General features: G+C 35.9%; 89 protein-coding genes and 8 pseudogenes. 60 read left to right on the top strand and 37 right to left on the bottom strand.

The features are described from left to right. Positions 1–234: 234 nt before the first annotated feature. The 3 genes from ACIQ7L_RS23100 (at position 235) to ACIQ7L_RS23090 (ending at position 3,515) form a co-directional block, all read left to right on the top strand. Positions 235–1,512 carry a helix-turn-helix domain-containing protein gene (locus tag ACIQ7L_RS23100; protein ID WP_400571968.1) on the top strand — a complete coding sequence of 426 codons (1,278 nt, stop codon included), beginning with the start codon at positions 235–237 and terminating at the stop codon, positions 1,510–1,512. After that, positions 1,509–1,637 (top strand): NprX family peptide pheromone, encoded by a 129-nt coding sequence (locus ACIQ7L_RS23095; RefSeq protein ID WP_400571966.1) that lies wholly within the window; start codon positions 1,509–1,511, stop codon positions 1,635–1,637. The genes ACIQ7L_RS23100 and ACIQ7L_RS23095 overlap by 4 nt, the downstream gene beginning before the upstream one ends. Before the next feature lie 177 nt (positions 1,638–1,814). Further along, positions 1,815–3,515 (top strand): M4 family metallopeptidase, encoded by a 1,701-nt coding sequence (locus ACIQ7L_RS23090; protein ID WP_400571964.1) that lies wholly within the window; start codon positions 1,815–1,817, stop codon positions 3,513–3,515. 28 nt (positions 3,516–3,543) lie between these two features. Here the strand turns inward: ACIQ7L_RS23090 and ACIQ7L_RS23085 are convergent, their stop codons facing one another. Then, positions 3,544–4,095, bottom strand: coding sequence for a TVP38/TMEM64 family protein (locus ACIQ7L_RS23085; protein ID WP_400571962.1), 552 nt, complete (start codon positions 4,093–4,095; stop codon positions 3,544–3,546). A gap of 144 nt (positions 4,096–4,239) precedes the next feature. Here ACIQ7L_RS23085 and ACIQ7L_RS23080 point away from each other — a divergent pair, with 144 nt between their 5' ends. The 5 genes from ACIQ7L_RS23080 to ACIQ7L_RS23060 all read left to right on the top strand — a co-directional run bounded on the left by ACIQ7L_RS23080 (position 4,240) and on the right by ACIQ7L_RS23060 (position 8,196). Then, a complete protein-coding gene (locus ACIQ7L_RS23080; RefSeq protein WP_400571960.1) occupies positions 4,240–4,542 on the top strand; it encodes a metal-sensing transcriptional repressor in 303 nt (100 codons plus the stop codon). Positions 4,543–4,558: 16 nt separating this feature from the next. Next, positions 4,559–6,949, top strand: coding sequence for a heavy metal translocating P-type ATPase (locus ACIQ7L_RS23075; RefSeq protein ID WP_400571958.1), 2,391 nt, complete (start codon positions 4,559–4,561; stop codon positions 6,947–6,949). Between the two features lie 89 nt (positions 6,950–7,038). Then, positions 7,039–7,242, top strand: a complete 204-nt coding sequence (gene copZ / locus ACIQ7L_RS23070) for a copper chaperone CopZ (protein WP_335359406.1) — start codon at positions 7,039–7,041, stop codon at positions 7,240–7,242. A 109-nt stretch (positions 7,243–7,351) separates the two neighbouring features. Continuing rightward, the gene (locus ACIQ7L_RS23065) at positions 7,352–7,870 is read left to right on the top strand and encodes an RNase A-like domain-containing lipoprotein (RefSeq protein ID WP_400571956.1); all 519 of its coding nucleotides are present in this window, start codon (positions 7,352–7,354) and stop codon (positions 7,868–7,870) included. Between the two features lie 53 nt (positions 7,871–7,923). Further along, the gene (locus ACIQ7L_RS23060; protein ID WP_400571954.1) at positions 7,924–8,196 is read left to right on the top strand and encodes a hypothetical protein; all 273 of its coding nucleotides are present in this window, start codon (positions 7,924–7,926) and stop codon (positions 8,194–8,196) included. Between the two features lies 1 nt (position 8,197). Here ACIQ7L_RS23060 and ACIQ7L_RS23055 read toward each other — a convergent pair whose 3' ends face one another. The 4 genes and pseudogenes from ACIQ7L_RS23055 to ACIQ7L_RS23040 all read right to left on the bottom strand — a co-directional run. Continuing rightward, entirely contained in the window at positions 8,198–9,454 is a 1,257-nt protein-coding gene (locus ACIQ7L_RS23055; RefSeq protein ID WP_400571952.1) for a VanW family protein, read from the bottom strand. A gap of 246 nt (positions 9,455–9,700) precedes the next feature. Next, on the bottom strand, positions 9,701–10,717 hold the full coding sequence (locus ACIQ7L_RS23050; protein WP_400571950.1) for an LCP family glycopolymer transferase: 1,017 nt from the start codon (positions 10,715–10,717) through the stop codon (positions 9,701–9,703). Positions 10,718–10,906: 189 nt separating this feature from the next. Then, a pseudogene (locus tag ACIQ7L_RS23045) lies at positions 10,907–11,147 on the bottom strand (nucleoside transporter C-terminal domain-containing protein); the annotation flags it as partial. Between the two features lie 54 nt (positions 11,148–11,201). After that, positions 11,202–11,306, bottom strand: a pseudogene (locus tag ACIQ7L_RS23040) (hypothetical protein); the annotation flags it as partial. 92 nt (positions 11,307–11,398) lie between these two features. On the opposite strand from ACIQ7L_RS23040, the gene gloA2 reads away from it, so the two are divergent. The 3 genes from gloA2 (at position 11,399) to aspA (ending at position 14,845) form a co-directional block, all read left to right on the top strand. Then, positions 11,399–11,785 carry an SMU1112c/YaeR family gloxylase I-like metalloprotein gene (gene gloA2 / locus ACIQ7L_RS23035; RefSeq protein ID WP_400571948.1) on the top strand — a complete coding sequence of 129 codons (387 nt, stop codon included), beginning with the start codon at positions 11,399–11,401 and terminating at the stop codon, positions 11,783–11,785. Positions 11,786–11,893: 108 nt separating this feature from the next. Beyond that, positions 11,894–13,204: a hemolysin family protein gene (locus tag ACIQ7L_RS23030; RefSeq protein WP_400571946.1), complete on the top strand. Its 1,311-nt coding sequence runs from the start codon at positions 11,894–11,896 to the stop codon at positions 13,202–13,204. 207 nt (positions 13,205–13,411) lie between these two features. Next, on the top strand, positions 13,412–14,845 hold the full coding sequence (gene aspA, locus ACIQ7L_RS23025) for an aspartate ammonia-lyase (protein ID WP_400571944.1): 1,434 nt from the start codon (positions 13,412–13,414) through the stop codon (positions 14,843–14,845). A gap of 125 nt (positions 14,846–14,970) precedes the next feature. Here the strand turns inward: aspA and ACIQ7L_RS23020 are convergent, their stop codons facing one another. Next, entirely contained in the window at positions 14,971–16,584 is a 1,614-nt protein-coding gene (locus ACIQ7L_RS23020) for an L-lactate permease (protein WP_400571942.1), read from the bottom strand. A gap of 560 nt (positions 16,585–17,144) precedes the next feature. Beyond that, positions 17,145–17,552, bottom strand: coding sequence for a TlpA disulfide reductase family protein (locus ACIQ7L_RS23015; RefSeq protein WP_400571976.1), 408 nt, complete (start codon positions 17,550–17,552; stop codon positions 17,145–17,147). A 526-nt stretch (positions 17,553–18,078) separates the two neighbouring features. On the opposite strand from ACIQ7L_RS23015, the gene ACIQ7L_RS23010 reads away from it, so the two are divergent. From ACIQ7L_RS23010 to ACIQ7L_RS22995, 4 genes are all read left to right on the top strand, one after another. Further along, complete coding sequence (locus ACIQ7L_RS23010; RefSeq protein ID WP_001075218.1) at positions 18,079–18,366, top strand: ArsR/SmtB family transcription factor; 288 nt, start codon at positions 18,079–18,081, stop codon at positions 18,364–18,366. Between the two features lie 114 nt (positions 18,367–18,480). Continuing rightward, positions 18,481–18,660, top strand: a complete 180-nt coding sequence (locus tag ACIQ7L_RS23005) for an acid-soluble spore protein H (protein WP_400571940.1) — start codon at positions 18,481–18,483, stop codon at positions 18,658–18,660. Between the two features lie 292 nt (positions 18,661–18,952). After that, entirely contained in the window at positions 18,953–20,320 is a 1,368-nt protein-coding gene (locus ACIQ7L_RS23000) for an APC family permease (protein WP_400571938.1), read from the top strand. Positions 20,321–20,330: 10 nt separating this feature from the next. Then, positions 20,331–21,947 (top strand): amidohydrolase, encoded by a 1,617-nt coding sequence (locus ACIQ7L_RS22995; protein ID WP_400571936.1) that lies wholly within the window; start codon positions 20,331–20,333, stop codon positions 21,945–21,947. A 230-nt stretch (positions 21,948–22,177) separates the two neighbouring features. On the opposite strand, the gene ACIQ7L_RS22990 is transcribed toward ACIQ7L_RS22995, so the two are convergent. Beyond that, the gene (locus ACIQ7L_RS22990) at positions 22,178–23,569 is read right to left on the bottom strand and encodes a peptide MFS transporter (protein WP_400571934.1); all 1,392 of its coding nucleotides are present in this window, start codon (positions 23,567–23,569) and stop codon (positions 22,178–22,180) included. A gap of 1,010 nt (positions 23,570–24,579) precedes the next feature. Here ACIQ7L_RS22990 and ACIQ7L_RS22985 point away from each other — a divergent pair. Genes ACIQ7L_RS22985 through ACIQ7L_RS22975 form a run of 3 tightly spaced genes read left to right on the top strand, consistent with a single transcriptional unit; the run spans position 24,580 to position 27,258 of the window. Beyond that, a complete protein-coding gene (locus ACIQ7L_RS22985) occupies positions 24,580–25,770 on the top strand; it encodes a glycine C-acetyltransferase (protein WP_097894818.1) in 1,191 nt (396 codons plus the stop codon). A gap of 45 nt (positions 25,771–25,815) precedes the next feature. Beyond that, positions 25,816–26,781: an L-threonine 3-dehydrogenase gene (locus tag ACIQ7L_RS22980; protein ID WP_400571932.1), complete on the top strand. Its 966-nt coding sequence runs from the start codon at positions 25,816–25,818 to the stop codon at positions 26,779–26,781. 54 nt (positions 26,782–26,835) lie between these two features. Beyond that, the gene (locus ACIQ7L_RS22975; RefSeq protein ID WP_400571930.1) at positions 26,836–27,258 is read left to right on the top strand and encodes an NUDIX hydrolase; all 423 of its coding nucleotides are present in this window, start codon (positions 26,836–26,838) and stop codon (positions 27,256–27,258) included. Positions 27,259–27,348: 90 nt separating this feature from the next. Here ACIQ7L_RS22975 and ACIQ7L_RS22970 read toward each other — a convergent pair whose 3' ends face one another. The 3 genes from ACIQ7L_RS22970 to ACIQ7L_RS22960 form a co-directional block, all read right to left on the bottom strand. Continuing rightward, positions 27,349–29,232 (bottom strand): vWA domain-containing protein, encoded by a 1,884-nt coding sequence (locus tag ACIQ7L_RS22970; RefSeq protein ID WP_400571928.1) that lies wholly within the window; start codon positions 29,230–29,232, stop codon positions 27,349–27,351. Between the two features lie 3 nt (positions 29,233–29,235). Next, entirely contained in the window at positions 29,236–30,129 is an 894-nt protein-coding gene (locus tag ACIQ7L_RS22965) for an ATP-binding protein (protein ID WP_400571926.1), read from the bottom strand. 152 nt (positions 30,130–30,281) lie between these two features. Then, a complete protein-coding gene (locus ACIQ7L_RS22960) occupies positions 30,282–31,811 on the bottom strand; it encodes a cardiolipin synthase (RefSeq protein ID WP_400571924.1) in 1,530 nt (509 codons plus the stop codon). A gap of 344 nt (positions 31,812–32,155) precedes the next feature. Here ACIQ7L_RS22960 and ACIQ7L_RS22955 point away from each other — a divergent pair, with 344 nt between their 5' ends. After that, positions 32,156–32,440 carry a hypothetical protein gene (locus ACIQ7L_RS22955; protein WP_400571922.1) on the top strand — a complete coding sequence of 95 codons (285 nt, stop codon included), beginning with the start codon at positions 32,156–32,158 and terminating at the stop codon, positions 32,438–32,440. A 158-nt stretch (positions 32,441–32,598) separates the two neighbouring features. Here the strand turns inward: ACIQ7L_RS22955 and ACIQ7L_RS22950 are convergent, their stop codons facing one another. After that, complete coding sequence (locus ACIQ7L_RS22950; RefSeq protein WP_400571921.1) at positions 32,599–33,486, bottom strand: LysR family transcriptional regulator; 888 nt, start codon at positions 33,484–33,486, stop codon at positions 32,599–32,601. 120 nt (positions 33,487–33,606) lie between these two features. Here ACIQ7L_RS22950 and ACIQ7L_RS22945 point away from each other — a divergent pair, with 120 nt between their 5' ends. Continuing rightward, positions 33,607–34,809, top strand: coding sequence for an MFS transporter (locus ACIQ7L_RS22945; protein ID WP_400571919.1), 1,203 nt, complete (start codon positions 33,607–33,609; stop codon positions 34,807–34,809). 71 nt (positions 34,810–34,880) lie between these two features. On the opposite strand, the gene ACIQ7L_RS22940 is transcribed toward ACIQ7L_RS22945, so the two are convergent. Beyond that, positions 34,881–36,305, bottom strand: a complete 1,425-nt coding sequence (locus tag ACIQ7L_RS22940) for an amino acid permease (RefSeq protein ID WP_400571917.1) — start codon at positions 36,303–36,305, stop codon at positions 34,881–34,883. A gap of 686 nt (positions 36,306–36,991) precedes the next feature. Between ACIQ7L_RS22940 and ACIQ7L_RS22935 the strand changes: the two genes are divergently transcribed. From ACIQ7L_RS22935 to ACIQ7L_RS22900, 8 genes and pseudogenes are all read left to right on the top strand, one after another. After that, entirely contained in the window at positions 36,992–37,963 is a 972-nt protein-coding gene (locus ACIQ7L_RS22935) for a phosphotransferase enzyme family protein (protein WP_400571915.1), read from the top strand. Between the two features lie 332 nt (positions 37,964–38,295). Then, entirely contained in the window at positions 38,296–39,756 is a 1,461-nt protein-coding gene (locus ACIQ7L_RS22930) for an alanine/glycine:cation symporter family protein (RefSeq protein ID WP_400571913.1), read from the top strand. 291 nt (positions 39,757–40,047) lie between these two features. After that, positions 40,048–40,799 (top strand): annotated as a pseudogene (locus ACIQ7L_RS22925) (amino acid ABC transporter ATP-binding protein). A 12-nt stretch (positions 40,800–40,811) separates the two neighbouring features. Beyond that, positions 40,812–41,642 (top strand): glutamate ABC transporter substrate-binding protein, encoded by an 831-nt coding sequence (locus ACIQ7L_RS22920; RefSeq protein ID WP_400571911.1) that lies wholly within the window; start codon positions 40,812–40,814, stop codon positions 41,640–41,642. 242 nt (positions 41,643–41,884) lie between these two features. Next, positions 41,885–42,541: an amino acid ABC transporter permease gene (locus ACIQ7L_RS22915; RefSeq protein WP_400571909.1), complete on the top strand. Its 657-nt coding sequence runs from the start codon at positions 41,885–41,887 to the stop codon at positions 42,539–42,541. Continuing rightward, entirely contained in the window at positions 42,542–43,186 is a 645-nt protein-coding gene (locus tag ACIQ7L_RS22910) for an amino acid ABC transporter permease (protein WP_400571907.1), read from the top strand. It abuts the gene before it with no gap. 209 nt (positions 43,187–43,395) lie between these two features. Beyond that, positions 43,396–44,820 (top strand): amino acid permease, encoded by a 1,425-nt coding sequence (locus ACIQ7L_RS22905; protein WP_400571905.1) that lies wholly within the window; start codon positions 43,396–43,398, stop codon positions 44,818–44,820. After that, positions 44,798–45,181, top strand: a complete 384-nt coding sequence (locus tag ACIQ7L_RS22900) for an OsmC family protein (RefSeq protein ID WP_400571903.1) — start codon at positions 44,798–44,800, stop codon at positions 45,179–45,181. The genes ACIQ7L_RS22905 and ACIQ7L_RS22900 overlap by 23 nt, the downstream gene beginning before the upstream one ends. Before the next feature lie 19 nt (positions 45,182–45,200). On the opposite strand, the gene ACIQ7L_RS22895 is transcribed toward ACIQ7L_RS22900, so the two are convergent. Together ACIQ7L_RS22895 and ACIQ7L_RS22890 are read right to left on the bottom strand one after the other, a co-directional pair. Then, positions 45,201–46,589, bottom strand: coding sequence for a sensor histidine kinase (locus ACIQ7L_RS22895; protein ID WP_400571901.1), 1,389 nt, complete (start codon positions 46,587–46,589; stop codon positions 45,201–45,203). Beyond that, positions 46,586–47,278, bottom strand: coding sequence for a response regulator transcription factor (locus tag ACIQ7L_RS22890; protein ID WP_400571899.1), 693 nt, complete (start codon positions 47,276–47,278; stop codon positions 46,586–46,588). The genes ACIQ7L_RS22895 and ACIQ7L_RS22890 overlap by 4 nt, the downstream gene beginning before the upstream one ends. 475 nt (positions 47,279–47,753) lie before the next feature. Here ACIQ7L_RS22890 and ACIQ7L_RS22885 point away from each other — a divergent pair, with 475 nt between their 5' ends. The 4 genes and pseudogenes from ACIQ7L_RS22885 to ACIQ7L_RS22870 all read left to right on the top strand — a co-directional run bounded on the left by ACIQ7L_RS22885 (position 47,754) and on the right by ACIQ7L_RS22870 (position 50,183). Further along, entirely contained in the window at positions 47,754–48,977 is a 1,224-nt protein-coding gene (locus tag ACIQ7L_RS22885; RefSeq protein ID WP_400571974.1) for a cell wall-binding repeat-containing protein, read from the top strand. Between the two features lie 61 nt (positions 48,978–49,038). Then, a pseudogene (locus tag ACIQ7L_RS22880) lies at positions 49,039–49,196 on the top strand (sodium-independent anion transporter); the annotation flags it as partial. A gap of 305 nt (positions 49,197–49,501) precedes the next feature. Continuing rightward, positions 49,502–49,924, top strand: a complete 423-nt coding sequence (locus tag ACIQ7L_RS22875) for a universal stress protein (protein WP_400571898.1) — start codon at positions 49,502–49,504, stop codon at positions 49,922–49,924. Positions 49,925–50,066: 142 nt separating this feature from the next. After that, positions 50,067–50,183 carry a DUF4027 family protein gene (locus ACIQ7L_RS22870; RefSeq protein ID WP_400571896.1) on the top strand — a complete coding sequence of 39 codons (117 nt, stop codon included), beginning with the start codon at positions 50,067–50,069 and terminating at the stop codon, positions 50,181–50,183. Between the two features lie 115 nt (positions 50,184–50,298). Here the strand turns inward: ACIQ7L_RS22870 and opp4A are convergent, their stop codons facing one another. Genes opp4A through ACIQ7L_RS22845 form a run of 5 tightly spaced genes read right to left on the bottom strand, consistent with a single transcriptional unit; the run spans position 50,299 to position 55,922 of the window. Beyond that, positions 50,299–52,071: an oligopeptide ABC transporter substrate-binding protein gene (gene opp4A / locus ACIQ7L_RS22865; RefSeq protein WP_400571894.1), complete on the bottom strand. Its 1,773-nt coding sequence runs from the start codon at positions 52,069–52,071 to the stop codon at positions 50,299–50,301. 14 nt (positions 52,072–52,085) lie between these two features. Continuing rightward, complete coding sequence (locus ACIQ7L_RS22860; RefSeq protein WP_400571892.1) at positions 52,086–52,988, bottom strand: ABC transporter permease; 903 nt, start codon at positions 52,986–52,988, stop codon at positions 52,086–52,088. Positions 52,989–53,006: 18 nt separating this feature from the next. After that, on the bottom strand, positions 53,007–53,975 hold the full coding sequence (opp4B, locus tag ACIQ7L_RS22855; protein WP_400571890.1) for an oligopeptide ABC transporter permease: 969 nt from the start codon (positions 53,973–53,975) through the stop codon (positions 53,007–53,009). Positions 53,976–53,989: 14 nt separating this feature from the next. After that, positions 53,990–54,916, bottom strand: coding sequence for an ABC transporter ATP-binding protein (locus ACIQ7L_RS22850; protein WP_400571888.1), 927 nt, complete (start codon positions 54,914–54,916; stop codon positions 53,990–53,992). Beyond that, positions 54,903–55,922: an ABC transporter ATP-binding protein gene (locus ACIQ7L_RS22845; RefSeq protein ID WP_400571886.1), complete on the bottom strand. Its 1,020-nt coding sequence runs from the start codon at positions 55,920–55,922 to the stop codon at positions 54,903–54,905. Before ACIQ7L_RS22845 ends, ACIQ7L_RS22850 begins: the two co-directional genes overlap by 14 nt. Before the next feature lie 884 nt (positions 55,923–56,806). Here ACIQ7L_RS22845 and ACIQ7L_RS22840 point away from each other — a divergent pair. The 10 genes and pseudogenes from ACIQ7L_RS22840 (at position 56,807) to inhA2 (ending at position 66,725) form a co-directional block, all read left to right on the top strand. Further along, on the top strand, positions 56,807–57,265 hold the full coding sequence (locus ACIQ7L_RS22840; protein WP_400571884.1) for a MarR family winged helix-turn-helix transcriptional regulator: 459 nt from the start codon (positions 56,807–56,809) through the stop codon (positions 57,263–57,265). A gap of 18 nt (positions 57,266–57,283) precedes the next feature. Further along, on the top strand, positions 57,284–58,891 hold the full coding sequence (locus ACIQ7L_RS22835) for an MDR family MFS transporter (RefSeq protein WP_400571882.1): 1,608 nt from the start codon (positions 57,284–57,286) through the stop codon (positions 58,889–58,891). 150 nt (positions 58,892–59,041) lie between these two features. Further along, positions 59,042–60,013 carry a LacI family DNA-binding transcriptional regulator gene (locus ACIQ7L_RS22830; RefSeq protein ID WP_400571880.1) on the top strand — a complete coding sequence of 324 codons (972 nt, stop codon included), beginning with the start codon at positions 59,042–59,044 and terminating at the stop codon, positions 60,011–60,013. Positions 60,014–60,026: 13 nt separating this feature from the next. Further along, positions 60,027–60,923 (top strand): ribokinase, encoded by an 897-nt coding sequence (gene rbsK, locus ACIQ7L_RS22825; protein WP_400571878.1) that lies wholly within the window; start codon positions 60,027–60,029, stop codon positions 60,921–60,923. Further along, a pseudogene (locus ACIQ7L_RS22820) lies at positions 60,920–61,098 on the top strand (RbsD/FucU domain-containing protein); the annotation flags it as partial. The gene rbsK and the pseudogene ACIQ7L_RS22820, both read left to right, overlap by 4 nt. 2 nt (positions 61,099–61,100) lie before the next feature. Beyond that, positions 61,101–61,454 (top strand): annotated as a pseudogene (locus tag ACIQ7L_RS22815) (sugar ABC transporter ATP-binding protein); the annotation flags it as partial. Between the two features lie 14 nt (positions 61,455–61,468). Next, positions 61,469–62,362, top strand: a complete 894-nt coding sequence (locus tag ACIQ7L_RS22810; protein ID WP_400571972.1) for an ABC transporter permease subunit — start codon at positions 61,469–61,471, stop codon at positions 62,360–62,362. Continuing rightward, positions 62,362–63,299, top strand: a pseudogene (gene rbsB / locus ACIQ7L_RS22805) (ribose ABC transporter substrate-binding protein RbsB). Before ACIQ7L_RS22810 ends, rbsB begins: the two are co-directional and overlap by 1 nt. 35 nt (positions 63,300–63,334) lie before the next feature. Beyond that, complete coding sequence (gene fsa, locus ACIQ7L_RS22800) at positions 63,335–63,982, top strand: fructose-6-phosphate aldolase (RefSeq protein ID WP_400571877.1); 648 nt, start codon at positions 63,335–63,337, stop codon at positions 63,980–63,982. A 343-nt stretch (positions 63,983–64,325) separates the two neighbouring features. Next, the gene (gene inhA2 / locus ACIQ7L_RS22795) at positions 64,326–66,725 is read left to right on the top strand and encodes a M6 family metalloprotease immune inhibitor InhA2 (RefSeq protein WP_400571875.1); all 2,400 of its coding nucleotides are present in this window, start codon (positions 64,326–64,328) and stop codon (positions 66,723–66,725) included. A gap of 149 nt (positions 66,726–66,874) precedes the next feature. On the opposite strand, the gene ACIQ7L_RS22790 is transcribed toward inhA2, so the two are convergent. Then, positions 66,875–68,029, bottom strand: a complete 1,155-nt coding sequence (locus ACIQ7L_RS22790; RefSeq protein WP_400571873.1) for an MFS transporter — start codon at positions 68,027–68,029, stop codon at positions 66,875–66,877. Positions 68,030–68,254: 225 nt separating this feature from the next. Here ACIQ7L_RS22790 and bdhA point away from each other — a divergent pair, with 225 nt between their 5' ends. The 3 genes from bdhA to ACIQ7L_RS22775 all read left to right on the top strand — a co-directional run bounded on the left by bdhA (position 68,255) and on the right by ACIQ7L_RS22775 (position 70,936). Next, positions 68,255–69,307, top strand: coding sequence for a (R,R)-butanediol dehydrogenase (gene bdhA / locus ACIQ7L_RS22785; protein ID WP_400571871.1), 1,053 nt, complete (start codon positions 68,255–68,257; stop codon positions 69,305–69,307). A 310-nt stretch (positions 69,308–69,617) separates the two neighbouring features. Beyond that, positions 69,618–70,469, top strand: a complete 852-nt coding sequence (cerA, locus tag ACIQ7L_RS22780) for a phospholipase CerA (protein WP_400571869.1) — start codon at positions 69,618–69,620, stop codon at positions 70,467–70,469. Positions 70,470–70,732: 263 nt separating this feature from the next. After that, positions 70,733–70,936 carry a hypothetical protein gene (locus ACIQ7L_RS22775; protein WP_400571867.1) on the top strand — a complete coding sequence of 68 codons (204 nt, stop codon included), beginning with the start codon at positions 70,733–70,735 and terminating at the stop codon, positions 70,934–70,936. 132 nt (positions 70,937–71,068) lie between these two features. Here the strand turns inward: ACIQ7L_RS22775 and ACIQ7L_RS22770 are convergent. Beyond that, positions 71,069–71,605 (bottom strand): annotated as a pseudogene (locus ACIQ7L_RS22770) (methyl-accepting chemotaxis protein); the annotation flags it as partial. 631 nt (positions 71,606–72,236) lie between these two features. Here ACIQ7L_RS22770 and ACIQ7L_RS22765 point away from each other — a divergent pair. The 5 genes from ACIQ7L_RS22765 (at position 72,237) to ACIQ7L_RS22745 (ending at position 76,948) form a co-directional block, all read left to right on the top strand. Then, the gene (locus ACIQ7L_RS22765; RefSeq protein WP_400571865.1) at positions 72,237–73,460 is read left to right on the top strand and encodes a 3D domain-containing protein; all 1,224 of its coding nucleotides are present in this window, start codon (positions 72,237–72,239) and stop codon (positions 73,458–73,460) included. A gap of 111 nt (positions 73,461–73,571) precedes the next feature. Continuing rightward, a complete protein-coding gene (locus ACIQ7L_RS22760; RefSeq protein ID WP_141523267.1) occupies positions 73,572–73,790 on the top strand; it encodes a helix-turn-helix transcriptional regulator in 219 nt (72 codons plus the stop codon). Further along, complete coding sequence (locus tag ACIQ7L_RS22755; RefSeq protein ID WP_400571863.1) at positions 73,783–74,256, top strand: DUF2178 domain-containing protein; 474 nt, start codon at positions 73,783–73,785, stop codon at positions 74,254–74,256. The genes ACIQ7L_RS22760 and ACIQ7L_RS22755 overlap by 8 nt, the downstream gene beginning before the upstream one ends. Positions 74,257–74,660: 404 nt before the next feature. After that, the gene (locus tag ACIQ7L_RS22750) at positions 74,661–75,776 is read left to right on the top strand and encodes an RNA-guided endonuclease InsQ/TnpB family protein (protein WP_400571861.1); all 1,116 of its coding nucleotides are present in this window, start codon (positions 74,661–74,663) and stop codon (positions 75,774–75,776) included. Positions 75,777–76,312: 536 nt separating this feature from the next. Beyond that, on the top strand, positions 76,313–76,948 hold the full coding sequence (locus tag ACIQ7L_RS22745; RefSeq protein ID WP_400571859.1) for a class A sortase: 636 nt from the start codon (positions 76,313–76,315) through the stop codon (positions 76,946–76,948). Between the two features lie 57 nt (positions 76,949–77,005). On the opposite strand, the gene ACIQ7L_RS22740 is transcribed toward ACIQ7L_RS22745, so the two are convergent. Further along, on the bottom strand, positions 77,006–78,391 hold the full coding sequence (locus tag ACIQ7L_RS22740; RefSeq protein WP_400571857.1) for a peptide MFS transporter: 1,386 nt from the start codon (positions 78,389–78,391) through the stop codon (positions 77,006–77,008). A gap of 442 nt (positions 78,392–78,833) precedes the next feature. Here ACIQ7L_RS22740 and brnQ1 point away from each other — a divergent pair, with 442 nt between their 5' ends. After that, on the top strand, positions 78,834–80,135 hold the full coding sequence (gene brnQ1 / locus ACIQ7L_RS22735; RefSeq protein ID WP_400571855.1) for a branched-chain amino acid transport system II carrier protein BrnQ1: 1,302 nt from the start codon (positions 78,834–78,836) through the stop codon (positions 80,133–80,135). A gap of 16 nt (positions 80,136–80,151) precedes the next feature. Here brnQ1 and ACIQ7L_RS22730 read toward each other — a convergent pair whose 3' ends face one another. Beyond that, on the bottom strand, positions 80,152–80,721 hold the full coding sequence (locus ACIQ7L_RS22730) for a DUF3916 domain-containing protein (RefSeq protein ID WP_400571853.1): 570 nt from the start codon (positions 80,719–80,721) through the stop codon (positions 80,152–80,154). A gap of 201 nt (positions 80,722–80,922) precedes the next feature. Between ACIQ7L_RS22730 and ACIQ7L_RS22725 the strand changes: the two genes are divergently transcribed. Beyond that, on the top strand, positions 80,923–82,665 hold the full coding sequence (locus ACIQ7L_RS22725) for a DUF2339 domain-containing protein (protein WP_400571851.1): 1,743 nt from the start codon (positions 80,923–80,925) through the stop codon (positions 82,663–82,665). 33 nt (positions 82,666–82,698) lie between these two features. Here ACIQ7L_RS22725 and ACIQ7L_RS22720 read toward each other — a convergent pair whose 3' ends face one another. Then, complete coding sequence (locus ACIQ7L_RS22720; protein ID WP_400571849.1) at positions 82,699–84,252, bottom strand: DNA-binding protein; 1,554 nt, start codon at positions 84,250–84,252, stop codon at positions 82,699–82,701. A 181-nt stretch (positions 84,253–84,433) separates the two neighbouring features. Next, positions 84,434–85,825: an amino acid permease gene (locus ACIQ7L_RS22715; protein WP_400571847.1), complete on the bottom strand. Its 1,392-nt coding sequence runs from the start codon at positions 85,823–85,825 to the stop codon at positions 84,434–84,436. Between the two features lie 277 nt (positions 85,826–86,102). Between ACIQ7L_RS22715 and ACIQ7L_RS22710 the strand changes: the two genes are divergently transcribed. Then, positions 86,103–87,395 carry an NCS2 family permease gene (locus ACIQ7L_RS22710; protein WP_400571845.1) on the top strand — a complete coding sequence of 431 codons (1,293 nt, stop codon included), beginning with the start codon at positions 86,103–86,105 and terminating at the stop codon, positions 87,393–87,395. Between the two features lie 327 nt (positions 87,396–87,722). Beyond that, positions 87,723–87,923, top strand: coding sequence for a helix-turn-helix transcriptional regulator (locus ACIQ7L_RS22705; protein ID WP_097896456.1), 201 nt, complete (start codon positions 87,723–87,725; stop codon positions 87,921–87,923). A 203-nt stretch (positions 87,924–88,126) separates the two neighbouring features. On the opposite strand, the gene ACIQ7L_RS22700 is transcribed toward ACIQ7L_RS22705, so the two are convergent. The 7 genes from ACIQ7L_RS22700 to ACIQ7L_RS22670 form a co-directional block, all read right to left on the bottom strand. After that, positions 88,127–88,564 (bottom strand): GNAT family N-acetyltransferase, encoded by a 438-nt coding sequence (locus ACIQ7L_RS22700; protein ID WP_400571843.1) that lies wholly within the window; start codon positions 88,562–88,564, stop codon positions 88,127–88,129. Between the two features lie 16 nt (positions 88,565–88,580). After that, complete coding sequence (locus tag ACIQ7L_RS22695) at positions 88,581–88,814, bottom strand: DUF4022 family protein (RefSeq protein WP_400571841.1); 234 nt, start codon at positions 88,812–88,814, stop codon at positions 88,581–88,583. A 495-nt stretch (positions 88,815–89,309) separates the two neighbouring features. Continuing rightward, positions 89,310–89,615 (bottom strand): cytochrome aa3 quinol oxidase subunit IV, encoded by a 306-nt coding sequence (qoxD, locus tag ACIQ7L_RS22690; RefSeq protein WP_097896451.1) that lies wholly within the window; start codon positions 89,613–89,615, stop codon positions 89,310–89,312. 2 nt (positions 89,616–89,617) lie between these two features. Beyond that, positions 89,618–90,220 carry a cytochrome aa3 quinol oxidase subunit III gene (gene qoxC, locus ACIQ7L_RS22685; protein ID WP_097896449.1) on the bottom strand — a complete coding sequence of 201 codons (603 nt, stop codon included), beginning with the start codon at positions 90,218–90,220 and terminating at the stop codon, positions 89,618–89,620. Positions 90,221–90,233: 13 nt separating this feature from the next. Further along, entirely contained in the window at positions 90,234–92,168 is a 1,935-nt protein-coding gene (gene qoxB, locus ACIQ7L_RS22680; protein ID WP_141523261.1) for a cytochrome aa3 quinol oxidase subunit I, read from the bottom strand. 33 nt (positions 92,169–92,201) lie between these two features. Beyond that, positions 92,202–93,077, bottom strand: a complete 876-nt coding sequence (qoxA, locus tag ACIQ7L_RS22675; RefSeq protein WP_400571838.1) for a cytochrome aa3 quinol oxidase subunit II — start codon at positions 93,075–93,077, stop codon at positions 92,202–92,204. Positions 93,078–93,360: 283 nt separating this feature from the next. Next, positions 93,361–94,779 carry an amino acid permease gene (locus ACIQ7L_RS22670; protein WP_400571836.1) on the bottom strand — a complete coding sequence of 473 codons (1,419 nt, stop codon included), beginning with the start codon at positions 94,777–94,779 and terminating at the stop codon, positions 93,361–93,363. A gap of 427 nt (positions 94,780–95,206) precedes the next feature. Here ACIQ7L_RS22670 and ACIQ7L_RS22665 point away from each other — a divergent pair, with 427 nt between their 5' ends. Both ACIQ7L_RS22665 and ACIQ7L_RS22660 read left to right on the top strand, forming a co-directional pair. Next, positions 95,207–95,920 carry a C39 family peptidase gene (locus ACIQ7L_RS22665; RefSeq protein ID WP_400571970.1) on the top strand — a complete coding sequence of 238 codons (714 nt, stop codon included), beginning with the start codon at positions 95,207–95,209 and terminating at the stop codon, positions 95,918–95,920. A gap of 338 nt (positions 95,921–96,258) precedes the next feature. After that, positions 96,259–97,434 carry a M20 family metallopeptidase gene (locus tag ACIQ7L_RS22660; RefSeq protein WP_400571834.1) on the top strand — a complete coding sequence of 392 codons (1,176 nt, stop codon included), beginning with the start codon at positions 96,259–96,261 and terminating at the stop codon, positions 97,432–97,434. 290 nt (positions 97,435–97,724) lie between these two features. On the opposite strand, the gene ACIQ7L_RS22655 is transcribed toward ACIQ7L_RS22660, so the two are convergent. From ACIQ7L_RS22655 to ACIQ7L_RS22645, 3 genes are read right to left on the bottom strand one after another with little or no spacing between them, the layout of a single operon-like run. Next, positions 97,725–99,125: a nucleoside recognition domain-containing protein gene (locus ACIQ7L_RS22655; RefSeq protein WP_400571832.1), complete on the bottom strand. Its 1,401-nt coding sequence runs from the start codon at positions 99,123–99,125 to the stop codon at positions 97,725–97,727. Further along, positions 99,103–99,825 (bottom strand): FeoB small GTPase domain-containing protein, encoded by a 723-nt coding sequence (locus ACIQ7L_RS22650; protein ID WP_335358608.1) that lies wholly within the window; start codon positions 99,823–99,825, stop codon positions 99,103–99,105. The genes ACIQ7L_RS22655 and ACIQ7L_RS22650 overlap by 23 nt, the downstream gene beginning before the upstream one ends. Next, positions 99,822–100,079, bottom strand: coding sequence for a FeoA family protein (locus ACIQ7L_RS22645; RefSeq protein WP_400571830.1), 258 nt, complete (start codon positions 100,077–100,079; stop codon positions 99,822–99,824). Before ACIQ7L_RS22645 ends, ACIQ7L_RS22650 begins: the two co-directional genes overlap by 4 nt. A 514-nt stretch (positions 100,080–100,593) precedes the next feature. Here ACIQ7L_RS22645 and ACIQ7L_RS22640 point away from each other — a divergent pair. The 4 genes from ACIQ7L_RS22640 to ACIQ7L_RS22625 all read left to right on the top strand — a co-directional run bounded on the left by ACIQ7L_RS22640 (position 100,594) and on the right by ACIQ7L_RS22625 (position 104,057). Next, positions 100,594–101,496: a phosphate ABC transporter substrate-binding protein PstS family protein gene (locus ACIQ7L_RS22640; RefSeq protein ID WP_400571828.1), complete on the top strand. Its 903-nt coding sequence runs from the start codon at positions 100,594–100,596 to the stop codon at positions 101,494–101,496. A gap of 71 nt (positions 101,497–101,567) precedes the next feature. Then, positions 101,568–102,458 (top strand): phosphate ABC transporter permease subunit PstC, encoded by an 891-nt coding sequence (pstC, locus tag ACIQ7L_RS22635; RefSeq protein WP_141523263.1) that lies wholly within the window; start codon positions 101,568–101,570, stop codon positions 102,456–102,458. 2 nt (positions 102,459–102,460) lie between these two features. Then, the gene (pstA, locus tag ACIQ7L_RS22630; RefSeq protein ID WP_097896427.1) at positions 102,461–103,378 is read left to right on the top strand and encodes a phosphate ABC transporter permease PstA; all 918 of its coding nucleotides are present in this window, start codon (positions 102,461–102,463) and stop codon (positions 103,376–103,378) included. 154 nt (positions 103,379–103,532) lie between these two features. Next, on the top strand, positions 103,533–104,057 hold the full coding sequence (locus ACIQ7L_RS22625; protein WP_400571825.1) for a P-loop nucleotide/nucleoside kinase family protein: 525 nt from the start codon (positions 103,533–103,535) through the stop codon (positions 104,055–104,057). Between the two features lie 79 nt (positions 104,058–104,136). Here ACIQ7L_RS22625 and ACIQ7L_RS22620 read toward each other — a convergent pair whose 3' ends face one another. Further along, entirely contained in the window at positions 104,137–107,181 is a 3,045-nt protein-coding gene (locus ACIQ7L_RS22620; RefSeq protein ID WP_400571823.1) for an efflux RND transporter permease subunit, read from the bottom strand. Positions 107,182–108,252: the final 1,071 nt, after the last annotated feature.

The raw sequence follows: 108,252 nt of genomic DNA, 5'->3' as shown, positions 1-108,252 counted from the left end.
ATGTCCTTTACAAAGGGTACAGATTAGAGTGTAGGTTACTTTTTATTCTGCATAGCAGGGATGTAGATGTCGAAAAATTAAAATGGATTTATATAGGTAAGAAATTTAGTAGTTTAGGGGAGAATGAAATGAATTACTGGATATTTTTTAGAAAATTTAAATTTATTAATTTATATTTTCTTTAGTTTTATGTATTATTAAAGTAGTGAGGGTAATTAAGAATGGAGGAGGACAATGCAACAATCGCTAGAGAAAATTGGAAAACAAGTTTTTTATAAACGGCTACAGCAAAAAATGACACAAGAAGAATTATGTCAGGGCATTTGTTCCGTCTCATATTTAAGTAAGATCGAAAATGGAAAGATAGAAGCATCGGAGGAAATTTTGCAGCTGCTCTGCGCGAGGTTAGAGATTGCTGTGTCGGATTTGAGAGATGTAGAAGAAGAAGTAAAAGAGAAGTTGGATGAGTGGTTAAATGCTTTAATTCATTTGGACAAGCAACAGGTTGAACGCATATATAATGATTTGCAAAATGAAATACAGCATGTTTTAGATTTTGAGATCATAAATTATTATAACTTACTGTATACGCGTTATTTAATTATGAAAAGGGATCTCCCGGCACTTGAAGAAGAACTAGAGAAGTTGAAGAAGATGTATAAGAAGTATTCGCCATTTCAGAAATTGTTGTACACGTATAGTAAGGCGTTATTTTATTGCATGCAGTATAAATATAAACAGGCGCTGGAGTACCTATTAGACACAGAATCTATGGCGAAAGAACAAGGGTACTATGAAACTGGAATTTATTATAATTTGGCGCTTACGTATAGTCAGATGGAAATTGATCATATGACACTGTATTTTGCTAATATTGCGTTAGAAGGGTTTCGAAATGAGTATAAGTTTAGGCATGTAATTAATTGTCAACTTTTAATTGCTTTTAGTTATATACGAAAAAAACAGTATAGTGAAGCTATGGGAATTTATAATCATATTTTAAGAGAGGCAAATTCTTTCGCGGATAAAGATAATATTATGTCAATTGCTTTAAATAATATTGGGTATTTATATTATCGTCAAAATAATTATGCGAAGGCGAAAGAATATTATTTAAAGTGCCTGCAGTATAAAAAGGAAGAAGATTTAAATTATATTGATGTTATGTATGAAATTTCTTTGCAATGTGTCCAGTTAAAAGAATTTGAGGAAGCGAGAGGATGGATTGAAAAGGGAATTTCCGCCGCCAGAAAAGATGATAGATATAAAAGTTTATTGTATTTATTATTAATTCTTCAGTATAAATATTTTGAGAAAAAAGAAGTTTATAAGAAGTTTTTAGAAACAGAAGCGTTACCTTTTTTTAAAGCTGAAAAGAATATTAAAGATTTAAAGAAGGTGTATTTAGAACTTGCTGAATACTTCGAAGAATTGTTGGAATTTCAAGAAAGTAATCGATATTATAAATTAGCAATTATTCTGTTAGAAGAAGAGGGAGGAGTTATAGTATGAAAAAGATGATCTTAGGAACATTTGTGATTATGACTGTGTTGGCGGTAGTATTCGACGTGCAGTATGCTTGGAAACCAGATAATTATGGTCAAGAAGTTAATTCGTCTCAATCAGTAAACTTATAATAACATTGAGAAAGGCCCTTTCCAAACGGAAAGGGCCTTTCTCAATAATTGTTCTCCAAAATTCTACAAAACTTGAGAAATAAATTATTTGAATTTTTAATATATTAATATTAGAAACTTAATGCTAATATAAAATTACTCTTTTTCAAAAAAAATTTTTATTAGGGGGAAGGTTATATGAAAAAGAAGAGTTTAGCATTGGTGTTAGCGGCAGGGATGGCAGTTACAACATTTGGAGGGACAAGCTCTGCATTCGCAGATTCAAAGAATGTGCTCTCTACAAAAAAGTACAATGAAGCAGTACAGTCACCTGAGTTTATTTCGGGTGATTTAACTGGGGCAACTGGAAAAAAAGCAGAATCGGTTGTGTTTGATTATTTAAATACGGCGAAGCAAGAGTATAAGTTAGGGGAAAAGAGTGCTGAGGATTCCTTTAAAGTGAAACAAGTGAAAAAGGATTCTGTAACTGATTCAACAGTGGTGCGTATGCAACAAGTATACGAGGGGACACCTGTATGGGCATCTACTCAACTAGCGCATGTGAGTAAAGATGGTTCATTAAAAGTATTATCTGGAACGGTTGTACCAGATTTAGACAAGAAAGAAAAACTAAAAAATAAGAATAAGATTGAAGGCAAAAAAGCGATTGAAATTGCACAACAAGATTTAGGATTAACACCGAAGTATGAGGTAGAGCCAACAGCAGACTTATATGTGTACCAAAATGGTGAGGATACAACATATGCATATGTTGTAAAATTGAATTTCTTAGATCCGAAACCAGGAAACTATTATTATTTCATTGAGGCAGATAGCGGTAAAGTATTAAATAAATACAATACAATTGATCATGTAACAGGTGAGGATAAATCACCAATTAAGCAAGATGCTGTAAAGCAAGATGCGAAGGCAGTTGTTAAAACTGTAACGGGAACAAATAAAGTTGGGACAGGTACAGGTGTATTAGGGGATACAAAATCCATCAATACTACATTATCTGGCTCCACTTATTACTTACAAGATAATACACGCGGAGCACAAATTTTCACATATGATGCGAAAAACAGATCTACACTACCTGGAACGCTGTGGGCAGATACAGATAATATTTTCAATGTAAAATATGATGCAGCTGCAGTAGATGCTCATTATTATGCAGGTGTAACATATGATTACTATAAAAATGCATTTAATCGAAATTCTCTTAATGATGCAGGGGCTCCGTTAAAATCAACGGTCCACTATGGAAGCAATTACAATAATGCCTTCTGGAACGGTTCACAAATGGTATATGGAGATGGTGATGGAGTTACATTTACTTCATTATCTGGCGGAATTGATGTAGTTGGACATGAATTAACGCATGCTGTTACAGAAAATAGTTCAAATTTAATTTATCAAAATGAGTCAGGTGCATTAAATGAAGCGGTTTCTGATATTTTTGGTACATTAGTAGAATACTATGATAATCGTAATCCAGATTGGGAAATTGGAGAAGACATTTATACGCCTGGTAAAGCAGGGGATGCACTTCGTTCCATGAGTGATCCAACAAAGTATGGTGATCCAGATCATTATTCTAAGCGTTACACTGGCTCTAGCGATAACGGTGGTGTTCATACGAACAGCGGAATTATTAATAAAGCGGCTTATTTACTAGCAAATGGTGGTACACATTATGGTGTAACTGTGAATGGTGTTGGTAACGATAAGTTAGGAGCAATCTATTATCGTGCAAATACACAATATTTCACTCAATCTACTACATTTAGTCAAGCTCGCGCTGGTTTAGTCCAAGCGGCAGCTGATTTATATGGCGCAACTTCTGCAGAAGTTACAGCGGTGAAGCAATCCTATGATGCAGTTGGTGTGAAATAAATAAAAAAGGAGCAAATTGCTCCTTTTTTTATTTATTTTTTTTTTGCTTTTTCCATATATACAATAATCCAATACAACCGGCAATTGCTATAATCCACTTTACTTCACTTGTTCCGTTCATGACATAGTATGCAGAATATACTTCGATGAGTAGTGCTGGTATTTTACCAATGGTACTTGCAATGCTGAAAGAGAATAATGACATTTTTCCTAAAGCTGCAAATAAGGTAACAATGCTTGATGGAATGAATGGAACAAGTCGAAATGATAGAACGAGCAAAAATGCTTCTTTGCCTTGTACATAAAGAAGACGCTCTGCTTTGGGATAATGGTTCATTTTGTTATGGGTAAATTTTTGAAGCCCTAGTCGATAGAAATAAAATGAAACAATTGCGCCTAATGCCTCACCTGTGATCGAGATAATTGTTCCGTCTGTTAATCCGAAAAGCTGTATGTTAATTGCAGTTAAAAATATGCTTGGGATAACCCCAAGTAAGCTAATAATGATATTGAATAGGATGCTGAGTGGAATTGCAATTGTGTAATGCTCTGTAAGTAAATCTCGAATTATTTCTTGCATGTAGTTTTTTATCCTTTATCTTTTTTAGCATTACACCACATTTAGAGAATATAGGCAAGTATGGATTTTTATAAAAATTCAATTAAAAACTTGCAATAAAATACCCCTTACGGGTATAATGTATGCATAGGAGGGGGTATATTGATGGAGCATTGTTCAAATCATGAAAAGATGGTTCCAAGAACGGATGAAGAAATTGAGAAAGTTGTAAAACGTTTAAGAAGAATTGAAGGTCAAGTTCGGGGTATTCAAAAGATGGTTGAAGACAATCGCTATTGTGTAGATGTACTTATTCAAGTTTCTGCGGTGCAAGCAGCGTTAAATAAAGTTGGTTTTTCATTGTTAGAGCGTCACACAAATCATTGTGTAGCTAAAGCGATTCAAGAAGGTAATGGAGATGCATCTATCCAAGAGTTAATGAAAGTCATCAAACAGTTCTCGAAATAGGGAGGAGATGGACTGTATGAGTAAAACAAAACAAATAACAGTTGGTATTGAAGGAATGACATGTTCCGCTTGTTCTGCGCGGATTGAGAAGGTGTTAAATAAACTAGATGGTGTAAAAGCAAATGTGAATTTAGCGATGGAACAAGCAACTGTTCAATACGATGAAGATGAGCAAACTGTAGAGGTGATTACAAGTCGTATTGAGAAATTAGGATATGAAGTTCGAACGAAAAAAATAAATTTAGATATTGAAGGAATGACATGTGCTGCGTGTTCAAATCGTATTGAAAAAGTAATTCGTAAAATGGAAGGGATCGAAAATATTACTGTTAATTTAGCGATGAACACTGCAACAATCGTATATAAAGATGGTCTTATTACAATAGAAACTATTTTGGAAAAAATAACGAAATTGGGGTATAAAGGTAAGCTTCAAGGGGAATCTGGGTCTAATAAAAAAGAAGAGCAATTAAAAGGGAAACGAAAGCAGCTGTTTCTTTCTATTCTGTTATCATTACCGCTTCTTTATACAATGATGTCACATATGCCCTTTGAAATTGGGCTACCGATGCCACACTTTTTAATGAACCCGTGGGTACAATTATTATTTGCAACACCAGTACAATTTTATATAGGTTCTCAATTTTATGTTGGGGCATATCGCTCGTTACGAAATAAGAGTGCGAATATGGATGTACTTGTTGTACTTGGGACATCAGCGGCATATTTTTATAGCCTATATGAAGGATTGAAAACATTACAGAATCCATCGTACTCACCGCAGCTTTATTTTGAAACAAGTGCAGTACTTATTACGCTAATTCTGGTCGGAAAATATTTTGAATCAGTTGCGAAAGGAAGAACAACAGAAGCAATTTCAAAATTATTAAATTTGCAAGCAAAGGAAGCATTGGTTATCCGTGATGGAAATGAAATGTTGATTCCAATTGAAAGTGTTGTCATTGGCGATACAATTGTTGTAAAACCGGGCGGGAAAATACCCGTAGATGGTATAGTGTTATCAGGTACATCCTCGGTTGATGAAGCAATGATTACAGGTGAATCTATTCCTGTGGAAAAGCAAGCTGGAGATGCCGTAATAGGCGCAACCATTAATAAGAACGGTACGTTAACAATGCGTGCTGAAAAAATTGGGAAAGATACAGCACTTGCAAATATTATTAAAATTGTCGAAGAAGCTCAAGGATCCAAAGCGCCAATTCAGCGTATGGCAGATACAATTTCTGGTATATTTGTTCCGATAGTGGTAGGTGTTGCGGCAATTGCTTTTTTCATTTGGTATTTCGCGATTACACAACAAAATTTACCGCAATCACTTGAAGTTGCGATAGCAGTATTAGTAATTGCTTGTCCTTGTGCACTTGGTTTAGCAACACCAACATCTATTATGGTTGGTACTGGAAAAGGAGCAGAAAAAGGTATTCTCTTTAAAGGTGGAGAGTATTTAGAAGCAACACATAAAGTTAATGCGGTTTTACTAGATAAAACAGGAACTGTTACAAAAGGAAAACCGGAAGTGACGAATGTTATGAGTTTGCAGGATGATATGTTAACATTTGTTACGTCAGCAGAAAATGTTTCAGAACATCCATTGGCATCTGCGATTGTAGAATATGGAAAGCAAAAAGAAATTACTTTATTATCTGTAGAAGATTTTCGGGCAGTACCTGGACATGGGATAGAAGCTCTTATAGAAGGTAAGTCAGTTATTATTGGAACACGAAAATTAATGAGCAAACACAGTATTCATATAGCGGAGTATGAAGAAGTGATGAGCAAGCAGGAAGCTGATGGAGAAACAGTTATGCTTGTAGCGATTGCAGATCAATTTGCAGGAATGATTTCTGTGGCGGATACGATAAAAGAAAGTTCAAAAGAAGCCATTCATGCGATGAAATCTGCTGGAATTGATGTCTATATGGTAACAGGTGATAATAACCGAACTGCGGAAGCAATTGCAAAGCAGGTGGGTATTGAGCATGTTTATGCAGAAGTATTACCGGAGCAAAAGGCGAATATTGTGGAACAATTACAGCAGCAAGGTAAGTGCGTAGCGATGGTTGGAGATGGAATCAATGATGCGCCAGCATTAGCAAAAGCAGATATTGGAATGGCAATTGGAACAGGAGCAGATGTAGCAATTGAAGCAGCTGATGTTACATTAGTTGGAGGCGACTTAGGACACATTCCACAAGCGATTGATTTAAGTGAAAAAACAATGAAAAATATTCGTCAAAATTTATTCTGGGCTTTATTCTATAACGCAATTGGTATACCGATTGCAGCAAGTGGCTTATTAGAGCCTTGGGTAGCCGGAGCAGCGATGGCATTTAGTTCTGTTTCCGTTGTAACAAATGCTCTTCGGCTGAAGCGTGTTAAAATATAAATTGAGGATAGGTTTTTAGGGTAATACAACCTATTATAGTTGTACTACTAATAATAAATAACGGCTTTATAATTGAGGAGGAATTCAAAATGACTGTAACATTAAATGTACAAGGTATGACATGTAATCACTGTAAAATGGCTGTGACAAATGCATTACAAGAACTAGCTGGTGTAAACAGCGTAGCAGTTGAATTACAGGCAGGTACAGTAGAAGTTGAATACGATGAAGCAAAAGTCAATGTAGAACAGTTAAAGGATGCAATTGAAGAGCAAGGGTATGATATTGTATAAGTGAAATTTTTATATAAAGAACGTGTGGGATTTTGGAATTCTACACGTTTTTTTATGGGAAATTGACTTTTGCTGAAGTTATGATAATAATCATGAAAGAGGTGATATGATGAAACGATTGGGTAGTATTTTCCTTAGTGCGTTACTTGCAATGATCCTTATTTTAAGTGGTTGTGCGGGAAAAGAACAGAAAAAAGCAGATTTAAAAGAAAGCAACTCAGCATCAGTAGAAAAAATTAGTGACAATATTTTAGATGAAATGGAAGGTCCACCGAAAAACGGTCATACGATAGAAAGACACGTTGGAAAGACAGAAGAACAGTTAAAGGAAAGATTACGTACAGATAACGTATCAGCTGCAAGTACATATTACGATAAAGAAACAGCAACAAAAGCTGTAAAAGATAGTTTAAAGCAACATGAGCAGGAAATTGAGAAGTGGTTAAAGAACTCCAAAGAAAATCGTCTTGTGTTAAACACAAAACACTCATTTCCTGTTGGGAAAGCAGTATTAAAGAAAAATATGAGTGTACAAGACAAGCTTGTGAATACAGTTACTGTTTTAGCAAGGGATAAATCAGGATTATTAGGATTTAAGATTATTACTTCCTATCCATCAGATAAGTAGAACTTTAATCAGTGGGCCGCAAATAGCGGGATAAATAAGAAAGGAGGAGTAGCATGTATCAAACACTACAATATTTTTTTAAAGCATATTGTACGTTAAGTGTGCATGAAGAAGAAATAGTAGATGTAATGACAGAGTTTTTAGAACAAGAGGAACGAGAAACCATTGAGAAGTTAGAGCGGGAATTATCACATATGCAGGAGAGGGAAGCATGGGAAAAAGGGTGTGTATTGGCTGCTAAGCATGGAAAACGCATATGGTCTTTAGAAGAAACAAAAGATCGTATGGAGACATTTATACAGTTATTACAAAACAAAAAGGCGTGAATCATCCCGCCTTTTTATATACACTTTTTGAAATTTGACCATTTGAAATGACTTCACCGTCTTTTGTTACTTTTTTATATGTGACAGCAGTGATGTTATTCCCAGTGTCACTAATTACCTTGGATGAAACTTCCACATCTTTTCCAGTTGGTGTGCCGAAAATACGGGTAGTGATGCTACTACCATTAGAAACTGCTTGAATGTAAATGTATTTGCCAGTATTATTTTTGAATTTTAAATCAGGCCCATAATCTGCTACAGCAGCATCTTGCCCAAGTGGTAAATAATGAACGGGCATAGAGTGATTACTCCGAGCGACAACTCCTAAATCAGCACGTAATGCAGCCCCATATAGCGTACTACTTACTTGACAAACACCGCCACCAGCGCTTTGTACAACTTTTCCCTGTAAGTATACAGCGGCGGATTTATAACCATGTGCTGCATCTGTAATACCAACTCGTTCGTTGAAACTAAATGTTTCATCAGGTGCTACAATTACTCCGCTTAAAGTATTAGCAGCTTTACTTACATTAAAGGATTGACTTCCGTTTCGCCCAGCCATAGGAGTGGAATACTCAGCAATAACTTGTGTAATACCCATATTTTGCACGTCTTCTGTAGAGCGTTCGGGTTTTATTGAGGCAATCGGAAGCGTAATATCTTGTGTACCAGCAGTAATTGCTTGCTTAGTTAAGTCCGTTAATTTTTCTTTATCAATTTTTTCACCATTTTGACTTTGACTAATGTTTACAGTTGTTCCTGAGACACTTAATTCAGCATTAACAGGTTTTTTTAAGGTTTCAGTATATTTGTCTTTTATAAAAGCTTCATAAGTAGCCGTATTTAACTGCGGTTTCAATTTGTAGTCGCGGTTTAGTTCGCCGCTTTCAGCTTGCTTTCGCATTTTATAGCGATCCATAATATTGCCTTTTTGTTCTTTGAAAATACTTTCAACAATATCTTTTTCTTTATATTCTACACCTAGGTCTTTCCATGTATAGGCTTGTGTATCGTCTTGGAATGTGTAGTTGAGAGATTTTTTGTTTAGCTCATCTACTTTTTGTTGGATAATTTCTTGAACTTCTTTTTTGCTCTTTCCATCAAGAGAAATACCTTCAAATGTAGTATGTGGTAGTACAGTCGCATCTAGTTGTGTATTTAATTTCGATACGTATTGATAACCACTAATTCCACCTGCACAAAGCAATAGGCCACCAGCAACGGCAGAACCGATAAGTAACTTGCGTAGTTTCATTTAATGCCCCCCAGAAATTAATGTATAAATTTATATGTATTCTGTTTTTCATATAATAATGATGCAAATAGTATTAGGTATGTACTAGTATACTATTATTTTCACTTAAAGTGTAATAAATATATAAAGATTGTTACATTTTTGTAACAATTGTCACTTTTTGTCGTTATTTGCGAAGGGAAATAAGGGGAGGGGGGATGAAAATCATAACAAAAAGGCTGCTAGAATTCTCCAGCAGCCTTTTTGTTATAATTTTTTATGCTCACTTTTATTCGTAACACCGAGATGTTGCTGTAATGTGGTGGATATATCGTGAACACTCTTTTCGTCAGGAATGTAGTAATAGATACCATCTATATATTTATCGGAACCTTTTACTTGAAGCTTGTCCAACTTTAAATTTGAGCCCATTAAATTTGTTGTAATAGTCATCATGTCATCAAAATCCAGGTTTGTTTTTAGATCATGATCAACAGCATCTAATAAGTCACCAATTTTATTAATGGAATTGATGGATAGCGCTTTTTGAGCAATAGCTTCTAAAACAAGCTCCTGGCGCTGACCACGCATATAGTCGCTATCAATGTGACGAGTTCTTGCTAAAGCAAGTGCTTCCTCACCATTTAAATGTTGGCGTCCTTTTTTTAGATGGATAGCATCTGGCTCGTCTTTACTGTTTTGTTCTGTAAATTCAACTGGAACGTCTACATCGATGCCACCAAGAGAATCGACAATTTTTATAAATGATTTAAAGTTAAATTTAACATAATAATCAACAGGAACATTTAAAAAGTTCTCCACTGTATCAATTGTACTATCAACACCGCCAAATACATGAGCGTGTGTAATTTTATCTTGTTTATTACGGGATTTAATATAGACACGAGAGTCGCGTGGAATACTAACAAGTTTTACCGATTTATCGTTTTTATTAATCGTGGCAAGTAATAGCGCATCTGTACGGGTTGCTTTGCCATAGTCTTTTTCACGAATATCACTCTCATCAACACCCATAATGAGAACAGAGACATTATCTGTCATAGGTTTCACAGCTTTTTCACGTTTACTGGATTTATCTCCTCGATCTAACTCAGAGTATGCATTGTTTACAACGGATTTTGCTTTGCTGTATATATGGAAGAAATAGCTCCCGCCCCCGATTGTTACGATAAGTAATGGAACGAGAATGAACCATAGCAGGCGTCTATTTTTAAATCGCCTCTTTGAGGTTCTGTTATTTTTTTCTACATCGGATTTTATCATATGTTCTCCTTTAAATCTTTCAGTTTGTATATTTTCTTATGATGTGTAGATGAGACACATAAAAGATATTGTACGCTAAATAAAAGGAATTGTACATGTATAAAAAATAGATGTCTCGATTATTTATGAGACATCTATTCGTTATTGTATACAAAAGGGATGAATAAAAAAGGATTAAAATTTTCCTATTTAGAGCATAACACTTACAATAATTGCGGATAAAATACTAACAAGTGTTGCACCATACAACAACTTCAAGCCGAAACGAGCAACGACGTTTCCTTGTTCTTCATTCACTCCTTTTACAGCGCCTGAAATAATACCGATAGAGGAGAAGTTTGCAAAGGATACAGATACCTACTGTACATGCAGATAAGCCGTTTGCAAGTTTACTAAGGCCCATCATCGCTACAAACTCATTTGTTACAAGCACAAGTCCAATTCTGGTATTTAATAATAAATAGGTCAAAATTAACTGTATAATAAGCATGATGAAAATGGGTCTGAATTTAATATGCTTTTTATTATTACTAGCAATGAAAGCAAGGAGGAAAACAACAAGACCAAGAAAGAAAGTAACAAATTTCATAATAGGCGTCCTAAAAGAGGGATTCTGTTACATAGGCTTTTCATTTCTAGAGAAAATATACCTGTTTAGTAAAGAGAGGAATGAGTGAAAGAATGAACATATCTAAAGTTCATCACATTGCAATTATTTGTTCTGACTATAAAACATCTAAAGAATTTTATACCAGGATTTTAGGATTTAAAGTAGTAAATGAAATATACAGACAAGAAAGGGATTCCTATAAATTAGATTTATGTGTAGGAGAACGATATCAGATTGAATTGTTTTCATTTCCAAACCCGCCAGAGCGTCCAAGTTTTCCAGAGGCAGCTGGTCTTAGGCACTTAGCATTTGCAGTGACAGATATAGACGAGGCAGTAAAACATCTAAATCGGTACGGAGTAGACACGGAACCAATACGTGTTGATGACATAACAGGAAGACGGTTTGTATTTTTCCAAGACCCTGATTGTTTACCATTAGAATTATATGAGGAGTAAAAATTGGGGAATTTTATATAGGTTTGCTTTTTTACAAATGAAGAAACTAAAGTAAAACTTCTTTTAAAAAGGAGGTGTAGCTTTAGCTAAGAAAAGCTAAAGTGTATTTTGGAGATTGTGAAATTAATGATGGTCGTTGTTCTGATTGCGTTAACTGGCTTTTTTGTAGCGATTGAATTTGCAATTATAAAGGTGCGTAGCAGTCGTATTAATCAGCTCGTAGATGAAAAAAAACGAGGGGCATTCGCAGCAAAGAAAGTCATTTCAAATTTAGATGAATATTTATCAGCCTGCCAACTTGGAATTACCATTACAGCTTTAGGATTAGGGTGGTTAGGTGAACCAACGATAAAACATGTACTGGAACCGTTATTTCTGAAAATAGAACTTTTACCAGTAGTTTCTAGTACTGTGTCATTTATTATTGCATTTGCTGTTATTACATTTTTGCATGTTGTAATTGGTGAACTTGCACCTAAAACATTGGCTATTCAAAAAGCAGAACAAGTTAGCTTGTTATTATCTCAGCCACTTATTTATTTTTATCGGATTATGTATCCGTTTATTTGGGTTTTAAACGGATCAGCACGCCTTGTGACGGGGATATTTGGATTGTCCCCCGCTTCTGAACATGAAGTTGCACATTCAGAAGAAGAGTTAAGACTTATTTTATCGGAGAGTTATGAGAGCGGAGAGATTAACCAGGCTGAGTTTAAATATGTAAATAATATTTTTGAATTTGATAATCGACTCGCGAAAGAGATTATGGTCCCGCGTACTGAAATTGTTGGTTTATATGAAGATGAACCATTTGAGACGCATATTAAAATTATTGGACAAGAAAAATATACGAGATATCCTGTATTTGGAGAGGATAAAGATGAGATTATTGGAATGGTTAATGTAAAAGATTTATTTATTCGCTATATGGATGGCGGTCGAAATGAAGAATGTTCTATTACACCGTATACAAGACCTGTTATTGAAGTGTTAGAAAATATTCCAATTCATGATTTATTATTACAAATGCAGAAAAGGCGCATTCCACTGGCAATTTTATATGATGAATACGGTGGTACTGCAGGAATCGTGACACTTGAAGATATTTTAGAGGAAATTGTCGGGGAAATTCGGGATGAATATGATGAGGATGAGTATCCACCGATAGAACATATAAGCGAAACATGTAAGATTGTAGAGGGAAAAGTACTGATTAGTGAAGTGAATGATTTATTTGGCTTACATTTAGTTGCTGATGATGTAGATACCATTGGTGGTTGGATTATGATGCAAAAACAAACAATTGTTGTGGGAGACATCATTGAGACGGATGGTTGGAGGTTCAAAATTATTGAAAAAGACACACATCAAATTAAAAGGGTGGAAATAACGAAAGCTGCAGAAGCGGTGGTTGTTTAACTATAAATGGATGGAAAGAACGTCAGCTAATGAAATGTTAAAGAAGAATAGATGAAAAATGCGCAGAGAAATTCAAATGTTTGCGCTTTCAGAAAGAGTGCTGTATAGTGAAGGAATATATGGAAATATTTCTCTTATTAAAATTATATTTTCATAGAGAAACCTTTGGCAATTATTGAGGTAGAATGAAAAGTATAGGTGATGAAAATGATAGCAACGAAAGACATACGGATCGAAAAAGATTTTTTAGGCGAGAAAGAAGTACCAAATGAAGCTTATTATGGTGTTCAAACATTGCGTGCGGTAGAAAACTTTCCTATTACGGGATATCGTATTCATAAATCACTCATTACTGCTATGGCGGTTGTGAAAAAAGCGGCAGCACTTGCAAATATGGAGACGGGCTATTTACCAGAAAATATTGGGAAAGAAATTGCAGAAGCTGCACAGGAAATTGTTGATGGGAAATTTCATGATCAGTTTATTGTAGATCCAATTCAGGGCGGGGCAGGAACTTCAATTAATATGAATACAAATGAAGTAATTGCAAACCGTGCATTAGAACGAATGAAGTGTGAAAAGGGAAACTATGCAACAATTAGTCCCAATACACATGTAAATATGGCGCAATCAACAAATGATGCATTTCCAACAGGAATCCATATTGCAACGTTAATGATGCTGGAAGAGCTACTTGCTACAATGGAGGAACTTCATCTTGCTTTTACTAATAAAGCAAAAGAATTTGACCATGTGATTAAAATGGGACGTACTCATTTGCAAGATGCAGTTCCAATTCGTCTTGGTCAAGAATTCGAAGCGTATGGTCGTGTACTTGAGCGTGATATAAAGCGAATTAAACAGTCTCGTCAACACTTATATGAAGTAAATATGGGGGCAACGGCTGTTGGAACAGGGTTAAATGCAAATCCTATTTATATTGAGCGAGTTATAAATTATTTACGAAATCTTAGTGGTTTTCCACTTGTAGGTGCAGAGCATTTAGTCGATGCAACGCAAAATACAGATGCGTATACAGAAGTATCAGCAGCACTGAAAGTGTGTATGATGAACATGTCTAAGATTGCAAATGACTTACGCATTATGGCATCTGGTCCAAGGGTTGGACTAGCTGAAATTCAATTGCCAGCTCGCCAACCAGGATCATCTATTATGCCAGGAAAAGTAAATCCAGTTATGGCAGAAGTTATTAACCAAGTGGCATTCCAAGTTATTGGGAATGACCATACAATTTGTTTAGCATCGGAAGCAGGGCAACTAGAATTAAATGTAATGGAACCAGTGTTAGTTTTTAATTTAATTCAATCCATTAGCATCATGAATAATGCATTCCGTGTATTCCGTGAATATTGTATTGAGGGAATTACTGCGAATGAAGCATTGCTGAAACAATATGTTGAAAAAAGTGTTGGGATTATTACAGCAGTGAACCCTCATATTGGATATGAAGCGGCTTCTCGTATTGCTCGTGAAGCTATTGCGACAGGAAAATCAGTTCGAGAGCTTTGTTTAGAACATGGTGTCTTAACGGAAGAAGAGCTCGATATTATTTTAGATCCACATGAAATGACGCATCCTGAAATAGCAGGAGCATCGTTATTAAAGAATAAAAAATCCTGATACATGTGTATCAGGATTTTTTTATACAAATGTATTGAATGTCCTCGTTATTGTGCATGATGTTTAGAAAAGAAAATGAAGAAACGATCCCTTTGTTAGGGATCGTTTTCAGATTTTAAAAAATATTAAAATATAGATTTCAGTTGCAGTAAGCTAATAATTACTAAGAAGATGAAGCTATATTTCATTGTTATTTTAAATAGCTCTGATTCTTTACCAACTATTCCAACTGCCGCGCAAGCTACAGCAACTGATTGTGGTGATACCATTTTTGCCATTGTACCACCGACTACGTTTAAGGCAACAAGAGTAGAAGGCTCGATATTTATTTGAGCGGCTGTAACAGCTTGAAGAGGTGCAAATAGAGAGCCGCTGGATACTACAGAACCAGTTATGAATACGCCAATCCAACCTAAGATCGGAGATAAGATTGGGAATATATTCCCAGTAGATGATAAGGCTAATCCAAGAGTTGAAGACATACCAGAATAGTTTGTTACATATGCTAATGCGATTACGCTACAAATTGTATAAATTGGTGCTTTTAACTCTTTTAATGTTTCAATAGCTAATTCTTTTACTAATTTACCGTTCACGCGGTATACAAGTAAAGATACAATAATTGCAAGAACAATAGCAGTAGTTGTTGATGAGAATACATCTAGCTTAAAGATTGCTGCAAATGGTGTATCTGCTTTAACAATTGGCGCTGTTTTAATCACGTGATTGTGCAGGCCAGGTACTTGAATATTCCATATTAAGTTACTTAATGCACCATTTGGAGCGAATAAAGCTTTTACTACTTTTAAGTTAAAAATTGTTACAAATGCAGTTAAGAATACAAATGGTGACCAAGCGTATAAAATTTGTTTCATTGTATAAGCGTGTTTTTCTGTCTGTTGTTCTTCAGTTTGAGCTGAAGATTTTGGTTTCCATACACGTAAGAATAGGGATAATGCAACCATGCTGACAACAGCTGCGAAAATATCAGTTAATTCAGCACCAAGGAAATATGTTACAACAAATTGTGTAATAGCAAATGAAGCACCACTTACAATGATACCTTGCCAAGTTTCTTTAATTCCTTTTACACCATCTACCATTGCAACAAGTAAGAATGGTAGTACAAAGCTAATGAAAGGTAATAATGTTACAGTTTGACGACCAACAATTAATGGATCTATTTGTGTTAATTGAGCAGGTACTGTAACTGGAATACCCATTGCTCCCATCGCACCACCGGCAATATTAGCAACTAAACAAATACCAGCTGCTTTTAATGGGTTAAAGCCCATACCTACAAGTAATGCTGCTGTAATTGCAACCGGTACACCAAAACCAGCTGCACCTTCTAAGAAAGCACCGAAAGAATAAGCGATTAACAAGACTTGAAGACGACGGTCGTTTGTAATGCTGGAAATGCTGTCACGAATAACATTAAATTGTCCAGTTTTTACTGTTAATTTGTAAAGAAAAATTGCTGCGATAACGATTGTACAAATTGGATAAAATCCAGCTACTACTCCAAATGCAGCTGATGATACCGCCATAGTTGCAGGCATTTTGTAAACAAATATGGAAAGAATGATTGCTAAAATTACGCTATAAAGTCCTGATAAGTATCCTTTGATCTTAAATACTGTTAAACAAAGAACAAAAAATAAGATTGGAAGAGCAGCGACAAGTGCTGATAGCCAAATATTGTTCAAAGGATCGTAAATCTGTGTCCAAGTACTCATAATGATGACAACTCCTATCTATTATATGTGAATGAATTCACATTATTTGTGAAACAATTCACAATCAACTTACATTGCTAAGTATATTCTCCTTCAACACTATTGTCAACGTAAAAAAGTATTATTATTCCATAATAGTGTTATCTGTAAAAAATCAGCTACATTTTGTTCATAAACTGGACAAAAAGAGTGCCCATCTGTTTTTGAGCACTCTTTTACTCTTCTATGTATAAGTAACTCCACCCTAAGATTTAAAAATGAGTAAGGAAGATTGATGTTTCATTTTATCCTGCATTAACGGGCAGTAATACTCCCACCTCAAAATTCGGTGAAGGCATTGTCCAGCTCTAGCGGCTAGAATCTCCGGTCGTTTCGCCCCCTCGGACGAGGCAAAAAGCGCCTTTCTGCCTTTGGTTCCAACGTCCTACGATTCTGAGCAAGCCGCTTTCGCTTTTCTAAAGAAGTAAGGTGGGGGAGATAAACTGCCCGTAAAAGCCCGATTGGTGAGGGCTAATAATCCGTGGGAGATGAAGAGAACCCCCACGGATTAAAGTTTCACTTTATAAATTCTTCGTGTATTCCTTCATATTTTCGTATGTCATCGGTCCTACATGTTTAAAACGAATAACTCCTTGTTTATCAAGAATAAAGGACGTTGGAATACTCATAATTTGATATGTTGCATTTGCTTGCCCTTTTGTGTCTAATAGAACAGGGAAAGTATATTTATTTTCTTGAAGGAATTGTTTCACATGAGCGGGATCTTGTTCACTAGCAGTTGCATTTACAGCAACAATTTCAATTCCGTCTTCTTTTGTATCATTATAGAACTTTTCAATATCGGGCATTTCTATCTTACATGGGCCACACCAACTTGCCCAAAAGTTCAATATTACCTTTTTTCCTTTATAATCGGAAAGATGAACTTCTTTCCCATCAATTGTTTGTAGAAGAAAATTAGGTGCAATGTTGCCGACTTCTGTTCCGATTCGAAGGTCGGATGCTGTAGTATGTTGTTCTTCTTTATCTTTAAGTACAAAGTTATGGATAATTGTCCAACCAAGTGCAATACTAATTAAGCCAATTATGAACCACTTTTTAATTGTGAATCAGCCTCCTTACCAAAATTTCACTCTTTTTATCGTAACAAAGCTATTGCTAAGGGTCAAATAATTTTACAATGATATATCATTTAAGAACAATATCTTACAATATCATTACAAGAAGTAGTATGAAAGAAAAAATATGACAAGAAGGTTGATAAATCAACGTTTTTGAAGCAAAGTACTCCTATCTGTATGTTTTGCTTTTCACTATATCGTATAGTATAATATTCAGAATCAGCATGGATTTTTTCTGAAGTGTATGTTGATAAAAGGAGGAAGATAATTTTATTGTTTGAAGTTGATAAAGTTGTGTCGTAACAGGAAATATAAAGACAAATATATAAATAAATAAAGAGAAATATAAAAATGAAAAAATGAGGGGAACTTTATGAATCAAAACCAATTTGATTGTCGTATTTCAGAAGAGGATGTACAAATGTTGAGAGCGCTAGCTCATCCACTACGTCTTCGTTTAGTAATGGAGCTTATGCAACGTGGAACATGCAATGTAACGCAATTACAGGAAGTGTTAGAAATTCCGCAATCGACCGTTTCACAGCATTTAACGAAATTAAAGCAGAATAAAGTTGTTCGTTTTGAGAGACGTGGCTTAGAAGTATATTATCAAGTGCATAATGACAAAGTAAGTGAAGTTGTAAAAACATTATTTTCATAAAATTTGAATATTTTGGAAAGAGGCGTATAGAAATATACGTCTTTTCTTATGGAATATATTTCAACGGGATATGACAAGCTAGAAAAGGGGGAATAAGTAAAAGGAGGAAAACTAATGGATATAAAACGCGTGAAACAAATTTTGTCGTCTTCAAGTCGAATCAATGTTACATATCAAGGTGTACCAGTTTGGATTGAAAGTTGTAATGAAGAGCGCGGAATTGCAGATGTACATGATGTGGATACTCCACATGAAACAGTACAAGTGGATATTACAGCGTTAGAGGAGCAATAAAAAACGGAAGTTAGCTGTAGGAAGCTAACTTCCGTTTTTTATTTATCCCGCTATTTGCAGGATAAACGGCCCGTAAAAGTCCGATGGGTGATGGAAGTTTCACTTTATCCCATAGTTGTAGACTAATAAAAGTATGCAGCAATTCATAGGTTATGCAAATTAGTATACTTTTTGTGAAATAAACCATTGTTTTTTTCAGTTTATAGTATGGGAAAGCAGTGTTCTTGCTATGTGGTGACAAATTGGAACATAATTTGCATAGACCAATTACAAAGAAGAAGGGGGTTGAAAAGTGAAGAATGATATTAAGTTAAAGCGTTCGTTGAATTTTTTTCAGCTTGTATTATTAGGTTTAGCTTATATGGCTCCATTAACAGTGTTTACTACATTTGGCGTTGTAGAATCTTTATCAAAAGGAGTAATCCCAACAGCTTATATACTTGCGCTATGTGCAATGTTATTTACAGCATATAGTTATGGACAAATGACAAAAGCTTATCCAGTTTCTGGATCTGCTTATACGTATACACAAAAATCATTGAGTCCAGGGCTAGGTTTCATGGTTGGTTGGGTGATTTTGATGGATTACTTGTTTATCCCAATGATCAACTTCCTCATCATTGCACTGTATCTCTCTGAATATCTTCCTTCTATTCCTTCTAGTATATGGATTATAACGATGATTGTAATTGTGACTGTAATCAATATTGTAGGAACAAAAGTAACGATTACAATGAATATGCTTTTTTTAGGTTTCCAATATATTGTATTAATTTCGTTTTGCGTTTTATGTGTTATATCTCTTCTCAAGGGGACTGGGGAGGGAACCGTATTTTCATTAAAACCGTTTGTAGATCCTGAATCTTCCATTTTCGCTGCGTTTTCAGGAGCTTCAGTTCTTTGTTTATCTTTTTTAGGATTTGATGCATTAACAACTTTTGCAGAAGAAACAGTTCAACCAACAAAAACGATTCCGAAAGCGATATTTTTTGTAATTGGTTGCTCAGGCATTTGCTATATTATTGTTTCTTATCTTGCACACTTAGTACACCCAGATTATGTATCTTTCAAAAGTTTAGATACAGCAGCTGCTGAAATCGCTAGAATGATAGGCGGGAATTTATTTAATGCTTTATTTCTTGCAGGAATGATTGTAACCGCATTCACTTCAGCTTTAGCCTCTCACGCCAGCGTTTCACGTATTTTATATGCAATGGGAAGGGATTCCGTACTGCCGAAAACATTCTTTTCCTACATACATCCACGTTTTCAAACACCTATCAAAAATATTGTTTTAGTAAGTATCTTTGCTTTGGCAGCGCTATTTACTGACCTTGTTACAATTACGTCTTTTATTAATTTTGGTGCACTGATCGCTTTTACATTTGTGAACATTTCCGTTATTGGACATTATTTTATCAAGGGACGTCAAAGGTCTTTAAAATGTACAATTTTATATTTTGTAATCCCGCTAATTGGTGCATGTATAACGATTAAATTATGGAGTGATTTAGATAAGATGTCTATGATGCTAGGAGGAATATGGGCACTTGTTGGAATTGTTTATCTACTATATGTAACAAAATTATTCCGTGTTCAACCACCACAAATGAATTTTGATGAAGTACAGAAAGAAGATGGACAAGAATTATCTGTTTAGGAGGAGAATGATGAAGAAAACAGCAGATGTTATTTTAAGTAGTAACGCAGTATTTACGGGAATAGAAGAAGCTCCTATCTCAGCTTCTATTATTATTAAGGATAATAAAATTATGGCTCTTGTTCCAAAAGGAAGCATTCAAGACTATGTAGATGCTGACACAATGATACATGATTTTGAAAATCAGCTTATTATACCTGGGTTTCATGATTTTCATATTCATTTGATGCTCGGAAGCTTAGTGAATGAAGGAGTACACTTGATCCATGCACGTTCAGCTAGAGATGTTGCAAAGCTTGTAAAGGAACATGCTGATAGAAATGAAAATGCACCTTGTGTGATTGGGAGCAGCTGGGAGCAAAATTTGTGGGAATGCCAAGAGGAACCGCATCGAAATATATTAGATGAATACATTGCAGATCGGCCGGTATTTTTATATCATGCTGAGTTCCATAGTGCTTGGTTAAACAGTAAAGCACTAGAAATGGCAGGGATTCATAGAGGAACAAAAAATCCACCGTATGGAGAAATTGTGAAAGATAAGAACGGTGAGCCAACAGGAATCTTAAAGGAGAATGCAGTAGGGTTAGCAACAAATGTATTACAGTTCAATCCTGAACGTAATAGAATACTGCTTCAGCGCTTTTTAAGAGAAGCTGCAAAATGTGGGGTAACCTCTGTGCATGATTTATTGAGAATACCTGAAATGAGTGTGGAAGAAGCTGAACTATATGATGAATTTGAAAAAGAAGGTAAGTTAACAACAAGGGTTCATTTTGTTGCTCCTCTGAATGGTGATGTAAACTTAGCGAAATGTTTAAATGAAACGTATCACTCTAATATGGTTCAATTTTGTGGATTTAAACAATTTATCGATGGTGTAACCACAAGCTATACTGCTTATTTGCTTGAACCGTATTGCGATGAGACGACAAAGGGACATACTACTTATCCTCCAGAAATAATAAAGAAATGGACAGTGGATGCTGATAAAGAAGGATTTCGTGTAAGGTTTCATGCAATTGGGGATGGGGCTGTACGTTTAGCGTTAGATGCTTTTGAAGAGGCTCAAAGGCAAAATGGTAAAAGAGATGCAAGACACGCAATTGAGCATGTTGAAATGATTCATCCAAGTGATATTGAGAGGTTTCATAAATTAGGTGTACTGGCATCTATTCAGCCGGAGCATATTAATCTGACAAGTAAAGAAGTATATACAAATTTAATTGGGCCAGAAAGAATGCAACATAACTATATGATGAAAACATTAATGGATTCAGGTGCCATGCTTGTATTTGGAAGTGATTATCCTGTTGTTACATTAAATCCACTACCAGAGATTTATCGAGCTGTAACAAGATTAGATGATCAAGATGTAGTGTGGAATTCACAGGAGAGGATTTCTTTGGCTGAGGCTTTACGAGCATACACATACGCTCCTGCATATGCTTCATTCCGTGAAGGTGAACTTGGAACGATAGAAGAGGGAAAGTTAGCTGACATAGTCGTATTGGATCGGAATTTATTTGCTGTACCTGTGACAGAAATTAAAGAGGCTACAGTTGTTTTCACAATGGTAGATGGGAATATTGTCTTCCAAGCTGAAAAACAAAGTGTCAAACACTAATAGCAAGAGGAAATAAAAGGATAGGACAGGACATTTTCTGGAGGAAGTTTCATCAGTAGTTCAATGGGAGAAATCATTTGTTCCTTAGAAGAAGAGAGGAGGGACTCATTCAAAAAATTGATACGAAGGAAATGAAAGAGGCACGTAATCTTTTGCAGTTGTTAAGAGATCGTCGCAAGGAAGATATAAAAAGGACCCTCGTATGTGAGGGTCCTTTCTTAATGGTATTGTTATTCCATCATATGTGCAATTTTTTTAGAGAACATAAGAAGTACCAATCCTAGTACGATTACGATAATACCAATACTTGAGAATACTTCTAAATAACCTAAAGATTGAGTGTAAGCAGCTAACATTCCTGATAGCTTATTAGCAAATCCACTACCAGCTAACCATACACCCATTAATAAAGAAGCTAATTTTATAGGTGCAATTTTACTTACCATTGATAGGCCGATAGGTGATAGGAACAATTCACCTATTGTATGGAACATATATGTGATAACAATAAACAGTAAGTTAGCCTTTGCTGTAATATGAGCTTCGTCACTTCCTGTTTTTAGAACTGCTAATGTTAATACAAGATAACCGACACCTAACAGAATCATACCAAGTGCCATTTTTGTTGGAACTTTTAAGTCACCATTTTTTGTTTTAGATAGTTTCGTCCATAACATAGATACAACTGGTGCTAATAAAACGATAAATCCTGGGTTAACAGATTGGAACCAAGATGTTGGAATTTCCCATCCGAAAATAGTGCGATCAACAAACTTATCTGTATAAAGAGTAAAAGAACTACCTGCTTGTTCAAAGCCTGCCCAGAAGAAGACAACGAAGCAAGTTAAAATGACGATTGCCCAAGTACGGTTCTTTTCTTGTTTTGTTAAAGGTTTTTTCTCAATTGCTTTTGCATTTTTGTCTTTTGATTTTTTACCTACAACTGTTGTTCCTGCTTTACCAAGGTAACGAGGAGCTAATAGGTTAAAGAAAATCTGACCGATAATCATACCGATACAAGCAGCTAAGAATCCATATTTATAACCCATAACCATAACGCCATCAACGCTTGTTTTAAAGAAATCTTCTGCTAGGAAACCACAAATAAGTGGTGCAAAGAATGCCCCTACGTTGATACCCATATAGAAAATTGTAAAAGCACTGTCACGACGTGAATCATTTTCACCGTATAATTCACCTAATAGAGTAGAGATATTTGGTTTGAAGAATCCATTACCAATAACTAATAGTCCTAATCCTAAAAAGAGTCCAGTTTTTGTATTCATTGAAAATAGAACAAAGTTACCAATTGCCATAATAATACCACCAAGAGTAATTGCAAAACGTCTTGGGATAAAGTGGTCAGTTAACCATCCACCAAAAACTGGTGTGAAATATACAAGCATTGTAAATGTACCATAAAGTTGTACAGCGTCTGCTTTATCAAATCCTAAACCACCACTAACAGCAGCAGTTGTTAAATAAAGAACTAAAAGACCACGCATTCCGTAGTAACTAAATCTTTCCCACATTTCTGTTAAGAACAACAAGTATAATCCAGGTGGATGTTTTTTTGGTGATTGTTGTTCTCCAGCTTTGTCTAATTTTAAAGCTGCATCCATTTTGCTTCCCCCTAATCCTGTATAACGGATATTTATGTAATCATTTTAATTTACAAAATATTTAGAAGTCAATAGTATTATATGGAAATAGAAAGAAAATTTCTTAAATAACCTATTAAGACTTCAGCCGTTACCCTATTTTTCCCTGAAAACGAGATAATAAGCGTTTTCAAGTGTAATATTTGAATTCCAAAAGAAAATAAAATAATGACAAATCAGAAAATTCTAATTAAAACAATTCTTCTGATATAGAGAAAATATATTTTATTTACTTTTACAATATAACATATTAAGAATAAAAATACAAAAAGAAATAATGTGAAACTTCCGTGAAAGAGTAAAAAATACAAATATATTCCTTTTTTAATATAATTTAGTAACCGTAACCGAAAATAAATTGAAGGAAAGGATTCTTTTTATGAGGTCTTTTCAAAAAGTAGATTAGAATGGGCCTTATTTGTGTTGCACATAATCTACGGAAATGGGCAACAAGCAGGTTTTTTACTTGTGTCATTTAGATTATCATTTCGATATCTCCGCTTCATATATTGCTAAAAAAAGAGTTGATGCTATATACTTCAGATTCTATAAATGTCATTTTCTCAGCTCCAAAAAACATTTTTCTCATTCTATATAAATCCATTTTGATTTTTCAACATCTAAATTCCTGCTATGCAGAATACAAAGTAACCTACACTCGTATGCTCTTTCTGTTTTTACTTCGCATGTGGCAGAAAAAGGCCCTGACCGCTTCTATGCATGGCTAGATGCTCTCTCCCACCTAAAAAGAAGGCTTTTATGTCGGTTTTTTAATTGATGTATATATACATCAAGCGTTTAAAGCAAATCATAGATTTCTTGTATTTAATCCTATATAATATGAAATATGTAAGCGTTTTCTTTAAACTATTTTTCTATAATAAATTTTGAAAACGTGTTAAGCTAGTAGAGGGATTATTGGCATTATTATGATAATAATCTGCTTACATGAACGATGGGGAGGCTTCACAATGTCTAGTAAAACACTCGAAAACTTTTTAGAAGAAAATTTAGAGGATTTAAAAGCAAAGGGTCTTTATAACGTAATTGATCCGCTAGAAAGTCCAAATGGACCGATCATTACAATTGGCGGGAAAGAATATATTAACTTATCTTCAAACAACTATCTTGGTTTAGCGACTGATAATCGCTTACAAGAAGCGGCAATCGGTGCAATTCATAAGTACGGTGTAGGGGCAGGGGCTGTTCGTACAATTAACGGTACTTTAGATTTGCATATTAAATTAGAAGAAACAATTGCAAAGTTTAAACATACAGAAGCAGCAATTGCATATCAATCAGGATTTAACTGTAATATGGCAGCAATTTCAGCTGTTATGGATAAAAATGATGCGATTCTTTCTGATGAACTGAATCATGCGTCTATCATTGATGGTAGCCGTTTATCAAGAGCAAAAATTATTGTTTATAAACATTCTGATATGGAAGATCTGCGTAAAAAAGCAATCGAAGCGAAAGAGTCAGGTCTTTACAATAAATTAATGGTTATTACAGATGGTGTTTTCTCAATGGATGGAGATGTTGCAAAACTGCCAGAAATTGTTGAGATTGCAGAAGAATTAGATTTAATGACATATGTAGATGATGCACACGGTTCAGGTGTACTTGGAAAAGGCGCGGGTACTGTAAAACATTTCGGACTTTCTGATAAAGTAGATTTCCAAATTGGTACATTATCAAAAGCGATTGGTGTAATTGGCGGATATGTAGCAGGGAAACAAAACTTAATTGATTGGCTAAAAGTACGTTCACGTCCATTCTTATTCTCAACAGCTTTAACACCAGCGGATGCGGCAGCTTGTATGAGATCCATTGAAATTTTAATGGAAAGCACGGAATTACATGACCGCTTATGGGAAAATGGCCGTTATTTAAAACAAGGCTTAAAAGAGCTTGGCTTTAACATTGGAGAAAGTGAAACGCCAATTACACCTTGTATTATTGGTGATGAAGTATTAACACAAGAATTCAGTAAACGTTTAAATGAAGAAGGCGTATACGCAAAATCAATTGTGTTCCCAACTGTAGCAAAAGGAACAGGTCGTGTTCGTAATATGCCGACAGCGGCACATACGAAGGAAATGCTTGATGAAGCAATTCGTACGTATGAAAAAGTGGGAAAAGAAATGGGAATCATCTAATACAATTACATCTTTTGAAAGCTTGCAAATGAGGAGTGGGGAAAAATGAAAAAAATTCTAGTAACCGGTTCTTTAGGGCAAATTGGTTCTGAACTTGTAATGAAACTTCGTGATGTATATGGTGCATCAAACGTTATTGCAACAGATATTCGCGAAACAGATAGCGATGTTGTAAAATCTGGTCCGTTTGAAACGTTAGATGTAACAGATGGTCAAAAACTGCATGATATTGCGAAACGTAATGAAGTAGATACAATTATTCATTTAGCAGCTTTACTTTCAGCGACTGCAGAAAAAAATCCGTTATTTGCTTGGAATTTAAATATGGGTGGACTTGTAAATGCATTAGAAGCAGCACGCGAACTTAACTGTAAATTTTTCACGCCAAGTTCTATAGGGGCATTCGGTCCAACAACGCCAAAAGATAATACACCACAAGATACGATTCAGCGTCCGACTACAATGTATGGAGTAAACAAAGTAGCAGGAGAATTGTTATGTGATTACTATTATCAAAAATTTGGTGTTGATACGCGCGGGGTACGTTTCCCAGGTTTGATTTCTTATGTAGCTCCTCCAGGAGGCGGTACAACTGATTATGCAGTTGAAATTTATTATGAGGCAATTAAAAAAGGTGCGTACACCTCTTACATTGCAGAAGGTACATACATGGATATGATGTATATGCCAGATGCATTGCAAGCAATTGTTTCTTTAATGGAAGCAGATCCAAGTAAATTAATACATCGCAACGCTTTTAATATTACCGCAATGAGCTTCGAGCCAGAACAAATTGCAGCATCTATTCGTAAGCATATTCCGACATTTACAATGGATTACGCTGTAGATCCAGCTCGTCAAACAATTGCTAATAGCTGGCCAAACTCAATTGATGCAACAGCAGCAAAAGAAGAGTGGGGCTTTAAAGCAGAGTATGATTTAGATAAAATGACAGCTGATATGCTGGCGAAGTTAAAAAAAAAATTAGCAGCTGAGTTAGTGTTGAATTAAAGAAAAGAGTCGATTCGAGTGAATCGGCTCTTTTTATTCTAAAGGAGGATGTACATGAAAAGGGTCGATGTTGTCTATACACTTATTTATAATGAGGAACAGGATCAAGTATTAATGGTACATAATGTAGAACAAGATGTTTGGTCATTACCAGGTGGTGCTGTGGAAAAAGGAGAAACATTAGAAGATGCGGCAATCAGAGAAGCAAAAGAAGAGACAGGATTAACTGTAGAGATACAAGGAATTACGGCAATAAATGAAAAGTTTTTTACTGAGATAGGGAATCATGCGTTATTGATTACGTTTCAAGCCAATGTGATAGACGGAGAAATTGGTGTGCAAGATGCGGATGAGATTTCAGTAGTGGAATGGACAGATATCAAAACGGCAAATGATCGATTCCCATACTATGATGGAGGAATTGAATCGTTATTAGAGGCATCCATTCCATACAAGTTTCAAAGGGAAACAAAATAGCAGCTGAGATTTTAACGGCGATTTTTAAAATATATCGATGATTCAACAAAGTACAAATAAAAACCCAAGAGCTAATTCAGCTCCTGGGTTCTATTCAATCGTCTTCAATAATAATCTCTTCAATAGTGGTTTAATTTTCAGTCGTAAATCCTCAGCATGATTCGCCACTAAGAAGTGGTGATTATAAATATTTTTCATCAATTGGTAAGTGGCTTCTTTTGCTTCACCTTCTTCGATGAAAATTCCGATTACTTCCATACCACTTTTACGAGCGAGTTTAACAGCTTCATGCGTATCTAAAATCCCGTCTTGCTGATAGTCTAAAGCGGATGGTTCACCATCTGTAAAGACAAGCAAGAATTTGTGCTTCTCTGGTCTTTTTGCAAGCTTTTCAGAAGCGATACGAATGATATAACCGTCACGATTATCTTCTTCTTCACGAAGTTGCATAATTTCTGGTCCAACGTTTGGAAGTGTTGAATTTTTATACGTTACAACTTCATGAATTACGTTTGGTTTATCTTCTGGTGTCGCACTAGAAGCATCTTCCCAAAAACCGCTAATCGCATGTGGGATTTTTAATGATTTTAATGCTTCGTGGAACAGAACAACACTCTTTTTTGTTTCTTCCATTTTGTTATACATGGAGCCAGAGCAGTCAACTAGTAACTGAAAGGCAACGTCAAGTTCTTGTGATTCCTGCCCTTTTTTGTAAAACATACGCGGTTGCTTTTCTGTATAAATACGCAGAAACTTTTTGCGGAGTCTGCCGTAATATTTATCACTATTTGCGTTTGTTTTGTTTTCAATCGTTTTTTCAATAATTTTTTTTAGTTCTTTTACGTCTTTATTAATGACTGACTTGATGGTTTGATAGTCTTTCTTATCGTCAGGGGTTGGCTTACGAGCTTCTTTAAATGTATGAGAGGCACCAACGTTATATTTACCGTATATACCCTCATTTTGACTAGAAGCATGGGAAGATCTCGCATCTTGCGCATCTGCCTGATCAAAGTTCGACTGTGTACTTTTTTGAGAAGTACCTTGTACCGATCCGAGTGCTTGATCGCCATCTTCAGACTCACGAGCTGTATCGCCCATCATATTTGTTTTTGTACCACTTTCTAATTCAAAGCGTAAGAAGTTTTCATTTTCGTTATTTTTATTTTCACGATGCCATGTAGAGAAGCTCTCATCCATTTTATTTTTATTATCATCGTCATCTACGATTTGGGTATCGTCATTTGCTAAATCCTCAGGACGCCCATTCTTTTCATCAGCAATAACAGATAAATAGAGTGGTGCATGTCCAAAGTAGTTGTTAATCATATCCGTTTCAAGAAATCCTTCTAAACGATAGCGAATTTTTTCAACAATATACATTGTATCTTCTGTATTACGTGCTTGGAATGCTTCGTGTAAAATGGCTTCAATCTGCTCAAAATATTCGTTATTAAACATTTCGTATTTATCACTTGTTAATGAAAGGTAGCATAGGCAAAATAGACGGTCACCATGATAGTTACGAACGCGGTTTATTTCATTTTGTGAGCCGAAATAATTTCGATACATTTCTTTACGTCTTCTAAAAATATGTTTTGTGCCAGGACGTAAGCCTTTCACAAGTTCCTCAACCCGTAAGTCCTCTAATAGAACAAATAATTGCGTTAAAAACTTTTTAAGAGGAGATTCTTGTAATTCGATTGCATAAGAACGAATTAAAGTCATGTCCGAGTAATGTTTGTTGCCAAGTGCTTTTAAAAACACTTCGCTTTTTAATCCAATTACTGTATCTTCTTCTTTTCGATCATCCCAAAAGTGACTGATGACAACCTTCTTCTCTATTTCGTCGTAATATGCTTTATAACCGTATTCCAAGTAAGCATCGTCTTCTTTTAGAAGAGCATACATTAAATTTTCCATTTGAAGAAACAGCGACGCATCAATTTTTTTGTCACTAAAAATTTGTCTCATGAGTTATCCCTCAAAGAAATAGCTTTCTGCTAATTCACGGACAGTCATTTGTTCTGTTTCATCATTTAATTTTGCGATAATGCTTCGCTCAATGGCACGCATAACAGGAATATATACACCTAAGTCACATGCGTCGATAATACCACGAATACTTGCTGCTTCTTCACTTACACGTCCATCACGAGCAAGAGGCATAAGATCACTTGCAAATGCCACAAACTTTTCAATTGTTGCAATGTCTTTTAATTTTGATTCGGATAATAATAGTTGTTTTAAAGTATCCCCTTGAATATAAGGAACTTCAATAATAACAAAACGGTTTTTTAATGCTTCATTTAGTTCACTTGTTCCAACATAACCTTCATTAATTGCGGCAATTACACGATATTCCTCATCACCGTATACGACTTGCTGTGTAAATGGGTTAGTAATCATTTTACGGTAATCTAATGCACCATGAAGAAGAGGAAGCGTCTCTGGTTTTGCCATGTTGATTTCATCGATATATAAGAAATGTCCATTTTGCATTGCTTTCATAAGAGGGCCGTCAACGAAGGAAACTTCAGATGCGCCATTGTTTGTTTTTAAAGTATTGTAGCCTAAAATACCTTCTACATCTAAATCAACAGAACAGTTAATGCTATGCATTGGTTTTTGGAATAAGGAAGAGAGCGTTTCTGCAAGGACTGTCTTACCGCTTCCAGTTGGCCCCTTTAGTAGAATGTTTTTACCAAGAAGAAGTGCTGTAATCGCATCTTCAATAATGCTGTTATCTGATGCTCTGTACATTTTTGTTCCAATTAAATGTGCATTTTCACCAGCTGCTTGCTTATTTTTTTCGTGAATTGTTGCTAATTGCTGCTTTAAATCAGCATGTATATGAAATTGTTCTAACATGTATTTCCCACCTAACATTATTTTCATAAAGTAAAACAAACACATCTTATGATAACTTGTTTTAATATGGTATGCAAAGGAAAGGGGTGGGAGGAATGCAGCATGATAAAAGAAAAAAGTAATCAAATTTGAATTGATTACTTTTTAGAAATTTACAGTAGAGGTGAAATGAGTCGCATAAAAGATTCGAGTACTCGTTTTTGAATACTTCGCTTTTGAAATGACTCCCATTTAATCTCTATTGAGTCTTTAAAATCTTGTTTGAAATCACTTTTTATATCTAAAACCGTTTTAGATTCATATAGGATTGCAATGAGCTCATAATTAAGCGCAAAGCTACGAATATCCATATTTGCTGTACCAATTGTTGCAACATCATCATCAACAAGTACAATCTTAGCATGCATAAAGCCATCTTTATAACGGTAAATAGATGCCCCTGCTTTTAGAAGTGGTGTAAAGTATGATTGAGATGCTTGATCGCTAATGACGCTGTCACTTTTTCCAGGGTATAAAATACGGACATCCACTCCAGAGAGTGCACTTAAACGTAGTAATGTTAATGTTTCTTGATCAGGAATGAAGTATGGAGTGGCGATCCAAATTGATTTTTTTGCAGATCCCATAACTTTCAATAAGGCATTACGAATACTTGTATCATCTGAGCTCGGTCCACTTGCGACGATTTGAACGGCACCTTCTGCTTGAAGAACTCCTTGATCTGGAAAGTATTCTTTATTTATAAATTGATCCCAAGAATAAGTATTTAAATCACTAGAAGCATAGAGCCAATCTTCTAGGAAGATGGCTTGTAGTTTATATAATGCTTTTCCCTCTATTTCTAAATGGCTATCGCGCCAAATAGGAAACTTCTTTGAACGACCAAGATATTCATCGCCAACGTTGAGTCCACCTGTAAAACCAATTGTTCCATCCACAATCACAATTTTACGGTGATTACGATAATTTACTGTTTCCAGTAGCCAAGGGGAAAGGATAGGATCAAATTCGATCACTTCAATTCCTGCTTCTTTCATAGGTTGTAAGAAGTGATTTCGTAACGTATTACTTCCAAGCCCATCATAAAGAAAGCGTACGATAACACCGGATTTTGCTTTCTTTATTAATGCATCTCGAATTTTTGTACCGATTTCATCTGATCGATAAATGTAGTATTGAATATGGATATGATGTGTAGCATTTTCAATAGCTTGTATAATCTCAGTAAATGTTTCCGCACCGTTTGTTAAGAGTTTTGTTGTCGTTTCATTGGCGACAGGGCCGCCACCAAACTTTTGTATAATTTTTGTTAAATGGGCAGATCGTTCACTTAGTGGGGAAGGGATTTCTAAATCAATACTCCTTCCATCTAAAATCTTCCGGAATAACTTCCTTTGTTCTTCTGCACGATGTAAATGCTTTGTTCTTCTCCAGCGGCTTCGCCCAAAAAGTAAGTATAATAGTACACCTATAGCTGGAAGGAGTGCTAATACTAAAAACCATGCTAATGTACTTTGTGGTGAACGATTTTCAATAAAAATAATGAAGGAAATCCCTATAACAGTGATGGGCCATAGTACACCAACAAAAGTATATAGCGAGATAACTGATTTATTTACCAAGATGAGGATAGTTACTACAATAGCTAATCCAAATAGTAATTGAACAACGCGATTTTTCATATGTATACATTTCACCTATTCTTTCTTAAATATAAGCCTCTTAAGAGGAAGTTGTACTTTATTAGTTTTATTATAAAACGTTTTATTTTTTTTACACAATATAGACATTTTGCCCATGCCTTCCGCATTTGTCCTACATAACGTATATTGTTACGTTTTTCTATGAAAAGGAGTGTGAATGAATTGTATAGAGGATATCGCCCAGTTGGAGGATTTGGGCATGGCTATCCATATTACTCAGAGTATCCTTATGATTCTATAAATTGATAAAAATGGAGAAATAAGGGATTGCGCTATCCTGTGTGTAATAGCAAATAATTAGTAAAAAGGGAGATGTGGATAAAATGAATTATATACGAAATCATGGCGGGCATCATGGGCACCATCATGGTGGACATCATCAAGGCGGACATCATCATGATCATCACCACCATCATGGAGGCGGATGGGGTGGTGCATGGGGAGGAAGTGCGTTTTTCCCGGGTAGCTTTGCAGGTGGCTTGCTAGGAGGTCTTACAGCTGGAGCGCTAACAAGTGGTGGCGGGTATTATCCAGCGCCATATCCGGTATCTTATCCTTCACCGTATCCAGCGCCAGCACCGTATCCAGCACCATATCCGTATTATTAGTATAAAATTTATAAAAAAGAGGGGTGCATCTTTTTTTATTTTGGAATATGGCAAAAGTATTACGTAATAAAAACTGCTCTTATAATCTAATACAGAGCAGTTTTTATTATGTTTATAGGAAACACGTCTTAAAAGGCACACTTTAAAAACATGAACCTTTAGGGAGTATATTCTTGGAAATGTCCTATAATAAATTCCTTAAACGCTTTTGCTGCAGGAGATAAATAATGATTACGCGCTGTAGCTAAGGCAATGGTTCGTTCACAAGGATAGTCAGTAATTTCTAGAAAATGTAGTTGAGATTGATGGAATTCTTTGACTTTCGGTAAGATGGCGATACCAAGTCCAGCGGATACTAATCCAAAGATTGTTGCAATTTCTTCACCCATAAACGTAATTTTAGGGTGAACTTGAAGAGATTCACACATTTGATCAAATACATAACGAAGTCCATAACCATCTTTAAAACAGATAAATTCTTCATTTCCTAGTTCTTGAAATGACACACTACTTTGTTTGGCAAGTGGATGTGCTTTTGAAACTGTCAAATATAAAGGTTCTATTCTTAATGTTTCCCATTCAATTTGTTCATGAGGGATTGGTGGAGAAGACAAGCATATATCTGCTACTCCATCTTTTACTTTTTGTAAAAGGTTACTATTAGCTCCCTGATACATTTGAAATGTCACTTTTGGATAAATCTTTTTGTAATCAGCAACAATCTTTGGAATCGGGCGGGTGCCTAAAGTGTGCAAAAACGCAATTGAAATTTCCCCTCGATCAGGAGAAACTTTTTCCTGTATTTCCGCAATACCAGTATGTAATGCACTTTGTGCTTGTTTCGCTCTTTTTAAAAACATTTCTCCGTATTTAGTTAAGGAGATTGTTTTTCCTTCTCGTATAAATAATGGCACACCAAGCTCTTCTTCTAATTTTAAGATTGAACGGCTAAGAGCAGGCTGAGACACTAATTGTTCTTTTGCTGCTTTTGTAAAGTGGTTATATTTCGCGACGGCAATAAAATTTTCAATTTGATGCCATTCCATATCGTCCTCTCCTTGTTATGCGTTTTTGTTATCGATATGATGCAAATTATAAATTAGACACATAGATAAAGGAAGCGTAGCATAAAGAAGGTAGTTTTGATAGGAAAAGAGGAGATTGCAATGACTTATATCCAAAAAGGAACAAAGACACATACAAATGCTAGCATAGCATTGTTTCTTGGCGGATTTGTTACATTTGCTACGCTGTATGCAACGCAGCCATTATTGCCTATATTAGCAAAAGAGTTTCATGTTTCCGCAGCAGCAGCAAGTATAACATTATCTATTACAACAGGTACAATGGCAATTATGATGCTGATTGCAGCATCAATTTCAGACGTAATTGGTCGAAAACGTATCATGATATTATCCATATTCTTGACCTCTATAATTGGGACACTGACAGCATTTAGTCCTAATTTTATCACGCTTGTTTTGTTAAGAGGATTACTTGGGATATGTATAGCAGGCTTGCCTTCTATTGCAATGACTTATATTGGAGAAGAATTTGAGCCAAGTGGATTAGGAAAAGTTATGGGGCTCTATATTTGTGGTAATGGGATAGGAGGAATGACTGGTCGTATTTTTATTGGCATTGCAACGGATCTTTCGTCATGGAGAGTTGCATTAGGGTTACTTGGGATTATTACGGTCATCTGTAGTATTCTATTTTGGCGTACATTACCTACTCCAATGAACTCTAAGAAAAAAGCAGTTCATGTTCGCTCTATGTGGAATGCGTATACTATACATTTTAAAAACAAACAATTAGTGGCAACCATCTTACTTGGATTTACACTTATGGGTAGCTTTGTCACACTGTACAATTATATTGGGTTTCTATTACAGGAGCCGCCATATTCATTAAGTCAAACGCTCATTGGATTTTTATTTATTGTATATGTGATAGGAACGTTTAGCTCTGTATTTATGGGGAAAAAGGCAGATCAATATGGTAGAACATTTACACTTATGGTTTCGATTACGATTATGATGATAGGAGCATTAGTGACACTCGTTCCAAGCCTTGTTATAAAAATTGTCGGTTTATCCATTTTTACATTTGGTTTCTTTGGAAGTCATTCCATTGCTAGTGCATCGATTGAAAAATATGCAGATGTAAATAAAGCACAGGCTGCTGCATTGTATTTGTTATTTTATTATCTAGGTTCAAGTTTTGTTGGTTCATTTAGTGGTTACTTTTGGGAGCATTTCCATTGGATTGGAGTCATTTCATTAATTGTGATGTTGTTAATGGGAGGACTTTCTCTCGTTTTATTGACTCGAAAAGAGTATCAGTTGGAACATCATAAAATTCATTAATTGAAAAAAGAAGCTGTGAGCGAACCATCTATTGTATTTGGATGGTGCTGACAGCTTCTTTTGTATTCGTATTAGCTTACTTTGTTATTCGGTTGTTCTGAAACGGGAGTAGAGGAATTTTTCATCAAAATCGGATAAAGAATAAGCCCTAGTACAAATAATCCAATTCCTAAGAAAAATGTTTTTAAATCAGCAGTTCCAGTTTTGATAACCCAAATAGAATATAGAAGTGCAAGTAAGGTAATGATTCCATCTTTTACTCGAGATCCTGGTGTTATATCGTATGTTTCCCCTGTAATAACTAGTTTTAATTGATATAAGGTAGAAACAAGGTATGGAATTAAATAAGCTAAAGTTGCAACAACAATGGCAAAACTATATGCTTCTGAAACAGTGCCGGAGATTGTTGAAAATAAGAAAATTTGCGTCATAATATTTGTAACTAGCAGTGATTTTGAAGGACTGCCTTTTTTATTTGTTTTTCCAAAAAATTTCGGGAAAAGTCCATTCTTTGCCGCTTGATAAGGTACTTCTGAACTAACAACGATCCAACCGACAGTAGATCCGAATAATGATACAAGTGCAAGGAATGCCATAATGTAAGCACCTTTATTACCAATTGCTAAGTTTAAAGCATCTACCAATGGTTTTTGAGACTCTTTTAAAGCATCTTGCGGAAGAGCACCCATTGTTAGTAATGTAATTGCCATGTAAATAAGAAGTGCAATAATTAATCCGAAAATCGTTGCTTTTTTTACATCACGCTGTGACTTTGCACGGTTAGACAACATAACAGCTGATTCGATTCCGATAAATGCCCAAAGTGTTGCAATAGCAGCAGAATTTATTTGTCCACTTAACGGGATTGATTTTCCAGCTTCATTCATAAAAGTTTGACCATCACCGAAATTAGAAGCGTTAAAAATAAATAATGTAATAACGATGAACATTGTAAATCCGATAATTTTTGCGATTGTTGCAAGGAGATTCATGTTTCCGGCTCTATCGATGTTTTGAGAAAGAATATATTGAATGCCCCATAATATAACACTACATACAGCAAAGGTTAATCCCTTTCCAAGCTCCAATGAAAACCCGCTTATTGAAAAAAGAACTTGCTTACTTTGTAAAACGGGGAAGAATGTAGATAAATATCCTGCAAAGGAAATGATAACAGAAGCAGTTGCAGCCCAGTTCGCAGCCCAGTATCCCCATGCCATGCTATATCCAGCAACTTTACCTGCTTTTTGAGAGGGAAACATTGCTTGTGCGTAACTTTGCGGTCCGGCCTTTAGCTCCGGCTTACGTACTGCAAGATTTCCGAATACAAGTGCAATCATAAATACACCAAGACCTGTAATACTCCAGGCAAGTGTAGATCCCATTGGGCCTGATACTTGTGCTAAATTTGCTGGAAGCATGAATACGCCGCCTCCAACCATATTACCAACAACGAATGCTGTTAAAATCCATAAACCCCATTTTTTTGTTTCCATGATTGTCTATCTCCTTTGTTGTAGTTTTGCTTATTCATCACTTTTTTACTAGCGCTTTAACAAATAAAAAAGAGCCATGTAGATAAAAAATACCTACATGGCTCTTTGCCTAACGTAGGTACAACGGGAATAACCCTTGTACCTACGCGTAATTTTTTCCGCTAGGTTTCAAGGGTTTACGTATGATGATGATGTTTTTGTGCAAATGTAACTATAGTTGTATAAGTAAGCATAGTTCTTTGCTCCCTTTCTCCTCTGATTTTGAAGTTAGTATACTACATGTTTTTTAGAATGAAAAGAAAAATATAAAATTTTTTATAAAAATGCGGATATTTGATTAAATATTTATACTTATTTTCCTTTTGTAGGAAAATAAGTGAGGAGTTGGCAGTTGAATGTAATACAAAGAGAATGAGAAGGTGACAAGGGGGATTTTATATAAATCCATTTTAATTTTTCGACATCTACATCCCTGCTATGTAGAACAAAAAGTAACCTACACTCGTTTGCTCGTTCTGTTTTTACTTCGCATGTGGCAGAAAAAGCATCTGACCGCTTCTATGCATGGTCAGATGCTCTCTCCCACCCAAAAAGAGGGGACTTATGTCGGTTTCTTAATTGATGAAGCAGTATTTTTCACATTCATGCCGAATTAAATAGAGGAATACATAAAGGAGGGACTACATATGGAAATAGCTGTAGAACGAGTTTTCACCAATGAAATTTTAGAAGAAGCAGCAAATGTATTTCATGTTAAGGTGGAAGAAACTCCGCTTGGAGATTTTGAAAACTATATTTTTCGTGCAGAGGATGAAAAGGGAGTATCTTATGTACTAAGATTGACGCACTCTTCTCATCGTTCTAACAAGCAAGTAGAAGCGGAACTACATTTTTTACGCTATCTTGGAGAGAACGGAGCTAAGGTTGCGGGACCACATTATTCAAAATCTAAAAAACTGGTAGAAGAGATACAAGCAGCAGACGGAACTTTCTTTTATGCTTCTCTTTTTTCATATGCAAAAGGAGAAAGCGTAAAAGACGCAACATCTATTTATTGGGGAGAGAATTTATTTGAAGCGTGGGGAAAAGCAATTGGTCAACTCCATCGTCTTACAATGAATTCTCCTAAAACAGAATACCGTGATACATGGGACATAGACGAAAAAGCAATTATTGGGGAATTAGAGGATAAACAAGTAAAAAAGATTGCATATGCATTAATTGATAAGATAAAGACACTTCCGATAGAAAAGGAAACTTTTGGACTTATGCATGGTGATATTCACCAAGGAAACTTCCATTATGATGGGAAAGAATTGACGATTTTTGATTTTGATGATGCAACTTATAATTATTTTATTCATGATCTGGCAATGGTTATTTATTATTCTGCTCTTACAACAAATGGGACAGAAGAAGAGAAAACATTGTTTGCTCGTAATCAATTAAAGATAGTAAGAAAAGGATATGAATCTGAACACCAATTAGCAGAAGTTTGGTATGATTCGTTACCTTTATTTTTTAGACTTCGTGATATCGGTTTGTATGGCACGATTCAAAAAAAATTTAAGGGGAAAGAAATGCCGAAGAATCTTCTTGAACTATCAGAAACGCTGTATGAACGAATTATAAATCAACAGCCGATTGTGAATATATAATACAGATATAAGAGGAAAAAGTATGTAGGATAACTAACGACATACTTTTTCCTCTTTTTAGGTGGGAGAGAGGATCCGACCATGCATAGAAGCGGTCAGATCCTTTTCCTGCCCCATGCCAAGTTAAAACAAAGAGAGAAAACGAGTACAGGTCACTTTTTGTTCTTCATAGCAGCGATTTATATGCTGGAAAATCAAACTGTATATATATTTTGTTTTTTTATGCAAAAATATGTTTGCTTTATTAAAATAATATTGTCATAGATTACATATACATTTATAATTTTATATATATTCTGAATATTCTTTATAAAATGGGGAGGGGGAATAATTTGGAGACTTTCGTAAATTGGTTAAATAATATTGTATGGAGTCCCGCACTTGTTTATTTATGTTTAGGCGTAGGTTTATATTTTTCAATTCGAACGAGATTTTTACAAGTTAGACATGTGGGCGAAATGGTGAGGCTTACATTTCAAGGGGAAAAATCAGAAGCGGGTGTTTCTTCATTCCAAGCGCTAGCACTCTCATTATCTGGGCGCGTAGGAACAGGAAATATTGCTGGTGTTGCAACAGCAATCGCATTTGGTGGCCCAGGGGCTGTATTTTGGATGTGGGCGGTAGCTTTTTTAGGTGCAGGGTCTGCTTATGTAGAATCGACGCTTGCACAAATATACAAGACGAAGCACCAAGGTCAATTCCGTGGTGGCCCAGCTTACTACATTGAAAAAGGACTAGGAATTAAATGGTACGCTCTCGTATTTGTTGCGGCGACAATTCTAGCAACTGGAACGTTACTACCAGGTGTTCAAGCAAATAGTATTGCTGTAAGTTTGGAAACAGCTTTTGGTATTAGTACATCTGTATCAGGAGCGGTATTAGTAGTTGTATTAGCGCTTATTATTTTTGGAGGAGTTAAGCGAATTGTTAACGTAGCGCAAGTTGTTGTGCCATTTATGGCAGTTGGATATATTCTTGTAGCTTGCGTAATTGTAGCTATGAATATTGAAAAATTACCAGAAGCGTTTATGTTGATTTTAAAAAGTGCATTTGCTTTAGAAGCTGCTTTTGGTGGGATTATTGGTTTAGCAATTTCTTGGGGCGTAAAACGTGGTATTTATTCAAATGAGGCAGGACAAGGGACTGGTCCACATGCTGCTGCAGCTGCTGAAGTATCGCATCCAGCTAAACAAGGTTTAGTGCAAGCATTTTCCGTTTACATTGATACATTATTTGTTTGTTCAGCAACAGCATTTATGATGATTATTACAGGCATGTATAACGTATTTGATGCAAGCGGAAAAAACTTCATCGTAAATAAGCTAAATGGTGCACAGCCAGGTCCTGGATATACACAGGCGGCAGTAGAATCTGTTTTTCCTGGGTTTGGAAGCGGTTTCGTAGCTATTTCTCTATTCTTCTTTGCTTTCACAACAATTATGGCGTATTACTACATCGCAGAGACAAATATTGCCTATTTAAATCGTGATAAAAATCGTCCGTGGATGTCGCTTATATTAAAATTCGTTTTTCTAGGAGTTGTATTCTATGGCTGCGTGAAAACAGCAGAAACAGCTTGGGCTCTTGGTGATATTGGTGTAGGGATTATGGCATGGATTAACATTATTGCGATTTTATTCTTACAGAAGCCAGCTCTCCTTGCATTAAAGGACTATGAAAAACAGAAAAAAGAAGGAAAAGATCCTGTGTTTGTCCCGCAAGAATTAGGAATCAAAAATGCTGATTTCTGGGAGCATGAATACAGAAAAGATAAAAAAGAAGACGTGTCATAAGAAGAGAGAAACAAAAAAGCAAAGGGAAGCTCCCTTTGCTTTTTTTTGTTTGCAAAACGGAGAATCTGCATATACATCAATTAAAAAACGACATAAAGCCTCTCTTTTTAGGTGGGAGAGAGTATCTGGTCAAGGCCTTTTTCTGCTACATGCGAAGTAAAAACAGAACGAGAAAATGAGTGTAGGTTACTTTTCATTCTGCATAGCAGGGATGTAGATGTCGAAAAATCAAAATGGATTTATATGGTTATTTTTTAGGGCGTTTTTGAATATAAAAAGAATGTACATGCTTTGTAGGGGAAGGGGGGAGTGTGTTGATTGCGTTTCGTGATGTAAATAAATATTATGGTAACTTCCAAGTTTTAAAAAGTATTAATCTCCAAGTCAAAAAGGGTGAGGTCGTTGTTATTGTAGGTCCTTCAGGATCAGGAAAGAGTACATTGCTGCGCTGTATAAATCAACTTGAAACAATTACAGATGGAGAATTAATCGTACAAGGTGTGGAAGTGCATCATACCAAAACGGATATGAATCAATTGCGGAGAAATATAGGGATGGTTTTTCAGCATTTTTATTTATATCCACATAAAACAGTACTTCAAAATATTACATTAGCACCGATTAAGGTGAATAAGATTTCAAAAGAAGAGGCTGAGAAAACGGCTATGTTTTATTTGGAAAAGGTAGGGATTCCAGAAAAAGCAGGTGTATATCCACATCAATTATCTGGTGGACAGCAACAAAGGGTAGCGATTGCTAGGGGGTTAGCGATGCAGCCAGAAATTATGCTGTTTGATGAGCCGACATCTGCGCTTGATCCCGAAATGATTGGTGAAGTACTTGATGTTATGAAAGCACTAGCTAAAGAAGGAATGACAATGGTTGTTGTAACGCATGAGATGGGATTTGCACGTGAAGTAGCAGATCGAATTTTATTTATGGATGAAGGACAGATTATCGAGGATACGACGCCAACAGCTTTTTTTGTTAACCCAGAACAGGAAAGGGCACGGTTATTTTTAAGACGAGTGCTAAATCATTAGAGGAGGAACACGATGATTAAAATGAAAAAAATGTTCACCCTTATTGTCTTTGCTTGTTTATTTACGCTGATTGTTGCAGGATGTGGAAATAAAAAAGAAGAGGAAAAAGAAACAAATACAAAACAAGGCGGAGTTGTGGAACAGATTAAGAAACGTGGAAAATTAGTAGTTGGTGTGAAAAATGATACGAATTTGTTTGGATTAAAAAATCCTTCAACCGGAAACGTAGAGGGATTTGATGTTGATATAGCAAAGGCGCTTGCAAAAAAAATTCTTGGAGATGAGAACAAATTAGAGTTAAAAGAAGTGACTTCTAAAACGCGTATTCCAATGTTGAAAAATGGGGATATTGATGCGATTATTGCCACGATGACAATTACGGAAGAACGTAAAAAAGAGGTTGATTTTTCAGATGTATATTTTAAAGCTGGTCAATCTTTACTTGTGAAAAAGGGAAGTAATATTAAAAGTGTTGATGATGTGAAAAAGGGTGTAAAAGTATTAGCGGTAAAAGGCTCTACATCTACAAATAATATTCGTCAAAAGTCACCGGAAGCAACGGTACTAGAATTTGAAAATTATAGTGAGGCATTTACAGCATTAAAAGCAGGTCAGGGAGATGTACTTACAACAGATAATGCGATTGTATATGGAATGGCAAAACAAGATGCAAATTACCAAGTCGTTGGAAAAATCTTTACGGATGAACCGTATGGAATTGCTGTTCAAAAAGGTGCAACAGATTTAACGAAAGAGATAAATGATGTATTAAAAGAAATGAAAGCGAATGGAGAGTATGACAAGTTATATGAGAAATGGATTGGTGAAAAGCCAGAGAAATAGATAAATACAAATTGAAAAAACGACATAAAACCTATCTTTTTAGGTGGGAGAGAGCATCCAATCCTGCATAGAAGCGGTCATATCCTCGCCCTGCCCCATGCCAAGTGAGTGCAGGTCACCTTTTGTTCTTCATAGCACTGACTTATATGTTGAAGAATTAAAGTGGATTGATATAGATGATAGGAAGAGTAAGAGGATGAGAGATACTCATCCTCTTCTTGTAAAGAAAGAGGGGGGAACGCTTGCCTGATTTTTCTATTTTGACAAATAATATGGATCTGTATTTAGAAGGATTTAAATATACAGTGATGTCTAGTGTTGTAGCACTAATTGGAAGTTTTATTCTTGGCGTTATGATGGCGGTGATGCGAATTGCGCCCATTCGAGTTCTGAATTGGATTGGTACAGCTTACGTAGAGTTTGTTCGAAATATCCCGATCGTTTTAATTGCGTTTGCGTTTTATTTTGCGTTTCCAGTAATAGGTGTCACATTAAATGGATTCGTTGCGGGAACGGCTGCACTGACGATATACACGGCTGCTTTTATTGCAGAAGCAATTCGGGCTGGAATTATGTCAGTTGCAAAAGGGCAGATGGAAGCGGCACGTTCTTCTGGTTTAACATACGTACAAGCAATGTATTATGTCGTGTTACCACAGGCTATTAAAATTGTAATCCCGCCGCTAGGAAATCAATTTCTTAATTTAGTGAAAAACTCCTCTATCCTTGGGATTATTGCCGGAGCGGATTTAATGTATCAAGGAGATTTAATTTCAACGAGAACATTCGTTACATTTGATGTATATATATTTGTCGGTATGTTTTATTTACTTTTAACTGTACCGCTTAGTATGCTTGTGCGTTATTTTGAGAAACGCTTGGCGAAGGGAGCGGTGTAGATGGATTTTCGAGGTGCTTATACAGGGGATCATTTTCTATTTTTATTAAAAGGGTTATTTGTGACGTTAGAAATAGCTGTTATAGCTATTTTACTTAGTTTTATTATTGGTAGTATAGTTGGAACCTTGCGTTATACAAAAATGCCTGTTGTATCGCAATTATTAGCTGTTATTGTTGAAATCATTCGTAACTTACCGCTGCTTTTAATTATTTTCTTTACGTATTTTGCACTCCCGGAAGCGGGGCTGAAACTAGAGATTAAAACGGCGGCTATCGTCGCTTTAACGATATTTGAAGCAGCGATGATTTCAGAAATTGTTCGCAGCGGTTTATTATCAATTGAAAAAGGACAAATTGAAGCAGGGCGTGCCTCAGGTTTATCATATGTGCAAACGCTTTGGCACATTATTTTGCCACAAGCATTAAGACGCATGGTACCACCGCTTGTTAGTCAATTTATTTCGTTATTGAAGGACACGTCACTAGCGGTTGTGATTTCATTGCCAGAGCTTATGCATAATGCCCAAATTATTAATGGCCAGAATGTGAATTATATGATTCCTACATTTATGTTGGCAGCTTGTATGTATTTCATTGTGAATTATGGATTATCACTTGTATCTAGAAGATTAGAAATTCGTTAATTCTTACATGCAATGATGGTGTGAGATTTTTTACCTAATAACCCCTTATTTACCTAAAACTAGGATAGTTATCTCTGGATAATGAAAAAATATATTGTTTTATCAGAAAAGTTTTAATTTTATATAGAAATTGTAACCGCTTTCGTGTATATTTTTGTTATCAGAAAATTTTAAAAAGAGATAGAGGGTATTTGTAGGGGAGGATTACGATGCAGCAAACAACGAACGAGAACTTACATCGAACGATGAAGAGTAGACATTTATTTATGATTGCACTTGGAGGTGTAATCGGAACAGGTTTTTTTCTTGGATCAGGCTATACCATTCACCAAGCAGGACCAGGGGGAGCGATTCTTTCTTATTTAGTTGGTGGATTTATTATGTATTTAACAATGCTTTGCCTTGGTGAGCTAACGGTAGCGATGCCGGTTTCTGGTTCTTTCCAAAAATACGCAACGAAATTTATCGGTCCAGGAACAGGATTTATGATTGGGTGGCTGTACTGGCTTGGATGGGCAGTTACAGTTGGTTTAGAGTTAACATCAATCGGTTTAATGATGAAAAGATGGTTTCCATCTGTAGATGTTTGGGTATGGTGCCTCGTATTTGGGGTTATTTTATATATGTCAAATGCTATCTCAGCAAAGAGTTATGCTGAATTAGAGTTTTGGTTCTCAAGTATTAAAGTTATTACAATTATTGCATTTGTTGTTCTTGGAGGTAGTGCGTTATTGGGATTTTTACCATATGACGGAAAAGAAGCAGCGCCTCTTTTTTCTAACTTTGTGAGCGATGGCGGATTGTTCCCGAATGGAGTGGGTGCTGTAATTCTTACAATGATTACAGTTAACTTTTCATTCCAAGGAACAGAGTTAATCGGGATTGCAGCAGGAGAGAGTCAAGAACCAGAAAAAACAATCCCGCGGGCAATTCGCAATACAGTATGGCGCATTATGTTATTCTTTATTTTAACAATGACGATTTTAGTAGGATTAATTTCATGGAAAGATGCGGGAATTATTGAAAGTCCATTCGTTGTTGTATTTGATAAAATCGGTATTCCATATGCAGCAGATATTATGAATTTTGTTATTATCACTGCTTTATTATCTGTAGCGAATTCAGGGTTATATGCAGCAACACGTATACTATGGTCACTTGCAAATGAAGGAATGGCACCAATTTCTTTCAAAAAGGTAAATAAGCGTGGTATTCCAATTACAGCGTTAGTGGTTACAATTGCGGTAGCAGCATTATCTCTATTAACAAGTATTTTTGCAGAAGATACGGTATATATGTATTTACTATCTGTTGCTGGATTATCAGCAGTTGCAAGTTGGATAATCATTGCATTGTCACAACTTCGCTTTAGAAGTCAGTACGTAAAGGGTGGCGGAAAGGTAGAGGACTTAAAATATAAAACACCATTATATCCGATTGTCCCTATTTTAGCGTTAATTACAAATAGCATTGTTGTCATTAGTTTAGCGTTTATCCCAGAACAGCGTATGGCACTGTATTGCGGGATTCCATTTATTATTTTCTGCTATGTGTATTATTATATGAATAAGAAACGGCAGAAAATTACGAAAGTGGAGATGGGAAAAACATATGAAACTAACAGTCAAGCATGATGATATAAGTACAGAACTTTCACATGGACAATTACAAATTGGCAAAGAAAGCGGATATACACCGTTAGAATTACTCGTTTCCTCTATTGCAGGATGTAGTGCAATCGTTTTTCGAACGATTTTAGAAAAAAAGCGTATTCCATATGATGTATTTACAATTGAAACTGAAATTGGAAGAAGTGAAGTTTTACCAAGACCGGTGGAAAGTATTCATTTGCACTATAAAATAAAAGCAACAGGAATGACACAAGTACAGTTAGAGAAGGCATTAGAACTTGCAGTGAAGAATTGTACGATTGCTCAATCCGTGAAAGAGAGTATAAAGATTACAGAAACAATTGAGCTAATTGAAAATGAGTAAGAGAAAAAAGAGAGTAGAATCATATAGATTCACTCTCTTTTTTGTGCGGTAAAGCAATAGTAAAACAAGTTCCTTCATCTATTTTACTTTCAACAGTAATATTTCCATCATGTAGTTCTACGATTTCTTTAACAATGGTAAGTCCTAATCCAGTTCCACCAGTAGCACGCGATCTTGCTTTATCAACGCGATAAAAGCGTTCAAAAATGTGAGGAATATCTTCTTCTGGAATGCCTTCACCTGTATCTTGAATGGAAATTTCAATATGTGTTTGATGGTTTGTAACAGAGATTGTAATCTCAGAATGTTCAGCTGAATATCTATACGCATTGGTTAAAATATTAACGATAACTTGTTCAAAGCGTTGCTCATCAAGAGGTATAGAGAGTGAAGAAGGGCATATTAAAGCAACGTCGATATGTTTTTCTTCAGACATAATATTTAATTTTGTAACAATGCGAGTAAGAAAGGTTTGTAAATGTACTTCCTTTACTTGAATCGAAAAATTGTGCTTTTCCAGTTGAGCAAGCAAGAATAAGTCTTGTACTAAATTGGTAATATAATCAGATTCGTCTTTGATAATTGTTAAATATCTTTGGCGCAGCCTAGGCGATGTCTCTTCTTTTAACACAATATCTGCATATCCTCTTACATAAGTTAAAGGTGTTCTTAATTCATGAGCGATGCTTGCTAAAAATTCACTTCGTTCTTTTTTCATATAATGTAGATCACTTGCAAGTGTTTGAATAGACGCTGCAAGTTCGCCAATTTCATCGTTTCGAGTAGTAGTTAAAGAGACAGATAAATCACCGCGACTCATTTTTTCAGTAGCATGCTTCATACGAAGGAGCGGTTTTGTTAATAAGCGTGATAGTAAGAAAATTGTAATAGCTGTTAATATAAAAGTAACGATACCGGCAATGATAAACTGCTTTGTTAGTCCATCAATCATATGTTTAATCGAACTTGTTCGATTGAACATATACACATAACCTTCTGTCTTGCCTTCAATTACAATAGGGCTAACTGTACATATATAATTAGCGGTTTTCCAATGATTTTCTATGATGGTTCCGTTATGATTCGTACTTGTTGTCATTTCTGTAATATGTTTCTTGATAGTGGAATCTATCTGATTCGACTTAGCCAATACCTTTTTATCAGCATTTGTAATGACAACCGTTGTTTCAGCTTCTGACTCCATTAATGCGACATGAGAGATTGTTTGCGAATCAAAATACTTCTCAAGTACATCTCGGTGGCTGTTTCCACGCTTTAATAATGCTGTCATCTCTTCATTTACTCTCGTATTGACAAGGCTGTAGTAAAGTGATAAGAATAGGACGCTTTCAATTAAAAGGGTAACAATCAAAAAATAAAATCCAAGTTGAACAGAAATTCGTTTCATTGCACTACTCCTTTGTTTTTAGTATCAATCCATCGATAGCCAACCCCATACACTGTTTTTAAATGTGCATCAATTGGAAAATCGGCCTTTCGTAATTTATCACGTAAATTACGAATATGAGAATCTATTGTACGATCTTCTGTATTTGTGTTTAATCCCCAAATTCGTTCAATGAGTTGATCACGGCTGAGTACATAATCCACATGGCGCAAAAATAATCCAAGTAAAGAAAATTCAATTGGTGTAAGCAAAATCTGTTGTTCATAAACAGAAATAAAGTGTTTTGCCTCATCCCATAAAATCCCTCTATATTGTATTTGCTCATGCTGATTCGTGCGGCGCAGGACAGCTTCAATTCGTGCGAATAGCTCATCTTCATGGAAAGGCTTCGTTATGTAATCATCAGCTCCGATTTTTAATCCTTGAACAACATCTATCGTTTGGTCTCGAGCGGTCACCATAATAATAGGGATATTGCTAAATGAACGGATTTTTTTGCAAGTTTCCCATCCATCCATTTTCGGCATCATAATATCGAGAAGAACGAACTTAAAACTTTGGTTTTCTATATAGGAAATCGCCTCTTGTCCTGAAGTTACAGAGAGGCAGTTATATCCTCTAGGAGTAAGATACAGGGTTAATAATTCTAGCATTCTTGGTTCATCATCTACGAGTAGTATATCAATCATAGAAATATCCTCCGTATTTGTATAAATCCATTTTAATTTTTCGACATCTACATCCCTGCTATGCAGAACAAGAAGTAACCTACACTCGTTGGCTCTTTCTGTTTTTACTTCGCATGTGACAGAAAAAAGCCCTGACTGCTTCTATGCATGGCCAGATGCTCTCTCACGCCTAAAAAGAGGATTGATGTATATATGTATTCGTTATCTCGCATGAACGGCCAGCAAAAGCCCGACTGGTGAGGGCCAATAATCAGTGTGGGATGAAGAACTCCCTACTGATTTTATATTCAACTTTATATATATAGTGTAACGCAAAATCGGGAAGAAATGGTGAGAATTATGATGCGTCTGCATAATTTCTTCAGAATTGCTTGTTATCGTATAGTTGAAATTTACATTTTAGGTAAAGGATATAGGATCAAAAAATGATAGATGTGGAGGGGATATAGTGCAAAAAACAGCTCGAGTTTTGAGTATGACAATAATTGCAACAATTGGACTTGCAGCGTGCGGGCAAACAAGTACGGAACAAAAGAAAACGGAAGGTGCAAAAGAGCAGAAGAATGAGCATCAGAAAGAAATGAAAATGAACCATGAAGCGATGGCACCAAAAGAAATGAATGCGAATGCATCGAGTAACTTGTTAACAACAAGTTTAAAAAATATAACAAGACTGAATACAAATGATCCTGTGCAAATGGCAGTATTAACATCACAGACAATTTGGTCAGCGACTCATAAAGAGAATCAACCGGGAGCAGTGATTTTAGTACCAGCTAACCAGTGGCAACTTGGGGTTGCTAGTGCGGATCTTATTCATCATCCAAACAATGGACCTATTTTATTTATAAATAAAGAAAGTATCCCAGAGGCTACGTTACAAGAAATCAAACGATTAAATCCGCTCGGAACAAAAGATGGAACACAAATTATGGTGATGGGGGATGTAGAATCTTCTGTATTAGACCAACTGAAAGAATATAAGGTAAAACAAATAAAAGAAACGGATCCAGCGACTTTTGCAAAAGATGTTGATAAAGAGTATGCCGATATAACAGGGAAGTACCCAGATAGCGTTATTATTGGTTCGTCTGAAGAAGAAGGTCGTTTATATACCACCCCAGCTGTGAGCTGGATTGCGCATATGCCGGAGCCTCTTTTATATGTAGGAAAAGATAAAGTGCCGGAAGCGACAATTGAGGCGTTAAAAGCAAGAAAAGGGAAGGCGAATATATATGTTTTAGGGCCAGAAAAAGTTATTTCAAAAGAGGTAGAGAAACAGTTAGAGAAGTATGGGAAAGTAATGCGTATTAGCGGAGAAACTCCAACAGAAAACGCTATCGCCTTTGCTAAGTTCAAAGATGAGAAAACGAAATTTGGCTGGGGATTCACAAAACCAGGGCATGGCGTTTCATTTGTTTCAACAGAAACACCGGATTTAGCAATTGCTGGCGCGCCGTTTTCACATATGGGGAAACATGCACCTGTTCTATTATTAGATAAAGGGAAGGTTTCGCAACCAGTGTATGATTTACTGGCAACAATCCAGCCGAAGTTTAAGGATGATCCAACGTTAGGACCATATAATCATGGTTTCGTATTGGGGAATACAGAAAATATTTCGTTTGAAACGCAAGGAATATTAGATGAGAGATTAGAGATTGTCCAGGAAAATGGTGAGGGACATAGTGGACATTAAATGAGAAAGGTGCTGCGATGGAGCAACACCTTTCTCATTTAGAAAACTTTTTTATAGTAAAATTAGTGCTGTCCTATGTGCAATAAACATGAAAAAGATTCACGTGAAACATTCACATGTATAGGATAATTCGGCTGTAGCAGCAATTGATAAAGTGGCTATGAAGTACGAGCAAAATGGTATGCGAGTAAATAAATAGGGTTAAATGAACGTATATAAATCCAAGTTGAAAAAACGACCTGAAAACGCCTTTCTTTTTAGATGGACGAGAGCATCTGGCCATGTATAGAAGCGATCAGGGCCTTTTCCTGCCACATGCTAGGGTGAAACCAAAGTACAGGTCATGTTTTATTCTGTATAGCAGCGATCTATATGTTGAAAAATGAAAATGAATGTATATAGTTCGTAGAATTAGCTACTTATAATAAGCAAACTGCGAGTGAACGATGAATCCCCTTTTGGAAGGCCAGAAAGGGGATTTTTGTATTATAATACGATTATGATACTGAAAGGGGATTCAGCATATGTACAAGCAGATTATACTAGCATGCGATGGTTCAGGAAATGCGTTTCGTGCAGCGAAACATGCGGCAAATATTGCAAAATATAATACAGAAGCAAACGTTGAAGTTGTCTATGTCGTAAATAACGGAACAGCAAAAACAGATATTATTCAAGGGGAAACAGATATAGAAACAATTGCAGCTAGTAGAAAAGATAGATTAAGAGAAATAGAGGCAGTATTACAGCAAGAAGAGGTGCCGTATAAAATTACTATTTTACATGGAGATCCAGGGGAGACACTTGTTCAATACGTAAATACAGGAGACATCGATCTTGTTATAGTAGGGAGTAGGGGATTAAATACATTGCAGGAAATGGTACTTGGTAGTGTCAGTCATAAAGTAGCCAAACGAGTGAAATGTCCGGTGATGATTGTAAAGTAGCAGGCAGCAATGATGCTGTCTGTTTTTTAGTAGGTAGAAATCTTACAATATTGTAAGACAGTTGTTAGCAAAATCGATGTTTTAAACTTTCTTCCATTGATAAAATAAAGATATCAAATGAACGAATGGGAGGACGAAAGAAATGAAAGAATTTCAAAATTTATCGTATAGCCAAGGAGTAAGTATTATCTGTTTAGGAGGTTTTGCTGGTTCTGTCATGCTGGCTATTGCTGTTAAGTTGGTTCAACACATGTTTTAAGAATATGGATTGTACGAATAGAAGGGAAATGATGATGATCAACTGCAAGAAAGTAATGCGTACAAATGAAAAATAGCTCCTAGCATATATCTCAGTGCCAGGAGCTATTTTTATTTTATTTCTCTACTTCAGGTTTTTCGCTTGTAACAGCAACATCTTTCCATGTTAATTTTGTACCTGGAGCAATGTCATAGTTTTTAACACGATTGTTTACGCCTGTTAATTCAAATTGATAATGAAGTGGGATCATCGGTACTTCATCATGCATTAATTTTTGCCATTTATCGTATACGTCTTTACGGTATTTATCATCAATAGCTTTTTCAGAAATACCATCTTTTAGTAATTCAGTATTTTTGTCATTTACCCAACGTGTATAGTTGAAGGAAGCATCTTTTGCCCAAAGGCCAGAAAGGTCAGGGTCAGAACCTGTACCAAAAGCACCGCCGAAGATATCAATCTTTGGATCATCTTTCTTAATCATATCGTAGAAGGAGTTAAATTCGTGTAAACGTCCATCAAGAAGTTCAACTTTTAAGCCGACATCTTTCCAAGATTGAATAAAGAATTTTGCAAGTGGTTCGCTTGTTTCACTACCACTCATAGCTAAGTAATTAATTTTAAATTCTTGTCCTTTTGGATCCTCACGAATTCCATCGCCATTTGTATCTTTATAGCCAGCTTCATCTAATAATTTTTTCGCTTTGTCTACATCTTTATCATATGAACCAACATTGTTGTTATGGAACTTTGGCATAGATGGTGGAATTGGTGAGTTAGCTGGGAAACGAAGTCCGTGATAGATTTTATCACCAAGTTCTTTACGATCAATTGCGTATGCCATTGCTTGACGTAAGCGAACATCTTTAAATTTATCATTATCCATTACAGCTTCTTTTTTCTCTTTGTCCATATGTCCCAATTTGAATCCGATATAGCTATAATACAAGTCTGTTCTACCAATTAATTGTGTGTTTTTCAATTTACTTACGTTTGGATATTGATCTGCATTTACTTTTGCAATGTCAATATCACCTTTTTTCAATGATGCATTTACGATAGATGGATTCACAACTTTTAGTGTTAAATTTTTAAGTTTCGGTTTTCCACCCCAGTAATCGTCAAAGCGTTCAAATTCAACAGATTCACCAGGAACAACTTTCTTCACTTTAAATGGACCGAAACCAATTGGATTTTTACGAACTTTATCGGACTCTGCTAATTTTTCAATTGGCACATCACCTAAATATTTTTTAGGAGTAGGAGCTGTCCAAATACCTGTTTTCAGAGAAGCGTTTACTTCTTTATACGTGATCGAAATTGTTTTTGGATCAATTACTTTAATACCAGAGATTTTTTCTGTTTTACCAGCATGGTAGTCTTCCATGCCTTCAATCATTTGCATTTGTGTATCGTAACGAACACCAGTATACTTACTATTACCCATAATGAGGTAAGAATATTCTAAATCTTCAGCGGTTACAGGGTTACCATCGTGCCATTTCACGTTATCTTTAATCTTAATTGTAATTGTTTTTTTATCATCTGAAATGGTATAAGTTGCAGGACCTTCGTTATTAATTTCCCAGTTTTTGTCTGTATATAATAATGATTCATCAAATAAATCAATAACTTCAGAATCTGGGTTCCCTGAATACATAACTCTGCTTAAAATACCTTCAAATGGTGTGTTTGAAACAAGAGCGTATGTGAGTGAGCCATCTTGAACTTCTTTTTTATCATTTTTAACAACAGTACTAAATTTATCTGTTTCTGCTTTTTGTGTACTGCTCGTTTTTTTACTACTATCTCCGCCCCCACACGCAGATAGTAATAACGTTGAAACTGCTAGTGTACTTAATACTTTGTAGAATTTTGGTTTACTCATAATCGTTCCTCCCCTTATCCTTTTCTTTGTCTTGCATCAGCCGAGCGTTTTAACGCTTGACCAATAAAATTTATACACAGCATCAATACTAAAATCATGATTGATGCAGGTAACCAAATCCACCATTTTTCTTGCAGAACATCAGGATTCGTTGCATAACTAACTAGTGTACCAAGGCTCGGTGTGCTTTCTGGTAGACCGAAGCCTAAGTAAGTTAAACTAGATTCAATACCGATGTTTCCTGCAAGATTTAATGTAATATTTACGATAATAATAGAACTTAAGTTAGGTAATATTTGTAATAGGATAATTTTCCAGTTGGGTGTTCCTAACGTTTTAGATGCTGATACATAATCGAGTTCTTTTTCAGTTAATACTTTTGAACGAATTAACCTTGCTTTTCCAACCCATAAGAAAGCGGTCATAATTAAAATAAATGCAGTGATGTTAAAAGTTGGAACAATTGTAATAAATACAATTACCAACATGAGAAATGGTAAAATCATCATGAAGTCAATAAAACGCATAATGATGTTATCAACAACTCCGCCGAAATAGCCGGCAATTAGCCCCATAGAAAGACCAATAATACTAGAGAGTATGGTAATGGTTAAACCAATTGTAAATGAGTTTCGTGTACCAATAATAAGTTGTCCAAAAATATCTCGTCCGCCATAATCCGTTCCTAGCCAATGCTCAGCAGAAGGAGGAGCGTAAATAGAAAGGAGATCAACTCGGACAATATCCTCTTGCTTCATAATAAAAGATGTTGCATAGACAGCTAGTAATATAATTGCTAAAAAGAATAGTGAAAACATTGCTAATTTATCTTTACGAAATTCGCGCCACATAATGGAAAAACCAGAGGGGCTTTTTTCGTAATGAATCGTTTCAGTTTGTTTTTCAGTTGCTAACATAATTTTTCCTCCCCTCTATTAATCAATACGAATACGTGGATCAACGATGCTTAGAATAATATCAGAAAGAAGTGTTCCAAGTAGCGTTGCAAATCCAGTAAGTAGAACCAGTGCGGTTACTACACTAAAATCACGTTGAGTGACGGATTGGAAAAATAATTGTCCAATACCTGGATAACCAAAGATATTTTCTAGAATAATAGACCCACCAATTAAACCTGTAATTTCATATCCTAAAAAGGCAGCAATCGGCAAAAATGAATTTCGTAAAATATGTCTTGAATAAACTTTTGATTCTGGAACACCCTTTGCTCGTACTGTACGTACAAAATCTTTATGTTTCGTATCAATAATTTCACTTCGTAAATATTGTACTGTACCAACTGTAGCAATTAATGCACCAGATAAAGCTGGTAATATCATGTGATTAAACTTACTGAGATAGTAAGCAAACGACCCTGTTGCAGCTTGCGGATCTACGCTACCGCTTGTTGGAAAAATTGGGAATAAAAATCCGAATAAGAAAAGCATAACTAACCCAAAAATAAAGAGTGGTGTACCGAATCCTAGAAAGTTATAGAATGTAATAAAGCGATCGGCCCAAGTATCATTCCAGCGTCCACTTATTATGCCAAGTGGAATTGCAATTAAGTAAGTAAGGATAAGAATAAGGAGAGCCAACAATACTGTATTTCCAAGACGTTCTCCGATTAAATCGGTTACCTTTAATTTATGGGCATAGGAAACGCCGAAGTCACCTTGTACCGCATGTGTAATCCAGCGGACATATTGCGTTGGAATAGGATCATTTAATCCTAATTTTTCACGTTGCTCTTCAAGTACTTTTGGATCAGCTTTTGGATTCGCAATTTCAGCGCCAGTTAGTGCATCACCTGGCATTGCTTTAGCGAGTGCGAAGACCAGTATACTTAATAAAAATACTTGCGGAATCATAATTAAGACTCTTCGTAGTATAAATTTCCACATGTTTTATCACTCCCTTATGGTAATGCCACCCGGTGTGTTGGCGAGATTGGTTTTAAATCATAGGCGCGGCCATTTTCGTTGAAATAGTTTTTGTATGATTGTTCGTACTCGGCACTTACTTGACGGCGCAATTTACTTTGTTGTTCTCGATTTTCAGGACGAATATCAGGAATTGCTGATATTAAGCGCTTCGTATAAATGTGCTGTGGATTGTTATAAATTTCTGTACTTGTTGCTTCCTCAACAAGTCGTCCGCGGTACATAACACCGATGCGGTCGCACATATGGCGAACTACCCCTAGATCGTGACTAATAAATAAATATGTTAATCCGAGTTCTGCTTGTAAATCTTGCAAGAAGTTTAAAACTTGTGCTTGTACAGAAACGTCGAGCGCAGATACTGGTTCATCTGCAATAATAAGCTTTGGTTTTAATGTAAGTGCCCGTGCAATACCAATCCGCTGTCTTTGTCCACCGGAAAATTCATGTGGATATTTATAAATAGACTCTGGATTTAAGTTAACTTTATCAAGATATTCTTGCACTGCTCTTCGCTCTTCATCAGGTGAGAGTTTCTCAAAATTTCGAAGCGGTTCCGCTATAATATCGAGAACACGTTTCTTTGGATTTAATGATGAATACGGATCTTGGAAAATCATTTGAATATCTTTTCGCTGTTCACGCAGTTCAGAACGATTTAATTTTGTTAAGTCTTTGTTATTAAAGAGAATGCTACCGCCTGTTGCTTTTGTTAAATGCATAATTGCTTTACCGGTTGTTGATTTTCCGCTACCTGATTCACCGACGATTCCGTACGTTTCGCCAGGCTGTAATTCAAAGCTTACGCCATCAACAGCGCGCACGTAGTCTAAGGTGCGCCCGAAAACGCCTCCCTTAATTGGGAAATGTACTTTTAAATCAGTTACTTTAAGCAGTGCCATGAGTTACGTCATCTCCTTTCTTATCCTGGAAGTTAAAGTGCTTGTAGCAAGTGCAACGTACCCAGTGGTCTGGTTTTGCTTCATGTAACACTGGATTTTCTTCATGTTGATCAGGTGTCACCCATGGAATTCTAGCTTGGAAACGGCAACCGCTGCGAGGAAGCTTCGCTAATGTCGGGACAACTCCTTGGATCACATGTAATTTTTCTTTTTCATCGTATGTAGATGGAATTGAATTTAATAAAGAGCGTGTATATGGATGAAGAGGGTTATTAAAAATTTCTTCAACCGTTCCTGTTTCTACAACTTGTCCAGCATACATAACAACAATGCGATCCGCAGTTTCCGCAACAACGCTTAAATCATGTGTAATTAAAATGATGCCCATCTTCGTTTGTTCTTGAATGGATTTTAGTAAATCTAAAATTTGAGCTTGAATAGTTACATCAAGAGCGGTCGTAGGTTCATCCGCAATAACGAGTGCTGGTTTACACGCGATCGCAATAGCAATAACAATTCTTTGTCTCATTCCGCCAGATAATTCATGTGGATATTGTTTATATGTAAGTTCTGGTTTTGGAATACCAACTTGTTGAAGTAGTTCTAATGCACGTTCTTTCTTTTCTGCTTTTGAAAGATTCGTGTGGTAATCCAAGTTTTCTTCGATTTGTTTTCCAACTGTCATAAGAGGATCTAATGCTGTAAGAGGTTCTTGGAAAATCATCCCGATATTTGAACCGCGAACTTTATTCATTTCCGTCGCCGACATAGTCAGTAAATCTTTATCTTTATAATAAAGCTGCCCTTGTAATTTTGTATTTGCTTCATTATGCAAGCGCATAATGGAAAGGGCAAGTGCACTTTTTCCGCACCCAGATTCACCTACAATCGCAACAATTTCATTTTCATGAACAGTTAAGGATACATTATCAACTGCTGCATGATACTGATCTTGTATACGAAAGGAAGTCTGTAAGTTTTCAATGCGAAGAAGTGGATTCTTCATAGCTATCCCTCCATCTTTCTGAAAAGACTAAATATTTTATACATTGTCGTTATTTTAATATAGATTGACATTGTTTGACAAGAAAAAGTTGAGAAAATATTCTAAAATCTCTTTATATAAAGAAAAATATAGTAACACAAAAGCAAATGTATGTGTTGAAAGCGTTAACAATCAAGGGGGAGAAGAGATAAATTATTTGTAAGAAAAAAGAGATATATGTAGAAAAAACGAGAGACATTTTGGAAAGAACTGTCTCTCGTTTCTTGTGAAATATAATAATTTTTCTTGTAGGATTGTTTTAGAAAAAAATTTTTCTGATCTTGTATGTAAAGTAAGAACAAGAAAGACAATTGCAAGCGCGCAGGAGGCAAGTAGTAAAATGAATCCACCGTTCATCCGAAAGCATCTATAGGATATTCTCTTCAATAGGTGGTAAACTACAAGATTTCGGTGTATCACGCATGATAACTTGTACATAAACATCAATTCAAATTGCAAGAATATGTGGGAAATAGAAAATACTTTATCGACGATTTACGAGTCAGAATCGTCCTAATGTTACAAGTGGCCCATAAGTTCACCGCCAACTTTGCGGAGAACGGTCTGAACGAACATTTTTGTACCGTATTCACTAATTGAGAACATTTTTATGACATAGAAAATAAAAAAGGCTATGGAATATAGAAAGGGCTCCCCCATTCTATGCTCCATAGCCGTATAGTCTTATGCTCTATGACTGTCAATGTTTACCTGGATAAATATTATACAACTTTACGGCAAAAATGTAAACGCTTTTATAAATAAAAAGTATTGACGGATTTTATTAGAAAGATTAATATTTAAACATGTTAAATATTTTATTGCTTAAATAAGAGGTGGATAACATGCTAAATGATATGACCCATATCGATAGAATTCAGGCTTTAGCATTCTCTATAGGAAAGAAAATGCAAACAGAGTTACTAGAACAAATGCAAGCATCCGGACTGACACCACCGCAGTTTTATATTTTAAAAATTTTAGATCATTACGGTGCATCAAGAGCAACGAAGCTGGCGAAAAAAATGTATGTGAAGCCAAGTGCAATTACAGTGATGATTGATCGGTTAATCGATCAAGAATTGGTGCTGCGCTATCATGACAAAAATGATCGCCGTGTTGTAGTAATTGAGCTGACGAAGAAGGGGAAAGATGTAGTAGAAGAGGCGATGACTGCTCGTAATGAGCATATTGCAAAGTACTTTTCACAATTAGAATTACAAGAGAGAGAAGACTTATTACGCTTATGTGAAAAACTAGAAGCAATTATTTGCGGAGCATCTGAGGAAAAAGAGAGAAACTAAATGAATTGAGGAGATTACATGGAACAACAAGAAAATCAAAATAGAAAGCTGCTGCTAATCGGTTTAGTAATTGCTATGTTATTTGCTGCATTAGACGGAACAATCGTTGGTACAGCAATGCCACGTATTGTTGGTGAACTAGGTGGATTAAGTTTAATGACATGGTTAACAACAGCTTACATGTTAACATCAACGACAGTTGTACCTATTGCTGGTAAGTTAGCGGATTTATTAGGACGTCGTACCGTATATATAACAGGGTTAATTACCTTTATGGTTGGTTCTGCTTTATGTGGTATGGCAAATGGTATGACGGAGTTAATCATTTTCCGCGGTATTCAAGGTCTTGGCGGCGGTATTATGATGCCGATGGCAATGATTATTATCGGGGATATGTTTACAGGAAAAGAACGTGCAAAGTGGCAAGGGATTTTTGGAGCATTATACGGTCTTGCTTCTGTAATTGGACCACAAGTTGGTGGTTGGATTGTTGATGCTGTTAACTGGAGATGGGTATTCTATATTAACTTGCCAGTTGGTATTTTAGCGACGATCTTTATTGCAATGGGCTTAAAATCACATAAACAAACAGGTCCGATTAAAATTGATATCGCTGGGATTTTCACTATGATTCTCGGCGTTGTGAGTTTATTACTTGCATTAACATTTGGCGGAAAAGATTATGCATGGGATTCTTGGCAAATCATTGGATTATTTGCGCTTGCTTTAATTGGTATCGTAAGCTTTATAATTGTAGAGACAAAGGCAGAAGAACCAATTTTACCAATACATTTCTTCAAAAACCGTACATTTACATTATTGAACGCAATTGGTTTCTTTATGAGTATCGGAATGTTTGGAGCAATTATGTTCGTTCCATTCTTTATGCAAGGAATCGTTGGCGTAAGTGCAGCTGAATCAGGAACGATTATGACACCGATGATGATTACAATGATTGTCATGAGTATTATTGGTGGTCAGCTCGTATTAAAGGTAGGCGTGAAGCCGCAAATTATTACAGGGATGCTCATCATGGCTAGTGGTTTCTGGCTATTAACAACAATGGATATGCATACAAGTAAGCTTGTTGCAACTTCTTATATGATGATTATCGGTTTAGGAATGGGTCTTGTAATGCCAACATTAACATTAGCATTACAAGAAAGCTTCCCGAAAAAGGATCTTGGGGTTGTAACATCTTCAAGCCAATTCTTCCGCCAAATCGGGGGAACATTCGGGATTACGATTTTAGGTTCTATTATGAATAACACTTCAGGTACAACATTAACAAATAAACTATTGCCTGTATTAAATACATTCCCAGCAGAAGCGGGGCAAATGGTAACGAAGTTTAAAGATATGATTCATACAGATCCACAAGGCTTATATTCAATGCTATTTAGTCCAGAAGCATTAAAACAAATGCCAGAAGCAATTTCGAATACGATTGTACCAATTTTAAAAACATCTTTAGTGGATTCACTTCATAATGTATTCCTAACAGGATTAATCTTTATCGTAGTAGGTGCTGTACTTACGATTTTCTTACAGAAAATCAAGCTTTCTGATCGTAAAAAAGGTGCAGAAAAGCCAGCTGTAGAAGAAAAAGATACACAAGTATCATAGTCATAATAGAAGAAAGCATCGCCTTATGGTGATGCTTTTTTCTTTTGTGTATAACATATAATCTTTTTTAGTTAGAAATGATTGACGTATTTTTAGAAATACGTTATATTCTTTTGTGTAAACGGTTACATGAAATGGAGAGGGAAGAGAATGAGTACGATTAAAGATGTTGCGAAATTAGCGGGAGTATCTGTTGCGACCGTTTCCAGAGTATTAAATAAAAATGGATATGTTCATGAAGATACATTAAAAAAAGTAGAACGAGCAATTGAACTGTTAGATTATAAACCGAGTACAGTAGCACGCTCTTTATATAATAAAAAGTCTCGTTTAATTGGTTTAGTTGTTCCGAACATCGTCAATCCATTCTTTCCAGAAGTTGCACGTGCCGTAGAGGATGTAGCACATAAACAAGGGTATACAGTTGTACTTTGTAATTCTGATGAAAGTTTAGAAAAAGAGAAACAGTATATTGATGTACTTAGACAAAACAACGTAGATGGATTTATTGTGGCAACGAACCCACAAAATAGTGTGAATTACATGAATTTATCTGTACCAGTTGTGGCGATTGACCGTATGTTCAATGAGCGAATTCCTACGGTATACGCAGATAACTATGCAGGGAGTCAAGAAGCGACAAAGTTACTGTTAGAAAAAGGCTGCAAACATATTGCGCATATTCGTGGACCGCGTGATGTCAGTACAGCAAATGAACGCTTTGAAGGTTTTGTGGATATTATTACGCAACGTGGTCTTTCATATATGATTGCTGAGAGTACATTTGATCCATCAAATAGCGAACAGGTAGCGATGGAACTGCTAGAAGAGTATCCGCATATTGATGGTATTGTAGCTGGAAATGATTTGATTGCAATCGGTGTCGTAAAAGCTGCCTTGCAGAAAGGGGTTGCGATTCCTAATGATTTACAAATTATTGGATTTGATGGTATTTCTTTAACAGAAATGATGTATCCATCTATTACAACTGTTGCACAACCTATTTATGAAATGGGGAAAATTGCAACAGAATTATTGCTAGAGCGAATGGAAGGAAATCCATTAGAAACAGAACATTATCGTTTACCGATTAAAATTATAGAGAGAAATACAACGAAGTAAGGGGATGAGATAATTGCCAAATATTGCAGTAGTAGGAAGCATTTCAATGGATTTAGTAGCTGTTTCAAGCAAAAGGCCAAAAGCAGGAGAAACAGTAATTGGTGAAGCATTTCATACAGCTCCTGGCGGAAAAGGAGCGAACCAAGCTGTTGCCGCAGCTAGATTAGGCGCGAATGTAGCGATGGTTGGAGCTGTAGGAAATGATGACTATGGTAAGTTAGTTAGAAACAATTTAGAGAATGAACATATTTTTATCGATTATGTGGTACCGGTTACAGACGAGACGACAGGAATTGCTCATATTGTTTTAGCAGAAGAAGATAACAGTATTATTGTTGTCCAAGGTGCAAATCGCCTTGTGAATGAGCAACTTGTAGATCGTGCGAAAGCTCTTCTTGTAAAAGCGGATATGGTTGTTCTTCAGCTTGAAATTCCACTTGAAACAGTGAAATACGTTCTTGCTATTTGTGAAGAGCATAACATTCCGGTTATGTTAAACCCAGCTCCAGCACAAGTGTTATCAACAGATATTTTGGAAAAAGCGACGTATATTACACCGAATGAACATGAGTGCCGCATTGTATTAGATGATTTTGAATCACCAATTGAAGAGTTACTTGCGAAATATCCAAATAAGTTACTTATGACAGAAGGTGGACAAGGTGTTCGTTTCCATAATGGTACAGAAATTGTTCATGTGCCAAGTATTTCTGTTGAAGTAGTAGATACGACAGGAGCTGGTGATACGTTTAACGGTGCGTTAGCGGTGGCTCTTTCTGAAGGAGAGACATTGCAAAAAGCAATTCGTTTTGCAAACATTGCCGGTGGCCTTTCTGTAACGAGGCTTGGAGCTCAAGGTGGTATGCCGACGAGAGAAAAGGTGCGAGAAGTGCAGGTGATTGTTGGATGAAAAAGCATGGAGTATTAAATAGTGAAATTGCTGCGGTACTGGCATCCCTTGGACATACGGATACAATTGTGATTGCGGATTGCCAATTCCTGCTGAAGTGAAACGAATTGATTTAGCAGTAGAGCTTGGAAAACCTTCCTTTTTAGATGTATTACAAGTTGTGATAGATGATTTGGTAAGGCGTTAATGACAAATGCGAGCGTTATTATTATGGACGAGCCTACAGCTGCCTTAACGGATCGCGAAATTGAAACGCTCTTTACAGTGATTAATCAATTACGCAAAGAAGGCGTCTCATTTGTTTATATTTCACATCGCGTGGAAGAAATCTTTTCAATTTGTGATGCTATTACGATTTTACGCGATGGAGAATATGTGGGAACAAGGTTAATTCCTGAAACATCATTTGATGAAGTAGTAAGTATGATGGTTGGCCGCAGTATTGGTGAACGTTATCCAGAGCGTGATACAAAAATTGGTGAAGTGATTTTTGAAATGCGAAATGGAACGAAAAAGGGAATGTATTACAACAGCTTGGTTCTTTAATTGGATTAGTGCTTATCATTGTAGTCATTACCGCATTAAATCCAGCGTTCATAGAAATTTCAAATTTATTTAATATTTTGCGCCAAGTATCGATTAATGCACTCATTGCGTTTGGAATGACCTTCGTTATTTTAACAGGGGGTATTGACTTATCGGTAGGTTCTATTTTAGCATTATCAAGTGCACTTGTTGCTGGAATGATGACAAGTGGCATGGATCCGTTCCTTGCGATGGCAGTTGGATTGTTAGCTGGTCTTGCAATGGGGATTGTAAACGGTATCATCATTGCGAAGGGAAAAGTAGCACCATTTATTGCTACATTAGCAATAATGACTATTTTTCGCGGGTTCACGCTTGTTTGCATGGACGGACGTCTGATCACTGACCTTGGTGATCACTTAATGTTTCAAATGTTTGGTCGTGGTTATTTCCTTGGTATTCCAGTACCAGCTGTAACGATGATGATTGCTTTCGTAGTTCTGTACTTTATTTTAAAGAAAACAACATTTGGTTGCCGTACTTTTGCAATTGGTGGGAATGAAGAGGCAGCGGCACTATCAGGTATTAATGTAACGAGAATAAAAATAATGATTTACGGCCTTTCAGGTATTTTGGCAGCGTTTGCAGGTATTGTGTTAACATCACGCTTAGATTCTGCACAGCCAACTGCTGGTTCTTCTTACGAATTAGATGCAATTGTTGCAGTTGTTTTAGGAGGAACAAGTCTTTCGGGCGGAAGAGGATGGATTGTTGGTACATTCATTGGTGTAATTATTATCGGTGTACTAAACAACGGCTTAAATTTATTAGGGGTATCTTCTTTCTTCCAGCAAGTTGTCAAAGGACTTGTTATCTTACTTGCTGTATTAATTGATCGTCGAAAAGAAGCGTAATGGAGGGACAATTCAGGAAAAAATGGTTGCTTATGCTCGTTGCATGTATCATGGTAATTACTGCCGGGTGTTCAATGGAACCACCGGAATGGGCAAAGGATTCTGGCGATAAAGGGAGAAATAAAACTATTAAAGTTGGATTTTCTGTTTCCACTTTAAATAATCTATTTTTCGTCACATTGAAAAAAGGTGCAGAAAAGAAAGCGAAAGAAAGTGGTATCGAATTGATTGCTGTTGATGCACAAAATGATGCAACGAAGCAAACAAATGATGTCGAAGATTTAATTCAAAAAGGCGTTGATGTAGTTGTTATTAATCCAACAGATTCAGACGCTGTTGCCTCAGCTATGAGTGCAGCAAATGCGGTGAATATTCCTGTTATTACAGTAGACCGCGCTGCAAACTCAGGGAAAGTTGTTTCTCATATTGCTTCAGATAATATCGAAGGTGGCAAAATGGCAGGCGAATACATTCATGAACTTGTTGGTGAAGGGGCAAATGTTGCTGAGCTAGAAGGAATTCCTAGATCATCTGCTGCACGTGAGCGCGGGAAAGGATTCCATAAAGTAGCTGATAAGGGGTTAAAAGTTACTGCTAAGCAAGCTGCTGATTTTGACCGTGCCAAAGGATTATCCGTTATGGAGAATATTTTACAAGCCAATGGTGATATTAAAGCAGTATTCGCTCATAATGATGAAATGGCATTAGGTGCACTTGAAGCATTAAAATCTGCTGGGAAAACAGATGTGGTTGTTGTTAGATTTGATGCAACGGACGATGCTGTGAAAGCAGTTAATGATGGATGTATGGCAGCAACTGTTGCACAAAAACCAGAATTAATCGGGAGAAAGCGATGGAAACAGCAAAACAAGTGAACCAAGGTAAAAAAGTGGAAAAATTCATTCCGATTGAATTAGAGCTTATTAAGAAAAAATAAAATATAAACTTACATTTAGGAAGGAAGAATAACAAATGAAATTCTTTATTGATACAGCAAATATTAACGAAATCAAAGAAACAAATGCACTAGGTGTATTAGCAGGCGTAACAACAAACCCATCACTTGTAGCAAAAGAGGGCGTAGATTTCCATGAACGCATTCGTGAAATTTGCAGTGTGGTAGAGGGGCCTGTAAGTGCAGAAGTAATTAGTTTAGAAGCAGATAAAATGATTGAAGAAGGAAAAGAATTAGCAAAAATTGCTCCAAACGTTGTTGTAAAAGTACCAATGACAAAAGAAGGTTTAAAAGCAGTAAAAGCATTCTCTGATTTAGGAATTCGCACAAACGTTACGTTAGTATTCTCAGCGGTACAAGCATTGCTTGCAGCACGCGCTGGTGCAACATATGTATCTCCATTCTTAGGACGCTTAGATGATATTGGTCACAACGGTATGGACTTAATCCGTCAAATTGCTGATATCTTCGCAATTCACGGTATTGAGACAGAAATTATTGCAGCATCTGTCCGTCATAGTGTTCACGTAACAGACGCAGCATTAAATGGTGCACACATTGCAACAATCCCAGCAAATGTAATCGGATCATTAGTAAAACATCCGTTAACAGATCAAGGAATTGAGAAATTCTTAGCAGACTGGGAAAAAACACAAGGGAAATAAGTAAAACAAACCCAAGGTTAACATTTTGTTAATCTTGGGTTTGTTAATTTGCTAAATGATCATTGAAAGAATTTTCATGCAATTATGCATATTATCTTTTCATTTTGTTATCTAAGTTATTTAATATATAACAAACAACTTTTTGTTTTGAGCTTTTTTGACATAGGATAAAAGAGTAAGCGAAGGGTCTGACCAGAGAACTGGAGGATATGATTCTATAAAGGGATACTCATCATTTATAGAATCATGTCTTTTTTCATAACAAGGGAGGATAGAACTCATATACGTTATTAATTATCTGAATTTTTAGATTTAAAAAGAGGGGATAAGGGAGGAACTAGTAATGAAAAGAAAAACACCATTTAAAGTGTTATCGTCTTTAGCAATTACAACAATGCTTGGTTGCACATTTGTATTTGGTGCATCATCAACTTATGCGGAAACACCTTCTCAATCAAAAGGGGAAATCTCAACGCCCCAAATTGATAATAATTTAATTCAAGAAGACCGCTTAGCAGAAGCTTTGAAAGAAAGGGGAACGATTGATCCGTCAGCATCCAAAGAAGAGACAAAAAAAGCTGTGGAACAATATATTGAGAAAAAGAAAGGGGATCAACTAAACAAAGAAATTCTTCCTGGTGATCCTGCTAAAGAAGCATCTGATTTTGTGAAAAAAGTAAAAGAAACAAAAATGGAAGAAAAGGAAAAAGTAAAGAAACCTGTAAAAAACGTTAACGCGGAGCAAACACCAGCACTAAATAAAAAGCAGCTAAATGAGAAAGTCCCAACTTTCCCGGCGAAGCAAGCTCCATATAAAGGAGCTATACGTACAGATAAAGTACTTGTACTACTCGTAGAGTTTAGTGATTATAAACATAATAACATTGAGCAGACACCAGGCTATATGTATTCGAAAGATTTTAGTAGAGAACATTATCAAAACATGTTATTTGGTAATGAACCATTTACGTTATTTGATGGTTCAAAAGTAAAAACATTTAAACAATATTATGAAGAGCAGTCCGGCGGGAGTTACACGACAGATGGATATGTAACAGAATGGCTAACTGTTCCAGGAAAAGCTGCCGATTACGGGGCTGATGGTAGTAGCGGTCATGATAATAAAGGACCAAAAGGGCCACGTGATTTAGTAAAGGAAGCATTAAAAGCAGCCGCTGAGAAAGGAATAGATTTATCTCAATTTGATCAGTTTGATCGCTATGATACAAATGGGAATGGGAATACAAATGAACCAGATGGTGTAATCGATCATTTAATGGTGATTCATGCTGGTGTTGGTCAAGAAGCTGGTGGTGGTAAATTAGGTGATGATGCAATTTGGTCACATCGCTCTAAATTAGCGAAAGATCCTGTCGCAATTGAAGGAACCAAATCAAAGGTTTCCTATTGGGATGGAAAAGTAGCTGCACATGATTACACGATTGAACCTGAAGATGGTGCAGTTGGCGTATTTGCTCATGAATTTGGTCATGATCTTGGATTGCCAGATGAGTATGATACAAACTATACAGGAACTGGATCGCCTGTTGAAGCATGGTCATTAATGAGTGGTGGTAGCTGGACAGGAAAAATCGCGGGAACAGAACCAACAAGTTTTTCACCACAAAATAAAGATTTCTTACAAAAAAACATGGGTGGAAATTGGGCGAAGATTGTAGAAGTAGATTACGATAAAATAAAACGTGGCGTAGGTTTCCCTACATATATTGATCAAAGTGTTACCAAATCAAATCGTCCAGGCCTTGTACGTGTAAATTTACCTGGGAAAAGTATTGAAACAATTAAACCGGAATTTGGAAAGCACGCATATTATAGTACAAGAGGCGATGATATCCATACAACATTAGAAACGCCATTATTTGATTTAACAAAGGCAGCTAATGCAAAATTTGATTACAAAGCAAATTATGAACTTGAAGCAAATTGTGATTTTATTGAAGTGCATGCTGTGACAGAAGATGGGACAAAAACATTGATTGATAAACTAGGAGATAAGGTAGTAAAAGGGGACCAAGATACAACAGAGGGGAAATGGATTGATAAATCATATGATTTAAGCCAATTTAAAGGGAAGAAAGTGAAGTTGCAATTTGATTATATTACAGATCCGGCCTTAACGTATAAAGGTTTTGCAATGGATAATGTGAATGTAACAGTTGATGGGAAAATCGTATTCTCAGATGATGCGGAAGGACAAGAAAAAATGAATTTAAAAGGTTTTGTTGTTTCTGATGGAACAGAAAAGAAACCACATTATTATTACTTAGAATGGAGAAACTACGCTGGTTCAGATATGGGATTAAAAGCAAGTAAAGGCCCAGTGTATAATACAGGTCTTGTTGTTTGGTATGCGGATGATAGTTTTAAAGATAATTGGGTTGGTGAACATCCTGGTGAAGGATTCCTTGGTGTTGTTGATTCCCATCCAGAAGCAGTTGTAGGAAATTTAAGTGGAAAACCAGTATACGGAAACACAGGTTTACAAATTGCAGATGCTGCATTTTCATTTGATCAAACACCAGCTTGGAATGTAAATTCATTAACACGCGGGCAATTTAACTATCCTGGTTTACAAGGTGTGACAACATTCGATGATTCTAAAGTATACAGCAATAGTCAAATTCCTGATGCGGGACGCAAAGTTCCACAATTAGGACTTAAATTCCAAGTTGTTGGACAAGCAGATGATAAATCGGCAGGAGCTGTTTGGATTCATCGTTAATAGATTAGTAAAATAGAAAAAGCACGCACTTGATATCAAGTGCGTGCTTTTTCTATGTGTAATTTATCAAACTATGCAAGGAAAAGAAATATTTCCGAGGAAATTGTCGAAGTCTCGTCGGTATTCTAATAAAAAAACAACGATGGAATTTAACCCATCATTGTCTTTTTTACTTTTCCTCTAACATAAATCATTCCAGCGAAGGTTAGTAAGAATGCTGTTCCGATTACAAAACTTGCGCTAGGTGATGCACCGATTGCTCCAATTGTAAATGAGCCAGCGACTACTCCTAATGAGAAGAATGCATAAAATAATCCAAATGCTTTCCCGCGGTTATTTTCTGTTGTATTTTCAACAAGTAAAGCGTTAATAGAAGGGAAGAGGATAGCGAACCCAATTCCGTAAATCATCATGACGATAAAAATCATACCTTTTGTTGTAAATAGACCGAGTAGTGATAGTGCAAATGCCATGATCGCGATACCAATTAGCATCATTTTCGAACGGTTAAAGCGATCGAAAATACGATTTGTCGGCAATAAGAAGAAGAGGATTGCTGTAAGCCCGAAGACACTCATCATCATGCCTGTTGTAGATGATTTGAGTGCAAGTGCTTCCACTTTCATTGGTAGCATATATGTGACAATTCCTTGTGAAAACATTAATGTAAATGCGCCAAGGTACGCTTGTAATAATGGTTCGGATTTTAATAGACCCATCATATCTTCTGTATTCATCATTTGTGTACGTGATGTATCTGTTCTTGTTATATGATTTGGTAATAAGAACAAGGATACGACTGTACCAATTACCATTAAAACTGAGATTGTAATAAATACCCATTGTATCCCTGCGGTTGCTTTCATAATGCCGCTGAAAGCGGGACCGACGATTGCAGCTGTTCCGACAGCTGCACCAGATAGTGCCATTGCCTTTCCTTGTTTTGCTGACTTTGTCTGTTTAGATAGGAATGTAAAGGCAGCGGGAATTAAGAAACCATCACTAAATCCGTGAAGAAAACGAACGATAAGTAATTGTTCGCCACTTTGGACAACGGTATATAGTAAGACTATGAAACTTGTAATTCCCATACTTATATAAAGTACTCTTTTTGCCCCAAATTTATCAACAGATATACCGGCAATAATATTACCAATCATATTAGCAAATGAGTACATGCCCACAACAAGTCCAATAATAAGAGGCGTTCCTCCAAGGCTTTGTGCGTAAGTACTCATAATAGGCAATTGTGAAAATGTATCTAAAAACGCTACGATAACAATAAAATAAATAAAATATTTCAAGCGACATTCACCTCTCCTATGCTATTATGGCATAATGCGAATTTCACCTGCAATGAAATTGAATTAACAGATGTGGAAAAAAGTATAAAGTGACAAAATAACGAACAATAATTGTTAAAAAATGGTGAAATATGGATTTATTTTTTGAAATATATGGATAAAGGTACTATAATAGATTTGTAAACTTCACCAGGTTAAGTATATACGTAGAGAGGGATGTATAAAATGAAAGCATTACTTTGGCATAATCAACGTGATGTACGAGTAGAGGAAATTCCAGAACCAACTGTACGACCAGGGGCAGTGAAAATCAAAATTAAATGGTGTGGTATCTGTGGAACAGATTTACATGAATATTTAGCAGGACCTATTTTTATTCCAACAGAAGAACATCCACTAACACATGTGAAAGCACCTGTTATTTTAGGTCATGAGTTTAGTGGTGAAGTGGTTGAAATTGGTGAAGGAGTTACATCTCATAAAGTAGGGGACCGCGTTGTTGTAGAACCTATTTATTCTTGTGGTAAATGTGAAGCTTGTAAACATGGCCATTATAATGTTTGTGAACAACTTGTTTTCCACGGTCTTGGTGGAGACGGCGGTGGTTTCTCTGAATATACTGTAGTACCAGAAAATATGGTTCACCATATTCCAGATGAAATGACTTATGAACAAGGCGCACTTGTAGAACCAGCAGCAGTTGCAGTTCATGCAGTACGCCAAAGTAAATTAAAAGAAGGTGAAGCTGTAGCTGTATTTGGCTGTGGACCAATTGGACTTCTTGTAATCCAAGCGGCAAAAGCAGCAGGAGCAAATCCTATTATTGCAGTTGAACTTTCTAAAGAACGTCAAGAGTTAGCGAAATTAGCAGGTGCTGATTACGTATTAAATCCAGCAACACAAGATGTACTAGCAGAAATTCGTAATGTAACAAATGGTTTAGGTGTAAACGTTAGCTTTGAAGTAACAGGGGTTGAAGTTGTACTTCGTCAAGCAATTGAAAGTACAAGTTTTGAAGGACAAACTGTTATTGTCAGCGTATGGGAAAAAGACGCGACAATTACTCCAAATAACTTAGTATTAAAAGAAAAAGAAGTGATTGGTATCCTTGGATATCGCCACATCTTCCCAGCTGTTATTAAATTAATTAGCTCTGGTCAAATTCAAGCAGAGAAATTAATTACGAAAAAGATTACAGTAGATCAAGTTGTAGAAGAAGGATTTGAAGCACTTGTAAAAGATAAAACACAAGTGAAAATTCTTGTTTCACCTAAATAATATATAGAGAAAAAAGTAGCCTTTTTCTAGAAAAAGTGTAAAAAGCAATCAGAGTAAGCGTCTGATTGCTTTTATTTTTTTACAATATTTTAGAGATTCATTTGCATGATATTAACAATCGTTTATTACAATGGAAGAGTATTTTATTATTCATTATATATAGTTATAATGATATGAAGATTCGCATATTTCAATTTATTAATAGAATTTTCTTGAAAGGTGGGATATTCTAATCATAGGTTAACCAAATGACATTATAGGATCCTAACTACATATTTTCATAACTTAACTTAGAAAGGGAGGATTTCACATGAAAAAGAAAGTACTTGCTTTAGCAGCCGCAATTACATTAGTAGCACCGTTACAAAATGTAGCATTTGCTCATGAAAATGACGGAGGGCATGGAGTTGGAGTTATTCCGCGCTGGTCTGCTGAGGATAGACATAAAGAGGGAGTAAACTCTCATTTATGGATTGTAAATCGTGGAATTGACATTATGTCTCATAATACAACAGTCGTTAAACAAGATGAAGTTGCATTATTAAATGAATGGCGCACAGATTTAGAGAATGGTATTTATTCTGCTGATTATGAAAATCCTTATTATGATAATAGTACATTTGCTTCTCATTTCTATGATCCTGATAATGGAACAACATATATTCCGTTTGCAAAACAAGCGAAGGAAACTGGAGCAAAATATTTTAAACTTGCTGGTGAGTCTTATCAAAATAAAGATATGAAACAAGCATTCTTCTATTTAGGATTATCTCTTCATTATTTAGGAGATGTGAATCAACCAATGCATGCAGCAAACTTTACAAATCTTTCTTATCCACAAGGTTTCCATTCCAAATATGAAAATTTCGTGGATACAATAAAAGATAATTACAAAGTGAATGATGGAAATGGATATTGGAATTGGAAAGGTGCAAATCCTGAAGATTGGATCCATGCATCAGCAGTAGCTGCAAAGCAAGATTTCCCTAGCATTGTAAATGATAATACGAAAGATTGGTTCGTAAGAGCAGCCGTATCGCAAGACTATGCAGATAAATGGCGCGCTGAGGTTACGCCAATGACAGGTAAGCGTTTAATGGAAGCGCAGCGTGTAACTGCTGGATATATTCAGCTTTGGTTTGACACGTATGTAAATCGTTAAATATCACGATAAAGGAGCTGTCTCATAAGTCGATTTTTTGACTATGTGACGCTCTTTTTTTGTCGCGCATTGTCGAAACGTCGATATATTCAGAGTTGTGTTCGATATATTTCATTTTCCATCGATATATTTTGAAGAAAATTCGTTTTCCGTTATAACTTTAAAAATACTTGTTAACAAATATTAAATTATATTGAATTAATTTCATATTAAATTTAATATAAAGATAATAGGATAACACGAGTAGAGAGAAGGTACAAGGGATGCAATATGAATTGTTTTCTGTAAGCGGGAATCATATTATGACTTTTGAAAGCACCTGGCGTTTTCAAGAAGGAGAACAAATTTTTCTTCACGATGATACAACAAAAAGAAATTTTATTATTATTCGTGTAACACATGATGTATTTCGAACAAACACACATGTTATTCGCTTATATTGTCAAGAAAAGAAAGTATATGAATGAGAAGAGAGCTTCCTGCTGTATATGAACAGTAAGAGGCTTTTCTTTTTATCACGTAAAAGCCCGATTGGTGAGAGCTAATAATCAATCAGTGGGGGATGAAGAAAATCCCCTACCAAAAAGTAGGGGATTTTATCATTGCTTTGTTGCAGCAATTTCTTGTATGCTTTCTGATAATTGTACATCGACTTTTTCAGCATCATCAATATGTTTCATGATAGTAGTATTTAATTTTTGGAACATTTGTTGTGTATGTGTAAATTCACGTAATATATCGTCATTGCAAAGTTTTTGAGTTTCAATCGCTTTAATGACATTTGTAGCACCAGTCTGCAATGTTTGAACCATGATTAATATATTTTCAATTCTAGAGTTAGTATCAGCACTCATTTCTACACCTTCGTCAACTAAGTGTAAATTATCTTTTGTATTGTCATATGCCTTTTCAATTTCTTCTTGAATTTTTTTCGTTAAATTCCCTATGTTTTTAGTACTTTCCGCTGTGCTTTCGGCCAATTTACGTACTTCATTTGCAACAACGGCAAACCCTTTCCCATGTTCACCAGCACGAGCAGCTTCAATACTTGCATTTAGTGCTAATAAGTTTGTTTGGGCAGCGATGTTCTGAATAACTTCAACGATTTGTTCAATTTCTTTAGAGCGTTCACTTAAATGATTCATACTATTAGAAGTACGTTGTGACTGTTCACCTAATTTGTTAATTACGATTAATAAACGATGGACAGATTCTTTTCCTTCATTGGAACATGCTACGATCTCTTCGATAGATTGAATAAGGTCTTGTTCTTTTTGCAGCATTTCATTATTTAATTCATTCGAGTTCGTTGTACTTGTAGAAACATTTTGAAAGCATGCGCTTAATTGTTGGATTAAGTTTTGAAGTGTGTGATGTTGGCTATTTACATGCTCATGTTCTTGAACAACATTTTGTACACGATTATGTATGGAAGAAATGGTTTCTTGTTGTTCAATGTCTTTTTGCTTTAATTGTGTTTCTAACTCGTGTATTCGGTCTTCCAATTGGCTAATTTTATTTTGCAATGATTTTGTTTGTGTAAACATGTTATCCGCTCCAACCGCCTTTGAATTTTTATTTTCTCTATATTTGGATTTTAGCATCTTTTATAAATTATAAATATAGGAATTGTTAAATATTTAAGAATCTATTACGTTTTTTTTTATAATTTTCTTTTATTTCCATGAAAAATAAACAGTATTTAATGAGTTTGTAAACAAACTGTAAAATAAATCATGTATAACTGTATAAGAAGGGAGTCGGATTATGAACTATTTTAAGCGAATCAGTAGCCTAGTATTAGCAGGAATTATCGTTCTTTCTAGTACAGTCGCTGTAAAAGCTGAGTCAAACGACGAGAAACTGAACAACATGCAACAGCAATTGCAGCAGAATAACAATGATATTCAAAAGAAAGAACAAGAGAAGCAAGCTGTTAATAAAGAAATTCAAGGAATTGAAAGTGAATTACATAATTTAAATGATACAATTACAAAAAATAAAGAAGATCAAACTGCTCTTCAGAAGAAAATTGATGAAACACATAAGCAGATTGAGCAAAAAAAGCAAGAGATTATCGTTTTAGAAGATAAAGTGCTTGCTCGTAAAGATATTATGAAAAAACGTATGGTTTCTGTTCAAAATACTTCAAATACAAGTTTAGTAATGGAAGTTGTTGTAGATTCAAAGAACTTTGCTGATTTCCTACAACGTATGACTGCAGTATCTACAATCCTAGATGCAGATAAAGAAATCTTACGATTGCAAGAACAAGACCTTCGTCAAATTGAAGAAGATAAGAAAGCAATTGACGAAAAAGAAGCGTCTTTAGTAGGAGATAAACAAAAATTAGCGAAAGCACAAGCTGATTTACAAGAAAACCTGAAAAAACGCCAAGAAAATTTACAATTGGTTCAAGCGAAGTACAATGAAATTGCAAGTCAAATCAATTTAGCTGCACAAGAAAAGGCAAAAATTGAATCAGATATGAAAGCAGTACAAGACACGATTGCTCGTGAGCAAGAAGCTGCAAGATTAGCAGCGGAAGCACGTGCAAAAGCAGAAGCAGACGCAAAAGCTGAGAGAGAGGCTCTAGCAAAAGCACAAGCTGCTAAACCAGCAGCACCAGCTCCTAAGCAAGCTGATGATAAGCCAGCACCGAATCCACAACCAGCTAAAGGTGGTCGTGAAATTTATGTAACGGCAACTGCTTATACAGCTGATCCGTCTGAAAATGGTGGTAAAGCTGGAGATCGAGTTTATTCTAGACAGGGGCATGATTTAACTGCAAACCCTGGTATGAAGTTAATTGCCGTTGATCCAAGTGTTATCCCGCTAGGATCCCGTGTATATGTTGACGGATACGGTGAAGCAATTGCAGGAGATACTGGTGGAGCTATTAAAGGTCATAAAATCGATGTGTTAATGCCAAATGCAGCTGCATCTAGTATTTGGGGTGTAAGAAGCGTTAAAGTTACAATTTTAAATTAAACCAAAACCAACTTTACATGCAGTAAAGTTGGTTTTTTTATACGTATAATGTTAAGTTGAGTATACATTTTGTAAAGTTTAGCATACAATGAAAAGTAAGAGGTGGTAAAATTGACCATTTGCAATAGAGTGAAGGAGCTAAGAGCTCGCTTTAACTTTACGCAAAGCGTATTGGCTGAAAAGGTTGGTGTCACACGGCAGACCATTGCGGCGATTGAAAAGGGCGATTACGTTCCATCATTGTTGTTGGCATTAACGATTTGTGATGTGTTTGAGTTAAAGATGGAGGATGTATTTGTTTTAAATAAGGAGGGGAAAGAAAATGAATAGAATTGCTTTTTCTTATGTAGTGAATGTATTGTATGTTGGATTAGCTTGTTGGATGTTTATTGAACTTTATTATGCTGTTATGGAACTTGCAAATATTATTCAAAATAAGAGAGTGCCATTTGAAGTATCAATAAACATAATACCGTTCTTATTAATGGTGACTGTAGCTGTTGTATCAACTGTTTTCTATAAAATTCAAAAGAAAAAATATAAGTCTCTATCCTTTTGGATGTATCCTTTATTATTCCCGCAAGAAGATGAGCGTGAGAAAGTAATTACTGAGAAGGCATGTCGTACAACATTTATTTCATTGTTGTATGTATTACCTTGTGCGATTGGATTCTTGACCTTTTCTCCTATAGTGAACCTATATATCCCAGAATATCCACTATATATCTTATTTTTTATTCTCTTTATTCAAATGACAGTGTTTCATGTGTCTTTGTATCGAAATAAAATTGCTTAAAGGTGTGTTATGCACATCTTTTTTATCCTGCTATTTGCGGGCAGTAATACGCCTATTCTCACCTCAAAGTTCAGTGAAAGTAAAGAAAGTTAGGTGGGAGGGAAATTGCCAGTAGAAGCCTGATTAGTGAGGGCTAATAATCAGTGGAGATGAAGACCTACCACTGATTAAAGTTTCACTTCATCTAAAATCGGCAAGGATACCCCTACTTCAATCGTGTGCAGGGCGTAGCCCAACGATAAGTGGGGGAGGAATTGCCGTCAGATACGGTATGGTACGTTAAAAATCGTAAGATTTTGTACCATATTAAGTATCTGAAACTTCCACCTTTCCTCCTCCTATTCAGATTATTTATTTTCACTAAAATTTTGTTATAATATATTTAGTGAAAGGCGGTGAGGATAATGTCTACAATTACTGCGAAAATACAAATCTACGTTTCTGGCAATCAAGCTGAAAGCCTAAAGATAACAACTAACGCTTATCGTAAGGCTTGTAATTGGTTATCAAAACATATCTTTGAAACAAAAAATCTAAATCAAGTAAACTTGAATAACTTGTATTATTCTAATTTGCGAAATCAGTTTGGACTAAAAAGTCAAATGGCTCAATCTGTTATGAAAACAGTGATTGCTCGATACAAGTCAGCTAAATCAAATGGACATGAATGGTCTTTAATTGAATTTAAACTTCCAGAATATGACCTTGTTTGGAATCGTGACTACTCACTAACTCAAAGCCAATTTAGTGTAAATACACTTGATGGTCGTCTTAGGTTGAATTATGAACGCAAAGCTATGAAAAAATACTTTAACAATACTTGGAAGTTTGGTACTGCTAAACTTGTGCACAAACATAAAAAATGGTTCTTACACATTCCAATGACAAAAGAATTTACTGAATTAGATTATGTAGATGTAAAAAATATTGTCGGTATTGATTTAGGAATCAACTTTCTTGCTACCACTTATGATAGTCAGGGTAAAACTACTTTCTACAACGGAAATGTTGTTAAGCATAAGCGTGGTAAGTTTAAAGCTACTCGTAAACAGTTGCAAATGAGGCAAACACCGTCTGCACGTAAAAAACTAAAACAAATTGGTTCAAGAGAAAACCGTTATGTAACTGATGTAAACCATCAAATTACAAAGGCACTCGTTGATAAATACCCTAGAGGTACTATGTTTGTTTTAGAGGACTTAACAGGTGTTCGTTCCGCAACTGAAAAAGTACGAGTGAAAGACCGCTATGTTTCTGTCTCTTGGACTTTCTACCAGTTCCGTCAGATGCTGGAATATAAAGCGGAAATGAACGGACAGAAGGTAATTGTCGTAGACCCAAAATATACTTCTCAAACCTGCCCTAAATGTGGGCATATCGAGAAAGCAAATCGTAATAAGAAATTACACACATTCTGTTGTAAAAACTGCCAATACAAGTCAAACGATGACCGTATTGGTGCTATGAATCTACACCGTAAAGGAATTGAACGTATTGGTGTAGTTACTACAGGAGTATAGCTCTTGTAGTAAGGGCGAAGTCAACCGTCCTTATGTTCCACCACACTAAGGTAGGAGAGCGTTGCTCGTTCGCACTACTGGGTAGGAATAAGCGTAGTTGCTCTCTATGAGGGTAGAAGCACTGTCGAACTCTGACAGACGCAAGCCCCCACTTCAAACGACCCGTAAGGGTGTTAAGTGGCGGGTTGTTGACGATAGTATTTACTAGTGTGAGAATGATGTACTGGAAAACTTTCTGTGTTTATATAAATCCATTTTAATTTTTCGACATCTAAATCCCTGCTATGCAGAATAAAAAGTGACCTACACTCATTTGCTCTTTCTGTTTTCACTTCGCATGTGGCAGAAAAAGGCCCTGACCGCTTCTATGCATGGCCAGATGCTCTCTCCCACCTAAAAAGAGGGGGTTTATGTCGTTTTTTTAATTGATGTATATATAGTGGGAGGTTTTATTTTTGTCTTATGCTTGTACATATGCCAATCTTAATTTATGATTTTATATAGGAGTAAGACTATGTAAGGGAAAGGGATTAAGTATGAACAAGCAAAGAATTTATACGATACTAGCAATCCTTCTATTTATTGTAGGTGGAGTATTAATTGGTAAGCCATTTTACGATGGGTATAAGGCAGAGAAGAAGCAAACAGCGAATGTACAGGATGTTCAGAAAATGAAATATGAAAAGCATGAAACAAAATTTGTAGATGCTTCTAAAATCGATCAACCCAATTTATCAGAAGTAGCGAATGCATCATTAGATAAAAACCAAGTAATTGGACGTATTGAGATTCCGAGTCTTTCATTGAAGCTTCCTGTTTTAAAAGCTTCCACTGAGAAGAATTTATTGTCAGGAGCAACAACTGTAAAAGAGAAGCAAGAAATGGGAAAAGGGAACTATGCGCTAGCAGGCCATAACATGTCAAAAAAAGGTGTTTTGTTTAGTGATCTATCATCATTAAAAAAGAACGATAAAATTTATTTATATGATAATGAAAATGAATACGAGTATGCTGTTACAAGTGTATCAGAAGTTACACCTGATAAGTGGGACGTGGTAGAAGATCACGGGAAAACAGAAGTGACACTTATTACATGTGTATCTGTATCAGATAATTCAAAGCGCTTTGTTGTTTCTGGTGATCTTGTACAGACGAAAAAATTAAATAAATAAAAGGCGGTAACAATCCGCAAATACAAAAACGATGAGGGGAGACCCCCTCATCGTTTTTTAATCCATCCATTTTACTAATTTTTTAGAGATCAATAATAACACGCATCCTAGAACAATGGCTACAGCTCCAATGACAGTAAATACTTCTGAATATCCAAGTGAAGTTGTAAAGCTTGCAAGTTGACCACCTAAAATATTAGCAATTCCAGAACTTGCTAACCAAACCCCCATAAGTAAAGAAGCGAATTTTACTGGTGCTAGGGAACTAACCATAGATAGTCCAACGGGTGATAAGAATAGTTCACCTAACGTATGGAAAAGGTACGTAAAGACAATAAAGAGCAGGTTTGCTTTTTCTGTAATATTGTGCTCGTCACTACCTGTTTTTAATGTAGCGATAACAAGAACCATATAACCAATTCCAAGTAAAATCATACCGAGTCCCATTTTGGTTGGGATTTTTAAATCGCCGCGCTTTCTAGTCGCGAGTTTTGCCCATAATGCTGAAATAACTGGGGCAAGTAAAATAATGAATAATGGATTGACTGACTGGAACCAAGATGTCGGAATTTCCCATCCAAATACTGAACGATCGACAAATTTGTTTGTATATAATGTTAATGAACTACCAGCTTGTTCAAAACCAGCCCAGAAGAAGACAACGAAGCAAGTTAGAATCACGATAACTGCTGTATGTTGTTTTTCTTTTTTTGTCAGTGGTGTATTTCCAGCTGTTTGTTTACCAGAAGATGTTTGTAAATCTCTAGTTGGTTTTTTACCGATATCACCAAGGAAACGGTTAGATAATGTTGTAAATAAGATTTGTCCCACGATCATACCGATGGAAGCCGCTAAGAAACCATAACGGAAACCGTAATGAACAACACCATCTATCGTTGTTTTAAATAAATTTTCTGATAAAAATCCGCAAACGAGTGGAGCTAAAAATGAACCTACGTTAATGCCCATATAGAAAATTGTAAATGCACTATCACGTTTTGGATCATGTTCTTCATATAATTCTCCGACAAGTGTAGAAATATTTGGCTTGAAGAACCCATTACCGATAATAATAAGCGCTAATCCGAGGTATAGGCCGACTTGGTTTTGCCAAGCAAACAGTGTAAGGTTACCGATTGCCATTGTTACACCACCCATAGTGATGGCTAGGCGTTTACCTAGAAAACGGTCTGTTAAGAATCCCCCAATCAATGGAGTGAAATAGCATGCTCCAGTATAAAATCCGTAGATGGAAAGTGCCCATCCTGGACTAAACCCAAGACCACCGCTTACTAAAGCTGTTGTTAAGTATAGTGTTAATAATCCTCGTAATCCATAGTAACTAAATCGTTCCCACATTTCTGTAAAGAAGAGTAAATATAAACCTGGAGGATGTTTCTTGCCCTTTTGTTGTTTTTTCTCAAGTTGTATCGCTGATTCCATATAAGTTTCCTCCTGACACAAACGAAAACAAAGTTAATAGTTTTGTATGTTTAATAGTTTACTTTATTAACTATTAGAAGTCAATAAAGGCCGATTTTTCGGAATAAATTGGAAAACAGGCGAGATATAGAATGGGAGTTTCTTTTGTGGTAGACTATGGACTATGTTTGCTCTATAAATCCGTTTTAATTGTTCGACATCTAAATCCTTGTTATGCAGAAGAAAAAGTAACCTACACTCGTTTGCTCTTTCTGTTTTTACTTCGCATGTGACAGGAACAGGACCTGACCGCTTTTATGCATGGCCAGATGCTCTCTCCCACCTAAAAAGAGGGGATTTTATGTCGGTTTTTTAATTGGTGTATATATAGATCACAATTCATGACGTATTTTTTAAGTTGGAAAGGATTCTACTTTATTTGAAAGTAGAGAAGGAGAAAGAAATGAAATTGTTACAGAAAAAAGAAATTTTGCTTATTAGTCTAATGTTATTCTCCATGTTCTTTGGTGCTGGAAATCTTATATTTCCACCTTTTCTTGGATATGAAGCAGGAGAACATGTATGGATTGCATTGCTAGGCTTTATCATATCAGCAACAGGTCTTCCGATATTGGGTGTCATGGCAATTGCTAAAGCGGGGAGCTTTCAAGTTCTAGCAAGCCGGGTTCATCCCTCTTTTGCGATCATTTTTCCCTGTTTCGTGTATGTGTTTATCGGTCCTGGCCTTGGGATACCGCGTGCAGGGAGCTTAGCTTTTGAAATGGGGCCAGGTCAGTTGTTTCCAGCAGCAGGTAGTATAACCCTGCTGCTTTACACTGTGGTCTTCTTTAGTATTGTATATTGGTTAAGCCTATCGCCATCGAAATTGATGGGACTGTTTGGAAAGGTGTTAACGCCTTTATTATTATGTATGATTGCTCTTATTTTTATAAAAAGTATGTTTACAACGGTCGGAGATGTGAAAGCACCAGTAGGAAATTATGGACAAGCTCCTATGTTTCAAGGGTTCCTAGATGGCTATTTAACGATGGATGCGTTAGCAGCCTTAATTTTCGGGATTGTTATTTCGAATGCCTTACGTGCAAAAGGTGTGCAAGATGAAAAGGGCGTAGCGAAATATATGAGTATGGCTGGTATTGGCGCTGGTCTCTTGTTGTCTATTATTTATATCATTCTTGGGTATGTCGGATCAGTAAGTGGCTCGCTTGGAGAATTTGATAATGGGGCAAAAGTATTAGCACAAGTTATGACTACATTATTTGGACAAGGCGGTGTGGCATTATTAGGAATTATTTTTACAGTTGCCTGTTTATGTGTCTCCATTGGGCTTGTTATATCTTGTAGTCAGTTTTTTGCAGATGTATTTCCGAAAGTTTCTTATAAGGTCTGGGCTCTCATAGTAAGTGTTGTTAGTATGGTTTTAGCTAACTTAGGATTAACACAAATTTTAAAAGTATCAGTTCCGATTCTTGGATTTATATATCCAATTGCTTTAACGCTTATTATTTTAGGATTGTGTCATAAACATATCAGCCGGTATGTATATATATATCCGATAACGATTGGGATAGTAGCGGTATTTAGTGGGATAGATATTTTAAATCGTAACGTATTAATGGGAAAGTGGACACCTTTATTAGAACATATTCCTTTTTATACAGAAGGAGTAGGATGGTTAGTTCCGGCGATTGTAAGTGGATGTCTTGGAGTGGTTGTAAGTATTTGTGTAAAGAAAAAAAATTAGACGAAAAAGGTGTTTTCTATAAATGGAAAACACCTTTTTCGTCTAATTCACCAATAAACCATATTTCTTTGTCATTGTCATTAGAATCAGTAAACAGTTCTCTATATCCTTTTACTTGTAATTCTTTAGGGATATGCAAGCTGAATTCTTTTTCAATATCGCGTTCTTGTGGTAATGAAACCCACTGTGACCCTTCCTGGTATCTGCCTAGAAAGCCTTCAAAAAATCGTTCTATCCCTTGTTTACTAAATACAATTAAGATATTAGAAGCGTGTAAATTAGGAAAAGAGACAACAAAATAAATACGATATTCTTTTTCGGTTATAGTTTTTATATGGATTAAATGCTCTACTCGATTGATTGCTGTCTGTAAATAAAATCGCCTAATCGAGTTTGATTTACGTTTTGCATCTATATAAGAAGGATTGAAGGGAAGATGAGTAGACCAGCAACCTAAAGCAGATTGTTCGTTAGCATTTGGTAAAGAGCTTGTATGCATAGTAGTATATTTCAGGAAATTTCGGAATGCGCGCCTTAGACCACGGGTTTTCTTTTTTGAGACATTATTCCAAATCGATTGTTTCAAAGCAACACCTCATAAACAATATTTTTAATTCCATTTTGCAGTTTTGATGAAAAATAGAAAGAGAAATGCTATTTGTTACTATAATAGCAAAAACTAGGGAATGTCAGGAAAAAATTCTTAAAAAATGAATAGACTAAGAGTATGATATAAGTAATTGGTAATATATAGTTGTTATAAAAAGGTTGGTTAGGGGGGAAGCGAATGAAGCAAGATTTGAATAAAAAAATAGAAGCGCTTGAAACCGCAATTGAAACGATGCAAGAGGCGCTTTATGAATTGAAGGAACAGCAAAGGGCAGTAGAGGAAGAAAAAGTTGAGCGAGCAAGAGAGCTGAACAAACCAGAGCCTATTGAAAAGAAAGCAGAAGGCAGTATCCCTAAAACAAATGTACGACAAGAAGATGTAGTCGTTCGTCAAGAAAGTATAGGGGAACCAGAAGTAAAACAGGTAGATATATCTGCATTTAAGCCGGAGCCATTTGATCTTATAAAGTTTTGCCAAATATGGTTGCCGCGTATTTTCGTAGGTATTATGTTATTTGGAGTAATTTGGTTATTTAAAGCAGGAGTAGATGCCGGATTGTTGACTCCAGCAATTCGTATTGTATTTGGCGTAGTATTATCAGTAGGATTATATTATATAGGTGATATACAAATAAAGCAGGAACGACAAGCGCTAGGGTTAGTATTAGCCGGGGGAAGCATTACAGGAATTGTCTTAACGACGTTTGCTGCACATTATTTATATCAATTTCTTCCTGCAAGCATCGCGTTCATACTCAATATTATATGGGTTATTCTTGGTATTTATCTTGCTAGAAGATATAAATCAGAGTATCTTGCTATATTTGTAGCAGTAGGAGCTTTCTTTGTTCCATTTTTATTAAATAGCACAACACCTAATTCTTACATTTTCTTTGGATATGAAACGATATTAACGATTAGTCTGTTATGGTATGCACTGAAGAATCGTTACAAGTATTTATATATGGTATCTTATAGTGTTTCTGTACTTGTAACGCTTATTTTCTTTGCGATTATGTCGATGTTATTAGGACATTTGCAAGTACAATTAACAATGGTTTATGGACTGATTCATATGACACTTTTTTGGCATATGTTTATGGATAGGGAATTTATATATCAGCCTCGAATTGCGATATTTAGTGCGAGTGCAGTTCTCTTTATCATCGCAATTTCTAAAATTCCAGACTTTACAACATGGGGGCTGCTAATTAGTGCAATGATACATGGTGGTATGTTTGTAGCGGAATATAGGAAGAGCAAGAAATCTCTATTTACAGATCTTCTATTTGGTGTCGCAATGGGATCGTTTAGTTTAGCGATTCTATATGAATGCAGTTTAGTAAATGCTGCAATTGTATTAATGTTGCAAGGATTCCTTGGTATTGTTACTTCTGTTAAAGGAAAGCAAGAAATCAAATTATATACAAGTGCTGTAGTTTATGCGATTGGTATGATACAGACAGTTGTAAGTCCATTTACGACATTTATTTCAGCGGCTTTTGTTGCACATCTTATTTTAATTGGAACATTTTATTATGGAATGCTGAAAACAAAGCACATGCTGAAGCATTGCGGGAAGCATATTAATTCTATTACGCTATATGGATTTATGATACTCGTATTTATTACGATTACTAGAGTTGGTGAAATTCTTTTTGCGAATGGAAGTATAATTAGTGTGTCTGTATCATTATTGTGGATGGTATATGCGTTGTTTGCAGTTTGGTTTGGACGAAATAGGAAAATGGATGAAGTATTATATGCCGGTTTAGTTGTGTTAGTCGTAACGGTAGGGAAATTATTTTTCCTTGATTTACCAGAAGTATCAATGATGATTCGAGCGGTACTGTTTTTAATTGTTGGCGGATTAGGAATTGTTATCTCGAGAATGTTCTTTTCAAAGGAAAAAGAGAAGTAGAAAAGAGCAATCCAATGTGGATTGCTCTTTTTTTTACTTTTTATTAATCGTAACAGTTTCGTTATATTTTGCTGTTGTATTTTGACGAAGGCGCAGTGTTGCTTGCCCACTTGTGTTTGGTACCAATTGTACATTTACGATTTTTTCAGCAAAACCTAGGCTATTTGTTGTGAATGAAAAGGCATTGCTATATCCGAAAGTGGATGGCCAAGTACCGTTTTCATTTTGAACTTTCGCAACTTGCGTTCCACCAGTTGTGAAAATTCCTAAAGAATAATTGTTATATGTTGTATTAGGTAATAAATTATTTACTTGAATTTTCATTTGAAATATTTCGTTATTTGGTAGGATACTAGGATGCATAATAGTATAATCCTGGGCAGGTATCGTACCATTACCATTATATCCGTATGAACCAGGTTTAAATGTATTTGTATTAAACCATTGGTAGCCTTGATTTGGAGCGCTCCAAGGTTCTGGTTGTGGTTCAGTTGATAAATTGGGTTGCTCAAATGTTTGTAAAGGTGTTGGTGCATCAAGCTGTAAGCCGCTTACTTGATCTAAACTTGTATACGTTTCTTGCTTAGACAGCCAATTTACGATGTTTTCTAACAGAACAGCATCATTTTCTTCTTTATATCCATCATATGTTTTCTTGGACTGCCCTGTATCTTCACGAACATATTTTGGAGATGCATCTTCAACAGGAGAAGAATCACCAATGAAGGCTGCCTTTCCAAGTCCGACTTTGGCAATTGCAGCATAAGGGCCTTCTGCAATACCACCACCATTATAAACACCACTATCAACAGCATTATTCCACTTTGGTGGATTTTCTGGAAGGTACACGATTCCTTTCGCTAATTTAGGATTCGTAATAGAAAGGGTAGAACCAGCATGCATCGCTACGGATGAAACGCCTGTTGTAATGCCAAATGATTGTTCAGGCGATACAATGTTTTGTGCAGAAATATCACCTAGTGCATTATAGCGGAAGTGAATACCAAAGTTTTGTGATAACCAATCAGAACTCTCTACTCCTTGCATTGCTGGAGAGTTTGCTTCTTCATTAGACATCCCTTTTGCAGGATTGTCCCATGCCCCGCGTCTATATCCATTAAAAACTTCTGAAGAATCCCAGCGGTTTTTATTACGGTCTGCATTATAATGATCTGCAATAAAGAAGATGCTGCCACCATTTTTAACATATTGTAGCATAGCGTCTTGCTCAGATTTTTTATAAGGAATATTTGCTTCAGGAACGATAAATACATTATAATCTTTTAAATTTTCATATGTAATCGGTGTAGATTGGCGAAGCTCTTTTACAAAATAGCCGTTTTGGGCAATTCCGTTTCCAAAATCAGAAAAACCACCATCAATGACCCAATCAGCTGTTCCTGCTGTTTGACCATGTGTGTTATCAAATAATACTTTCTTTCCACTGTTTTGATTAACAACTTTTGCAGCAATTTCAGGAGCTGGATCTACCGAGCTTTCAGCGAAAGCGGATGGAATATAAGCGCTTCCTATACTGAGTGTAATCGCGGTTGCCAAAGAAAACGTAAGCCATTTTTTGTTCTTCATAGAAGAATCCCCCTAATAATAAATATATTTGCTTTAATAATGTAATTGATTTTTCTGTAAAAAGAAAGGCGGAAAATATAAAATATATTAAAATATTGTAAAAATAACGTAGATTTTGTTGAGAAATATTTGTGTGAAAAATAAAAACTCCCTTCCTTGTAATAAGGAAGGGAGCACGTACTTAACTAATTTTTGCATTAGGTACTTTATCTATCTTATGGAACCCTTTCATATAATACACGACGACTAATGCAATTAACCAAATTGGACCAACAATTAATGCAATTCGTGTATCTTCTGAATATGCCATTATACCTAACACAAGCGCAAGGAAACCAAGTGAAAAATAAGAACTTAATGGATATAAAGGCATTTTATATGATAATTTTTGTTTGGTTTGTGATGATAAGCCTTTGCGGAAACGAATTTGAGTAACTAATATAATGCCCCATGTCCAAATTGCCCCGAATGTTGAAATACTTGTAAGCCATGTAAATACTTTTGCTGGAACAAGATAGTTTAAAATAACACCAACGAGCAGAACGAAAGCGGTTGCTAAAATACCGTTACTTGGAATGCCATTTTTATTTAAACGCCCGAATCTTTCGGGTGCCTGCTTTTGTTCTGCTAGCGTAAACAGCATGCGTCCTGTACTAAATAATCCGCCATTACAAGAAGAAAGAGCTGCTGTTAAGACAACAAAGTTAATAATACCAGCTGCCTTTGCGATACCAATTTGTTGAAATGTTAATACAAACGGGCTTCCTTTATCACCAAGTTCATTCCATGGGTAAATTGCCATCATAACGAATAAAGCTCCAACGTAGAACAGTAAAATACGCCAAAATACGTTATCAATTGCTTTTGCAAGTGTCTTTTTTGGATTTTGTGCTTCACCAGCTGTAACACCGATGAGTTCTACACCTAAATAAGCAAATAAAACCATTTGTAAGGAAAGAAGTAAACCAGAAAAACCATTTGGGAACCATCCGCCATGTGACCAAAGGTTTGAAATTCCAGTAGCGATGCCATCATTTCCAAATCCGAATAGAATAATGCCTGTCCCAATTAATATCATACAGATTATTGTGACAATTTTGATTAAAGCAAACCAAAACTCAAGTTCCCCAAACACTTTTACAGATAAAAAGTTAAAGGCACTCATTAATAGAAGAGCCAGTAATGCCCAAATCCAGCGCGGGATATCTGGAAACCAAAATTCCATATAGATTCCAGCCGCAGTAATTTCGGCCATACAAGTAACGACCCATAAAAACCAGTAATTCCAGCCAGTGATATAACCAGCCAGTGGTCCTAAATAATCATGTGCATATTTACTAAAAGAACCAGCAACAGGCTGTTCAATTGCCATTTCTCCGAGAGCACGCATAATGAAGAAAATAACAAGTCCAGCAATCATGTAACCTAGCAAAATGGAAGGTCCAGCTAGTTTAATAGCAGAAGCCGATCCTAAAAACAATCCAACTCCAATAGCTGATCCAAGAGACATCAAGGTAATGTGCCGCTGTTTTAAACCTCGATTTAAATTTTCAGATTTGTTTGTGTGCTGCATAAGAAGCCCCCTTGTAGAATGAGAAAATTAAATGTATTTTTATGATGTTTAACTATTTTAAATTATAAAACATTTTACTCTGTTATGCTACAAAAACAATTGAATCTACCTGTACTATATCTATATTTGTCAGATTTAAACTTAAAATTCGAACTATTATTGAATATATTGACTCTTCTTTTTATTGATTGGTAAGATTAAGTATTACATTTTCTCGCATAATAGTAAGAAAAAGAATGTGTGAGAATAATTTATTGTGTAGGAAGGGTACCTAAGTATGTTTCAATTGCAAAAGTATAATACTTCTGTGAAGCAAGAGATTTTAGCTGGCATCACAACATTTTTTACATTTGCGTACATTCTTGTCATCAATCCGAAAATATTATCTGATGCAGGTGTACCATTTGATCAAGCGTTTACGGCAACCATTATTGCGACAGTTGTCGGGACATTATGTATGGCATTTTTAGCGAATTATCCAATTGTAATTGCTCCAGCTATGGGGATGAATGCGTATTTTGCTTATTCTGTTGTACAACAAGCAGAAGGTATTACATATGTTATTGCTTTTTCTGCAGTATTTGTAACAGGTATTATTTTTCTTTTATTATCTTTTACCTCATTTCGTCAAAAGCTTATTGTAGCAATTCCTGACAGTTTAAAGCATGCAATTGCAGGTGGAATTGGATTGTTTATTGCTTTTATTGGACTGCGTTTGTCTGGAATTATTGTCGATCATCCATCTAACTTAGTGACAATTGGAGATTTTCATTCACCAGCTGTTATTTTAACGTTAATTGGTTTAGTTTTAGCAGCAGTGTTAATGACTTTACGGGTGAGCGGGGCGCTGTTTATTAGCATGATTGTGACAGGGATTATTGCCTTTTTTACTGGACAATTGAAGTTCGGAAATCAATTGGTAGCGATTCCTCATTTACCAGAAGGTATTATTGTTTCAAGTCCTATTACTGCATTTTCCGATGTAATAGAATATGGGTTATACGGTGTTGTTTTTTCCTTTTTACTTGTACTTTTATTTGATACAACAGGAGCCTTGCTTGGTTTAATCAAACAGGCTGGTTTAAATACAGATAACACCGAAAATCGTTTCGGTAAAGCATTTATTGCGGATGCGATTGGTGGCACAACAGGTGCTGTCTTTGGAACAAGCCCTACAGCAGCGACAATCGAATCATCTGCTGGGATTGCAGCAGGTGGAAAAACAGGATTAACAGGCGTTGTGGTAATTTGTTTAACGATCGTAACGGCATTTTTTAGCCCTGTTATTGCTTCGCTATCAAGTGTAGCAGCTATTACGGCTCCATCATTAATTATAGTGGGAAGTCTAATGGCACAAAGTATTCGCGATATTAACTGGAGTGAATTTGAAGATGCATTACCGGCATTTTTAGTTTTTGTAGGTATTCCGTTAACATCTAGCATTGCAAATGGAATTGCACTTGGATTTTTAATCTATCCAATCTTAAAGATTGTGAAAGGGAAATGGATGGAAGTTCATCCACTTCTGTATTTCTTTGCGGTTTTATTTGGATGTCATTTGTTTTTATAAAGAGATAGACAAGGGTACTTCTCATAGGAAGTACCTTTTTTCGTGTATAATAAAGTGAGACTCCTTTTATGGGATATAAAACTTATTATAGAAAAAAAGAAGTTCAAGGATTAAATAATTTATAAAGTGAAACTTCCATCAGTGGAGGTTTTCTTCATCCTCCACTGATGGTTAGTTGAACCAATCGGGCTTTTACGGGCAGTTTATCCCCACCTAACTTCCACGCTTTTCTCCGAATCTTGAGGTGGGGTATTACTGCCCGTTAATGCGGGATAAAGTAAATCATGTAATATATACGTTACGATTGATGGTGAAGGAGGTTGTAGATTGGCTGTAAGTAGAATCAAGATTGCACGTGTCCAATTGGATTTAACACAACAGCAATTAGCAGAAAAGGTAGGGGTTACAAGGCAAACAATTAGCTTAATTGAGAAAGGAAAATATAATCCTTCCTTAGAATTATGCTTGAACATTTGTTATGCGTTAAATCAAACGTTAAATGATTTATTTTGGGAGGAGCAGAAGTAACAAATAGGAATGGGAATAGTGAAAGTCGAGGAGGGAAGGATTGAAATAAAGTGAAACTTCCATCAGTGTGGCTACTTACTTTCCGTTAATACAAGATAAAGACAACACAGGAAAAGAATGACGAGAGTGCTAAAAATCCTTCCATACATGTGGAAGGATTTTTAGTGTTTTTTGAGAAAGTCTGAAATACAAAAGCTTTTCTTTCATAATGCTTTGTACATGAGTCTATGAGGCCCAATCGGATAAATATCAAATATTTCACCATGCTTATGGAAGCCTAATCGTTTGTAGTAATCTGCAACGGTAATGCGAGCATTACACCATAATATCTCTGCTTGGCGTTCTTTTAGGATTACTTCGGCATATTTGATTAATGAGCTACCAGCATGCTGCCTTCGGAAGACAGGTACTGTAGCCATGCCTCGTAGACGATAGTGATTGTTACCTTGTAAAGAAGGTTCTGTTTCATATGAGAAAGAAGCGATGCTAATAAGTTCATCATTTTGAAACGCACCTAGATGAAAGATGTGTAATTCACAATCGGAAGGATATTTACAATCTATCAGTGCTTGATTAGGTCTTAATATCTTTTGACGTAGCGCGTATGTTTCGGAGGCATCAATACGTTTAACCGTAATCATACACAACCACCCTTTCTTATGACGCGTTCTCCATGAGTTGTAGAAAGAAATATGCAGGTGCTACACAAAGACCTAGTATGCTACATGTACCGAGGGTTAGAGAAAGAAAGATACAAAAGTACTTCGTTCCATTTGATTTTTTCCATCCGTAGCTGCAAATTTCAATACTAATACCGATGAGAATAATGGCAACGAGTACTTCTGCTAATAATAAAAGAGCTAAAGTTGAAATAGACATATTGTGATTCATCCCCATAATATATGATATATATACATCAATTAAAAAACTGACATAAATCCCCTCTTTTTAGGCGGGAGAGAGCATCTGGCCATGCATAGAAGCGGTCAGAGCCTTTTTCTGCCACATGCGAAGTAAAAACAGAAAGAGCAAATGGGTGTAGGTTACTTTTTATTTTACATAGCAGGGATTTAGATGCCGAAAAATTAAAATGGATTTATATAGTAATATTTTACCATGGTAAAATAAGAATCTTAAGAAAAATTTCTGAGGTATTAAGATTTAGAAAAAGAAGATGTGATGGTTACTCAGTTTCTTCTTAACATATGTATGACAAAAATCTCCTCCTAAAATCGAGAGGGGATTTCCTTTTACTTTAATATGCTTTTCCATGTATCAATGCTTTATTATCACGGGAAATTTAGATGATAAGAGAGGGGAAGAGAAAATAGTACGATAAATAAAAAAAGACTGCTGAGATTACCTCAGCAGTCTTTTTCATGTCTATTACATAGAGAAGAAAATCCAAACTGTACCAACAACCGTTACTGCAGCGATGAAAAAGTGGAATACGATAGCCATTGTTTGTATTACACCTTCGCCTTCTGTCATGTGCATAAACATAACAAATTGCAATGCTGCTTGTGCCACTGCCATTACAAGAATGGCTGTTAAGATTGTTGAAAGTGACATGCTTGTATATAACGCTACATATACAGCGAGGAACGTTAATGCAAGCGATAAAATAAATCCGAAAACGTGCGACCATGGAAAGCCGCTATGTGCGTTTGCTTGTGTATTGTTTTGTCCCATTATTACGCCACCATCCCATTCAAGTAAACTAGTGTGTAAATGAAGATCCAAACAACATCAAGGAAATGCCAGTATAAGCTGATAATAAATACTTTACGAGCTGTAACTGGTGTTAAACCTCGTTTTAGAATTTGGATAATAACACAAGTTGCCCAAATGATACCAGCTGTTACGTGGGCACCGTGCGTTCCAAGAAGAACGAAGAATCCAGATAAGAAACCACTTGTTTGGATTGTTGCGCCTTCTGCAACATAAGCCATAAACTCTTCAACTTCAAAGAAAAGGAAGCCTGCACCTAAAATTAATGTGAAGATGAACCATCCTAACGTCGCTTTTTGGTTGTGCTTGCGCATTTCATGAATTGCGATACCGCATGTAAAACTACTTGTTAAAAGTAGGAGCGTTTGAATTAAAAGGGTTTTAAGTTCAAACAGGTCAGCTGGTGTAGGGCCATCAGCCGTACGACCAGCAAGTACTAGATAAGAGGCGAAAAGTGTTGCGAACAGCACGATTTCAGCCCCAAGAAAAATCCAAAACCCTAAAATATTCAATCTGCTTTGTTCAGATTGATATTCTAAAGGTAAGCTTTTATCTAAAGCCGCCATTTCGTTTCACCTCTCATGCAACATGTTCTGTCTTTTTAATTTCATCTACGCTAACGTAGTATCCGTTGTCGTAATCAAACGAGCGCCAGATCATACAACCTAACATACCAATACCACCGACAATTGCTAACCAGAACCAGCTAAATACTAATGCAAAACCTGCAAGACCAATCAAACAAGACATAATGATTGGAACGCCTGTATTACTTGGCATATGAATTGGTTTTAATTCTTCAGGTTTTGGTGTAATAGATTCGCCGTTTTTCTTCATTTCCCAGAATACATCGCTAGACTTAATTTCTGGTAATTTTGCGAAGTTGTAATGTTGTACTGGAGATTGTGTTGCCCACTCAAGTGTACGAGCATCCCAAGGATCTCCAGTTACATCGCGCTCACCATGACGAATGCTATAAACTACGTTGTAGCATAATAAGGCGAAGCCAACTGCCATCATTACTGCACCGACAGATGCGATTAAGTTTAATCCGCCCCATCCAAGGTCTGCAGAGTAAGTGTACATACGACGAGTCATACCATCTAAACCTAGGAAGTACATTGGGAAGAAACAGATGTTAAATCCGATCATAAAGATCCAGAACGTCCATTTACCAAGGCGTTCATTTAGCATATGACCAGTCATCTTTGGATACCAGAATGTAAATCCAGCAAGCATCGCGAATACTGTACCAGCGATTAATACGTAGTGGAAGTGAGCGATTAGGAAGTAGCTGTTATGGTATTGATAGTCAGCTGCTGCCATCGCAAGCATAACCCCCGTAACTCCACCAATTACGAAGTTTGGAATAAATGCCAATGACCAAAGCATTGGAACTGTAAAACGGATACGACCTTTATAAAGCGTAAACAACCAGTTAAAGATTTTAACACCGGTTGGGATAGAAATTGCCATTGTTGAAATCGAGAAGAACGAGTTAACTGCTGGTCCTGCACCCATTGTAAAGAAGTGATGCAGCCATACAAGACCACTTAAAGTTGCGATTGCAACCATTGAATAAACCATTGCAGTATATCCAAATAAGCGTTTACGTGAGAATGTACTTACGATTTCAGAGAAAATACCGAATGCCGGTAAAATAACGATATATACTTCAGGGTGACCCCATACCCAGAACAAGTTCGCCCAAAGCATTGGCATACCGCCGCTCGCCATTGTAAAGAAGTGAGCATCAAATAGACGGTCGAAAGTCATTAATGCAAGAGCAACTGTTAATACTGGGAATGCAAAGATAATGATAAGACATGTAATTAAAATAGACCAAGTAAACATTGGCATTTGCATTAATTTCATGCCTGGTGCACGCATCTTTAAGATTGTTACAAGGAAGTTAATCCCTGTCATCAGCGTCCCGAGACCTGAAATCTGCAAGGCAATTGCATAGAAGTTATTTCCTACTCCAGGTGAGAATTCTGTACCAGCCATTGGGAAGTATGATGTCCACCCAGCGTCTGGAGAACCACCGATAACGAAGGCGATGTTAAATAACATAGCACCTACGAAGAATAACCAAAAACTTAATGCATTTAAGAAAGGAAATGCAACGTCACGTGCTCCAATTTGAAGAGGAACAACAACGTTCATAATTCCCATAACAAACGGCATTGCCATGAAGAGGATCATAACTGTACCGTGTGTTGTAAAGATTCCGTTATAGTGTTCAGCGTTTAAATATGTTGTGTCAGGGAATGTTAACTGGGCACGAATCATTAATCCGTCCATACCACCACGGAACATCATTACAATTGCTGAAATGATATACATAACCCCAATTTTCTTATGGTCAACAGAAGTTAACCACTCATCCCAAAGCCATCTCCATTTTTTGTACTTTGTTAGCACAAAAAGGATTGCTAACGTCACAAGAACAATAGATACGTCCGCTCCGTAAATAATCGGATCGCCTGTGACAAAAAATTCATCAAGCTTCACTATATTCACTCCAATCTGTTGGAATATTCGTTATTACTTTTTCTTTTTGTAGTAGTTGTAATCACAATATTCAAGTGATTTTTGATCTACATATTTTAAGTGTGTATTAGAGAATGTCATACGACCTACTACACCAGGTTTAATGATTTCGTTGTATTTTTCTTCTGTAAGTGGTTTAGCTGTTTCTTTTACTTCTTTTACCCACTTGTCATACTTATCTTTTGTTTTTGCTTCAAGCTCAAATTCCATGTCAGTGAATCCTTCACCAGAGAAGTTTGCACTACGACCAATGTAAGAACCTGGCTTATCAGCTTGTAGATATAAGTCCATGATCATGCCATCCATTGTGTATTTCATACCACCAAGCTCTGGAATCCAGAAGGCATTCATTGGACCAACCGATGTTAATTTAAATTGAATTGGTGTACCAGCTGGTACATTTAAATAGTTAACGGTTTCAATATTTTCCTCTGGATAACTGAATAACCATTTCCAGTTGGCAGATGTAACGTAAATTTCAACTGGTTTCATATCTTTTGTTTGCTCTGGCGGCTTTTCCGATGCAAAGGTTGCTTTTACTGTTGGGATTGACAATGCAATCACGATGATAACAGGGAAAATAGTCCAGATAACCTCTAAAAGCGTATTACCGTGTATATCAGGTGGCTCATAGTCCATATTTTCTGGTTTTTCACGGTAACGAATCAAGATGACTGTAAACAAGATGAATACAATTGCAATAATCAACGACATGAGTATGAATGACCAAATGATCAAATCATACTGTGCTTTTGCAACAGGCCCCTGCGGATTTAATACTGCAAGTTTTTTATCACAGCCACCGAGGAACAAGAGTAATGACAGTGGAAGAAGTGAAGCCAACTTCCAAAATTTTTTTTTCAGTTGCACGATTGAAAATCTCCTTTCTCCTTGGATTGAAACTATGCCAATAAAACAATATAAACCTATTAATTTATAGAAGGCAATAGTTTTTGTCATATTGTTAAAAAATAGACACAAATGCATTGTTTTTACGGTGAAAAACATTTGTAACTTACTAACATTGTAAACTATTTTTTGAGTGAAAATACGATTGTAAAAATTTTAAGATAAATAAAGTTATACCAAAATATCCAATAAATAGAAAAAAACTATCTTATCATAAGGTAAGATAGTTGAACATTTTATATATTTAGTTTATTTCTTGTGTAACATTTCGTTGCTGTTCAAATGTGACAACTTTTTTATATTTAATTTGGTACAAGAGGTAGCAAATAATCATAAATGGAATCCCGCAATAAAGTGCAATGCGTTGATCCGGTATAAAAGCTAAACTGACGAATGTAATGAAATTTAAAGAAAAAGCAACAATTGGAACGATTGGATAGAGCGGTGTACGATACTTTAAATCCTTTATATCTCCACCATTCTTTATAAATTCCTTGCGAAAGAAAAATTGTGAAGCAGCAATTGACATCCAAACGACAACAGCTGCCATTGCTGCAATTGATGTTAGTACTAAAAAGACAGTATCTGCTGCAAATACGCTTGTTAATAGCGAAAGGCTTGCAAAGAGTAAGCTGAAAATTAAAGCATTCAGTGGTATTCCCTTTTTTGTTAATTTCGCAAATGAAGGACTCGCCATACCTTGTTTCGACATAGCCCAAAGCATACGTGAATTTGCGTATAGTCCTGAGTTTGCTACTGATAGTACAGCAGTAATAATAACAAAGTTCATAATGTCTGCTGCATATGGAATGCCCACTGTATCAAAGACAAGTACGAATGGACTTTCTACAAGATTAGCCTCCTGCCATGGGAGTAGGCCTACAACAACAGTAATTGCTAATACGAAAAAGAATAAAGTGCGCCAAATTGTATTTTTGATTGCTTTTGGAATTGTTTTTTCAGGATTTTCACTTTCGCCTGAAGCAATTCCGATTAATTCGGTTCCTTGGAATGAATAATTTACAGTAATCATTGTGAGAAGGACAGCTAGGACACCATTTGGAAATAATCCACCATTTTCAGTGAAGTTATGAAGCATTGGTGCTGGTTTTCCGTTGAAATCTAAGAAACCAAACATAACAGCGCCTCCAAGTATAATAAAGACAATAATAGTCGTGACTTTTACACTAGAAAACCAAAATTCCGTCTCCGCAAATGCTCTTGTCGATAAAGCGTTTACAAGAAAAAGGATTGCTGCAAATGTAACACACCAAATCCATGAAGCAACATCTGGAAACCAACGCTTCATCAAAATACTAACAGTTGTCAGTTCTACACCAACTGTAACAGCCCAGTTTAGCCAATACATCCAACCGACGACGAACCCAAAACCTGGTGAAATAAATTTGCTTGCATAACTTTGAAATGAACCCGCTTCCGGCATGGCAACAGATAGTTCACCAAGACAGAGCATTGTTAAATACATGACGAAACCGCCAACTAAAAATGCAAGGATGGCTCCGCCCGGTCCGGCATTGTGGACAATTTGTCCTGATCCCATAAACAATCCAGTCCCAATGACGCCACCCAGTGCAATCATAAATAGGTGTCTGCTTTTCATTGTACGCTTTAAGCCAGTTTGCTCTGTAGTTGTTTGATTCATATTCTCTTCACCCCGTATTTTCCCTTGTTTGTTCTGCTCATTACATATTGAGTTTCATTGGTGAATTAATCATCGGTGGGGGATGAAAACATACAGATTGTAAGTCTGTTCTTTTATCACGATACGAATTGAGAGCATATCGTATCGTGATAAAAGAACAACGATGATTAATTTCCCTTAAGTTTGTACTATGTGACGAAAAGAAATATTCGTTGTTCATCAAATAGACATTCTCGATTATAACAAAATATTCTGAAAATGTATATTTATTTTTCTTTTTATTACAAAAAATCAGAATTTTAAAACGATATAACTAAATAATAATTCATATAATCTTCCTAGCAAACTAGTAAGAAGAAAGGTACAATGATAAGAGGCATGTTTTGTAAAGATAAACAAATAATGGTGTAATGGAGCTTGATTTATGATGAAGAAACTTAAATATATGTTTATTTTCAGTATTATAATTATTGGGGCAATAGTAATAGGGAAGAATAAAATGGTCCAAAAAGCAGCGCATGAATTCCGTTTGGATTTTTTATCTGATATGAAAGAAACAGCTATGATTGAAAATGTTCCATTTATAAAGCAACTTCCTGAATTGCCAAGAGGTTGTGAAGTGACAAGTTTAGCGATGCTACTGCAATATAAAGGGGTCGAAGTAGACAAGATGACACTTGCCAGTGAAATTCATCGTGTTCCATTTGAAGAAAATGGTGTACGTGGAAACCCTAATGACGGATTTGTAGGGAATATTTATACAAAGGATGAGCAGGGATATGGTGTATACAATCAACCAATTTTTAAACTTGCGGAAAAATATGTTCCTGAAAAAGTAATTAATTTAACAGGAAGAAATATAGAGGATATATATAAAGTAATTAGTTCAGGCTCGCCAGTATGGGTAATTGCTAATACAACATTTCAGCCGTTAGCTGAAGACAGTTTTGAAACATGGAATACAAGTGCGGGCGATATAAAAATTACATATTATGAGCATAGTGCGGTAGTAGTAGGATATGATCAAAATTTTGTATATATAAATGATCCGCTTGCAAATAACCCACGTAAAGGAGTGCCACGTGCTCAGTTTGAAAAGGCATGGGAACAAATGGGGAAACAAGCAATTACTATTCTATAAAAATAAAAAGTCATCTTTATAGATGGCTTTTTATTTTTATACATTAATTAAAAAATTGACATAAAACCCCTCTTTTTAGGTGGGAGAGAGCATCTATTCATGCATAGATGCGGTCAGGGCCTTGTTCTGCCACATGCGAAGTAAAAACAGAAAGAGCAAACGAGTGTAGGTTACTTTATATTCTGTATAGCAGGGGTTTAGATGTCGAAAAATGAAAATGGATTTATATATTAAGTAAAAATCTCAATTTAAATAATTAATTATTCAGAATATTATTTATTTAATTTTTGATTCGAGCTATAATAACATTTAACTTAGTGAAGAAAGGAAGAGGATAAATGGGCAAAGTCAAAGATATCATTCTTTATAAAGAACAATTGGTGAAATGGAGAAGGCATTTTCACAGATATCCAGAGTTATCTTTTCAAGAAGAAAAAACATCTCAGTTTATATATGACATACTTCAAACAATTCCTCACCTAGAGGTCTCACGACCAACAAAGTATAGCATTATGGCAAGGTTAATTGGTGAAAAGCCAGGAAAAGTTATTGCCATTCGTGCAGATATGGATGCACTTCCGATTCAAGAAGAAAATCAATTTGAATTTGTTTCGGAAAATCCAGGAGTGATGCATGCTTGTGGGCACGACGGTCATATTGCAATGCTTCTTGGTACTGTATATGCGCTCGTAGAACAAAGAGAAAAAATTCGTGGTGAAATTCGTTTTCTATTTCAACATGCTGAAGAAAATTTTCCAGGTGGTGCTGGGGAGATGATTGCAGCAGGAGTGATGGAAAATGTTGATTATATTATTGGAGCACACCTTTGGGCATCACTAGAAGTCGGGAAAATTGGTGTAATCTATGGTCCTGCGATGGCGGCGCCTGACGTGTTTAAAATCTCAATAGAAGGAAGAGGGGGACATGCAGGTATACCTCATGAAACGGTTGATAGCATTGCAATTGGTACGCAAGTAGTTATGCAACTTCAACAAATCGTATCACGCCTTACGAATCCATTAGATTCTCTTGTTTTATCAGTTACACAATTTCATGCTGGCACAGCACACAATGTAATTCCAGAACAAGCAGAGATTGAAGGGACTGTCAGAAGTTTAAAGCATGAATTACGAGGGGATACAGCACAGAAGATTGAAAGGATTGTTAAACATATTACAGAATCTTATGGTGCGAATTATACATTTTCATATGAGTATGGATATCGGCCAGTTGTAAATGATGAGAAGGTTACAAGGCTTGTTGAAAATACGGCATTGCAACTTTATGGAAGGGAAAGAGTGGTTCGTTTGCAGCCAACGATGGCTGGGGAAGATTTTTCGGCTTTTTTACAAGAAGCACCGGGTACATTTTTCTTTATTGGTGCTGGAAATAGTGCGAAGGGAATCGTATATCCGCATCATCATCCACGTTTTACAATTGATGAAGATGCATTGCCAATTGGAGTAGAGGTATTTGTTGCATCTGTTTTGAACTTTATGAATGAAGGAGAATGAGATGAAACAAATATAAATGCTAGCGCTTTTTCCTGTACTTGTCTATATATAAATCCAAGTTGAAAAAACGACCTAAAATCCCTTTCTTTTTAGGTGGACGAGAGCATCTGGCCATGCATAGAAGCGGTCAGGGCCTTTTCCTACCATATGTAAGGGTGAAAACAAAGGGAGGAGGCAACTGTGGCAAAAGAATATACAAAAAAGGAAATCTGAATAACTCCAGCTTTCCTTTTTGTATTAACAAAGCATGAATGAAGGGGGATTATCTTCTATTTATGCCTTGTTTCACTTTATACAAGCCCTAACCAATGTACCAATTGCGATGTGAGGAATGTAACAACAATGGCGATAACAGTAGGGATTGCAAACGATAGAAATGTCCATTTCGCGCTTTTTGTTTCTTTATATATGTTAACCAATGTTGTGCCGCACGGGAAATGAAGAAGGGAGAACAACATTGTGTTTAACGCAGTTAACCAAGTCCAACCATTCTCTAAGAATAAGTTTTTAATTTGATTAAAATCATCTATTTCAGTTAAAGCACCAGTTGATAAATAGGACATTAATAAAATTGGGATAACAATCTCGTTGGCTGGCAAACCAAGAATAAATGCGGCTAGAATAAATCCGTCAAGACCTAGTAGTTTAGCGAATGGATCTAAGAAATTTACAAAATACATAAGTAGGCTTGTGTCGCCAACAAAAATATTTGCTAACACCCAAGTGAATACAGCGGCAGGTGCTGCTACAATTACTGCGCGCTTTAAAACATATAATGATTTATCAAGTGTTGAACGTATAATTGTGTTCAAAATTTTAGGTTTACGGTATGGTGGTAGTTCTAACGTATAGTGAGTTGGAACACCTTTTAGAGCAGTTTTTGATAATACCCAAGATACGCTTAATGTAACAATAATGCCAATTATAACCATGCCGACTACAACACCTGCTGTAGCAAGAGTTTGTATACTACCTGTATATCCAGCAGCCATAAATAATGATGCCATTAAGATTAAAGTAGGCCAGCGCCCGTTACATGGAACAAAGTTATTTGTTAAAATCGCTAGCATACGTTCGCGTGGCGATTCGATAATACGTGTTGACATAATGGCAGCAGCGTTACACCCAAATCCCATTGCCATTGTTAATGATTGTTTTCCGTGTGCGCCAGCACGTTTGAATAGACGATCCATGTTAAATGCCACACGTGGTAAGTATCCGTAGTTTTCTAATAAAGCAAACATCGGGAAGAAAATAGCCATAGGTGGTAACATAACGCTAATAACAGCTGCGGTACCACGGAATAAGCCAAGAATTAAGATGCCGTGTAACCATTCTGGTGCATGCATTGCTTGGAACCAAGATGTTAAATAACCCTCTGCCCAGCCGAAAAATTCAGCAATCATATCAGATGGTACGTTAGCTCCTGCAATTGTTACATAAAAAATAATAGATAAAATTCCGAGCATAATTGGAAATCCAAAAATAGGAGAAGTGAAAATTTTATCTAGCTTCTCTGAGCGATATAATTTATTGGTGTTTGTGTATTGAACCGCTTCTTTACAAATACTTGCGGAAGTTCGATAAATATCACCTACAATATCATCTCGTATATCCTCTTTAGTAAGTCTTTGTGCGTGTTGAACGATATAATCTAATGGAAGAGCCTTACTGGCTGAGTGAGATTCCATTTATTATGACCTCCCTTACAAGCGGTTCTTTATGATGTTTTTGAAGTGTAGCTAGAAAGTTTTTATCCCCATCTAGTATTCGTAGTGCAATCCAGCGTGCAGGATATGTATCGCCGAATACTTTATGAATTTGAGGTTCTAATTCTTGAATCATATTTTCAATTTTTTCATTGTAAGTAATTTGAACTGGTGTAGGAATTAATTTTTTGTTAGCTACTTTAGCAATTACATTTAGTAAAGGTCCAATTCCGACACGGTTTCGAGCTGAAATTTTGACCACAGGTACACCAAGTGATTTTGCTAATTTCTTTTCATCGATGACAATTCCTTTTTTTTCTGCTTCATCTATTAAGTTAATGCAGACTATAACGTCGCTAGTCATTTCCATTACTTGTAATGCTAAATTTAAATTCCTTTCCATTGCAGTTGCATCTACAACTACTACGGTTACCTCGGGTTTTTCAAAAATAATATAATCCCGTGCTACTTCTTCATCTACAGAGTTTGAATATAGAGAGTATGTTCCAGGTAAATCAATTACCGTATATATACTTCCGTTATGCTCATATTCCCCTTCCGCTTTTAATACAGTTTTTCCGGTCCAGTTCCCTGTATGTTGTTTTAATCCTGTTAATGTGTTAAATAATGTGCTTTTCCCAGTGTTCGGATTTCCGGCTAGCGCAATGCGATGGTTGTTCATTCTGAATCATCTCCTATTAATACTCCAAAAATAAGGGAACTTTCTTCACTACGCAGTGCAATAGTCGTATTGCTTACTTGATATGCAATTGGATCTCCAAGTGGGCTTCTTTGCAATACTTTAATGGTAGCCCCTGGAATAAAGCCTAAATCTAATAAACGTCTTTTCATAGTTCCTTCTAATTGTATCTTCTCGATTTGTACAAACTCCCCTGTTCGAAATGTAGAAAGGGATTTGGTATTAGCCGATACCATAAAAGTTACCTCTCCTCTATATTTTTAGTTTTAGTTCAAAAAGTTTACCTAGGGAAACTTTTTTCTACTAACATAGTAGACTACATTGGATGATGTTGTCAATTAGTACTTTAAAAATATTCAATTATTTTTAGAATTGTTCCAACTTATTTTGTTGAGGTGAAAAATATTACTGAAATTATGTGGGATAAATGTGGAGCGAAAGCTATAAACTTCAAAAAAATGAAGAGATTTGTAAATGTATTTTTAACATAAGTAGCGAAAACAAGAATTTTATTTACAATACATTTACATTATTAAAAGTAAATTTACAATACGAGCAATTTTGTGTGGATTCTTTTGGTCTTTCTTATAAAAAGGGTTGGGATATATGGGTTTTTAGGCCTATGTCCTCTATTTACTTAAAATTAAAAATTGCTTAACACTAACACAATATTATTGTCCTACAATGAATTTGTGTTCGAAAGAAGTAGGCAAATAAGAAAAAGTGATAATCCAAATGGGGGTACAAGACATGGTCATGAAAAAGGGTATTAAATTTTCTTTAGCAGCATTAGTTGTTGCGGGTGCTTTAGTTGGGTGCGGAAAATCAGAAAGTACAGATAGCAAAGACACTGCTAAAGGTAGTAACGATGCAAAACAAGAATTATCCGGTACAATTGCGGCGGCTGGTTCTACAGCTCTTCAACCGCTTGCAGAAGAAGCTGGTAAAAAATTCATGGAAAATAATTCTAAAGTTTCTATTCAAGTACAAGGTGGCGGTAGTGGAACAGGGATTAACCAAGTAGCTTCTGGTGCGGTTCAAATTGGTAACTCTGATGTTCCAGCTGCAGATAAAATAAAAGATCCTGAGAAAGCGAAAGAATTAGTAGATAATAAAGTGGCGGGTATCGCATTTGCACTTGTTGTAAATAAAGATGTGAAGGTTGACAATTTAACTGTGAAACAAGTACAAGATATCTTCAGTGGAAAAGTTACAAACTGGAAAGAGCTAGGCGGTAAAGATGAGAAAATTAATGTAGTAAACCGTCCAGCATCTTCTGGTACACGCGCTACATTTGAAAAAACAGTCATGAAAGATGTAAAGATTAATGATGGAACAGGTACAACACAAGATTCTAATGGTGCAGTAGAACAAGCGATTAACTCTACTCCAGGTTCAGTTAGTTATCTTGCGATGTCTTATATGGTTGGCGATAAAAAAGATGCATTACAAACTGTAAAAATTGATGGTGCAGAGCCAAAAGTTGAAAATATCTCTTCTGGTAAATACCCATTCTGGTCTTATGAGTACATGGTAACAAAAGGGGAAGCGAAAGAAGCTACAAAAGCTTACATTGATTATGTAAAAGGTAAAGATTTTGAAAAACAAGTGGAAGATATGGGTTACATCCCAATGTCTAAACTAAATAAGTAAAATATTTAATGGGGCTGGCTGAGAGGCCAGTCTTGTTCATTTCAATATATGAAGTGGGGTTATGACCTGTGATGAAGGGGAAGAAACAAATTAATTACGTAAAGAGTGAATATATCGGAAGAGCACTTGTTACATTTTGCGGTATATTTATTGTTCTTGTTACATTAGCAATTATTGCATTTATTTGCGGAAAAGGAATTCAATCTTTTACGCAAAGTGGTATTTCACTTTCTGAAATGCTGACATCAACGAAGTGGAATCCAAATGCTGATCAAGGTTCATTTGGTGCTGTAATATTTATTGTAGGTTCGACACTTGTTTCGTTAGGTGCGGTTATTATTAGTGCACCAATTGCGCTAGCTCTTGCAATCTTTATGAATTTAATTTCACCGAAATTCGGTAATAGAGTGTTGAAGCCTGTTTTAGAATTACTAGTTGGAATTCCTTCAGTTGTATATGGATTGCTGGGGGTTACTATTTTAGTTCCTCTGTTACGTGATTCGTTTGGTGGAGTTGGTTTTAGTTTAATAGCAGGTATTATTGTGCTAAGTATTATGATTTTGCCTACTATTGCTAGTATTGCTTCTGACGCAATTCGTTCTGTTCCATTCGATTATTTGGAAGCCTCATATGGTTTAGGTTCGACGAAATGGCAAGCGATTAGTCGTGTTATTGTTCCAGCTGCAAAAAAAGGGATTTTAACAGGGTTAGTTCTAGGGTTAGCGCGAGCTTTTGGTGAAGCGTTAGCTGTTCAAATGGTAATTGGGAATACTGTTAAATTACCTGAAGGAATCTATAGTCCAACGGCGACATTGACGGGTATTTTAACGATGGATATGACGAATACATTAAATGGGACTGCCTGGAACAATGCTTTATGGACATTGGCGATGATATTACTTGTTATTTCATTCCTATTTATTTTAGTAATTCGAGCGATTGGTCAAAGAGGTGAACGATAACGATGAATGCAAGGACAGTAAATAAGATTTGGACGGGTGTTTTATATACAGTTGCAGTGCTTGTAGTAAGTTTACTTGTTTTCTTAGTGTTTGAAATTTTACAAAAGGGTTGGGGTTTTTGGGACCCTAGCTTCCTGTTCGGAGAACCAAGTAATACAAGAGCAGGAGGAGGAATTGGTCCTCAATTATTCAATTCTTTTTATATGCTTGTTATAACGCTTGTTATATCTATTCCTCTTGGATTAGGAGCTGGAATCTATCTAGCAGAGTATGCAAAGCAAGGTCGCTTTTTAAGTTTTGTTCGTTTATGTATTGAAACGATGGCGTCATTACCTTCTATTGTTGTTGGGCTATTTGGTTTATTAGTATTTGTGACAATGACAGGTTGGGGGTACACAGTAATAGGTGGTGCTCTTGCTTTAACAATCTTAAATTTACCTGGTTTAACTCGCGTTTGTGAAAGTGCAATCACAGAAGTTCCGCATAATGTGAAAGAGGCGAGTCTTGGGCTGGGGGCGACAAAGTGGCAAACAATTGTGCGGATTATTCTTCCGTCATCATTGCCTCAAATTATTACGGGGATTATTTTAGCTGCGGGACGTATATTTGGTGAAGCAGCGGCTTTAATTTATACAGCGGGTTTAACATCACCAATTTTAAATTCTGCGGCAGATTTTTCAAGTCCTGCACATCCGTTAAATCCATTTAGACCAGCTGAAACGTTAGCTGTTCATATTTGGAAATTAAATTCTGAAGGAATTATTCCAGATGCAAAATTAATTGCAACGAAATCAGCAGCGGTATTAATTATTATGGTATTACTGTTCAATATTATTGCTCGTTTTATTGCATCTGTACTTCATAAACGTTTTACAGGAGCGAAGAAATCTCGTAAAACAACAAAAGCAAAAGCAGCTTAAAGATGTAAAGTTGGAATAAGGGGCCTCCTGTTAAAAAACAGGAGGCCTCTTTGTATGGTGATCCGGAGGAGAAGAAAAGGAATGTGCTGATGAAATGTTGTATATGTAAATATGTATATAAATACTGAAGTGAAAAGTAGGAAGGGTGTTTTTTATGTTTTTTCTTCAAATGGCTGGTTTTCCGGGTTCGGGAAAATCAACACTTTCTAGATGTATAGCAAAAAATACAGGGGCAATTGTTATTGATCATGATATTGTAAAAACGGCCTTGTTGGAATCGTTCGAAACCAATCAGATTGAAACGAATCGTACTGGTGGGATTTCCTACGATGTTGAATGGGCGTTAATAGATTTTCATTTATCCCTAGGGCATAGTGTAATACTGGATAGTCCGTGCCTTTATACAGAAATGGTGGAAAAGGGGGAAATGTTGTCTAAGAAACATCGAGCAACATATAAATATGTTGAATGCTATCTTGATAATATGGAAGAAATTAATAATAGGTTGAAAATTCGAGAACGAATGATAAGTCAAATTGAAAAAGTGGAATCTGAAGAAGGATTTAAAAAATGGTTAGATGGCAGTAAAAGGCCATCTGATTTTACATATCTTATTGTAGATTCTGGACAACCGCTAGAAGATTATATAGATGAAGTGATGAACTATATGAATGAGTAAGCAAGATACTGTGGCATTATGTATAATAGTAGAAAGAAAAAACGTTATCTTCTGTTCTGAAGATAACGTTTTTTTCGTGTTAAGTTCGTGGTGTATCTATAGAAGAGTCAACTTTTCTGCGTGACCGTCTTTTTTTACCGATTTTATCTAACAATTCATACATAACTGGAACAACTACCAGTGTCAGTACAGTTGAAACTGCTAAACCGCCAATTACGACAACGGCTAAACTTTTAGACACCATACTGCCGGCTTGTGATTGACTGAATAAAAGTGGTAACATCGCTACTATCGTTGTAATAGCTGTCATAATAATTGGTCGTAGCCTTGTAGAACCTGCTTCTAGTAAAGCTTCCCGCGTCGTCATGCCACTCTCTCTATTTTGTTGAACACGTTCTATTAATACGATGGCATTTGTAACTACGATACCAATTAGCATTAATCCACCGATTAGTGCGTTTAAATCGACTGGTGTTCTTGAAATGATTAATCCTAAAATACCGCCAACAGCAGCTAGTGGTAAAGAGAATAAAATCGCAAATGGAGCGCGTGCTTGCCCGAAAGTAATGACCATAATTAAATAAACAATCCCGATTGCGATACCCATGATTTTGAATAAATTTGTAAAGTCTTCTTGCATGGATTCAGTTGCACCAGCAATTTTAACTTTCGCGCCGTTTGGTAGGTCTAATTCTGAAATAGCTTTGTTCACTTCAGTGTTTACTTTACTTAAATCTTCATTTGTTGTTTCGGCAGTTATTTGAATGGTTTCTTTCCCGTCTTTATGGAAGATCTCTGTTTGTAATTGTTTCTCCGAAATAGTTGCAATGTCTTTTAAAGGAATCGGTCCAGCTATAGGTGACAAGATATTTGCGTTAAGAATGTCTTCTTTGTTGCTTATCTTTTCTTTCTTATTTTCTAACATGATAGTTGTTTTCTCATCGTTGATTGTCAGTTGACCAATCGGTGATGTCTTCATTAGGAATGAAACTTGTTGCCCTGCTGTTTCTGGTGTTAATCCAACTTGTTCTGCTTTCGTTTGATCAATATGAATTTGCCATTCTTTTTTTGATTCTTCAATATTGGTTTTTACTTTAGAAAGACTGTCTATACTTTTTAGTTTTGTTTCAACGATATCAGCAGCTTTTTTTAAATTTGCCTCGTTGTTTGCTGTCACGTTAAATTGCAAGCTGTTTCCGCCGCCAAAATTAGAATAGCTTGTTTTAATATAATCGAATTCGGCTGGTTTAAAGTCTGTATGCTCTTTTTTTAGTTTTTCGATATATTGATCGATATCAGTTCCTTTTTTGAAGAGTACAAACAGAGATGCAAGGTTATTTTTAGTTGTTTGTCCCCACTGTGCATCCTCAGCGCTTGAACCCATTTTTAAGATAACGTCTGTTACATCATCATTAGAAAGTAATTTTTTTTCAAAATCAAAGGCTTTTTGCTTTCTGGATTCAAGGTCGTAATTCGTTGGGAATGTCATATTGATTGAAAGCATCGTATCGTCTTCTGATTTTATATTTGCTTTTGGTAGTAATATATAAGCGGCAATTGATCCGGCAAATAATAAGAAAGAAGAGAATAAAATAATAAACTTATGCGAAAGCGCCCATTTTAAAGTAGCTGTATACTTTCTTGAAGGTTGTGTACTTCGTTGTCTTGTTTTTTTGAGTAATAAAAATGCCATAAGTGGAACAACCGTTAGTGCGACAACTAATGAAGAAAGTATAGAGTATACAACTGCTAATACCATAGGTAACATAAGTTTACCAATTGAGCCTGATACAAGACCAATAGGTAAAAAGACAGCGACTGTTGTTAATGTAGAAGAGGTAATAGCGACAGCCACCTCTTTTGTGGCATCTAGAATGATGTCTTTTGAAAAGTTGTCTTTTTGTAAACGACGGAAAATATTTTCAATGACAACAATACTATCATCAACAAGGCGTCCAACAGCAACCGCTAACCCTCCAAGAGTTAAAATGTTTAACGTCACATTAGATTGATCAAGTAAAAAAAGTGTTAGTAAAATTGATAACGGAATACTAACAACAGCAATCAGTGTTGTTCGAATACTACGTAAAAAGACTAAAATGATAAATGTTGCAGCGATTGCTCCTAAGATTACTTCTTTTCCCATACTTGTAACAGCGTTTTCGACTTGTTCGTGAGTAGAGGATAGTAACTTAATTGTGTAAGTATCCTTATATTCTTTACTTATATTTTTAATTTTTTTATCGATTTCTTTCCCGATTTCAACGGCATTTTTGCTAGGTTCTTTCATAATAACTAATGCAGTTCCCTCTTCGCCATTTATATGTGAAACAGCGTCATGATGTCGTTTTGCTTCTACTTGAGCTATATCTTGTAATTTTACTTGAGGTGCGAGTGTAATGTTCTTTATTTCATCTGCATCTTTTACATTTCCAATGATGCGAAGAGTGTGGTCTTCGTTGTTTACAGTTACCTGTCCAGCTGGAGTGGAAGTTTCTTTTCCTTGTAAAGCAGTCAATACTTGCTGAGATGTTACGTTTTTATCTTTCATTCGATCTGGGTCTAATACGATAGATAGCTCAGATGTTGATTTACCGTAATACATGACGTTAGCGACGCCGTCGATACTTTCAAGTTGTGGGATGATTTCTTTTTCAATCTGTTTTTCATCAGCTTTTGTAAAACCATTCTGTTTTTGAATGGTAATCTGTGCAAGTGGAATCATAGAGGTGTTAAGTTGGCTGACGACGGGTTTTGTAATTTCTTTTGGAAAGTTCATGTTGCCGGTAATCTTTTCGACTTCGCGTGCTGCATCTTTCATGTTGGCTTTAGATGTGTATGCGATATCGATACGCGATAAACCTTCGTAAGTAGAAGAGGTAATCGTATCAACATGTTCTAGATTTCGAAATTGTTTTTCAAGAGGTTCAGTTACCTCTTTTGTCATTGTCTCAGCGTCTAAGCCTTGAGATAGTGTAGTAACAGTTATTGCGGGGTTATCGACACTAGGTAGAAATTCCATTGGTAATTTAGAGCCAGAATAAATGCCGAGTACAGAAATGAGAAAAACCATGATAATAATAGCGGCTCGGTTTTTTAATGAGAACTTTGTTAACCTATCCATAAATTAATTCCTCCGTTTAAGTTGTTTTTGTAGTCCACTCTGTTACTATATAACAAAATCTGGATATTTTTCATTAAATAAATGTAAAAAAATTCTAAAAATATTCTTAAGCATGAGGAGTGTCTTGTGATTTTTTTGGGGGATTTTAATCACTGAGAGAAACCTCAATATTGAAGAAGTGCTAATTTAGGAAAAGAATGTTTTAAAAATGGGGGTGTAATAGATAGTGGATAAGAAAGTAAGAAGTGGAAATGTTATTTATCCCGCTATTCGCGGTCAGTAATACTCCCACCTCAAAATTGGATGGAAGCATTGTCCAGCTCTAGCGGCTAGAATCTCCGGTCGTTTCGCCCCCTCGGACGAGGCAAAAAGCGCCTCTCTGTCGGGGACTCCAATGTCCTGCGATTCTGAGCGAGCCGCTTCCGCTTTTCTAAAGAAGTTAGGTGGGAGATAAACTGCCCGTAAAAGCCCGATTGGTGAGGGCTAATAATGAGTGGGGGATGAAGAAAACCCCCACTCATTAAAGTTTCACTTTATCGCATATTAATGAAAGAAAATACTTTTGTTTCAAAATTCAGTAGAAGTAAAGAGGGTAAATAGGAGATAAGGTGTTCTTAAAAATCCAATGGTTAGTGAGGATGAAGAAAGTTTCTACTGATTTAATGTTTCAATTAGAGTTGGTTTTGTTCACCGATTAGGAAGCAAATAGAGGAATGGATGTATGATGAAACAAAGTTTGTTAAGTAGGATATGATCCTAATGAATAAGGAATAATGGCGTCATTAATTAGGGGATAAAATAATTTTATATTTTTTTATAAAATCACTTGCTATTTAAATGACAGGGTGATATATTAATAAGCGTCGCTGATGCGGAACGGCAGAAAGCGAAAAAGAAATTTTAAAAAACTTGGTTGACATCGAAAAACGAAGATGCTAACATAAGGAAGTCGCAAATGAGCGACGAACGAGTTCTCTGAAAACTGAACGAAACAAACAACGTGAAACGTCAATTTTTATTTTATGATGCTAGACAAACTAACTTTATTGGAGAGTTTGATCCTGGCTCAGG

This window comes from Bacillus sp. NPDC094106 (assembly GCF_044764345.1).
In the GTDB taxonomy this organism is placed as follows: Bacteria; Bacillota; Bacilli; order Bacillales; family Bacillaceae_G; genus Bacillus_A.
Note: the sequence above shows the minus strand (reverse complement) of the source record. Positions and strands in the feature narration are given on the sequence as shown.

Excerpts from the sequence above, each read along its gene's own strand:
- ACIQ7L_RS23100 (WP_400571968.1), top strand. The coding sequence starts at position 235 with ATGCAACAATCGCTAGAGAAAATTGGAAAACAAGTTTTTTATAAACGG.
- ACIQ7L_RS23095 (WP_400571966.1), top strand. The coding sequence starts at position 1,509 with ATGAAAAAGATGATCTTAGGAACATTTGTGATTATGACTGTGTTGGCG.
- ACIQ7L_RS23090 (WP_400571964.1), top strand. The coding sequence starts at position 1,815 with ATGAAAAAGAAGAGTTTAGCATTGGTGTTAGCGGCAGGGATGGCAGTT.
- ACIQ7L_RS23085 (WP_400571962.1), bottom strand. The coding sequence starts at position 4,095 with ATGCAAGAAATAATTCGAGATTTACTTACAGAGCATTACACAATTGCA.
- ACIQ7L_RS23080 (WP_400571960.1), top strand. The coding sequence starts at position 4,240 with ATGGAGCATTGTTCAAATCATGAAAAGATGGTTCCAAGAACGGATGAA.
- ACIQ7L_RS23075 (WP_400571958.1), top strand. The coding sequence starts at position 4,559 with ATGAGTAAAACAAAACAAATAACAGTTGGTATTGAAGGAATGACATGT.
- copZ (WP_335359406.1), top strand. The coding sequence starts at position 7,039 with ATGACTGTAACATTAAATGTACAAGGTATGACATGTAATCACTGTAAA.
- ACIQ7L_RS23065 (WP_400571956.1), top strand. The coding sequence starts at position 7,352 with ATGAAACGATTGGGTAGTATTTTCCTTAGTGCGTTACTTGCAATGATC.
- ACIQ7L_RS23060 (WP_400571954.1), top strand. The coding sequence starts at position 7,924 with ATGTATCAAACACTACAATATTTTTTTAAAGCATATTGTACGTTAAGT.
- ACIQ7L_RS23055 (WP_400571952.1), bottom strand. The coding sequence starts at position 9,454 with ATGAAACTACGCAAGTTACTTATCGGTTCTGCCGTTGCTGGTGGCCTA.
- ACIQ7L_RS23050 (WP_400571950.1), bottom strand. The coding sequence starts at position 10,717 with ATGATAAAATCCGATGTAGAAAAAAATAACAGAACCTCAAAGAGGCGA.
- gloA2 (WP_400571948.1), top strand. The coding sequence starts at position 11,399 with ATGAACATATCTAAAGTTCATCACATTGCAATTATTTGTTCTGACTAT.
- aspA (WP_400571944.1), top strand. The coding sequence starts at position 13,412 with ATGATAGCAACGAAAGACATACGGATCGAAAAAGATTTTTTAGGCGAG.
- ACIQ7L_RS23020 (WP_400571942.1), bottom strand. The coding sequence starts at position 16,584 with ATGAGTACTTGGACACAGATTTACGATCCTTTGAACAATATTTGGCTA.
- ACIQ7L_RS23010 (WP_001075218.1), top strand. The coding sequence starts at position 18,079 with ATGAATCAAAACCAATTTGATTGTCGTATTTCAGAAGAGGATGTACAA.
- ACIQ7L_RS23005 (WP_400571940.1), top strand. The coding sequence starts at position 18,481 with ATGGATATAAAACGCGTGAAACAAATTTTGTCGTCTTCAAGTCGAATC.
- ACIQ7L_RS22995 (WP_400571936.1), top strand. The coding sequence starts at position 20,331 with ATGAAGAAAACAGCAGATGTTATTTTAAGTAGTAACGCAGTATTTACG.
- ACIQ7L_RS22990 (WP_400571934.1), bottom strand. The coding sequence starts at position 23,569 with ATGGATGCAGCTTTAAAATTAGACAAAGCTGGAGAACAACAATCACCA.
- ACIQ7L_RS22985 (WP_097894818.1), top strand. The coding sequence starts at position 24,580 with ATGTCTAGTAAAACACTCGAAAACTTTTTAGAAGAAAATTTAGAGGAT.
- ACIQ7L_RS22980 (WP_400571932.1), top strand. The coding sequence starts at position 25,816 with ATGAAAAAAATTCTAGTAACCGGTTCTTTAGGGCAAATTGGTTCTGAA.
- ACIQ7L_RS22975 (WP_400571930.1), top strand. The coding sequence starts at position 26,836 with ATGAAAAGGGTCGATGTTGTCTATACACTTATTTATAATGAGGAACAG.
- ACIQ7L_RS22970 (WP_400571928.1), bottom strand. The coding sequence starts at position 29,232 with ATGAGACAAATTTTTAGTGACAAAAAAATTGATGCGTCGCTGTTTCTT.
- ACIQ7L_RS22965 (WP_400571926.1), bottom strand. The coding sequence starts at position 30,129 with ATGTTAGAACAATTTCATATACATGCTGATTTAAAGCAGCAATTAGCA.
- ACIQ7L_RS22960 (WP_400571924.1), bottom strand. The coding sequence starts at position 31,811 with ATGAAAAATCGCGTTGTTCAATTACTATTTGGATTAGCTATTGTAGTA.
- ACIQ7L_RS22955 (WP_400571922.1), top strand. The coding sequence starts at position 32,156 with ATGAATTATATACGAAATCATGGCGGGCATCATGGGCACCATCATGGT.
- ACIQ7L_RS22950 (WP_400571921.1), bottom strand. The coding sequence starts at position 33,486 with ATGGAATGGCATCAAATTGAAAATTTTATTGCCGTCGCGAAATATAAC.
- ACIQ7L_RS22945 (WP_400571919.1), top strand. The coding sequence starts at position 33,607 with ATGACTTATATCCAAAAAGGAACAAAGACACATACAAATGCTAGCATA.
- ACIQ7L_RS22940 (WP_400571917.1), bottom strand. The coding sequence starts at position 36,305 with ATGGAAACAAAAAAATGGGGTTTATGGATTTTAACAGCATTCGTTGTT.
- ACIQ7L_RS22935 (WP_400571915.1), top strand. The coding sequence starts at position 36,992 with ATGGAAATAGCTGTAGAACGAGTTTTCACCAATGAAATTTTAGAAGAA.
- ACIQ7L_RS22920 (WP_400571911.1), top strand. The coding sequence starts at position 40,812 with ATGATTAAAATGAAAAAAATGTTCACCCTTATTGTCTTTGCTTGTTTA.
- ACIQ7L_RS22910 (WP_400571907.1), top strand. The coding sequence starts at position 42,542 with ATGGATTTTCGAGGTGCTTATACAGGGGATCATTTTCTATTTTTATTA.
- ACIQ7L_RS22905 (WP_400571905.1), top strand. The coding sequence starts at position 43,396 with ATGCAGCAAACAACGAACGAGAACTTACATCGAACGATGAAGAGTAGA.
- ACIQ7L_RS22900 (WP_400571903.1), top strand. The coding sequence starts at position 44,798 with ATGAAACTAACAGTCAAGCATGATGATATAAGTACAGAACTTTCACAT.
- ACIQ7L_RS22895 (WP_400571901.1), bottom strand. The coding sequence starts at position 46,589 with ATGAAACGAATTTCTGTTCAACTTGGATTTTATTTTTTGATTGTTACC.
- ACIQ7L_RS22890 (WP_400571899.1), bottom strand. The coding sequence starts at position 47,278 with ATGATTGATATACTACTCGTAGATGATGAACCAAGAATGCTAGAATTA.
- ACIQ7L_RS22885 (WP_400571974.1), top strand. The coding sequence starts at position 47,754 with ATGACAATAATTGCAACAATTGGACTTGCAGCGTGCGGGCAAACAAGT.
- ACIQ7L_RS22875 (WP_400571898.1), top strand. The coding sequence starts at position 49,502 with ATGTACAAGCAGATTATACTAGCATGCGATGGTTCAGGAAATGCGTTT.
- ACIQ7L_RS22870 (WP_400571896.1), top strand. The coding sequence starts at position 50,067 with ATGAAAGAATTTCAAAATTTATCGTATAGCCAAGGAGTAAGTATTATC.
- opp4A (WP_400571894.1), bottom strand. The coding sequence starts at position 52,071 with ATGAGTAAACCAAAATTCTACAAAGTATTAAGTACACTAGCAGTTTCA.
- ACIQ7L_RS22860 (WP_400571892.1), bottom strand. The coding sequence starts at position 52,988 with ATGTTAGCAACTGAAAAACAAACTGAAACGATTCATTACGAAAAAAGC.
- opp4B (WP_400571890.1), bottom strand. The coding sequence starts at position 53,975 with ATGTGGAAATTTATACTACGAAGAGTCTTAATTATGATTCCGCAAGTA.
- ACIQ7L_RS22850 (WP_400571888.1), bottom strand. The coding sequence starts at position 54,916 with ATGGCACTGCTTAAAGTAACTGATTTAAAAGTACATTTCCCAATTAAG.
- ACIQ7L_RS22845 (WP_400571886.1), bottom strand. The coding sequence starts at position 55,922 with ATGAAGAATCCACTTCTTCGCATTGAAAACTTACAGACTTCCTTTCGT.
- ACIQ7L_RS22840 (WP_400571884.1), top strand. The coding sequence starts at position 56,807 with ATGCTAAATGATATGACCCATATCGATAGAATTCAGGCTTTAGCATTC.
- ACIQ7L_RS22835 (WP_400571882.1), top strand. The coding sequence starts at position 57,284 with ATGGAACAACAAGAAAATCAAAATAGAAAGCTGCTGCTAATCGGTTTA.
- ACIQ7L_RS22830 (WP_400571880.1), top strand. The coding sequence starts at position 59,042 with ATGAGTACGATTAAAGATGTTGCGAAATTAGCGGGAGTATCTGTTGCG.
- fsa (WP_400571877.1), top strand. The coding sequence starts at position 63,335 with ATGAAATTCTTTATTGATACAGCAAATATTAACGAAATCAAAGAAACA.
- inhA2 (WP_400571875.1), top strand. The coding sequence starts at position 64,326 with ATGAAAAGAAAAACACCATTTAAAGTGTTATCGTCTTTAGCAATTACA.
- bdhA (WP_400571871.1), top strand. The coding sequence starts at position 68,255 with ATGAAAGCATTACTTTGGCATAATCAACGTGATGTACGAGTAGAGGAA.
- cerA (WP_400571869.1), top strand. The coding sequence starts at position 69,618 with ATGAAAAAGAAAGTACTTGCTTTAGCAGCCGCAATTACATTAGTAGCA.
- ACIQ7L_RS22775 (WP_400571867.1), top strand. The coding sequence starts at position 70,733 with ATGCAATATGAATTGTTTTCTGTAAGCGGGAATCATATTATGACTTTT.
- ACIQ7L_RS22765 (WP_400571865.1), top strand. The coding sequence starts at position 72,237 with ATGAACTATTTTAAGCGAATCAGTAGCCTAGTATTAGCAGGAATTATC.
- ACIQ7L_RS22755 (WP_400571863.1), top strand. The coding sequence starts at position 73,783 with ATGAATAGAATTGCTTTTTCTTATGTAGTGAATGTATTGTATGTTGGA.
- ACIQ7L_RS22750 (WP_400571861.1), top strand. The coding sequence starts at position 74,661 with ATGTCTACAATTACTGCGAAAATACAAATCTACGTTTCTGGCAATCAA.
- ACIQ7L_RS22745 (WP_400571859.1), top strand. The coding sequence starts at position 76,313 with ATGAACAAGCAAAGAATTTATACGATACTAGCAATCCTTCTATTTATT.
- ACIQ7L_RS22740 (WP_400571857.1), bottom strand. The coding sequence starts at position 78,391 with ATGGAATCAGCGATACAACTTGAGAAAAAACAACAAAAGGGCAAGAAA.
- brnQ1 (WP_400571855.1), top strand. The coding sequence starts at position 78,834 with ATGAAATTGTTACAGAAAAAAGAAATTTTGCTTATTAGTCTAATGTTA.
- ACIQ7L_RS22725 (WP_400571851.1), top strand. The coding sequence starts at position 80,923 with ATGAAGCAAGATTTGAATAAAAAAATAGAAGCGCTTGAAACCGCAATT.
- ACIQ7L_RS22720 (WP_400571849.1), bottom strand. The coding sequence starts at position 84,252 with ATGAAGAACAAAAAATGGCTTACGTTTTCTTTGGCAACCGCGATTACA.
- ACIQ7L_RS22715 (WP_400571847.1), bottom strand. The coding sequence starts at position 85,825 with ATGCAGCACACAAACAAATCTGAAAATTTAAATCGAGGTTTAAAACAG.
- ACIQ7L_RS22710 (WP_400571845.1), top strand. The coding sequence starts at position 86,103 with ATGTTTCAATTGCAAAAGTATAATACTTCTGTGAAGCAAGAGATTTTA.
- ACIQ7L_RS22700 (WP_400571843.1), bottom strand. The coding sequence starts at position 88,564 with ATGATTACGGTTAAACGTATTGATGCCTCCGAAACATACGCGCTACGT.
- ACIQ7L_RS22695 (WP_400571841.1), bottom strand. The coding sequence starts at position 88,814 with ATGAATCACAATATGTCTATTTCAACTTTAGCTCTTTTATTATTAGCA.
- qoxD (WP_097896451.1), bottom strand. The coding sequence starts at position 89,615 with ATGGGACAAAACAATACACAAGCAAACGCACATAGCGGCTTTCCATGG.
- qoxC (WP_097896449.1), bottom strand. The coding sequence starts at position 90,220 with ATGGCGGCTTTAGATAAAAGCTTACCTTTAGAATATCAATCTGAACAA.
- ACIQ7L_RS22670 (WP_400571836.1), bottom strand. The coding sequence starts at position 94,779 with ATGAATCAAACAACTACAGAGCAAACTGGCTTAAAGCGTACAATGAAA.
- ACIQ7L_RS22665 (WP_400571970.1), top strand. The coding sequence starts at position 95,207 with ATGAAGAAACTTAAATATATGTTTATTTTCAGTATTATAATTATTGGG.
- ACIQ7L_RS22660 (WP_400571834.1), top strand. The coding sequence starts at position 96,259 with ATGGGCAAAGTCAAAGATATCATTCTTTATAAAGAACAATTGGTGAAA.
- ACIQ7L_RS22655 (WP_400571832.1), bottom strand. The coding sequence starts at position 99,125 with ATGGAATCTCACTCAGCCAGTAAGGCTCTTCCATTAGATTATATCGTT.
- ACIQ7L_RS22650 (WP_335358608.1), bottom strand. The coding sequence starts at position 99,825 with ATGAACAACCATCGCATTGCGCTAGCCGGAAATCCGAACACTGGGAAA.
- ACIQ7L_RS22645 (WP_400571830.1), bottom strand. The coding sequence starts at position 100,079 with ATGGTATCGGCTAATACCAAATCCCTTTCTACATTTCGAACAGGGGAG.
- ACIQ7L_RS22640 (WP_400571828.1), top strand. The coding sequence starts at position 100,594 with ATGGTCATGAAAAAGGGTATTAAATTTTCTTTAGCAGCATTAGTTGTT.
- pstC (WP_141523263.1), top strand. The coding sequence starts at position 101,568 with ATGAAGGGGAAGAAACAAATTAATTACGTAAAGAGTGAATATATCGGA.
- pstA (WP_097896427.1), top strand. The coding sequence starts at position 102,461 with ATGAATGCAAGGACAGTAAATAAGATTTGGACGGGTGTTTTATATACA.
- ACIQ7L_RS22625 (WP_400571825.1), top strand. The coding sequence starts at position 103,533 with ATGTTTTTTCTTCAAATGGCTGGTTTTCCGGGTTCGGGAAAATCAACA.
- ACIQ7L_RS22620 (WP_400571823.1), bottom strand. The coding sequence starts at position 107,181 with ATGGATAGGTTAACAAAGTTCTCATTAAAAAACCGAGCCGCTATTATT.